88 protein-coding genes, 1 tRNA gene and 1 pseudogene (1 of these 90 running past the window's edge) are annotated in these 87,372 nt (G+C 45.2%); 35 read left to right on the top strand and 55 right to left on the bottom strand.

Annotated elements, in window-relative coordinates; genetic code table 11:
• Nucleotides 1-280: 280 nt before the first annotated feature.
• Nucleotides 281-457, top strand: a complete 177-nt coding sequence (locus CN378_RS22445) for a hypothetical protein (RefSeq protein WP_179884759.1) — start codon at nt 281-283, stop codon at nt 455-457.
• A gap of 50 nt (nt 458-507) precedes the next feature.
• Here CN378_RS22445 and CN378_RS01505 read toward each other — a convergent pair whose 3' ends face one another.
• Entirely contained in the window at nt 508-999 is a 492-nt protein-coding gene (locus CN378_RS01505) for a GNAT family N-acetyltransferase (protein ID WP_098350156.1), read from the bottom strand.
• The gene (locus CN378_RS01500) at nt 989-1,909 is read right to left on the bottom strand and encodes a DMT family transporter (RefSeq protein ID WP_098350155.1); all 921 of its coding nucleotides are present in this window, start codon (nt 1,907-1,909) and stop codon (nt 989-991) included. Before CN378_RS01500 ends, CN378_RS01505 begins: the two co-directional genes overlap by 11 nt.
• A gap of 101 nt (nt 1,910-2,010) precedes the next feature.
• On the opposite strand from CN378_RS01500, the gene CN378_RS01495 reads away from it, so the two are divergent.
• Nucleotides 2,011-2,703, top strand: coding sequence for an MgtC/SapB family protein (locus tag CN378_RS01495; protein WP_098350154.1), 693 nt, complete (start codon nt 2,011-2,013; stop codon nt 2,701-2,703).
• Nucleotides 2,704-2,776: 73 nt separating this feature from the next.
• On the opposite strand, the gene CN378_RS01490 is transcribed toward CN378_RS01495, so the two are convergent.
• From CN378_RS01490 to CN378_RS01440, 11 genes are all read right to left on the bottom strand, one after another.
• The gene (locus tag CN378_RS01490) at nt 2,777-4,645 is read right to left on the bottom strand and encodes a PTS fructose transporter subunit IIABC (RefSeq protein ID WP_098350153.1); all 1,869 of its coding nucleotides are present in this window, start codon (nt 4,643-4,645) and stop codon (nt 2,777-2,779) included.
• A gap of 14 nt (nt 4,646-4,659) precedes the next feature.
• Nucleotides 4,660-5,571: a 1-phosphofructokinase gene (gene pfkB / locus CN378_RS01485; protein WP_098350152.1), complete on the bottom strand. Its 912-nt coding sequence runs from the start codon at nt 5,569-5,571 to the stop codon at nt 4,660-4,662.
• A complete protein-coding gene (locus CN378_RS01480; RefSeq protein WP_098350151.1) occupies nt 5,568-6,320 on the bottom strand; it encodes a DeoR/GlpR family DNA-binding transcription regulator in 753 nt (250 codons plus the stop codon). The genes pfkB and CN378_RS01480 overlap by 4 nt, the downstream gene beginning before the upstream one ends.
• 369 nt (nt 6,321-6,689) lie before the next feature.
• Nucleotides 6,690-8,669, bottom strand: coding sequence for a lipoteichoic acid synthase (gene ltaS / locus CN378_RS01475; protein WP_098350150.1), 1,980 nt, complete (start codon nt 8,667-8,669; stop codon nt 6,690-6,692).
• Between the two features lie 422 nt (nt 8,670-9,091).
• Nucleotides 9,092-10,102, bottom strand: coding sequence for an ABC transporter permease (locus CN378_RS01470; RefSeq protein ID WP_098350149.1), 1,011 nt, complete (start codon nt 10,100-10,102; stop codon nt 9,092-9,094).
• Nucleotide 10,103: 1 nt separating this feature from the next.
• Nucleotides 10,104-10,979 (bottom strand): ABC transporter permease subunit, encoded by an 876-nt coding sequence (locus CN378_RS01465; protein ID WP_098350148.1) that lies wholly within the window; start codon nt 10,977-10,979, stop codon nt 10,104-10,106.
• Nucleotides 10,980-11,481: 502 nt separating this feature from the next.
• Entirely contained in the window at nt 11,482-12,303 is an 822-nt protein-coding gene (locus CN378_RS01460; RefSeq protein WP_098350147.1) for a Cof-type HAD-IIB family hydrolase, read from the bottom strand.
• A gap of 86 nt (nt 12,304-12,389) precedes the next feature.
• Nucleotides 12,390-13,847 carry a glycoside hydrolase family 32 protein gene (locus tag CN378_RS01455; RefSeq protein ID WP_098350146.1) on the bottom strand — a complete coding sequence of 486 codons (1,458 nt, stop codon included), beginning with the start codon at nt 13,845-13,847 and terminating at the stop codon, nt 12,390-12,392.
• Nucleotides 13,844-14,803, bottom strand: coding sequence for an aminoimidazole riboside kinase (locus tag CN378_RS01450; RefSeq protein WP_098350145.1), 960 nt, complete (start codon nt 14,801-14,803; stop codon nt 13,844-13,846). The genes CN378_RS01455 and CN378_RS01450 overlap by 4 nt, the downstream gene beginning before the upstream one ends.
• Before the next feature lie 82 nt (nt 14,804-14,885).
• The gene (locus CN378_RS01445; RefSeq protein WP_098350144.1) at nt 14,886-16,259 is read right to left on the bottom strand and encodes a sucrose-specific PTS transporter subunit IIBC; all 1,374 of its coding nucleotides are present in this window, start codon (nt 16,257-16,259) and stop codon (nt 14,886-14,888) included.
• 201 nt (nt 16,260-16,460) lie between these two features.
• On the bottom strand, nt 16,461-17,285 hold the full coding sequence (locus tag CN378_RS01440) for a PRD domain-containing protein (RefSeq protein ID WP_179884758.1): 825 nt from the start codon (nt 17,283-17,285) through the stop codon (nt 16,461-16,463).
• A gap of 134 nt (nt 17,286-17,419) precedes the next feature.
• Between CN378_RS01440 and CN378_RS01435 the strand changes: the two genes are divergently transcribed.
• Complete coding sequence (locus CN378_RS01435) at nt 17,420-18,163, top strand: SIS domain-containing protein (RefSeq protein WP_098350142.1); 744 nt, start codon at nt 17,420-17,422, stop codon at nt 18,161-18,163.
• A 38-nt stretch (nt 18,164-18,201) separates the two neighbouring features.
• Here CN378_RS01435 and CN378_RS01430 read toward each other — a convergent pair whose 3' ends face one another.
• Complete coding sequence (locus tag CN378_RS01430) at nt 18,202-18,927, bottom strand: GntR family transcriptional regulator (protein ID WP_098350141.1); 726 nt, start codon at nt 18,925-18,927, stop codon at nt 18,202-18,204.
• 132 nt (nt 18,928-19,059) lie between these two features.
• Nucleotides 19,060-20,442, bottom strand: coding sequence for an N-acetylglucosamine-specific PTS transporter subunit IIBC (gene nagE, locus CN378_RS01425; protein ID WP_098350140.1), 1,383 nt, complete (start codon nt 20,440-20,442; stop codon nt 19,060-19,062).
• A 226-nt stretch (nt 20,443-20,668) separates the two neighbouring features.
• Between nagE and nagA the strand changes: the two genes are divergently transcribed.
• The gene (gene nagA / locus CN378_RS01420) at nt 20,669-21,874 is read left to right on the top strand and encodes an N-acetylglucosamine-6-phosphate deacetylase (RefSeq protein ID WP_098350139.1); all 1,206 of its coding nucleotides are present in this window, start codon (nt 20,669-20,671) and stop codon (nt 21,872-21,874) included.
• Nucleotides 21,861-22,610: a glucosamine-6-phosphate deaminase gene (nagB, locus tag CN378_RS01415; protein ID WP_098350138.1), complete on the top strand. Its 750-nt coding sequence runs from the start codon at nt 21,861-21,863 to the stop codon at nt 22,608-22,610. The genes nagA and nagB overlap by 14 nt, the downstream gene beginning before the upstream one ends.
• Nucleotides 22,611-22,680: 70 nt before the next feature.
• Here nagB and CN378_RS01410 read toward each other — a convergent pair whose 3' ends face one another.
• Nucleotides 22,681-24,036 carry an arsenic transporter gene (locus CN378_RS01410; RefSeq protein ID WP_098350137.1) on the bottom strand — a complete coding sequence of 452 codons (1,356 nt, stop codon included), beginning with the start codon at nt 24,034-24,036 and terminating at the stop codon, nt 22,681-22,683.
• A 347-nt stretch (nt 24,037-24,383) separates the two neighbouring features.
• Between CN378_RS01410 and CN378_RS01405 the strand changes: the two genes are divergently transcribed.
• Nucleotides 24,384-24,456 (top strand) — tRNA-Ala (locus tag CN378_RS01405).
• A gap of 101 nt (nt 24,457-24,557) precedes the next feature.
• Here the strand turns inward: CN378_RS01405 and CN378_RS01400 are convergent.
• On the bottom strand, nt 24,558-25,115 hold the full coding sequence (locus tag CN378_RS01400; RefSeq protein ID WP_098350136.1) for a LamG domain-containing protein: 558 nt from the start codon (nt 25,113-25,115) through the stop codon (nt 24,558-24,560).
• Nucleotides 25,116-25,472: 357 nt separating this feature from the next.
• Between CN378_RS01400 and CN378_RS01395 the strand changes: the two genes are divergently transcribed.
• The 4 genes from CN378_RS01395 (at nt 25,473) to CN378_RS01380 (ending at nt 30,012) form a co-directional block, all read left to right on the top strand.
• Entirely contained in the window at nt 25,473-26,876 is a 1,404-nt protein-coding gene (locus CN378_RS01395) for a vWA domain-containing protein (protein ID WP_179884757.1), read from the top strand.
• A gap of 165 nt (nt 26,877-27,041) precedes the next feature.
• Nucleotides 27,042-28,259: a lactate 2-monooxygenase gene (locus tag CN378_RS01390; RefSeq protein WP_098350134.1), complete on the top strand. Its 1,218-nt coding sequence runs from the start codon at nt 27,042-27,044 to the stop codon at nt 28,257-28,259.
• A gap of 155 nt (nt 28,260-28,414) precedes the next feature.
• Complete coding sequence (locus tag CN378_RS01385; protein WP_098350133.1) at nt 28,415-28,966, top strand: GNAT family N-acetyltransferase; 552 nt, start codon at nt 28,415-28,417, stop codon at nt 28,964-28,966.
• 53 nt (nt 28,967-29,019) lie between these two features.
• A complete protein-coding gene (locus CN378_RS01380) occupies nt 29,020-30,012 on the top strand; it encodes a potassium channel family protein (RefSeq protein WP_098350174.1) in 993 nt (330 codons plus the stop codon).
• Here CN378_RS01380 and CN378_RS01375 read toward each other — a convergent pair.
• The 3 genes from CN378_RS01375 to CN378_RS01365 all read right to left on the bottom strand — a co-directional run bounded on the left by CN378_RS01375 (nt 30,005) and on the right by CN378_RS01365 (nt 33,256).
• Nucleotides 30,005-30,412 carry a YugN-like family protein gene (locus CN378_RS01375; RefSeq protein WP_098350132.1) on the bottom strand — a complete coding sequence of 136 codons (408 nt, stop codon included), beginning with the start codon at nt 30,410-30,412 and terminating at the stop codon, nt 30,005-30,007. The two genes, CN378_RS01380 and CN378_RS01375, sit on opposite strands and share 8 nt — an antisense overlap.
• A gap of 93 nt (nt 30,413-30,505) precedes the next feature.
• On the bottom strand, nt 30,506-31,855 hold the full coding sequence (locus tag CN378_RS01370) for a glucose-6-phosphate isomerase (RefSeq protein WP_098350131.1): 1,350 nt from the start codon (nt 31,853-31,855) through the stop codon (nt 30,506-30,508).
• A 237-nt stretch (nt 31,856-32,092) separates the two neighbouring features.
• On the bottom strand, nt 32,093-33,256 hold the full coding sequence (locus CN378_RS01365) for an iron-containing alcohol dehydrogenase (protein ID WP_098350130.1): 1,164 nt from the start codon (nt 33,254-33,256) through the stop codon (nt 32,093-32,095).
• 202 nt (nt 33,257-33,458) lie between these two features.
• Here CN378_RS01365 and CN378_RS01360 point away from each other — a divergent pair, with 202 nt between their 5' ends.
• Nucleotides 33,459-33,692: a DUF378 domain-containing protein gene (locus CN378_RS01360; RefSeq protein ID WP_098350129.1), complete on the top strand. Its 234-nt coding sequence runs from the start codon at nt 33,459-33,461 to the stop codon at nt 33,690-33,692.
• A 44-nt stretch (nt 33,693-33,736) separates the two neighbouring features.
• Here the strand turns inward: CN378_RS01360 and CN378_RS01355 are convergent, their stop codons facing one another.
• The 3 genes from CN378_RS01355 to CN378_RS01345 form a co-directional block, all read right to left on the bottom strand.
• Nucleotides 33,737-35,140: an aldehyde dehydrogenase gene (locus tag CN378_RS01355; RefSeq protein WP_098350128.1), complete on the bottom strand. Its 1,404-nt coding sequence runs from the start codon at nt 35,138-35,140 to the stop codon at nt 33,737-33,739.
• A 197-nt stretch (nt 35,141-35,337) separates the two neighbouring features.
• Entirely contained in the window at nt 35,338-36,582 is a 1,245-nt protein-coding gene (locus tag CN378_RS01350; RefSeq protein WP_098350127.1) for a Glu/Leu/Phe/Val family dehydrogenase, read from the bottom strand.
• 153 nt (nt 36,583-36,735) lie between these two features.
• Entirely contained in the window at nt 36,736-37,929 is a 1,194-nt protein-coding gene (locus tag CN378_RS01345) for an ornithine--oxo-acid transaminase (RefSeq protein ID WP_098350126.1), read from the bottom strand.
• 438 nt (nt 37,930-38,367) lie between these two features.
• On the opposite strand from CN378_RS01345, the gene CN378_RS01335 reads away from it, so the two are divergent.
• Complete coding sequence (locus CN378_RS01335; RefSeq protein ID WP_098350124.1) at nt 38,368-39,750, top strand: sigma-54 interaction domain-containing protein; 1,383 nt, start codon at nt 38,368-38,370, stop codon at nt 39,748-39,750.
• A gap of 228 nt (nt 39,751-39,978) precedes the next feature.
• Here the strand turns inward: CN378_RS01335 and CN378_RS01330 are convergent, their stop codons facing one another.
• The 5 genes from CN378_RS01330 to CN378_RS01310 form a co-directional block, all read right to left on the bottom strand.
• Nucleotides 39,979-40,311, bottom strand: a complete 333-nt coding sequence (locus tag CN378_RS01330; protein WP_098350123.1) for a DUF779 domain-containing protein — start codon at nt 40,309-40,311, stop codon at nt 39,979-39,981.
• 1 nt (nt 40,312) lies between these two features.
• Nucleotides 40,313-41,833, bottom strand: a complete 1,521-nt coding sequence (adh, locus tag CN378_RS01325; protein ID WP_098350122.1) for an aldehyde dehydrogenase — start codon at nt 41,831-41,833, stop codon at nt 40,313-40,315.
• A 205-nt stretch (nt 41,834-42,038) separates the two neighbouring features.
• Nucleotides 42,039-42,602, bottom strand: coding sequence for an MEDS domain-containing protein (locus CN378_RS01320; protein ID WP_179884756.1), 564 nt, complete (start codon nt 42,600-42,602; stop codon nt 42,039-42,041).
• Nucleotides 42,603-42,740: 138 nt separating this feature from the next.
• Nucleotides 42,741-43,154, bottom strand: coding sequence for a S1 domain-containing post-transcriptional regulator GSP13 (yugI, locus tag CN378_RS01315; RefSeq protein WP_098350120.1), 414 nt, complete (start codon nt 43,152-43,154; stop codon nt 42,741-42,743).
• Nucleotides 43,155-43,497: 343 nt separating this feature from the next.
• Entirely contained in the window at nt 43,498-43,785 is a 288-nt protein-coding gene (locus CN378_RS01310; RefSeq protein ID WP_098350119.1) for a spore morphogenesis/germination protein YwcE, read from the bottom strand.
• Between the two features lie 341 nt (nt 43,786-44,126).
• Here CN378_RS01310 and CN378_RS01305 point away from each other — a divergent pair, with 341 nt between their 5' ends.
• Together CN378_RS01305 and CN378_RS01300 are read left to right on the top strand one after the other, a co-directional pair.
• Entirely contained in the window at nt 44,127-45,455 is a 1,329-nt protein-coding gene (locus CN378_RS01305) for a sodium-dependent transporter (RefSeq protein WP_098350118.1), read from the top strand.
• A 141-nt stretch (nt 45,456-45,596) separates the two neighbouring features.
• Nucleotides 45,597-45,968, top strand: a complete 372-nt coding sequence (locus CN378_RS01300) for a helix-turn-helix domain-containing protein (protein WP_098350117.1) — start codon at nt 45,597-45,599, stop codon at nt 45,966-45,968.
• A gap of 198 nt (nt 45,969-46,166) precedes the next feature.
• Here the strand turns inward: CN378_RS01300 and CN378_RS01295 are convergent, their stop codons facing one another.
• Nucleotides 46,167-47,336: an aminotransferase gene (locus CN378_RS01295; RefSeq protein WP_098350116.1), complete on the bottom strand. Its 1,170-nt coding sequence runs from the start codon at nt 47,334-47,336 to the stop codon at nt 46,167-46,169.
• Entirely contained in the window at nt 47,333-47,833 is a 501-nt protein-coding gene (locus CN378_RS01290) for an Lrp/AsnC family transcriptional regulator (RefSeq protein WP_098350115.1), read from the bottom strand. Before CN378_RS01290 ends, CN378_RS01295 begins: the two co-directional genes overlap by 4 nt.
• A gap of 179 nt (nt 47,834-48,012) precedes the next feature.
• Here CN378_RS01290 and CN378_RS01285 point away from each other — a divergent pair, with 179 nt between their 5' ends.
• Entirely contained in the window at nt 48,013-48,921 is a 909-nt protein-coding gene (locus CN378_RS01285) for an alpha/beta fold hydrolase (RefSeq protein WP_098350114.1), read from the top strand.
• A 97-nt stretch (nt 48,922-49,018) separates the two neighbouring features.
• A complete protein-coding gene (locus tag CN378_RS01280; RefSeq protein WP_098350113.1) occupies nt 49,019-50,179 on the top strand; it encodes a MalY/PatB family protein in 1,161 nt (386 codons plus the stop codon).
• Nucleotides 50,180-50,244: 65 nt separating this feature from the next.
• Here the strand turns inward: CN378_RS01280 and CN378_RS01275 are convergent, their stop codons facing one another.
• The 3 genes from CN378_RS01275 to CN378_RS01265 all read right to left on the bottom strand — a co-directional run bounded on the left by CN378_RS01275 (nt 50,245) and on the right by CN378_RS01265 (nt 51,897).
• Nucleotides 50,245-50,772 (bottom strand): superoxide dismutase family protein, encoded by a 528-nt coding sequence (locus CN378_RS01275; RefSeq protein ID WP_098350112.1) that lies wholly within the window; start codon nt 50,770-50,772, stop codon nt 50,245-50,247.
• Nucleotides 50,773-50,916: 144 nt separating this feature from the next.
• The gene (locus CN378_RS01270; protein ID WP_098350111.1) at nt 50,917-51,117 is read right to left on the bottom strand and encodes a hypothetical protein; all 201 of its coding nucleotides are present in this window, start codon (nt 51,115-51,117) and stop codon (nt 50,917-50,919) included.
• 189 nt (nt 51,118-51,306) lie between these two features.
• Complete coding sequence (locus CN378_RS01265) at nt 51,307-51,897, bottom strand: peptidylprolyl isomerase (RefSeq protein WP_098350173.1); 591 nt, start codon at nt 51,895-51,897, stop codon at nt 51,307-51,309.
• 242 nt (nt 51,898-52,139) lie between these two features.
• On the opposite strand from CN378_RS01265, the gene kapB reads away from it, so the two are divergent.
• Nucleotides 52,140-52,538, top strand: coding sequence for a kinase-associated lipoprotein KapB (gene kapB / locus CN378_RS01260; protein WP_098350110.1), 399 nt, complete (start codon nt 52,140-52,142; stop codon nt 52,536-52,538).
• Nucleotides 52,539-52,584: 46 nt separating this feature from the next.
• Here kapB and kapD read toward each other — a convergent pair whose 3' ends face one another.
• Nucleotides 52,585-53,205 (bottom strand): 3'-5' exonuclease KapD, encoded by a 621-nt coding sequence (gene kapD, locus CN378_RS01255; protein WP_098350109.1) that lies wholly within the window; start codon nt 53,203-53,205, stop codon nt 52,585-52,587.
• A gap of 284 nt (nt 53,206-53,489) precedes the next feature.
• On the opposite strand from kapD, the gene CN378_RS01250 reads away from it, so the two are divergent.
• Entirely contained in the window at nt 53,490-54,701 is a 1,212-nt protein-coding gene (locus CN378_RS01250; protein WP_098350172.1) for an MFS transporter, read from the top strand.
• Between the two features lie 16 nt (nt 54,702-54,717).
• On the top strand, nt 54,718-56,565 hold the full coding sequence (locus tag CN378_RS01245) for a transglycosylase domain-containing protein (protein WP_098350108.1): 1,848 nt from the start codon (nt 54,718-54,720) through the stop codon (nt 56,563-56,565).
• Nucleotides 56,566-56,614: 49 nt separating this feature from the next.
• On the opposite strand, the gene CN378_RS01240 is transcribed toward CN378_RS01245, so the two are convergent.
• On the bottom strand, nt 56,615-57,190 hold the full coding sequence (locus tag CN378_RS01240) for a DUF5366 family protein (protein WP_098350107.1): 576 nt from the start codon (nt 57,188-57,190) through the stop codon (nt 56,615-56,617).
• Between the two features lie 162 nt (nt 57,191-57,352).
• Nucleotides 57,353-57,610 carry a hypothetical protein gene (locus tag CN378_RS01235; protein ID WP_098350106.1) on the bottom strand — a complete coding sequence of 86 codons (258 nt, stop codon included), beginning with the start codon at nt 57,608-57,610 and terminating at the stop codon, nt 57,353-57,355.
• Between the two features lie 304 nt (nt 57,611-57,914).
• Between CN378_RS01235 and CN378_RS01230 the strand changes: the two genes are divergently transcribed.
• Genes CN378_RS01230 through mnhG form a run of 7 tightly spaced genes read left to right on the top strand, consistent with a single transcriptional unit; the run spans nt 57,915 to nt 63,679 of the window.
• Nucleotides 57,915-60,320 carry a Na+/H+ antiporter subunit A gene (locus CN378_RS01230; RefSeq protein WP_142323559.1) on the top strand — a complete coding sequence of 802 codons (2,406 nt, stop codon included), beginning with the start codon at nt 57,915-57,917 and terminating at the stop codon, nt 60,318-60,320.
• Entirely contained in the window at nt 60,317-60,751 is a 435-nt protein-coding gene (locus CN378_RS01225) for a Na(+)/H(+) antiporter subunit B (protein WP_098350105.1), read from the top strand. Before CN378_RS01230 ends, CN378_RS01225 begins: the two co-directional genes overlap by 4 nt.
• A complete protein-coding gene (locus CN378_RS01220; protein WP_098350104.1) occupies nt 60,751-61,092 on the top strand; it encodes a Na(+)/H(+) antiporter subunit C in 342 nt (113 codons plus the stop codon). The genes CN378_RS01225 and CN378_RS01220 overlap by 1 nt, the downstream gene beginning before the upstream one ends.
• Nucleotides 61,085-62,566, top strand: a complete 1,482-nt coding sequence (locus CN378_RS01215; protein ID WP_098350103.1) for a Na+/H+ antiporter subunit D — start codon at nt 61,085-61,087, stop codon at nt 62,564-62,566. Before CN378_RS01220 ends, CN378_RS01215 begins: the two co-directional genes overlap by 8 nt.
• A gap of 6 nt (nt 62,567-62,572) precedes the next feature.
• Nucleotides 62,573-63,049, top strand: coding sequence for a Na+/H+ antiporter subunit E (locus CN378_RS01210; protein WP_098350102.1), 477 nt, complete (start codon nt 62,573-62,575; stop codon nt 63,047-63,049).
• Nucleotides 63,049-63,333, top strand: coding sequence for a Na(+)/H(+) antiporter subunit F1 (locus tag CN378_RS01205; protein WP_098350101.1), 285 nt, complete (start codon nt 63,049-63,051; stop codon nt 63,331-63,333). The genes CN378_RS01210 and CN378_RS01205 overlap by 1 nt, the downstream gene beginning before the upstream one ends.
• A complete protein-coding gene (gene mnhG, locus CN378_RS01200; protein WP_098350100.1) occupies nt 63,317-63,679 on the top strand; it encodes a monovalent cation/H(+) antiporter subunit G in 363 nt (120 codons plus the stop codon). Before CN378_RS01205 ends, mnhG begins: the two co-directional genes overlap by 17 nt.
• A 50-nt stretch (nt 63,680-63,729) precedes the next feature.
• Here mnhG and CN378_RS01195 read toward each other — a convergent pair whose 3' ends face one another.
• Both CN378_RS01195 and CN378_RS01190 read right to left on the bottom strand, forming a co-directional pair.
• Nucleotides 63,730-64,098 (bottom strand): DUF2188 domain-containing protein, encoded by a 369-nt coding sequence (locus CN378_RS01195; protein ID WP_098350099.1) that lies wholly within the window; start codon nt 64,096-64,098, stop codon nt 63,730-63,732.
• Between the two features lie 71 nt (nt 64,099-64,169).
• A complete protein-coding gene (locus tag CN378_RS01190; protein WP_218924811.1) occupies nt 64,170-64,547 on the bottom strand; it encodes a PaaI family thioesterase in 378 nt (125 codons plus the stop codon).
• A 171-nt stretch (nt 64,548-64,718) separates the two neighbouring features.
• On the opposite strand from CN378_RS01190, the gene CN378_RS01185 reads away from it, so the two are divergent.
• Entirely contained in the window at nt 64,719-65,105 is a 387-nt protein-coding gene (locus tag CN378_RS01185) for a YuzC family spore coat inner layer protein (protein ID WP_098350097.1), read from the top strand.
• Between the two features lie 56 nt (nt 65,106-65,161).
• Here CN378_RS01185 and CN378_RS01180 read toward each other — a convergent pair whose 3' ends face one another.
• Together CN378_RS01180 and CN378_RS01175 are read right to left on the bottom strand one after the other, a co-directional pair.
• Nucleotides 65,162-66,478, bottom strand: a complete 1,317-nt coding sequence (locus tag CN378_RS01180) for a Na+/H+ antiporter family protein (RefSeq protein WP_098350096.1) — start codon at nt 66,476-66,478, stop codon at nt 65,162-65,164.
• A gap of 745 nt (nt 66,479-67,223) precedes the next feature.
• Nucleotides 67,224-68,729 (bottom strand): leucyl aminopeptidase, encoded by a 1,506-nt coding sequence (locus tag CN378_RS01175; RefSeq protein WP_098350095.1) that lies wholly within the window; start codon nt 68,727-68,729, stop codon nt 67,224-67,226.
• Between the two features lie 157 nt (nt 68,730-68,886).
• On the opposite strand from CN378_RS01175, the gene CN378_RS01170 reads away from it, so the two are divergent.
• On the top strand, nt 68,887-69,366 hold the full coding sequence (locus CN378_RS01170; RefSeq protein ID WP_098350094.1) for a divergent PAP2 family protein: 480 nt from the start codon (nt 68,887-68,889) through the stop codon (nt 69,364-69,366).
• Between the two features lie 10 nt (nt 69,367-69,376).
• The gene (locus tag CN378_RS01165; RefSeq protein ID WP_098350093.1) at nt 69,377-70,177 is read left to right on the top strand and encodes a cobalamin-binding protein; all 801 of its coding nucleotides are present in this window, start codon (nt 69,377-69,379) and stop codon (nt 70,175-70,177) included.
• 77 nt (nt 70,178-70,254) lie between these two features.
• Here the strand turns inward: CN378_RS01165 and CN378_RS01160 are convergent, their stop codons facing one another.
• The 6 genes from CN378_RS01160 to CN378_RS01140 all read right to left on the bottom strand — a co-directional run bounded on the left by CN378_RS01160 (nt 70,255) and on the right by CN378_RS01140 (nt 74,954).
• Nucleotides 70,255-71,145, bottom strand: a complete 891-nt coding sequence (locus tag CN378_RS01160; protein WP_098350092.1) for a fructose bisphosphate aldolase — start codon at nt 71,143-71,145, stop codon at nt 70,255-70,257.
• A gap of 173 nt (nt 71,146-71,318) precedes the next feature.
• Complete coding sequence (locus CN378_RS01155) at nt 71,319-72,023, bottom strand: 3D domain-containing protein (RefSeq protein WP_098350091.1); 705 nt, start codon at nt 72,021-72,023, stop codon at nt 71,319-71,321.
• Between the two features lie 356 nt (nt 72,024-72,379).
• Nucleotides 72,380-72,706: a YuiB family protein gene (locus CN378_RS01150; protein ID WP_257140957.1), complete on the bottom strand. Its 327-nt coding sequence runs from the start codon at nt 72,704-72,706 to the stop codon at nt 72,380-72,382.
• Nucleotides 72,707-72,886: 180 nt separating this feature from the next.
• Complete coding sequence (locus CN378_RS22440) at nt 72,887-73,012, bottom strand: YuiA family protein (RefSeq protein WP_179884754.1); 126 nt, start codon at nt 73,010-73,012, stop codon at nt 72,887-72,889.
• A gap of 159 nt (nt 73,013-73,171) precedes the next feature.
• On the bottom strand, nt 73,172-73,654 hold the full coding sequence (locus tag CN378_RS01145; protein ID WP_098350090.1) for an NUDIX domain-containing protein: 483 nt from the start codon (nt 73,652-73,654) through the stop codon (nt 73,172-73,174).
• Between the two features lie 82 nt (nt 73,655-73,736).
• Nucleotides 73,737-74,954 (bottom strand): NAD(P)/FAD-dependent oxidoreductase, encoded by a 1,218-nt coding sequence (locus CN378_RS01140; protein WP_098350170.1) that lies wholly within the window; start codon nt 74,952-74,954, stop codon nt 73,737-73,739.
• A gap of 487 nt (nt 74,955-75,441) precedes the next feature.
• Here CN378_RS01140 and CN378_RS01135 point away from each other — a divergent pair, with 487 nt between their 5' ends.
• Both CN378_RS01135 and CN378_RS01130 read left to right on the top strand, forming a co-directional pair.
• Complete coding sequence (locus tag CN378_RS01135) at nt 75,442-76,440, top strand: NAD(P)/FAD-dependent oxidoreductase (RefSeq protein ID WP_098350089.1); 999 nt, start codon at nt 75,442-75,444, stop codon at nt 76,438-76,440.
• A gap of 184 nt (nt 76,441-76,624) precedes the next feature.
• Nucleotides 76,625-77,269 carry an SDR family oxidoreductase gene (locus CN378_RS01130; protein WP_098350088.1) on the top strand — a complete coding sequence of 215 codons (645 nt, stop codon included), beginning with the start codon at nt 76,625-76,627 and terminating at the stop codon, nt 77,267-77,269.
• Between the two features lie 50 nt (nt 77,270-77,319).
• On the opposite strand, the gene CN378_RS01125 is transcribed toward CN378_RS01130, so the two are convergent.
• A complete protein-coding gene (locus tag CN378_RS01125; RefSeq protein ID WP_098350087.1) occupies nt 77,320-77,682 on the bottom strand; it encodes a HesB/IscA family protein in 363 nt (120 codons plus the stop codon).
• Between CN378_RS01125 and CN378_RS01120 the strand changes: the two genes are divergently transcribed.
• Nucleotides 77,666-78,598 carry a DUF2225 domain-containing protein gene (locus tag CN378_RS01120; RefSeq protein WP_306471825.1) on the top strand — a complete coding sequence of 311 codons (933 nt, stop codon included), beginning with the start codon at nt 77,666-77,668 and terminating at the stop codon, nt 78,596-78,598. The two genes, CN378_RS01125 and CN378_RS01120, sit on opposite strands and share 17 nt — an antisense overlap.
• Nucleotides 78,599-78,672: 74 nt before the next feature.
• On the opposite strand, the gene CN378_RS01115 is transcribed toward CN378_RS01120, so the two are convergent.
• Nucleotides 78,673-78,915 (bottom strand): YuzB family protein, encoded by a 243-nt coding sequence (locus tag CN378_RS01115; RefSeq protein WP_098350086.1) that lies wholly within the window; start codon nt 78,913-78,915, stop codon nt 78,673-78,675.
• A 322-nt stretch (nt 78,916-79,237) separates the two neighbouring features.
• On the opposite strand from CN378_RS01115, the gene CN378_RS01110 reads away from it, so the two are divergent.
• Nucleotides 79,238-80,305, top strand: a complete 1,068-nt coding sequence (locus tag CN378_RS01110) for an NAD(P)/FAD-dependent oxidoreductase (protein WP_098350085.1) — start codon at nt 79,238-79,240, stop codon at nt 80,303-80,305.
• A 50-nt stretch (nt 80,306-80,355) separates the two neighbouring features.
• Here the strand turns inward: CN378_RS01110 and CN378_RS01105 are convergent, their stop codons facing one another.
• Both CN378_RS01105 and CN378_RS01100 read right to left on the bottom strand, forming a co-directional pair.
• On the bottom strand, nt 80,356-81,561 hold the full coding sequence (locus CN378_RS01105; RefSeq protein WP_098350084.1) for a cytochrome P450 family protein: 1,206 nt from the start codon (nt 81,559-81,561) through the stop codon (nt 80,356-80,358).
• Between the two features lie 138 nt (nt 81,562-81,699).
• Nucleotides 81,700-82,026: a YuzD family protein gene (locus CN378_RS01100; RefSeq protein ID WP_098350083.1), complete on the bottom strand. Its 327-nt coding sequence runs from the start codon at nt 82,024-82,026 to the stop codon at nt 81,700-81,702.
• 196 nt (nt 82,027-82,222) lie between these two features.
• Here CN378_RS01100 and CN378_RS01095 point away from each other — a divergent pair, with 196 nt between their 5' ends.
• Nucleotides 82,223-82,459, top strand: a complete 237-nt coding sequence (locus CN378_RS01095; protein WP_034763763.1) for a NifU family protein — start codon at nt 82,223-82,225, stop codon at nt 82,457-82,459.
• Between the two features lie 54 nt (nt 82,460-82,513).
• On the opposite strand, the pseudogene CN378_RS01090 reads toward CN378_RS01095, so the two are convergent.
• Nucleotides 82,514-83,477: pseudogene (locus tag CN378_RS01090) on the bottom strand (2-hydroxyacid dehydrogenase).
• A gap of 71 nt (nt 83,478-83,548) precedes the next feature.
• Nucleotides 83,549-84,550 carry a spore coat putative kinase YutH gene (gene yutH / locus CN378_RS01085; RefSeq protein WP_098350082.1) on the bottom strand — a complete coding sequence of 334 codons (1,002 nt, stop codon included), beginning with the start codon at nt 84,548-84,550 and terminating at the stop codon, nt 83,549-83,551.
• 242 nt (nt 84,551-84,792) lie between these two features.
• Between yutH and CN378_RS01080 the strand changes: the two genes are divergently transcribed.
• Nucleotides 84,793-85,293 (top strand): phosphatidylglycerophosphatase A family protein, encoded by a 501-nt coding sequence (locus CN378_RS01080; RefSeq protein WP_098350081.1) that lies wholly within the window; start codon nt 84,793-84,795, stop codon nt 85,291-85,293.
• A 380-nt stretch (nt 85,294-85,673) separates the two neighbouring features.
• On the opposite strand, the gene CN378_RS01075 is transcribed toward CN378_RS01080, so the two are convergent.
• The 3 genes from CN378_RS01075 to CN378_RS01065 form a co-directional block, all read right to left on the bottom strand.
• Nucleotides 85,674-85,925 (bottom strand): helix-turn-helix domain-containing protein, encoded by a 252-nt coding sequence (locus tag CN378_RS01075; RefSeq protein WP_098350080.1) that lies wholly within the window; start codon nt 85,923-85,925, stop codon nt 85,674-85,676.
• Nucleotides 85,926-86,493: 568 nt separating this feature from the next.
• Nucleotides 86,494-87,258, bottom strand: a complete 765-nt coding sequence (locus CN378_RS01070; RefSeq protein WP_098350079.1) for a TIGR01457 family HAD-type hydrolase — start codon at nt 87,256-87,258, stop codon at nt 86,494-86,496.
• A 99-nt stretch (nt 87,259-87,357) separates the two neighbouring features.
• Nucleotides 87,358-87,372 carry the 3' end of a hypothetical protein gene (locus CN378_RS01065; protein WP_098350078.1) on the bottom strand. Its footprint extends 168 nt past the window's final position, so 15 of the gene's 183 nt are visible here — the last part of the coding sequence; its start codon lies beyond the right edge, outside the window; the stop codon is at nt 87,358-87,360.

Below are 87,372 nucleotides of genomic sequence, written 5' to 3'. Positions count from 1 at the left end.
GTTCAGTTTTCAAGGTTCAAGGTCAAGCACTTCTTTTTAGAAGCGACTTGATTAATATATCATATCTTTCGTTATCGCGTCAACAACTTTTTTCATTTGTTTTTCAAAATGTTATTTGCTGCATCAGCGACGTTTATTAATATAACACGCTGTTAATGCTATTGCAATATATTTTTAAGAAAAACTTCAAGAAATTAATATCTTCGTTCTATGTTCTGTACAACCATTCTTCCCCATATACATTATTACAACGCATTTTTGAAAGGAGATTCAATTATACATGCTCACAAACGTTGCATTATTTCTATCTTTCATCATGGCAGTGTATCTATTTGCGTACTCCTACGTACAAGCCCTTAAGATCTGCGACAGTACCACTCCTGTAAGGGGCATGACCTTTATTTTTTCTGTCGTCATGGCATTTGTCTTTTCCGGTTTTACATACGTATTTTCTTGAGTACCCTGACGTGTCCAAAAAAGAGGAAGGAGCCTCCCCCCTTCCTCTTTTCATTTGAACTTCAGAAGTAACCCTTCTTCCCGGTGCAGTTCATTTCCTATCGTCAATATCTTCTCTTTTATCAGTTCAGACTTATATTTGTAATAAAAATGCTTTGACGGGTTTTCTTTCAATACCCATATCCACATGGTGGTGAATCCAAGGTTTCTGAGTCCGCTTGTGGCAATCCCAAAGAGTTCCTCCCCGATCCCTTTACCTTGATGCTCTTTCAACAGATAGAGTGCATATAATTCTCCTTCATAGTCACCCGTACGCTCTTTCCCAAATGAAACAAAACCGACAATCTTTCCGTCTTCCCTTTCACACACATATGTATGGTGCGGCCCAGAAAGGATCCCTATCCATTTATTTTTCCTTTCTGCAATGGATAAGGACTGAAGATATTCTCCTGAAACGATTCCAGAGTAGGTTGTCCTCCAGCTATGGACGTGGACGTGCGCCAGACCTTCTGCATCCTGTATCTCTGCCTTTCTATAGTGCATCTGTCTTCACCTCACTGACTGGTTGGACAACCTTTTTAAGTTTCCTTTCTTCTATTAAGAAAAGGGTGACACCGATCATAATGACGATCCCGCCTATCACCTGAGTCAAAAGTACTTTTTCTGCCAGGAGCCAATAGGCAAGGATGGAGGCACCGATCGGTTCAAAGAGGATGGCCATGGAGATGGTCGAGGTGCTTAACCATTTTAACGACCAATTGAACAATGTATGTCCCAACAGTGTCGGGATGATTGCCAGGAGGACGAAATAAATCCAATCCTCTGTCGGGTAAGGTCCAAGACTTTCAGAGCGGACAAGGGCATAAACTAATAAGACGACGCAGCTTATGGCGTAAACGAGATACGTATACGTAACGAGCGATAAACGTTTTCTGATCGTCTGCCCGAATAAGAGATATCCAGTGACAAGGGCACATGCTGAAAGCGCCAGGATATCCCCCCAAAGGGCGCTTCCGCTTATTCGAAAGTCCCCCCAGCTGATGATGAAGCTTCCGGCGACGGCCAAGACACCAGATAGCAAGGCCTTAGCTGTTAACTTTTCCTGAAAGAATAAATACGCACCAATAAAAGCGAATAACGGCTGCAGCGTGACAAGTACAGTAGAGCTTGCAACCGAGGTGTAGTGTAAGGATTCAAACCAAAGGATAAAATGGAAGGCAAGGAATACTCCGGCCAAAATCGAAAACAGCCAATCTCTTGGAGTAATAAGTTTCAATTCCTTTACATACTTTAAGAAAAATACCGGGGACATCAAAAGAACGGTGAAAAACAGCCGATAAAATGCCAAGATGCCTGCCGGTGCACTCGAGACTTTCACTAGGATCGCCGAGGTAGAAACGGAGATGACCCCGATTGCAAGTATTAGATATGGATTCACTTTCGTATCCGACATGATAGACCTCCTGATAGGTGTTCACTGCTTTCATTTTATAATCAGTCGAGTCGAATTACTACAGATTTTTTTAGCAGCTTTGAAGAAGTGGAGGGGGATGGATGGAGCTATTAGATACGACATTTTTAATAAAGCTCGGCATTTCAGCCGTTTTAGGGTTGATCATCGGACTTGAAAGGGAATTGAAGAGGAAGCCTGTGGGTCTGAAGACGTCCCTTGTCATCTGTATTGTGAGTTGTCTGTTAACGATTGTGTCCATCGAATCCGCCTATCTCTCTGAGGGATCGGATAAAGTGAATATCACGATGGACCCACTGCGATTAGCCGCTCAGATCGTTTCAGGGATCGGCTTCTTAGGGGCAGGCGTCATCCTGCGCAGAGGGAATGACAGTATTTCAGGATTAACGACCGCTGCGATGATTTGGGGGGCGGCGGGGATAGGGATTGCCGTCGGGGCTGGTTTCTATCTTGAAGCAACAGCCGGAGTGATCCTGCTGATCGTCTCTGTTGAAGTGGTACCGATTGTCATCACCTATTTAGGACCGAAACGACTGAAGGAGAAAGAATTGTTTCTTCGCGCGACGATATCAGAACAGCGGGAGATTAAATCCATCATCGAAAAAATCAAGGGCGAAGAAATCACGATTGAAAATATCAGGATCAAAGACTTAAAGAATCAGCAGCATTTGTTAGAGTTGAAGATTATTGTGGACTTCAGGAGAAAGGCCGTTGACATTTACTATACGATTGCAGAAATCGAAGGAATCAAGGATGTAGAAATCGAAAGCTTATAACACAACAAAGAACGAGGGGAAGTCCCCTCGTTCTTATATTTCGTGGAGCTTGAATTGTTGTCTTGCCCACTCTTTACCTGACAGGTTTTTTCAAGAAACCGACCATCAAAGCTGTAATGACAGAGCCGATCAGTACTGCCAGGAGATATAAAAATGGATTTCCTTCGACGACAGGAAAGACGAATAATCCGCCATGGGGTGCAGGCAACCCGATTCCGAAGAACATCGTCAACGCTCCTGCAATGGCAGAACCTGTCACGATCGAAGGGATCACGCGGAATGGATCGGCTGCCGCAAATGGAATCGCTCCTTCTGTTATGAAGGACGCTCCCATGAAGTAAGCCGCGATCCCGGCTTTCCGTTCGCTATCATTAAACTTCTTCTTAAAGAGTGTCGTGGCCATCGCCAGCCCTAACGGCGGAACCATTCCCCCTGCCATGATGGCTGCATGGGGAGCAAGATTGCCCCCTTCGATCATGGCAATCCCGAACGTAAAGGCCGCTTTGTTGATAGGGCCACCCATGTCGATTGCCATCATTCCACCGAGGATTAAGCCCAGTAAAATCAAGTTGCCGGTCCCGAGACCATCCAGCCAGTTCTGTATACCCGTATTAAGGGCACTCAGGGGCTCAACCAGGAATTGAAGCATGATGACTCCGGTAATGAAGATGCCAAGTAAAGGATAAATCAATACGGGCTTGATCCCTTCCAGTGCAGGAGGAAAGTTATTTGTTAAACGCTTAATACCAAGTACCACATAACCCGCTAAGAAACCGGCGATGATCCCGCCTAAAAATCCGCTCTGACCCGTTGCTGCGATCAATCCGCCAACCATACCCGGGGCAAAGCCGGGTCTGTCGGCTATACTCATGGCAATGAACCCGGCAAGGACTGGAACCATCAGATAAAAGGCATTTCCTCCGCCGATTGTATTCAGTATCGCCGCAAACTCATTGTACTCGGGAGAATCAGGATTTGCCGACTGTATGCCGAATAAGAATGAGATCGCAATCAGGATCCCTCCCCCTACCACGAACGGAAGCATATTGGAAACACCATTCATAAGGTGCTTATAGAATCCTGACTTTTGCTTTTTCTCCGGTCCGGCAGTTGTTTCTTTCGACTGCTCTCCCCCTTGGTATATCGGGGCGTCTTTTTTCATTGCTTGATTTAAAAGCTCTTCCGGTCGCCTGATCGCTTCCGCCACGGGCACTTCGATCACGGGTTTACCTTGAAAACGATTCATTTCCACTTTCGTATCCGCTGCGACGATAATGGCTACAGCGCTTTCAATTTCCTCCTGTGAGAGGACGTTCTTTGCTCCGCCGGAACCATTCGTCTCCACTTTCAAGTTCAATTCCATCGCTTTCGCCTTTGCCTTTAAAGCATCAGCTGCCATATACGTATGAGCAATCCCTGTAGGACAAGCCGTCACGGCCAGGATTTTTCCGCCTGTAGCAGCGGTTTCAACCGGGGCCTCCTCTTCTTCTCCGTCGTGGCGATTAATAATCTCCAACACTTCTTCTTTTGTAGCCGCATGCAGGAGCGCTTTCCGCACATCCATATCCATCAGCATGGAAGAAAGGCGACTCAATGCTTCCAAATGGGTTTGATTAGCCCCTTCTGTCGCTGCAATCATAAAGAATAGATGAGCAGGCGCTCCGTCAAGAGATTCATAGTCCACGCCCTCTTCTGATTTCCCGAATGCGATCGCAGGTGCTTTTACTGCAGATGTTTTGGCATGTGGAATGGCAATCCCTTCCCCGATCCCTGTCGTACTCTGTGCTTCCCGATTAAGGATCGCTTTCTTGAATTCATCACGGTCCTGCAATTTACCGCTTTGATCCAAAACGGATACCAGCTCGTCGATCACTCCGTTTTTCGAACGAGAAGACAAATTGAGCTGAATGGTTTCGTTTGTCAGTAATTCAGTGATTCTCATTTTTGATTCCCCCTCTATATGTTTGTAATCCGGATTTCGTCAAATAAGCTTTTCACTTTTTCCGATGAACAAAGACCAATGGAATAAGCAGTCGCTGACCCGGCCGAGGTCCCCAGGCGGAAACACTCTTCTATGCTCCATCCCCTCGACAGGCCGGCAAGGAAACCCGCAACTGTTGAATCTCCTGCACCGACCGAGCTTTTCAATTCCCCCTTAGGTACCGAAGAGTAGAATACCTTTTCTCCGGTCAGTAAGAGCGCACCTTTTTCAGCCATGGATACCATGACATTTTCAACGCCGGTATCCTTTAGTTTCTTTCCGTACCGAATCGCGTCTTCCACGGAGTCGATCTCTACATCGAACATTTCCCCGAGCTCATGATGATTCGGCTTGATCAAGAACGGTTTTAAGGGAAGGACGGGTTGGATCAGATTCTTCTCTGCATCGATGATTACTCTCGTCCCCTGTTTCTGACATTGAGCCGCAATCTCCTGATAAAAGGTTTTCGGCACCGAACCGGGGATGCTTCCCGCCAGCACGATCATATCATCAGCCGTTAAGGATGATATTTGATCAAGGAGCTGAGCGATATGTTCTTCAGTAATGGAAGGACCGCTTCCGTTTACCTCCGTCTCATCATCCGATTTAATTTTCACATTGATGCGCGAGGCTTCCTCCACCTCTACAAAATCCGTCCGGATGTCTTCTTTGTGTAAAAATTGCTTAATGTATTCGCCGGTATATCCTCCTGCAAATCCGAGAGCCACACTGTCCACGTTCAAAACGTGCAGCACGCGTGAGACATTGATCCCCTTCCCCCCTGGAAAGGCGCTTTCTGCTCTACTCCGGTTCAGACTGCCTTTTTCAAAGGAGTCCAGCTCCATAATGTAATCCACCGAAGGGTTCAACGTTAATGTATAGATCATGTTGTCACAACCTTTATCATAGTTTGTTTCATCATTGATGTGCCATGCTCGTCATCCAGTGCATTCGTAATGATCATCGCTTTATCAAGGTCTACGATTTTACTGAAGGCAATCTCCCCGAATTTAGAATCATCGGTCAGAAACATGGCTTCCCTGGATAACTCAATGGCCAGGCGCTTCACCTGGGCCTCTTCGGGATCCGGGGTCGTGAATCCATACTGAGCATGGACTCCATTTGCCCCCATGAAGGCTTTATCAAATCGGTATTGGCGGATGGATTCAAGGGCTCCACTTCCGACCATCGCTCTTGTAACCGGTTTTATAAAGCCTCCGATCATATACGTTTTATATCCTTTTTGGATAAGGGTTTCCGCATGAGTCAATCCATTCGTGACAACGACGATATCCTTTTCAGGAAGATGGTCGATGAGACTCAAGGTTGTCGTACCGGCATCCAGATAGATGCAATCCCCCTCCTCGACCAGGGTGGCCGCGTACCGACCGATTGACTGTTTCTCATGAAGGCTTTTGGATGATTTTTCAGAAACGCTCAATTCCTTCAGCTTCCCTTGAAGCCTTGATGCCCCCCCGTGCACCCGTTTCAGGAACTTTTCCTGCTCAAGCTGTGTTAAGTCCCGGCGAATCGTCGACTCAGAAGCATGGGTGGCGTCTACAATATCCTGGATCTTAATCGTATCCCTTTCCTTCAATAGCTCTAAAATGATGCGATGCCGCTCCTCCGTTAACATAGCATTCTCCTACTTTCTCCGTTTGTTGTTATATTCATTATAATGACAACGGTTACAAAAATCAATCATTTTTGTTCATAAGTGTTCATTTTCATTCATTAATCAGTCAAAAGTAGTCATGTGGTGAGCAGGGGGTCGGGCGTTTGCCTGTTGAAATTTGGATTGTTTTTGACAGGTGAAGTTGTGGGGGATTTTAACAGGTAAAATTTCCTCCTATTTCAGCTGCTGATTTTCCCCAAATAATCAGCAGCTGAACAACCACGCTAATCCACCATACAACCCACCGCCCTGTTCCTTCTTCAATCTTCCCAACAAAAAAAACCAGCCCCCTCACCATCATGGTGAAAGGACTGGCTTACTATTCCCGAATTACTCGTGAGATTCTTCATGAGAAGCTTCAGGGTTCTCTGTGCTTTTTGGATTAGGGTTGATATATTGATAATCTGAACGATCGATCTGTTTGTATCCTTCAGGCTTGTAGAAGCGAAGTAAGTCTTCGTATACTACCTTATCCGATAGCTCAAGACGCTTTGTGGCTTCTTTCGCCGCATCTTCACATGCGTTGCTTCCTTCTTCTACAGGCTGGCCTGTTGCGTTTTCATAACATACTCCTTTGATCTCAGAGTACTCAGGTGTGATGACATCACCGTTACGGAAAGGCACGATCTGCTTGCGATCTTTGGACAATAAGTCTTGACCGAAGCTGATATAGTCCTTGTTATTCACACCAAGAAGGTTGAATACTGTTTCACGGACGTCTATTTGACCACCGTATGTGTGGTTGACTTCACCTTTTACTCCAGGAGCAATGATGAATAAAGGAACGCGCTGTAGCTGGGCGTTTTTAAAATCTGTGATTTCTTCCCCAGTGACTTGTTCCATTGCTCTATTATGGTTTTCAGAAATACCGTAGTGATCACCGTATAAGACGATGACGGTATCTTCATATAATCCACTTTCTTTTAAGTCATTAAAGAATTGCTCCAGAGCAGAATCCATATAGTTGGCCGTTTGGAAGTATCGGTTTACTACTCCATCGCCAAATTGACCTGGTTCAAAGTCTGTATCATTCTCGTGACGATCGAACGGGAAATGGTTCGATAGCGAGATGAATTTCGCATAGAAAGGTTCAGGTAGTTTTTCAAGCATCGGCATGGATTCTTCAAAGAATGGTTTATCCTTTAATCCATACGGCAGCTGCTCTTCAGGCTTGCTCATATCATAATACGTTGCATCGTAGAATTCATCATATCCCATTGTACGGTACATTTCAGAACGGTTCCAGAATGTTTTATAGTTTCCGTGGAACGCAGCTGACGTATATCCTTCACCTTTCAAAATTCCAGGTGCTGATTGAAGTGTGTTATTGGCGTTCGTCATGAAAACGGCACCCTGCGGTAAACCGAATAATCCATTTTCCATGATGAACTCGGCATCGGATGTCTTTCCTTGACCCGTCTGATGGAAGAAATTATCGAAGTAGATCGCATCTTCTTTTTCCACCAATGAGTTCAGGAATGGTGTTACCTCCTGGCCGTCGATTTCTTTTCCAATCACAAAGTTCTGAAGGGATTCCATCGAAACATAAATGACGTTTTTCCCTTTTGCTTTACCGAAGTATTCAGGATTCGGCTCCACTTTGTTTGCTTTTACAAAGTTCTCAACCTCTGATACTTCATTGCTGTCTGCAAGGGCACGCTTGGCAGACGTCTTGGAGTTCTGGATCACATCATAAATCGTAAAGTTGTGAGTACCAAGATACTTCACAAGATAGTTACGGTCAAAGCTTCGTGTCAATAGTTCCGGACGGTCGATCTCTGCAAGGCCAAGATTCAGTAAGAACACAAGGACTGCTGATGTCATGACCGCGAATACGGAACGGAAGCGTAATTTCTCCTGTGGTTTCACTTTCTTCATGATCATTAATCCGATGATAATGAACAGGTCGGAGAAGTACAGGATATCGATAGGACTCAATAGTTCCAGTGCACTTCCTCCAAGTCCGTTATTCGTCTTCGCCTGAAGTAATACCGGAACTGTAATAAAGTCATTAAAGAAACGATAGTACACGACGTTCGCATACAGGACAAAGGACATCAGGAAGTTAATGACGATGAATGCAATATACCGCCCCTTGCCTTTCCAGAATAATGCGAGGGCAAAGAATAGGAGTGCTGAACTCAACGGGTTTAGAAATAAAAGAAAATGCTGAAGCGCATTTTGTATTCCCAGGTTGAATTCGGCTAAATATACGGCATATGTCTTAATCCAAAATAATACTACGACTGTAAAGAAGAACGATAACTTCCCAGTGCGCATATCTTCAAACTGTCTTTTAAAGAAGTTCATAGTTCATCACCTTTTATACTTTGTATTTAATGAGGGCATTTTTCATGTAAATTCATTAAGAAAATGTTTAGCCAATGTAAATTCATTTGAATCAACAACGAGTATTATAACAAAAAATAATTTCATGTGTATAACATTTTGCGGTAAATGTAACAAAAATATTTCATGGGAATTCGACAAACGCTGCGAATCCCCCCGCTGAATCCTTATCTATCAAGGGTCCAGGAATCGTGAACAACAAGTGAACGCCCCATATATTCCCACTAGTGTGGTTGATTATACTATCCCTGCTAAAAATATCCGCTGTTTTGTTTACCCAGTGTAAACTTATTCCCCGTAATCCTTAATATGAAACACAAAGACCTGATGAAATGTTTACCAAAAGAAAATCTGGGGCTTCCCCATTATTATGCTCCATCCGTTCACATATTTACCTTTTGAAAATCAGACTCCTTCAGGTGCTCCCCTTCCTTTTCTGTCAGCGGGCGATAGGCAGACCTGAATTTCTTTTTGTAATGGGACTGCCCGCTTGTTACCTGTACATATCCTTCAATCATGAGAGACACGGATAACATCGTCGCCGAAAAAAACAGGATCGGCGTCAATGGAATCCACGGTGCACCTTGAAGATAACGGAAGGAATCACCGATCAGTCCGGACCATTCATACGTAATCGACCTTGGGGGATCATTGACCAATTGATAGTCGACGTCGGTACCTCCAAGAAATAATGTGAGTAGTCCGAGGTGAATGAAGATGATGAGTGTTTGCATGAACTGCTGCCCCAGTAAAATCACGAGCTTCTCTTTCATCGACGGCAGGATATGTTTGAAAATGATTCTCCATCTTCCGGCACCGAGCGTTTTCGCGCTCATAATGAATTCCTGCTTATATAATAAAGACACTTCATTTCCCAATAGGGCAGACAATATCGGGACGATGAGGAGGCTTAGTATGAGGATTTCGATGACGAAGCGCTCCACGATGGAAGTGGAAAACCCTTCAAAAGGTTCCCACAGGACCGGGAACAATAAAAAATAAGCAAGAATCGTCAACGGGATGTAATGAAAGGAATCGATCCATCCATTGATGTATTTCTTATACTTCATGAGGAAAGTCCCCAGGATCAGTCCGAGAGGTATCGCTAAGAACACCCGTAAAAAAGCGATCACCAACGCTGTCAGTATCGTATACTTGGCACCGATGATGATTTTCCCCAACATGTCCAGGCCCAGGGCGTCTGTCCCGAACGGAAAGGACCACTTTGGTGATATGGGTGAAGATTCCACTACCTTACCCTCAACCGAGAGGAAGTACAGCCTCCTCACCTCATTCCCCCATACGATCGAATAGACAAAACTGGAGACGAGCATCAGGATCATGAAGGTAAACCCAATGAGAAAAAAAGGATTCCTCCAGACACTTCTCTTCATATTAGATTTCCTCCCCTTTGTTGGCTATTTTTGAAAGCATCCATTCCCCCAACGTATAAAAGACAAACAGAGGAATGAAAATCGAAAGAATGGCAATCGTGAACATTTTCGGCTGCATGGTCGACTTCAGGAAACGGGTAATGCCCGCGATATTAAATAAAAGCTCCAGAACGAATAAATTGGACAGCATGAACCATACCGTTTTCTTGGATTGAAAAAACACGGAAATGATAGCATTCCTTAAAATATGAAACGTCAGGATCACCAGTCTTCCCAGCCCGATTGAATGAGCGAGCGTCACATAGTCTTTTCCTTCTTCCTTTTCAAATGAAAGAATTGAAATCCTGAACAGCTGAATGGTCGGAAGGACTGCCAACACCACAATGGGAAGGAGATAAGCCTTCTCGGTTTGGACCGAGGCAATTTCAAAAAACAGGATGCCTGTGTGCTTGTACAGATAAAGGACAAGGAGCTGTGAGAGTAAGATGACCAGCACATCCGGTATGGATTCGAATAAATAAAAAGTGAACTTGATTCGATTTCGGTTCTTCTGAGAAAACAACATGGTGATGATCGTGATGAGGATGCTTAAGAAGCTTGCAAGAAGAAAAGCGGAAAATAAAATGATGAATGAATACATGATCGGCTCCCACAAGTAAGGAAATAGCTCCCGTTCCTTCTGTCCGCCGATCACCACATATGTCAAATCCCCTGCATGAAACAGGGCATACACGATTTCCTTTACGGATTGCCAGTACGCCTGCAGTCTTAACTCCCGTTGACCGATACCCGAGAGCAGGACAGGCAATCCACCTATAAAAATGATTCCTACAATCGATAGCAGGAATTTAAGAATGATCCCTCCAAAAACCTTCAATCGTCTGTCCTCCCATTTCAATGATTATTTTTAATAGTATCATAGAAAGAAATGTATTATACATTTTTTTCCTAATAATTTTCAAGAACTTCATTAAATTAATTTCTCTCAGAAAAGCAAGTGGTAGTTGATTTCCGCTGCAGGTGCTCGCTTTCCGCGGGGCGTGAGTTGAGCCTCCTCGGGCTTAGCCCTGTGAGGTCTCAACTTTCCCGCTATTCCCGCAGGAGTCGAGCACCTTCCGCTACAATCAATCATGGGGCATGGATCCAAAAACACATAAGATAAATGAACTTACTATACAAACAAATTGATTTCTTTGTAGAAGGGGTAAAATTCTATGTTCGAATAAATTGCACTGTGCCAATTATCCTTATTGCTCTGTCACGACACCTCCAGCATACAATAATCGACAGAGCCCAGGCAGACGCTATGTTTGTATATAATAATGCGAAAAGGGCCAAAAAAATGACCGGAATCCCATTTAAGGACTCCGGTCGGCTTGTTACACTCTGGATAGTTCATTCAATACAAATGTTTCTACGACTTCTGCTACGCCATCTTCCATGTTGGAGGCTGCGACGTAATCGGCCTTGTTTTTGATGTCCAGCGGGGCATTGCCCATGGCGACCCCGAGGCCGGCAAATTCAATCATGGTAAGATCATTGTAGCTGTCGCCGATAGCGATGACTTCCTCAGGCTTGATGCCCATGGGCTTGATCAGGTAGTCGAGGCTTGCGCCTTTGGTGACCCCAAGCTGGGTGAATTCAAGAAAGAACGGCTTTGAGCGCATCACACTGAGTTCGCCTTCAAGCTCGTTTTGAAGTTTCTTCTCGACCTCCACCAGGCGATCCGCTTCTTTCAGCATCAACACTTTCACGACCGGCCCGGTGACCGCTTCCTTAAAGTCCGGCACGACTTTCACCGGTAACCCGGTCAGTTCACTTTCAATGGAAGCAAACGGATTTGTTTCTTCTACTATAATAGCGTCTTCTGCATACGTCAGTATGCCAACATCTTCACGCTTACTTACATCATATAAGCGGCGGGCGGTTTCAGCTGACAGTGTCCGGCTGTATTTCTCTTCGTTCGTCTTGCAATCTATGATTTTCGAACCGTTGAAAGAAAGGATATAGCTTCCGTATTGATCCAGCTTCAGTTCCTTTGCAACCCATCTCATCCCAAACGTCGGGCGGCCGGATGCGAGCACCACTTTCACTCCGGCTTCCTGAGCCTGAAGCAACGCTTTCTTGGTACGCTGCGAAATGGTTTGGTCATCACGTAATAATGTATCATCTAAATCCAGTACAATCATTTTGTAAGTCATCATCAAAATCCTTTCAGGAAATCCGTTTTATATTATCTTACTATAACATCTAACAGAAAAAGAAAATAGACCACCGAATCGGCAGTCTACTTCAAGTTTACATGGGCAAGATCCCATTTTCTAATGGAAAATCGAACCTGATGGGAGGCTCCGAAAGCGATCGAATCATTGTTTGGGGCCGGATAGAATCGGGAGGTGAATGTTTCTTCCCCTTCGTTGATGAACACTTCAATGGACGAGGTATCAATGAAGATGCGCATGGCATTGAGGTCAGTCAACTCACACTGCCGCTTCTCCACCACTCCGTCCACATAGCTCTTGCGTTCCAGAGTGAGAACCTGCTCACGGGCAGAATAGACCATTCTGGCACCGTCTCCAATGGTGAGATCGAACCAGCCTTCAGAAATAGACAAATCACGAAGCTCCAATTCGACCGCCTTACCGTTTATGCCCCGGAGTTCACGGCTTTCTTTCTTTAACGTCACTTCATGCTCGACGGCTCCCCCCGTCCTTAAATCCTCCAGCTCTTTTAACGGAAGCTGTTGGACCCTTCCGTCCACAAGCTTTAACTCCCGGGGCAAGGTCATCGTATGAAGCCATTTATGTTCAATGGTGGGATGATCCTGTTCATTCTGATCAGGTACACTCATCCAGGCAAACAGAATACGGCGTCCCTCATCGTCGACTGTCGTCTGCGGGGCATAGAAGTCAAAGCCACGGTCCAATTCTTCGAAATCCCCGTGTTCAAACGTTCCGGCAGCTGAATCAAAGCGTCCGGCAACATAGCCTGCCTGATACACATTTTGATACTTCATTCCGGAAGCTTCTATTCCCTGGGGTGAGAAAACAAGGATATCTTGATCTCCCAACTTAAAAAGGTCAGGACACTCAAACATATAACCGAAGTCGGCAAGCCTGCCCTCTCCTCCGCCTGCAAGGATACCCCGATACTCCCAATCCATTAGATCCTCTGAGCTCAGCAATGCGACGGCTCCTTTTAACTCTTCCGTCTGTGCACCTACAACCATATGAAATGCCCCATCCTGCTCCCACACCTTCGGATCCCGGAAATGAGCGGTAAATCCTTCAGGAAGGTGAACGACGGGACCTTTTTTGTCAAAATGGATGCTGTCTTCCGAAAGTGCCAAACACTGGTATGTTTCACGATTCCCTTCTTTGTCCTTCACGTTCCCTGTATAGTACGCGTAGATCTTTCCGTCATGTTCGATGGCGCTGCCGGAATAACAACCGTTTTTCTCAAACCATTCTGATGGAGTGAGGGCGATTTCTTCATGTGTCCAGTTCACTAAGTCTTCAGACGAGTAGTGCCCCCAGAATTTCGCACCATGTCCTGTTTTAAAGGGCATCCACTGGTAATAAAGATGATAGACTCCTTGGAATTGGATGAATCCGTTCGGGTCATTCAATAATCCAACAGGCGGCATGAGGTGATAATGAAGGCGATAGGGATCCTGTTCCACCATCCCCTTGTGCTTCTTCATCTCTTCATAGGCTTGTTTGCGCAGCTGTTCATCTTTTGTCATCGTCTCTCCCCTTTCTCCAGATGATGGTTTACTTCTTCTAACGAAGGAAGAGCGGTCATCGCCCCTTTGGTGGAGGCTGCAAGCGCTCCTGATACGGCTGCAAATCGGGCCATGCTTGCTGCTTCTTCGATCGATAAGGATCCAATGTTCCCTTTGTATTCGTGAATGGAATAGAGGATGCCGGATACAAAGGCATCCCCTGCCCCTGTTGTATCCACCGCTTTTACCTTCATGGCGGGTACATACTCACGATCCTCACCAACATACACATAGCTTCCTTCTGACCCCATCGTGACAATCAAGAAAGGGATATGGTACGTTTTTAGTTTCACCACACCTGCTTCGATTTCTTTTTCACCGGTGATGAATTCGAGTTCTTCTTCAGAGATCTTCACCACATCCGCTTGAGGGAGCATGCTCTTGATCGTTTCCCTTGCAGTGTCTTCAGAGTCCCATAACCCCAATCGTAAATTCGGATCATACGAAACCAATAAACCATTCTCTTTCGCTACTTTCACCGCATGATGCGTCGCTTCCTTAGCAGGAGAGCTGATCATGGAGATGGAACCGAAGTGAAGGATTTTATGGGTTTGGATATCTTCTTCGTCTATGTCACCCACTTGGAGGAACCGGTCTGCACTCGGATCGATATAAAAATCAAAGCTGCGCTCGCCGTCTTCTCCATTCGTCACAAACACCACTCCGGTACGGACATCAGGAGTCATCACCATTTGATTGGTCCGGACACCATATTCCTGAAGAGTATCTTTCAGGAACTTCCCCAATACATCCTCTCCCACTTTCCCTAAAAAGGTAGACCTCGCGCCAAGTCTGGCCAGGCCGACAGCCACATTGGCAGGAGCCCCGCCAGGACTTTTTTGATAGGTCATATTTTGATTGTCCAATGGGATGAAATCGATCAGCGCTTCACCCAATGAAATAATCCCTTGTTTCATATATGTTCCTCCTCGTCTCATTAGAGTTTCTTTAAATATAGCAAATCCTTACCAGCCATGTCGCCGGTAAGGATAAAGATATCTATTTTGCTTCTTCTTTCCAGCCTAGCAATAAGGTTGCTGTAAAGGCACCCGCTACAGCGATGATAAATCCGATTCCATAGTTCAGCGGATCTTGAGCAATCGCAAACATCGGGATACCCGTCAGTCCGATTCCATTGGCCATTACATGTGTGAATACCACGTAAGCACCTCCAAGTGCTCCCCCGATGGCTGCTCCGATAAATGGGCGGCGATGCTTTAAGTTAACCCCGAAGATCGCCGGTTCCGTGATTCCGAGGAAAGCAGAAACGGCTGCCGGGACTGCGATTTCTTTCGTTTTCTTGTTTTTCGTTTTAAAGAAGACGGCAAGTGTCGCCCCGCCCTGCGCAACGTTGGCCATTGCCCAGATTGGCAGGAGATAGTTTCCGCCGACGTTGGATAACAGCTCGGCCTCAATGGCATGGAAGCTGTGGTGAACACCGGTCAGGACAATCGTTGAATACAATCCACCGAAGATGAGCCCGGCGACCGGACCTGCTGTATTGTATACAACATCCAGAACCGTCGTGATCCCGTTACCAAGGACCCGTCCAAGTGGTCCAACGACAAGCAGGGCAGTGAATCCTGTAAAGATGACCGTTAAGAACGGGGTAACCAATAAATCTACTGTATTCGGTACAATCTTGCGTAATCCCTTTTCAACCTTTGCCATGACATAAACCGTTAATAGTACGGGAATGACCGTCCCCTGGTACCCGAGCATTTCAACTCCGAATCCGAAGAAATCGAGAGTGTCCGGCTGGGCATCGGCGAGACCCCATGGATTCAATAATGCGGGGTGGGTCATGATTCCCCCGATGACAGCACCCAGGTAACCATTCGCACCGAATTCCTTCGCTGCACTCATCCCGATCAAGATCGGCAGAATGATGAAGGCGGCAGAGGAAAACATGTCCAGCATCACGAATAGACCGCTTTCAGGGTCGACCCAATTATACGTTTTCATCAGACCAAGAAGCCCCATTAACATACCGGCCGCTACGATTGCCGGGATGATCGGTACGAATATATTTGATAATGTACGGGCAAAACGGGCAAACGGGTTCATCTTCCGCTTCGCAGCATCGCTGTGAGACTCACCTGTTGGGGATTTCTCCTCCATCGATGCCCCGACAAGAGGACCGAAATGTTCATATACTTTGTTTACATTCCCCGTCCCGAAGATAATCTGGAACTGGCCGGAGCTCGAGAATGCCCCTTTCACCCCATCCAATTCCTCGATTGCGCTCTTTTGTATCTGACTTTCATCGTCGATGACGAGACGAAGACGCGTCGCACAATGCGTGGCGCTCACTACATTATTTTTACCGCCCAATAAAGGGACAAGCTGTTCAGCCACTTCACGATAATTCATTAAGAATCCCTCCTGTTTTTTTAAAGAAAATCAATAAAAAAAGACCCAGTACCCTTAAGAGGATAGAGGTAGGTCAAAGAGAGACGCTTACCATTATCGTCTTAAAGATTCTAGGTCTTGCCTGCATGATCAGTAACAATCCTACTGTATGAAGTTGATTTGAGTTCATTCTACAAGATGTAAGCGATACCGTCAACCCATTCACTTTAACAAACGCTGAATATGAAGAGCGATATACGCGACCTCTGATGGCGGGAACTGAATGCCGTATTCTTTCTCCAGGTATCCGGCAATTTGTTCAGAACATTCATACGCCCGTACATACTTCACCTGAATGAGTTCAAGCATATCCTCATCGATGGGGTCAAACTGGTCCCCCTGTTCGATCCTGTTCAAGGCAAAACGAAGATGGGTGATCAATCGTTGATAGTTAATGCTCGACTCCTCCACCTCTATGGACAAGAAGGACTCCACCTGCTCCACAAAATCTCTCAGGATCGTCGCCTGCTTCAATGATTCACTCATGGACGGTGCATCCATTTTCGCCGTGTGGATGTGGAGGGCGATGTGAGCCGCCTCATCATCGGGAATTTCGATGCCCAGTTTCTTCTTGATTTCCGCCTTTGCCCATAAACCCACTTCATACTCTTTTTTATAAAGCAGCTTGATTTCGTTTAACAACTTATTCTGAATGGGGATCCCCTGCTGAAGTCTTTCCAGTGCAAATGAAAGGTGATCCGTAAGGGCGATATGGATATGATCGCTTAATGGAGCATTCAGATGACCCTCAGCATGGCTGATGATGCTTTCAGCAATCTCGATATGCTCTTCAGGCAAGGTAGCCAGGAGCTGCTGGAATTTCTCGGATGATTGCTCATGAAGGACAAAAATCTTCTCAATTTTGTTCTTGGGGATGATATCATTCCGTTTCTTCTGAAAGGCGATCCCGCTCCCCATCACGATCTTCTCCTGGGGACCGTCCACCACCACGACAGCATTGTTGTTCAGTATTCTAAAAATGCGCATAGATATCCTCCGTACAGTTCGTTACCTATATGTTACCACGAGTTGATGAAAAGATGACAAGATAAGTGTGTGGGTTCAAGATTTTCACCATAACTATGATATGCTGAAAGAAAAAAGGAAAGCGGGAAAAGCAGATGATTTCTACCTATTTTGAAAAAATCCAGAAAAAGTTACAGGTCGTTCAAACCGAAGAAGCCGACAACATGGCGAAGCTTGCTCAACAGGTTTCCACGTCCATTCGACAAGGCGGCATCATCCAGCTCTTCGGATGCGGTCATTCCCACATCCTCGGGGAAGAAGTGTTTTACCGGGCAGGTGGACTGGTTCCGGTCCATCCGATTCTCATCGAGCCACTCATGCTTCATGAAGGTGCCGTTCGCTCTTCTCAGTTAGAAAGAACGGAGGGATATGCAAGTGAGTTTATGAATGGACAGGATATCCAGCCACATGATGTGGTGATTGTCTCCTCCACCTCCGGAAAAAATCCCGTTCCCATCGATGTCGCTCTTCATGCGAAGGAAAAGGGTGCTTATGTTGCTTCCATCAGTTCCTTCTGCTATGTGGAGAAGGAAACATCCAGACATCCAAGCGGAAGATTTCTGAGTGAAGTAGTGGATCTTGCCATTAACAATCACTCGATCGTCGGGGATGCCGTCCTGACTCATGAACAAGTGGCTGTTCCCTTTTCTCCTTCTTCCACCGTCATCGGGGCGGCCATCTTGAACAGCGTCATGGCCGGGGCCATCGAACACATGGTGGAAGAAGGATATGAACCGCCTATCTTCATCAGCGGGAACGTGAATGGCGCAGATGATCATAATCAAGGGTTGATCGAGAAGTACCACAAACGGATCCCCCTGTTAACGAAAGGTCTATAGATAAAAAGAGCAGAAACCCAATGGGTCCTGCTCTTTTTTTACAGTCTGTCCAAGTTGATTTTAAACTTATATTTATCTGCCCGATAAATCGATCGCACCAATTCAAACGGGGTACCGTCTTCTAGGAATGAATCACGCTGGATGAAGAGCACCGGCTCCCCGCTCTTCACCTTCAGATGCTTCATATCTTCATCATTCACAATGGCCGCTTCCACCGATTGGGTCGCATGACTGATGTGAAGGTTCAATTCACTTTCAATATAATGATATAGTGATTTCGAAAGGATTTCCTGATTCAAACCGGGAAGCAGCTTCACAGGGATATAACTTGTTTCCAATGCCATCGGTTCACCATTCGCAAGACGGATCCGCTTCATGGTATACACAAGCTCTTCCTCCTCTAATGAAAGAAGTTCCCTGATATCCTCCCCGGCAGGAGACATTTCGAAATGCAATAACTTATTCCCTGGCTCGAGGCCACGGCTTTTCATGTCCTCGCTAAAGCTCGTCAACCCTTGGAGGCTTTGTTCGATCTTGCGGTGGGAGACAAAGGTTCCCCGCCCTTTTTCTCTATATAAGACATTTTTATTCACCAGGTTGGTGATTGCCTGTCTCACGGTCATCCTGCTGATTTTAAACGACTCGGCAAGCTCCCGCTCAGACGGCAGGGCGTCCCCCGGTTTTAACTCTTCAGACTGTATTAAATGTTTAAGGTGTTCTTCTAACTGATAATACAAAGGAAGAGGAGAATTTTTATTAACCACGAACGGTTCTCCTTTCGTTTTAACGGATCTTTGATCTATTTTTATTATATCCATCCCATTCCCAACAAACAATCATCTGATGCTTATAGAAAAGAGCAGACGGGATTTCAGTCACAATATGCAAGTCAGTTTCTATTTTAATTTCCTAAGCTCATCTGCGACAAACTCTACATCCGTTCCTACAATGACTTGAAGGTTTTTATCATTCACCTTCATAACACCCTTTGCCCCATGCGTTTTCAATGCTTTTTCGTCCACTAATGTAACATCCTTGATTTGCAGACGTAACCGTGTGGCGCAGTTATCGATCACGGTCAGGTTTTCTTTTCCACCCAAATCATGAAGAAAGTGCGATGCCATTATTTCGTATTTACTATTTCCGTCTGAGTTTTCATCTGCTGTGACTACATCTTCATCATCTTCACGCCCTGGAGTCTTCAGATTGAACTTCTTGATCAAGAAAGTGAAAATGAGGAAATAGATAATTCCATAAAGGATCCCCACCCCTAATAACAGCCAGGGTTTTTGACCGATATTGAAATTCAAGATGTAATCAAAGGCACCTGCCGAGAAGCCGAAGCCGTGATGTATGCCCAGTAAGTATGTGATGACCATTGAACTTGCCGTTAAGAGCGCATGAATTCCATACAGCACAGGGGATAAGAACATAAAGCTGAATTCAATCGGTTCTGTGATCCCTGTTAAGAAGGAAGTGACGGCTAATCCGATTAACATTCCCGATACAGTAGCACGCTGGTGTTTCTTGGCTGTCACAATCATGGCGAGGCAAGCCGCCGGAAGCCCGAACATCATGATCGGGAAGAATCCGGTTTGGAACGTTCCGGCTGTTGGATCACCCGCAAAGAAACGCGGGATATCACCCTTCACGATTTCACCCGCTGCATCTTTAAATGTTCCGAATTCGAACCATACAAGTGTATTCAATACGTGATGCAGGCCAACCGGAATCAAGAGACGATTCAACAGGCCAAACACACCGACCCCCGTTGCCCCGGCACCGATGATCCATTCACCGATTGAATTGATCCCGTTCTGGATCGGCGGCCAAACGATTCCAAATATCCCTGCGAGTACAACCATGGATGCGGCCGTGACAATCGGGACAAACCGTCTGCCTCCGAAGAAACCGAGCCAGGCAGGAAGTTTAATATCATTGAAACGGTTATATAATAAACCTGCCACCACCCCTGAAATGATCCCGCCGAAAATCGCCATATTGGCATCCGGGTCAAGGGCCTTCAAACCTCCCGTTAACACTAAATAACCGATGGCACCTGCTAAACCTGCTGTACCATTTCCATCTTTCGAAAATCCGATTGCCACCCCGATGGCAAAGATTAAAGCTAAATTTTTAAATATGGCATCTCCTGCTTCAGACATGAACGCGATCCCTAATAGATCATCCTGACCCAATCGCAGCAATAAGGCTGCTGCAGGCAGAACCGCGATAGGAAGCATGAGCGATTTACCGATTCGTTGTAAAAAACCTAACATATCTTTCTCTCCTTTTCTTTCAACTGAAAGCGCTTAGGCAAGATCATATCATTAAAGACGAATAGATGTCTATACCAATTTTATGAATAATACCTGATGTTTAAAGATTAATATAAGTTCCATAACAGTCTGAATTGTAAAATTTCCATTACCTCATTAACTGGTATAGACATCTATACTTTATGGTGATATTGTAGAATGGTAAAGAACTCAAGGAGTGATTTCAATGACCTCACATTCAGAAAAACTGCTTATCCAGGGTGGAAACATCTATGCAGAAGACACCGTATATGATAAAGGGTATATCAAAATAGAGAATGGGACGATTACAGAAATCGGTGATTGTTCACAGTTAATCGATTCAGAAGAGTATAAAATCATTTCGCTCCCCCATGGGTATAGTGTTGTCCCAGGAATGATAGATATTCATATTCATGGAGTAAATGGTGCCGATACAATGGATGCCAATAAAGAAGCCCTTGACACAATGACCGGGACACTTCCGCAAGAAGGTACCACAAGCTTTCTTGCTACCACTATGACGGAAGGTTCCGGTGCCATAGAAAAAGCCCTTAAGGCAACGGCAGACTATATGACAGAGCAAAGCACGGGTCAGGCAGAAATCCTCGGCATCCATTTAGAAGGTCCATTCATCAATCCGGGCAAAGCAGGGGCCCAGCCTTTCAATTCAATCCAAAAGCCAAATGTCGATACATTTAAACACTGGCAGGCCCTGTCCGACAACCATATAAAATTAGTCACTCTCGCTCCAGAGCTTGATGATGACTATGAATTGATCCGTTATTTAAAAGAACAGGGGATCGTCTCTTCAGTGGGCCATTCCAGCGCAACCTTCGATCAAGTCGGGGAAGCCATCGATGCGGGCCTGTCTCATGTGACCCACTTGTTTAATCAAATGTCGGGCCTTCATCATCGTGAGCCCGGGATTGTCGGTGCCTCCTTCATGAGACCCGAATTGATGGTGGAACTGATTTCAGACGGGATCCACGTTCGACCGGAAGTCATTCAACTGGCTTTCAATCAAATTACAGATGAGCGTCTCATCCTAATCACTGATTCCATGAGGGCGAAATGCCTGAAGAATGGTCAGTATGATCTGGGGGGACAGATGGTGACGGTGAAGGACGGCAAGGCTTTATTGGATGAGGATACATTGGCAGGGAGCGTCCTGAAAATGAAGGATGCTTTTACCAACATTCAGGAATTCACAACAAGCACGATGAGAAGTGCGATTAAAATGACCTCAGAAAATCCGGCCAAACAATTAAACGTTTTTGACCGGAAAGGAAGCCTTGCTCCCATGAAAGATGCAGATATCGTCATCTTAAATGAAAACAAAGACGTATATACAACGATATGTAAAGGGAAAATTGCCTTTACGCGAGAGGATGATACTCATGAAACTAATTGAAGTGAAAGACTATCAGGAAATGAGTCAAGTCGCTGCAGACTATCTGTTATCCAAAATAAAAGGATCTGATAAGCTCACCCTGGGATTAGCCACAGGCGGCACTCCCCAAGGACTGTATGAAGCATTGATCCATGATCATCAGGAAAGCATGACATCCTATCAGCACGTATCCACCTTCAATCTGGACGAATATATCGGGCTATCCGGCAAGCATCCGAACAGCTACTGTCACTATATGAATGAGAACTTATTCAAGCATATCGATATCGGGTCTGAAAACACTCATATTCCTTCAGGGAAAGCCACAGACCTTGAACAAGAATGCAAAGCGTATGATGAGAAAATCCGTTTAAACGGCGGAATCGACCTTCAGGTATTAGGGATCGGAAGCAACGGACATATCGGGTTCAATGAACCGGGTACCTCCTTTGAATCCAGCACCCATATTGTCAAGCTCACTCCATCTACCCGTGAAGCCAATGCCCGTTACTTCGATTCAATCGATGAAGTACCGACACATGCCATTACGATGGGGATCGCTTCGATCATGAAGAGTAAAGAAATCCTCCTCCTTGCCTCAGGTCAATCTAAACAAGAGGCACTGAAAAAGCTGGTGCAAGGCGATATTTCGGAGAACTTCCCTGCATCGATCTTGAATCGTCATGACAAGGTGACGGTGATCGCCGATGAAGAAGCGTTGGCAAAGGTGAAAGAGCTTGAGGTGTTAAACAAATGAAAGAGTAAGGGAATGGAATGAATCCCCATGTTGATCAGGCGGCGAACAAATCAATTGTTTGCCGTCCTTTTTATGCAAAGACCATTTGGACCCAATAGAACAATAAGAATAATGAAACGACCGTTGCCGCGGGGATGACGATCAGGGAGACACTTAAATAATCCTTCCATTGGACTTTGATATTATTTTGCCTCAGGATATGCAACCAAATGAGTGAGGCCAGTGTCCCGATCGGTAAAAGAAGGGAACCGATGTCACTTCCGATGATATTGGCAAGATAGATGGTCTTCAGCGTAACGGGGTCCAGCCCCATTTCCGTCAAGGTAATCGTTCCGACCATCAGAGCAGGATGGTTATTAAAGATGTTCGAAAGAATCGAAACCAATCCCCCCATGATGAAGCTCGCCTGCAGCAGTCCCTGGTTGACAATCGGTTCACACAGCGTAACGAGCATCTCCGTCAGCCCTGCATTATGCAATCCGTATATGATGACATACATAGAGAAGGCAAAAATCAGGATGTGCCATGGTGTCTTCTTCAGGATATCCACCGGATTCGTGCCTAAATGATACCATCTCCATAACAGCAAAGCGCCCGACCCCAGTACGGCAACCAATTCGATGGGGATCGCCAGGTAGGAAGCAACGAAAAGGAGGCAGCGCATGATGAAGACAAACAGTAACACTTTCAGCATGAATGCTGTTCGCTTTTTCTTTGTTTCAACCGAAATCGTTCCTTTCAGGGGATGAAAATTCTTCGTGAAAAAACGTTCTTCCACATCATATGCCGAGGCTGGTAATGTTTTCGGCAACTTATTCTTGACTACGATGAACATAAGCAGCGACATGAACATCAATCCTAACGTGGCCGGTACAAACATCATGGCGGTATGCATATAGAGGGACATATGAACAATCTCAAGGGCAATCAGATTGACGATATTACTTACTCCGATCGGGGCACTTGATGCAGTGGCGATCAATGCGCCGCTTAACAGATACGGAATCATTTCATGCGGTTTCAGACGAAGATTTTTAAGAAGGAGAATTAAGATGGGGGTTGTTATGAGAATGCTGCCATCATTATTGAATAATAGGGTCATCAAAAAACACAGCAATTGAATGTACCAGTATAAGCGGTATCCGGAGTTTTTGGACAATTTCACCAGCCTTGCAGCCGCCCAATGAAAAAAACCGAAGCTTTCCAGTATGACAGCCATGACAATCGTTGCCATGATGGTAATCGATGCACCCCCTATCTTACTGAGGATATCTGCCACGTCTGTAAGGGATACCGTTCCCATAAGAAATATAATCAACGCACCAACCGATGCAGGCCATGCCTCATTCATTCCACCCGGCCTCAAAAAAATCACCACCATCGTCATCACGAATACAAAAATGGTCATTCCGATCGTGAAAGACATGTTTATTTCTCCTTTCTAATGATTGTAATGGACAATTTGATCTGCATGTCCCATTCCCTATATGTATATTCACCCTTAAAGAGAAGGACTGTTTTTTTCACCTAAATCTAGTAAAATGTATGTTTGTCACTCTAGTATATTTGCCGGTCCATGATAAATGCGGATGAAATCAGGGCCGGATGCCCCGGAAATCTACTAATGACATCTTGTTTCTTGTAGTTGTTAATCATAATCGGGCTTGAGTAAGAAAATGAATCTTCCTTTTCTCACTCAAACACAAAGAATTTTTGAAAAAAGCATTGACGAACGGCATGAATGTTCCTTATAATAAATCTTGACCGATTCACGGGGCATTAGCTCAGCTGGGAGAGCGTTTGGCTGGCAGCCAAAAGGTCAGCGGTTCGATCCCGCTATGCTCCATACAAAAAAAGAAGATGGGGAAATCTTGTATACAAGATTTCCCCATCTTCTTTTTCTTGTTTAATACACGTGTTAGTAGCGGTTTTCATTTAAACTGGGCATTATTTAGCAAATGGAATGAACTCAAACTTCGTAATGACTATTTCTGCTTCCTTCTGATTCAATGGAGCCTTTCCTCCAAATAACCATAAATTAATGTCTACTTTTTCGTTCTTGGTATCAGGAATATCGCTTCCTCTATAGGTCCATTCCTTGATTCGGTACCATTCTATCGGACTTGGTAATTTGGAATAGTGTCCATGGAGGGAAAGGAATTTAATGGCGGATGGAGTCCATGAAAAACTATGGGTTGAATAGTTTCCGCTGAGCTTCGTTTGAAATTGGACTATATTTCCCGCTTTAGTATAGGGCTGAACGACGTATTGAGAATTCGGTCCCTTTGGATATCCCCATTTCGCAAATTCAATGTCGATTTCCCGATAATTGCTTGCAGCAGCATCTGAAGAAGTACCATCATATGTGAATAAACCTAAAGTGATATTAGGATCCAATAAATCCGGTCGGCCATCCACAAAGAATCGATACGTTCCATATCCAAGAGTTTTTGTGTTATAAATCTCAACACAGTACCACTTATTGTTCCGTTTTGTGATTTTCAAGTGTAGTCTCCCGGCACTGTCTACCCATACATTTTCAGTACTACCTGAAAAGTAATTTGGTCCTGGCCCCCATTTGTTGGTAGAAGAATGTTTCACATTCCATGTGTAGCCACTCCATTTAATAGTTCTATTAATCAATGTCATTCCTCCGATATAATTAAATTTCTACTATATCTTATGTACTATTTTTCTAAAAGCAGGTAAATTTGTCCATAAAACGAAAAATTATTCTATAAACCGATGGGTTTGATGGGTATTGGTAGGTTTATGGACCTATGACAATGGGTAGTAGATAAAAAGTAAATTTATGGATAAAATATGACGTTGTATTACTCTATCGGCAAAAAGGAGAATGATATGAAACAAATGAAGCCTCTATTTATTTTAGCCTTGTTACTCCTCCTTCTAACAGGATGTCAGGGAGAAACCGAAAATGCCGCTACAAAGGAAAAAGGCGGACAGGATCCCGGCCAGCCTGCCCCAGCTTCCAAGGACGTGGATGTATCAAATACCCCAGAAGAATGGATCAATGAGGACGAGGGCGAACTCTATCAACAATACATAGAAAAGAAAAGCTGGTCCAAAGAACCCGAAGCCTATAAAAAGGCTACAGGGAGGGCCATCGATGAATATATGGAGAACATCGGTACGAAGGAAACGGAGAAATGGAGCGAACAAAAATGGACACGGTCCGTCCTCTCAAGCCTCCAAACGGGATATGGGGACATTGCCTCGGAGCTCGAAAACTATGAGGTCATCTATGAGGAACTGAAATTGCCAGATGGCAGGCTCCTGCAGGATATCGAGATGGATGAGATTAACCAGAAAGATGATAAAGAGGTGAACGTGGCCTTATTGATCGACTCGAGCGGGAGCATGAAGGCCGAAGTGGACGGCGAAAGCAAGATGTCCCTTGCAAAGGAAAGCCTGGAGCGCCTTGCAAAGGAGCTTCCGGAATCGGTGAACATTTCCCTTATTGCGTTCGGTCACAAGGGAACCGGAAATGATGCAGACAAAGAAATGTCATGTAAGGCCGTCGAGTCGCTCTACCCCCTTCAACCGTATGACGGCGCAGCCTTCTCTGAATCACTATCAACATTCGGACCCAAGGGCTGGACCCCATTGGCATCGAGCATTGAATTAGCCAATGAACAGCTTTCTTCCCAAAGTGAGGAAAATACCGAGAATTTCATATATGTCGTGAGTGATGGAATCGAAACTTGTGATGGCGACCCGGTTGCAGCAGCCCAAAAGGTGAAGGCGGACAATACCAATGTCAGCATCAACATCATCGGATTCGATGTGGACACAGAAGCCGATGAGCAATTAAAGAAAGTCGCAGAAGCAGGTGGCGGAGATTACTCTTCAGTGAAAACGAAACAACAATTGTCTGAGATAGAAAGTGTGTGGAAAGAAGCCATCAATAAGAATACGTGGAGATGGTGGGCGGTCCATCGCTTCAGTGACAATGTGTGGACGACGGTCGACCACTATAATGCTTTGAGAGATATCGACTCCACTTATCAGTCCATGCTCCGAAATGAACAAAACAGATTGACCCAGACGCTCAACCGCCTGGAAAAGGAAGAACTCATCGATTCAGAGAAACGTTCGGCCATCTCTTCTCTCCTCGATGACCGGGAGGAAAAAATCAGAAACTACTTGAATGATCTGGAATCAGCAAAGCGCGAAGAAGTGAAGACCGTATCTGACCAACTGGATGAGCGGTTGGATGCGATTAAAGAGCAGGTCGGGATTTGACAGAGGAGTCCGGTCGGATGATCGGACCTTTTTTTCTGTGGATTTAATTGACTTTTCTGAATACGGTAAGTACCATTTTCCTTATAAGGAAATGCAAGCCGATTACATACGCTTCCTTTTTATGATTTGCACCTGTTCCGGCAAAGAAGAAAGGAGAAGAATACCATGAATCAGTATGGAAACCACGTCCAAAATGAAATCTATCAGAAGAAGGTGCGTCCCTCCATTCCGTTCCGGTTTGAAGAGCTTGAGCAAAGGGCAAGGGAGAAGCTTGATGACGGGCCCTATTATTATGTGGCGGGCGGTGCCGGTGGTGAGGACACGATGCGGGCCAACAGAAACGCGTTCGACCGCTGGCAGATTGTTCCCAGGATGTTGAATAATGTTGAAAAGCGTGATCTGAAAGTGACGTTATTGGGTCAGACATATCCCTCCCCTCTAATGCTCGCTCCCATCGGAGTGCAATCCATCGTTCATCCTGAAGGGGAACTGGCGTCAGCACGTGCGGCGGCATCCATGAACGTTCCATTCATTTCAAGTTCTGCCTCTGCTCATTCCATGGAGGAAATCGCTTCCGTCATGGGGAACTCCCCAAGATGGTTTCAGCTTTATTGGAGCAACGACCGTGAAATTGCAGCCAGTATGCTCAAAAGGGCTGAATCGTCCGGATACTCCGCTATCGTCGTGACACTCGATGCGCCGATGATGGCATGGCGTGAAGCCGACCTTGAAAATGCTTATCTACCCTTTCTGTGGGGAGAAGGAGTGGGGAATTATGTGAGCGACCCTGCGTTTCGTTCCATGCTCAAAGATCCTCCGGAAGTGGACGCTAAGGCAGCTGCCATCCTTTGGTCCCAAGTGTTCGGCAATGCTCGTTTAACATGGGGTGACCTGGAGTTCCTGCGGGATCACACAAGTCTTCCTATACTTCTTAAAGGAATACTGCACCCTGACGATGCAAAGCTTGCCATCGACCACGGAATGGATGGAATCATTGTATCCAATCACGGCGGAAGACAGGTTGACGGTGCCATCGGAGCCTTGGACGCTTTGCCGGTGATTTGTGAGGTCGTGAATGGACGGATACCTGTCCTGTTTGACAGTGGGATCCGACGGGGGGCGGATGTGGTGAAGGCATTGGCCCTGGGAGCGAGCTCCGTCCTCTTAGGCAGGCCCTACATGTACGGACTGACCCTGGCCGGTGAACAAGGGGTGAAAGAAGTGATCCGGAATGTACTGGCCGACCTTGATTTGACCTTGGCCCTTTCCGGCCAAACATCCGTTTCTGAATTGGATCGTTCTCTTATGACCAACGTGAGAGACGGATTATTTCCTTCTAAGAAAGAGAGACCGGACACTCAATCTGCAGGAATGACGTTTTAATTGTAGCCTCTGTCTAAACGACAGGGGCTTTTTATTCAGCTTATTTGTGCCTTCAGACACCATCACGAACTTTATAGACAGAGAATCATGAAACTTCCCTGCCCTCCGCCCACCTCTTACATGGTATACTTTCAGGTATAAAGGGGTTGATAATTTTGGAAAAGTATCCAGTATTTGAAACAGAGAGATTAATGCTCAGACAAATCTCCATGGAGGACGTCGATTTTCTTTACGAACTCTATACTTCCGAGGAGGTCCTCCGCTATTTCGGGATGAGTCCCATTGACTCGAAAGACGTGGCAGTCAGTATGGTGGAGAACTATGAAAAGCACCTGGAATCTGGCGGTCCCATGCGTTTTGCCATTGTGGAGAAATCTACGGGTAAAATGATCGGGACATGCGGTTTCCACGCCATTTCGAAGTCATACAAGCGCTGTGAAATCGGATATGACCTGAGCCCCGGACATTGGGGTAAGGGAATCATGGGGGAGGCGCTTTCGCCATTACTCAGCTATCTATTTACGGATAAAGGAATGAACCGGGTAGGCGCAGTGATCGTCCCTTATAATAAGGCGTCTTCACGGGTGGTGGAGAAGCTTGGATTCAAGCAGGAGGGACTGCTGAGGGACTATATCCTACAGGGAGACCGGGCATATGACGCCCATATGTACAGTTTATTAAAGAAAGAATGGAATTCTGAGTTTTAGACGAACCCGAAAAGGAAAGAATGGTCAGTGCAGATGAAAAAGGAGCTGGTAAAATGGTACAGCAAATGTTTCATGGGTTTTTGCGCTGGCCTTTAGTCATTCGGATATTCATGATCGCCATTACATTGATGCTGTCATTCGGCACAATCATTCATTTCATAGAGCCGGATACCTTCCCCTCTTTATTCGATGGGATCTGGTGGGCCATCATTACGACATCCACGGTAGGATACGGGGATTTTGTCCCACTGACGACTGAAGGAAGAATACTTGGGATCGTCCTCATCCTTGTCGGAGCCGGCTTCCTTTCCACCTATTTTGTCACACTGGCGGCTGAAACCGTCATGACACAAAATGCTTATCTGGAAGGAAGGGCAACGTTTAAAGGAAAAGAACATGTCATCATCGTGGGATGGAATGAGCGGGCGCGGGAAGTGATCAATCAGCTGACGTCCCTGCATTCCGGGTGTGATATCATTTTGGTGGATGAAACCCTTCAGAAGAACCCTTATAACAATAAACATATCCATTTCGTGAAGGGGACCCCATTCAGGGACTCGATTCTGAAAAAGGTGAATCTTCATGAAGCGTCGATTGCCATCATCACCGCCGATCAAAATAAGGATGAGATGACCTCGGACATGAATTCAGTCCTGACCCTCCTTGCCCTTAAAGGAAACCATCCCGAGTTATATACAGTGGTGGAGATCCTTCAAAAGGACCAAGTGGCGAATGCGAAACGTGCCGGAGCCGATGAAGTCATCCAGACAAATTTGCAAACCAGCTATGTAATGATGAACAGCATCATTTCCCAAGGTATGTCGAAAGCGATTTTAAAGCTTTTGAATCACTTGAAAGGAAATAATCTGAAGCTGATTCCCGTTTCAGAAGAGTATATCAATGAAAATTTCCACTCATTAAGCAGTCATCTGCTAAAGAACAACATCATCCTTTTAGGCATTAAAAAAGGAGAAAACACAACCGTGAATCCTCCTCTAACGATGATGGTTGAAGAATCAGACGAGCTGCTTGTGATTTCTAACTAGAAAACAGCGTGTCCTCAAGTTCTTTCACAAGCTCCTTTCCAACGGAAATATACTCTTCCGGAAAGCTTGCATCGGGATCCTGGGGCTCTGAGAATTGATTGACGGATCCTGAAAAATTCCCTGTCGACGCAAAATCGTCCAGGCCGATCTGATACTTATGGGAAAGCAGGAACGGCTTACCGAATTCCACGGTCGCCCCCCTTGAATCCAGTTGTCCGTCAACAGACGTAAACGGAACTCGTAAAAATTGATAGCCGACCTCGTCATCAATTTTATAATCAAAATAGCCGTGATCGTAATCCCAATTCCCGCCGATCGAATAACCAAGCGGCTTTAATAGCTGTTCAAGTTTATACAGTTGATAATGCTGTCCTTCAATGCTTGATGAAAGCTCAATCACGTGGATGCATCCCCTTTCTTTTAGGGATAGTTTCTCCTAAAAGAAAAGAAAAATGTAAAAAGAGCACTGAGATTTACTCAGTGCTCTTGTTCATTATTTAAGGCGTTTTTCAAGCTCGGCTTTCTTCTCTTCAAAGCCCGGTTTTCCAAGAAGGGCAAACATATTCACTTTATATGCTTCAACGCCCGGCTGGTCGAATGGGTTCACACCAAGAAGGTATCCACTCATGGCACAGGCTTTCTCGAAGAAGTACACAAGGTAACCGAATGTGTACGCATCCATTGCAGGGATTTCAACGATCAGGTTTGGAACCCCACCATCTGTATGGGCAAGCAATGTTCCTTCGAAGGCTTTATTGTTTACGAAATCCACTGTCTCGCCAGCCAGATAGTTCAATCCATCCAAATCACTATCCGCTTTCTCGATTTTCAGCTCGTGACGGGGTTCAGAAACCTTGATGACTGTTTCAAAAATGTCACGGCGTCCTTCCTGAACGTATTGCCCAAGAGAATGAAGATCTGTCGAGAAGTTCGCGGAAGAAGGATAAATGCCTTTTTGGTCTTTTCCTTCACTTTCACCGAACAGCTGCTTCCACCATTCAGCAAAGTACTGCAATCCAGGCTCATAGTTGATGAGCATTTCGATTGTTTTTCCCTTGTTGTAAAGTGCGTTACGGACAGCAGCATATTGATAAGCAGCGTTTTCCGTCAGCTCGGATTTGCTGAAATCTTCACGCGCCTGTGCCGCGCCGTTCATCATCGTCTCGATTTCCACTCCGCTGACGGCAATCGGAAGCAATCCTACTGCTGTCAGGACAGAGTAACGACCACCGATATCATCAGGAACGACGAATGTTTCATAGCCTTCGTCCGTTGCCAGAGTCTTCAAGGCACCCTTCGATTTATCCGTAGTGGCATAAATACGCTTACGTGCTTCTTCCACTCCGTACTTTTCTTCAAGCATATTGCGGAAGATACGGAAGGCAAGGGCCGGTTCAGTTGTCGTACCGGACTTTGAGATCACATTGATGGAGAAGTCCTTTCCATCAAGTAGATCCATTAAGTCTCTCATGTAGGTAGAGCTGATGTTTTGCCCAACGAATAACACTTGTGGCGTGGAACGCTTATCTTTCGGAAGGGCATTATAGAAGCTGTGGTTCAGCATCTCAATTGCCGCACGCGCTCCGAGGTAAGATCCACCGATACCGATCACAAGAAGGATATCGGAATCATTTTTGATTTTCTCCGCTGACTTCTGGATGCGGGAAAATTCTTCTTTGTCGTAATCTACAGGAAGATCGATCCAACCAAGGTAGTCGCTCCCTGCACCTGTTTGTTCATGTAGTGAATGATGGGCAACCTTAACCGCATCACTTAAGTATGTAAGTTCGTGTTCTCCAAAAAACGATAACGCTTTTGAATAATCAAAACGAATGTGTGTCATAACCATCCTCCGATTAAAATATTTTCTTCTATCTCACTTTATCGAAAGCTGACCCGAGAATCAAGAAAGCTCCCTTTATGTAAGCGTGTGCATGACAAACTTTTTATCCACTGGTGCCTTCCCCGCTTATATTCCCCTAGTTACTGGGAAAGAAACCCTGATATTTATGGAATTCGCCGTGGAAAACAAAAAAGAGGGACGGACCTCGTTCGCCAAGGTCCGTCCCTCCCCATTCCATTATAAAGATGCTCTTAAAATCGCAAGCACGTCTTCTTTGTTCAGTTTGTTGAAGTTACCGAATTCGCCGTTGACCATCGCTTTATCAGCCATAAGGTCTAATTGGCTGTCGTCGATGTCATAGTCCGCAAGGCGTGTAGGTGCACCTAGGCTTGACCAGAATTCACGAAGCTTCTCGATTCCTTCAAGGGCCACCTCTTCTTCCGATTTACCTGCTGGATCGACGTTGAATACGCGTTCAGCCATCTGTGCAAATCGTGAAGGATTCACTTTCAGGTTATGCTTCATCCAGTTCGGGAACAGGATCGCAAGTCCGCCTGCATGTGGGATGTCGTATACAGCCGACACGGCATGCTCGATATTATGGCTTGCCCAGTCACCGTTGTAACCCATTTGAAGCATTCCGTTAAGGGCGATCGTACCGGAGTACAGGATCGTCTCACGAAGCTCGTAGTTTTCAAGATCGTTGATCAGCTTTGGAGCTGTTTCGATAACGGTCTTGAGGACAGATTCACACATACGGTCCTGAAGCGGTGTGTTTGTAGCATTATTGAAGTACTGTTCAAACACGTGACTCATCATGTCAACCATCCCATAGATGGTGTGATCCTTTGGTACGGTGAACGTATTTTCAGGATCCAGGATCGAGAATTGAGGGAACGTCACCGGGCTTCCCCAACCATATTTCTCGTTTGTTTCCCAGTTCGTGATAACCGATCCCGCATTCATTTCAGAACCAGTTGCAGCAAGGGTAAGCACCGTTCCGAATGGAAGGGCTTCTTTGGCAAATGCTTTCTTCGTTACGAGGTCCCAGGCATCTCCGTCATATTTTGCACCGGCAGCGATGGCTTTCGTACAATCGATGACACTTCCTCCACCTACGGCTAAAATGAAATCGATGTTATTTTCTTTACTTATCTCCACTCCGCGTCTGACGGTCGAAAGACGTGGATTCGGCTCGACTCCGGATAGTTCGAATACTTCGCTGTCAATCTCTTTAAGCAATGACATGACTTGGTCGTATAGGCCGTTGCGCTTGATGCTTCCTCCACCGTATACAACAAGCACCTTTTTCCCATATTGAGGTACCAATTCTTTTAATTGTTCTACTTGTCCTTTACCAAAGATCAATTTAGTTGGATTGTAAAATGTAAAATCATTCATTGTTTGTTACCTCCTTCTATTCTGTAAGGGTTCAATTACTTCGTTACCCAAAATGTTCTTAACACATTTTCTATTATCAAATATATCCTCCCCAAATTGCAAAGAACTTGCACAAGGAATTTTTACTAGGTGCATTCTGAATAGGAACTGGCAAGGTGGGAAACTTATTAATGAGCCATTGAAATCTAAGGAGGAAAACAACATGAGTGGTATTCAGCGTATTGCTTTGGTTCTTACGATCATTGGTGCTGTCAACTGGGGACTTATCGGCTTCTTTCAATTCGATCTTGTTGCAGCGATCTTTGGTGGTCAAGATGCCGCATTGTCCCGTATCGTTTACGGTTTAGTCGGAATTGCCGGCCTCATCAACCTTGGTCTGTTATTCAAACCGACGGAAGAGCTTGAAAGAGAACCTCATACAGAGCCGACAAGATAAAAAGAACCTCATCAGAAAAGGTGACCCAACCCGGGTCACCTTTCTTATTTCAATAATTTCTTGAGGATCTGCAAACCGAATCTTCCACTAGGGTAGCGGAAGCTCATATCGAATTTCGTCGTCTGCTTCAAAATGCTCTTGTAATGGGAGAAGGTTGAAAAGCTCGATTCCCCATGATAATTTCCGATCCCGCTCTCCCCTACACCACCGAAAGGAAGATAAGGCGTTACGATGTGCATGAGCGTATCATTCACACATCCGCCCCCGTAGGAAATCGATCCGTTGATCCTCTCTTCAGTAACAGGATTGCTGGTGAACAAATAAAGGGCAAGGGGTTTCGGACGTTCGGTCACAAACTCGATGACTTCCTCCAGATCCTCATACTCGATGACAGGAAAAACAGGTCCGAAAATCTCATCCTGCATCACCGGTACGGAAAAATCCCTTGGCTCCATTAAGGTCGGTTCGATCTTTAAGCTCGAGGGATCTACATTTCCCCCTAAAAGGATTTCCCCGTCTTCCAAATAGCTTGTCAGACGATTGAAATGACGCTCGTTGACGATCCGTCCGAATTTATCGCTTTTCAAAGGTTCAGTCCCATAAAACTCAATGACGGCTTTCTTGAATTCAGTTATGAATTCATCTTTCTTGCTTTTATGAATGAACAGATAGTCCGGCGCAATGCATGTCTGCCCGGCATTTGTCACCTTTCCGAATGCGATACGTTTAGCGGCAAGGGGAATATCCGCCGTTTCGTCCACGATGCACGGGCTTTTCCCGCCCAGTTCAAGGGTCACCGGGATCAACTGCTTTGCCGCCGCTTCCATGACGACTTTCCCTACAGGTACACTTCCGGTGAAAAAGATATAGTCAAAGGGCTGCTTCAGAAGGTTCTGGGTGGTTTCCACCCCGCCCTCAATGACGAATAGCTGTCGCGGATCAAAATGTGTATTGATCATTTGCGCCAGTAAGGCAGACGTGGTGGGAGTGAGCTCCGACGGTTTGATGATCGCCGTATTTCCTGCCGCGATCGCTCCGATGACCGGTGCCAGCGCCAGCTGAATCGGATAATTCCAAGGTGCGATGATCAGTGTGACCCCGTACGGTTCCGGTACCGTGTAGGCCTTCGATCCGATATGGGTTTTCGCGGTTTTTACTTTCTTCGGTTCAGCCCACTCATCGATGTGCTTCTGCACGAATCGAATCTCCTCCAGCAGGATGCCGATTTCTGTCACATACGTTTCCATTTCGGATTTATTCAGATCTTTTTTTAACGCGTCGATGATTTCTGCTTCATGACTTTTTATGACAGCAGAGAACTTTTCCAACAATTCTTTTCTGTATTGAATGGGACGAGTCACCCCGGATTTAAAAAATTGCTTATGCTGTTGAAGACTGGTTTCTATCATTTCAACAGAAGCCTCCTCTATAAGCAGTTCAGTAGACATATGGTTCCCTCCAAATCTTTCATGTTTAATCGTTTAAACACAAGAACGTAATACATATTCTTATATCAATTTCAATGATTTTACCCAAAATAATCCCTTTCTAATCATTTCTACATACAAGCCTGAATTCCTTTAAACACAAAAAAAGAACGTACCTCATTTCAAAAATGAGAATACGTTCTTTCATCATGCGATCGTTACACCCAACCTCTAAATCTTGAGGCTTCAGCCATTTTGCGTGCGCCGACCATGTATGCGGCTAGTCGCATATTCACTCGACGATTCTGAGATGTTTCGTATACATTGTTGAAAGCTTCCACAAGTTTAGCATAAAGCTTCTCGTTTACTTCTTCTTCTGTCCAGTAGTACCCTTGATTATTCTGAACCCATTCGAAATAAGAAACCGTCACTCCACCGGCACTTGCAAGTACGTCGGGAACAAGGAGGATTCCTCTTTCTGAAAGAATTCGTGTTGCTTCAAAAGTAGTCGGACCGTTTGCAGCTTCTACTACAATGGATGCTTTGATGTCATAGACATTCTGTTCCGTGATTTGGTTTGAAATCGCGGCAGGAACGAGGATGTCACACTCCAGCTCCAATAACTCTTTATTTGAAATCGTGTTTTCAAACAGAGTCGTTACGGTACCGAAGCTATCACGACGATCAAGCAGATAATCGATATCCAAACCGGCCGGATCATGGAGGGCTCCATGGGCATCGGAAATCGCGATGACCTTTGCTCCGGCATCATGCATGAACTTCGCTAAGAAACTGCCGGCATTTCCAAAACCTTGGATGACGACGCGGGCACCCTTGATATCGATGCCACGTTTTTTTGCTGCCTGTTCGATACAGATGGTCACACCTTGAGCTGTTGCTTTTTCACGACCTTGTGAACCACCAAGGACAATCGGTTTTCCTGTAATGAAACCTGGTGAGTCATTTTCACGCAGACGGCTGTACTCATCCATCATCCAGGCCATGATCTGAGAGTTCGTGTACACATCAGGTGCCGGGATGTCCTTCGTAGGACCGACAATCTGACTGATGGCGCGAACATATCCGCGGCTCAGCTTCTCCAGTTCAGTGAAGGACATCGTACGGGGATCACAGATGATCCCGCCTTTTCCTCCACCGTATGGAAGATCCACAATGCCGCATTTCAGGCTCATCCACATGGATAAAGCCTTTACTTCCTCTTCATCCACTTCAGGATGGAATCGTACGCCGCCTTTTGTAGGACCCACTGCATCATTATGTTGTGCACGATAGCCGGTGAATACTTTGATGCTGCCATCGTCCATTCGAACCGGGATACGAACGGTCAACATACGAATCGGCTCTTTCAGAAGTTCATACATTTCATCCGTATATCCAAGCTTTGATAAAGCATCATTGATGACATGCTGTGTAGAAGTAAACAGATTAAGGTTTTCTCCCATTGTAAACATTCGCCTCTTTATTATGTGATCTGAAACGTTGTAATTGTAACATATTACCGTATCTTAAACCATTGACTTGGGAAAGAAATAATTTTTATTTTCACACCTGTTTTCCGGCTGTTTCAAGAAAAAAACTTCTTACCCTGCCGGGGATTAAGACAGTACTTTTTTAATCCGTTCGATCGCCCAATCCAAGTCTTCCTGCGAGATGACAAGAGGTGGGGCAAAACGAATGACTGTATCATGTGTTTCTTTACAAAGCAGTCCTTCTTCTTTCAGTTGTTCACAGTATTTCCGGGCTGGTTCTGTCAGTTCCACTCCGATAAATAATCCGCTGCCACGAACTTCCTTAATCATAGGATTATCTATCTCACGAAGTTTACTCATAAAGTATTCTCCCATTTGAAGGGAACGACCCGCAAGATCTTCGTCGATCAATACATCGAGTGAGGCAACGGACACGGCACATGCCATTGGATTTCCTCCAAAAGTAGATCCATGAGATCCGGGATTGAATACACCGAGCACTTCTTCATCTGCCACCACACAAGAAATAGGGAATACTCCCCCTCCAAGTGCTTTACCGAGAATATACATATCCGGATCGACATCTTCCCACTCACAGGCAAACATTTTTCCTGAGCGGGCAAGACCTGCCTGGATTTCATCGGCAATGAACAGGACATTGTTTTCTTTACATAATTCATACGCTGCTTTCATGAACCCTTTTGGAGGGAATACGATCCCTGCTTCCCCTTGGATCGGTTCGATGAGGAACGCAGCTGTATTAGGCGTGATCGCTTCTTTCAATGCTTCAAGATCACCATAAGGAATCAAGTTGATCCCAGGAAGCATCGGACCGAAGCCGCGCTTGTATTCCTCTTCTGAAGAAAGGGAAACGGCAGTCATCGTTCTTCCGTGGAAATTCCCGTTACACGCAATGATTTCTGCGCTGTTTTCCGCTACACCCTTCACATCATAAGCCCAGCGGCGAGCCGTTTTGATGGCTGTTTCCACTGCCTCGGCACCCGTATTCATTGGAAGCGCCATGTCTTTACCTGTCAGCTGACAAATCTTTTCATACCAAGGAGCTAATTGATCATTGTGGAATGCGCGGGAAGTCAACGTCACGCGATCTGCCTGATCCTTTAACGCCTGGATGATCTTTGGATGACGATGCCCCTGATTGACTGCTGAATAAGCGCTTAGCATATCCATATATTTATTTCCTTCAGGATCTTTCACCCAAACGCCCTCTGCTTCTGAAATAACGATTGGTAGGGGATGATAATTTTTTGCCCCATACTTTTCCGTTTGTTCAATAATTGAATGAGTGCTAACTGCCATTTAAGTTCCTCCTTACGTAATGTAAAAGCGATTAATTGTTTTATACAAGGAGGGATCCCCTTACGAAAAGGCCCCTCCTGGTTCTACCCTTAAAGTGTTTCTCATGTTGTCTTTGCTTGAAAGTGAAGCAAAAGATGATCCCGACTGCCTGCTTTCTTTAAACAAAGATCCTTATTCATCCCTATGGGACATGATTCATGATCTAATACGCAAAAAATATTTGCATTTAGAAAACCCTTACACTTATAATAATGCAAAAGATGGTTGCGTTTTTCAAGAGTTTTTTAAAATTTTTTATAATTCCACTCTTTTTCCGGGTTTCACCGAAGTGAATGACCGGCTCCGTCAGAAACCAGCTGGAAAATTTGCGGGAATAGAGGGTCTATAGACGATACGTTTTGCAGTAAGAACCCATGTCAAGAAGAGGAGAGAGACAGCATGCTGGAATTTGAAAAACGGTTGTATATGTATGAAAAAGTCGCTGAACATCTCGAATCAGGCGTCCACGTCATTGATTCTACCGGAAGGACCATCATCTACAATCGCAAGATGAGGGAAATCGAAGGGATGGAAATCGAAGACGTCCTGGATAAAAACTTGCTGGATGTTTTCCAGTTTTACTCCGAGGAAGAAAGTACCCTTCTGAAGGTCCTGAATACAAAGGAACCCACCCTCAATGTGAAGCAGACCTATTTTAATATGAACGGGATTGAAATCACGACGATGAATGACACCTTCCCCATTTTTCACGACGAGGTGTTGATCGGAGCCATCGAGATTGCACGGGACATCACCAAGCTTGAAAAGGTGATGAGGGATCAAAACCCTAAAAAGCCGAAAAGCTTCTTTACTTTTGATAGCATCATCGGACATCATCCCCGCCTCGAGGACGCCGTCGAAACAGGAAAGCGGGCGACGAGGATTTCTTCACCGGTCCTGATCTGTGGTGAGATAGGGACAGGGAAAGAGTTGTTCGCCCAGAGCATTCACAACGACAGCGCACGGGCCAACCGTCCTTTCATCACCCAGAATTGTTCATCATTGCGGGATGACATGCTCGAAGAAATCCTTTTTCACGACGGAGAAGAAGGCAGCAGCCCGGAAGATCAAAGACCCCCTCTCTTCCGACAGGCCCAGGGAGGGACACTCCTGCTTGACGAAATCAATTCATTAACCCCTTCCCTTCAGGAGAAGTTATTAAACTTCTTCTCCCGGGGGAGGGACCTCCCATTTGATGTCCGGGTGATGGCGACGGTGAACGAGGATCCGATCGATGCCATCGCAGAAGGGCGCCTTTTGAAGGATCTTTATTACCGCCTGAGCATCGTGTCCGTTTTCATCCCTTCTCTCCGTTCAAGGAAAGAAGACCTGCAGGAGCTCGTGAACTATTTCATCGATCAGTTTAACCACCATTTCGCCATGAATATCAAGGGCATATCCGAGGAAGTGCAGGAAATTTTCCAACAATATGATTGGCCGGGGAATGTGAGGGAGCTCGAACATGTCATCGAAGGGGCATTCAATCTGGTCGGGTTTGAAGAGGAAATCGGATTCAACCACCTCCCATTCGGATTCAGACAGAGGATCCATCATACGACAGTAGGCGAAGAAATTCAGGATGAATCGGAGTTCCTCTACCAATCGGGAACCGAAATCAAGCCGCTGGAGCTATTCATAGAGGAAGCCGAAACCTATTATATTCAGAAAGCACTGAAATACCATGAGTTCAATATCACCAAAACCGCGAAGGCCCTTGGCATGAGCCGGCAGAACCTGCAATACCGTATTCGGAAGTATGGGATTGAGCGGAATTCGTTTTGAATGGGCGGAAGCCACTTTCTTTTTGAGAGAGTGGTTTTTTAGCGTGGTGGCAGGGGGGGTGTGAAATTTGTCGCTTTGTGTGGAACCGTCGATATTTTTTTGATCATTCCAGGTAACGGTCGATATGTTAAATCTCATAGAATCATCGGACAGGCAACATATCTCCACACAAAAAAAGAGACACCCCACTAAAACAGGTTGTCTCTTTGAGGAACCCTACCAGGCACATCACGCTTTCATCAGTTTGGAATCGGTGATGAAGCGGACGCCTTCTGTCGATTCCAGGGAGAACACTCCTCCCCTTCCTTCTCTTACATCCAATATGATCCGGAAATGCTTCCAATACTCATATTGCTGCTCATTCATATAAAAAGGACAGTCGGCTACAGTACCTACCAATACATCACTGTCACCGATGATCAGATCATCCTGACTTAAACACATAGGGGAACTGCCATCACAACATCCACCGGACTGATGAAACAGGAGGGCACCGTGCTTTCCCTTTAACGTTTCAATCAACTGGAGTGCTTGTTCTGTCGCCTCTAGTCGCTGCTCCATTTTAGAAGAATCCTAACGCTTTGGGGCTATAGCTGACTAGTAAATTCTTTGTTTGTTGATAGTGTGATAGCATCATTTTATGGTTTTCACGACCGATACCGGACATTTTGTAGCCACCGAATGCCGCATGTGCCGGGTATTGGTGATAACAGTTTGTCCATACGCGTCCTGCTTGAACCTCCCTGCCGAAACGGTAAGCCGTGTTCATGTCACGCGTCCATACTCCCGCTCCCAGTCCATAAAGGGTGTCATTGGCGATTTCAAGGGCTTCTTCCTTCGTTTTAAATGTGGTGACGGAAACAACCGGTCCAAAGATTTCTTCTTGGAAAATCCGCATTTTATTGTTGCCTTTGAATACGGTCGGCTTCACATAGAAACCTGCTTCCTGGTCACCATCCAGTGCATTTTGCTCCCCACCGATGAGTAATTCCGCTCCTTCTTCTTTCCCGATTTCAATATAAGAGAGAATTTTCTCCAATTGTTCTTGAGAGGCCTGGGCGCCGAGCATCGTATCTGTATCCAGCGGGTTCCCCTGCTTGATCTGCTTCACCCGTTCAATCGCACGCTCCATGAACTTATCGTAGATCGATTCCTGAATCAATGCCCTGGAAGGACATGTACACACTTCCCCCTGATTAAGCGCAAACATGACGAATCCTTCAACTGCTTTATCCAGGAAGTCATCATCCTGATCCATGACATCTTCAAAGAAGATATTAGGTGATTTCCCACCAAGCTCCAGTGTGACAGGAATGATGTTTTGAGAAGCATATTGCATGATCAGGCGGCCGGTTGTCGTTTCACCCGTGAAGGCTACTTTCCCAACGCGCTTGCTCTGTGCAAGGGGCTTCCCTGCTTCCACTCCAAATCCTTGAACGACATTCAGTACGCCTTTTGGCAGCAAGTCCTCAATCAATTCGACCAGGACCATGATGGATGCAGGTGTCTGCTCTGCCGGCTTCAATACGACACAGTTTCCTGCAGCAAGGGCAGGCGCTATCTTCCAAACAGCCATCAGGATCGGGAAGTTCCAAGGAATAATCTGGGCAACGACCCCGATCGGCTCATGGAAGTGATACGAAACGGTATCATTATCAATCTCTCCCAGAGATCCTTCCTGGCCCCTGATACATCCAGCGAAGTAACGGAAATGATCAACTGCAAGCGGCAGGTCTGCCGCCATCGTTTCACGAACAGGCTTCCCGTTATCCCACGTTTCTGCGACTGCCAGCATTTCCAGGTTCTCTTCCATGCGGTCTGCGATTTTATTTAAAATATTGGCTCTTTCTGCTACAGAAGTTTTGCCCCATGCGTCCTTCGCTGCGTGGGCCGCATCCAATGCTCTTTCAACATCCTCTTTATTGGAACGGGCTACTTTGATGAAGACCTTCCCCGTTACCGGTGATACATTTTCAAAATACTCCCCGCTTGCGGGCGGCACATATTCACCGCCGATAAAGTTCTCATATTTGTCTTTGAATTGTACCAATGATCCTTCCGTATTCGGATTATTATATAGCATCTAAGATCCTCCTGTATTTATGTATTTTTATAAATAAAGCGCTTTCATTTCTCATTATATGCCATCGGTGAGGTACGGACAAGTGTATTATTTAAAAATTCTTTATTTTTCGTTAATTTACGATAAATTTTTTGTATCCCCGGCATATCTAAAGCATAAAAAAGACGATAATCCTTATCATAAGGATCATCGCCATTTTCAATGGTTAATTGGACTTACTGTATACTTTCGAGATCAAGATATCATCATCCGACATAATATGCCCATGATTTTTCTTCAGACCCTCTTCCAGACGGTCAGGCATCTTCTCTGAATCGTACGCGCACACGATGGTCAGATTATACTCATGAATAACCCGGTCCGTTTCTGTTTCGAACCATTCGATGATGGAAACAGGGTCTTCAAGGGATCCCCATTCCACATTCGTCCAAGAGCGGAATGAAATATCATTTTCTAAATAAGGTGTAATGGTTTTGGTCAATTGTTCATAAATAGCAGGAGGATGATAACTACCACTCGATTGATAGAAGTCAAAGTTACTGATGACATGAAGCTTCTCAATTTGACTATCTGTTAGATGACCCTTTAACTGTTTAAGCAATACATTCAGATTTCTCTCGTTCTCGATCAGTACGATGGAGTCCCCCGCTTCAATTCCTTGAAGTATGTAGGCTAGGGCATTTTCTAAATATCGGTTTCTGTCCCGATAAGAATAAAGCACATGAGTAGATTCGTTTCCAGCTAATAGATGACTGACTTTCTCTTTCAATTTCCCCACCTCCCAGGATTACCTCTAATTCTATATATTCTATCAAACAGTGCCCAATCCCTCTTTTACCACAAGGGGTATGAAATGAAAAAATCCATTAAAAAAGACCGCCCGTCATGACGGACAGTCTTCGATTTATTATTTCTTGATTAGATCTTCACGTTCTGATTGCTCGATCCACTCTTCAAGCTTGTCTTTAAGAGTGTTGAAACCTGCTGGTGTTGTTTCTTCGTTTGCTTGTTTCACACTTCCTTGACCTTGACGGCGAGGCTTTTTCGCTGCTGCAGGCTTTGCTTGTTGAGCAGGAGCTTCTTCTGTAGCACGGATAGAAAGGCTGATTTTACCAGCTGCTTCGTCCACTGATAATACTTTAACCTTTACTTCGTCGCCTACTGAAAGGTGCTCACTAACGTCTTTAACAAATCCGTGAGTGATTTCAGAGATATGAACTAATCCTTGTGTTTCTTCGTCAAGTGCAACGAATGCACCGTATGGTTGAATGCCTGTAACTTTACCTGTTACAACAGAGCCTGTTTCGAATTTTGTAGTCATGGTAACACTCCTAGTATATATATTATTTTTCGTCTTTACACGCAATTGTAGATTATATCATAGAATCAGGGATTCGGCAAAGGGATATTATGATTCCATCCCATCCATAGACCCGATCCTCTCTAAAATTGCATTCTCACTAGTTATGCTTCCCCAATATTCGTATTATTAAAACAGTGTAAATACAGCATTCATCAGGATTCATCCTGTAAATTTAAAGATGTCGCCAGTTCTCTTCCGGTTTGACGAAATTCATCCTTATCCTTCTACTATATAATGCCAGGGTGTCCATTTACTAAAATCATGCAAAAAAAAAGCCCAACCCAATTTTGGATGGGTCAGACTAAAAGTTCCGTACAGTCGTAGATCTCTTCTTTTTCTGCTTTTGAATAAATGGTACGGCATAGAGCATGAAGGCTGCGATATGTGCGAATGCAAGGTTAGCGACAAACAGGCTCCAAAGGGTTACATGTCCCCAGCCTCCGAGTTCCGGTACGGCTACATAATAGATAAATGCTGACCATAAGGCTATAACGAATGGGATGTGAAGAACCGCCCATTTACGATGTTCGACCCAAAGAAAAAGTGGAGTTGCCGTTGCGACGAATAGGTATACTAGAAAGACATCCATTTCCATTCCTCCATTTCTGTAGTAAACGCTTTCAATTGTGGCGAAAAAAAGAATAATTTGTGAACGTTTTGTTACAATTAGTATACTACATATTTAAAAAATTTCCAGCCCATTTAACATGTTTTTGACTTCTTTTCTAAAAATTAGTTGAAAAGTAATGAATTCAAGCGTTTTCACACATAATATATGGAAATACGAGTCAGTGAATCGCTATACTCCCAACATTCATTCCCGTTCTTTCCCTATACCCCATTTATTGAAAATTTAAAAATCCGGTGTACAGGGGTACTAAAACATAGTACGATTGAAAAATCTTATTTTTTGAAAGGAGGATCATAAGTATGGCCAAGAAAGATCAATGGACTTCCAAGATAGGCTTTATTCTGGCAGCGGCAGGTTCTGCCATCGGCCTTGGTGCCATCTGGAAATTCCCTTATATGGCCGGTGCGAATGGCGGTGGTGTTTTCTTCTTGCTCTTTATTCTGTTTACTATATTAATCGGTGCCCCCATCCTTCTCGCCGAATTTGTCATAGGGAGGCGCGCCGGGGCAGATGCTGTCACTTCCTATAAACTATTGGCACCGAATTCATATTGGCATTGGATTGGTTATTTAGGTACTGTGGTCTCGTTTATCATCTTATCCTTTTATAGTGTGGTTGGCGGATGGATTCTTTCCTACCTGGCAAGAAGTCTGACCGGTTCTTTGATCGGCAGGACGCAGGAACAATACGGGAATTTGTTCGAAAGTATCATAGCGAACCCAACGGAAGTGCTGATCGCCCAGTTCGCCTTTATCGTCATGACCATCCTTGTCGTACAGGGCGGGATTCAAAAAGGGATCGAACGGGCCAGTCGCTATATGATGCCGGCTTTATTCATATTGTTCATTATTTTGGTGTTCAGGTCCCTTACTTTAGACGGCGCTATGGAAGGGGTACGCTTCCTGTTGCTTCCGGATTGGAGCTATTTAAACGGGGAGACCGTGTTACTTGCATTGGGACAGGCGTTCTTTGCTTTAACCGTAGGGCTGTCCGTCATGGTGACGTATGCCTCTTATCTGTCCAAAGATGACAGCATGCCAAGATCCGCCATCAGCGTATCGGGACTTAATATCTTTATCTCACTACTCGCAGGATTGGTCATCTTCCCTGCTGTGTATGCCCTCGGCTTTAAGCCGGATGAAGGACCCGGGATTGCCTTCGTGGTACTTCCTGCCGTTTTCAATGAGATTGCCTTCGGCGGGATATTCTTGACCGTATTTCTCATCCTGTTATTGTTTGCCACGTTGACTTCTGCTTTTTCCATCTTGGAAATCGGTGTCGCTGCCCTGTCCAAAGGGAATCAGAAGAAACGAATGCCGTTTACGTGGTTGATCGGGATCCTTGTATTCATCGCGGGAATTCCGAGTGCTCTATCATTTGGAGTATTCAACGATGTTCTCATTGGAGGGAAGAACTTTTTCGACTTTGCTGACTATATAACAAGTAATATTGGATTGCCTGTGGGCGCACTGCTTATTTCCATATTCGTATCCTACAGGTTAAAACGCGAGGATGTCTGGAACGAACTTCAATCGGGTTCATCCATATCCGCCGGGCTCTTCAACAGCTGGATCTTCCTGCTGCGCTATATCGTACCCGTAGCCATCCTCCTCGTTTTCTTATCATGATCAATAGAGGTCCGTCCTTCATCTTGAGGGACGGACCTCTTATTTATGTAACATTTTGTTCACGGGTTGGCGGGCTAATTTTTTCCAAATGGTGATAAACTATAGATATAAGGAAGGTATTTTAAGAGGAGGGACTATGGCATGTCACATTTTGGTGAGAATTTGAAGCGGGTAAGGGAAGAACGCAAATTATCTCAACAGGAGCTTGCATTAAGGGCGAGGCTTGGAACGAAAACAATCGAAAAATATGAATCTGATCTGCAGATCCCCGATACACAAACCATTTTGAAACTGTCCACTGTTCTCGATATTCCAGCTTCCGAACTCATGGAACGGGAAATGAAAGAGCATCCACCTGCAGGGGTCGATGCCGAGATGGAGCAGCTGATCAAGGAATTAGGTCCCAAACGCACGAAGCTTATCCTCCGCAAAGCAAAAGAATTCACGGAAGAAGATTTCTTAAGGGTGATGCAAATGCTTTATGAATTGAAATATGAAAAAAATGAATCGTAAAAACTTTTTTCAAAAATGATGTATAGAGATGAACAAAAGGGGTCATACTGAAAATAAGCTTTCTAAGTATTCCCCCTTTTGTTTTCATTTGTTGGACGATCCTGGTATCGTCCTATTTTTTTGTGCAAATTTAAGGAAGGTGCCTGACACCGCCGACCCATTCTGTGCCAGGCACCTTCCTTAACGAACCTTCATTACCTAACTATGATTCTCCACGAACCTCTTCATCCGCTTCACGGCTTCCTGCAGCTGCTCCATACTCGAGGCATATGAACAGCGGACATATCCTTCTCCACCCTTACCGAACACATTCCCGGGAACCACCGCAACTTTTTCTTCCATAAGAAGCTTCTCTGCGAATTCCTCAGAAGACATTCCCGTTTTATGAATGGACGGAAAGGCATAGAATGCTCCTCCGGGGGTGTGGCACGCTAATCCCAATTCGTTCAGGGAGTCGACGAAATAGTGACGCCTATGACTGTAACTTCTCTTCATTTCCATCACATCGTCCATTCCCTTATCCAGAGCCTCCACTGCTGCAAATTGGGCAGGCGTCGAGGCGCACATCATGGCATACTGATGTATCTTCAATAAGGATGAGGCAATCTCTTCAGGGGCACATATATAGCCGAGTCTCCACCCTGTCATGGCGAATCCTTTCGAGAAACCGTTGATGACGATGGTTCTTTTTCTCATGTCTGCAAGCGAAGCGATCGATACATGACGATGATCATAGGCAAGCTCCGAATAAATTTCATCTGAAAAGACGACGAGATCATGCTTCCGGATCACTTCAGCCAAGCTTTCCAAGTTATCCCTTTCCAGGACCGTCCCTGTCGGATTGTTCGGGGAACACAGGAGCACAGCTTTTGTCCTTGGCGTGATGGCTGCTTCCAGTTCTTCAGCTGTGACCTTAAAGCCATTTTCCGGTTTGGTTTCGACCGTAATGGGTACTCCACCCGCCAGTTGGACGAGTGGTACGTATGAAACGAAGCCCGGCTCCACGACAATCACTTCATCCCCCTGATCGATGATCGCCCTCATACTGATATCAAGTGCCTGTGAAGCACCGACCGTCACGATGATTTCCGTTTTCGGATCATATTCGACAGAGTACCCCTCTTTCATATATCGGGCTATCTTTTCCCTCAATTCAAGAAGTCCGGCATTCGCAGTATAGGAGGTATATCCCTGCTCCAACGATAGAATCGCCGCTTCCCTCACCGTCCAGGAGGTAACAAAATCCGGCTCCCCCACACCTAAGGAAATGACCCCTTCCATATTGGCTGCAAGATCGAAGAATTTCCTGATCCCCGACGGCTTTAAGTTTTTAACGGATTGAGCTATGTACGATGTCCCGGTTGTCATGGTGACACCACGATTCTTCTGTCTTCACCTGAGTCGCCGAAAATCGTTCCATCATGCTTATACTTTTTCAGCTGAAAATGAGTGGTCGTCGATAACACTGAATCCAGAGTCGACAGCTTCTCCGACACGAATGTCGCCACTTCATGCATGGACCTGCCTTCCACCGTCACGGAAAGGTCATACGCCCCGGACATCAGGTAGACGCTTTTCACTTCTTTATAGCGGTAAATGCGGTGAGCGACTTCATCAAAGCCGACTCCCCTTTTCGGAGCCACTTTCACATCGATCATGGCCGTCACCCCTTCATGGCCATCCACCTTGGACCAATCCACAACGGAACTGTATCTGACGAGTACATGTTGTTTTTCCAGTTTTTCAATTGCGTCTTCAATTTCCTTGGCCGGAACTTGAAGCATTTTCCCTAAATTTTCGGTCGAAATCCTCGCATCTTTTTGTAAAATCCTCAGTAAATCAAGCTCCATTTCTCTCAGTTGCATCCTGCTTCCTCCTCATCACCACTAAATGGTTTCATTATATCAGAAGTCTCGCATATGAAAAGGGCCAACGCTATTTTCCCCTTTACCGGGAATGGATATGTTATAACTTCCGAATCAAGGTGTTAAATGAAAAAATGCGGGTAAAATATCTGTAAACAGATTGAAAGGAGTGACGGAGGATGCAAGAACATGATTTCGCAAAAGTGGTTCAGGTAAACGGTGCCGATGTTTATTATGAGCATCATGTGCATCCCACTGCCTCAGAAACCTTCGTCCTTCTTCATGGATTCCTGTCATCAACCTTTAGCTTCAGACGGCTTACTCCTCTTTTAAAAGAAAATTATAACGTCATTTCCATCGATCTCCCACCCTTTGGGAACAGCGGTAAAAACAACTCGTTCATCTACTCCTACGACAACCTGGCGAATACGGTCATTTCATTATTGGATCACCTGGATGTACGCAACATCCATTTGACGGGTCACTCCATGGGCGGGCAGATCGCCCTGAATGTCATGAAAAAGGCCCCTTCCTTAGTTGAAAAAGGTGTTCTCCTATGCAGTTCCGGGTATCTCAAGAGACTGAACCGGCTTGTCACGACGCTGAGTCACATCCCTTTTTTCCATCTTTATGTGAAACTGTGGCTGACACGGTCAGGGGTGAGGAATAATCTTGAAAATGTAGTGCATGATGCTTCATTGATCGACGATGAAATGATGTTCGGGTATTTGAAGCCTTTTCTGGAGGATGATATTTTCAAGGCCTTGACGAGGATGATCCGGGACCGTGAAGGGGATTTATCAGTGAATGACCTGCAAAACATCCAAACACCCTGCCTTCTCGTTTGGGGAGAACACGACAGGGTGGTGCCTTTATCAACGGGACACAGGCTGAAACAGGATATCCCGAACTCGAAGCTCGTGGTCCTGAAAGAAACGGGCCATCTTGTTCCTGAAGAAAAGCCAACGGAAGTGTTGGGGCATATTCAGGAATTTGTATCGGCAGCTGCAGAGGAAATTTCAGGCGAAACCCAGACAGAGCCCCTATTTCAAAAAGGACTTTCCCAAACGCTCATTTCTGAAACGTGAGGGGGGAAGTCCCTTTTTTCTTGCATATCATTTTCATCTTTTTCGATTCCATCATATGATGATATTAATAAATACATAAGCGAAAGGGGAATATCCGATGAGTAAATTTGAAGAAATCATCGACCGGAAAGGGTCTTCTTCTGTCAAATGGGACCTCACGAAAACAGTGTTTGGGAAAGACGATGTCCTGCCCATGTGGGTGGCAGATATGGACTTCCTTCCGCCGAAGGACGTATTGGAGGCGCTTGAGCACAGGCTTAAGCACGGAATCTTCGGTTATACCTTTGTAGGGGATGAAACGGCTGCAAGCATCAAGGAATGGGTCCGGAAGCGGCATGGATGGGAAATAGATACCACATGGCTACAATACAGTCCGGGAGTGGTACCCGCCATTTCAACAATCATTCAGGCACTTACATCCCCCGGTGACAAGGTACTCGTTCAGTCACCCGTCTACACTCCTTTTTTCAATCTCGTGGAAGATAATGACCGGGAAATCGTGAATGCGAGGTTGGAGTATCATGACGGAAGGTATTCCATCGACTTTCAAGCCTTTGAAGAGTCACTTCAAACAGGTGTGAAGGTATTCCTGCTTTGCAACCCTCACAACCCGAGCGGACGGGTATGGAAAAAGGAAGAACTCTTAAAGATGGCTGAACTATGTCACAAATACAATGTCGTGATCGTGTCAGATGAAATCCATTCGGACCTTGTCTTCAAACGGCATACCCACACACCCCTTGCATCCCTGAATGCTACTTTCCGGGATATGACGATCACATGCATCGCACCAAGCAAGACCTTCAACCTTGCCGGATTACAGGCCTCGGCCATGATTACGCCGAACCCGGATATCCGCGAAAAAATTGCCGGTGTTCACAAAAGGCAGGGCTTCTTCACCCTTAACACATTCGGCATCGTCGGAATGGAAGCAGCCTATCGCCTCGGGGAACAATGGTTGGAAGAAATCCTCGACTATCTTGAGGAAAATGTAAGGGTGACGAAGAACTTCCTTGAAGAGCATCTGCCTGAGCTGAAGCTTGTCGAACCGGAAGGAACCTATTTACTCTGGATCGATTGTTCGAAATTGAACCTCTCCGATGAAGAACTGAAGAATCGCCTCTTGGATGAGGGACTCGCGTTGGAACCAGGGACGAAATACGGTCCCGGCGGGGAAGGTTTTGTACGGATGAATATCGCCTGTCCACGTAAGACGCTGAAGGATGGGCTTGAAAGATTAAAGGCCGCTTTGGGGTAATACAACCATAAAAATGTACCAGGTACAAATCGATCTGATTGTACCTGGTACATTTTTCATATATGTTATTTTTTATCACTCTTGATCTCGCCACAGGCAATGCGTTTACCCGAATCACCGGAAGGCTGTGTCATCCCATCGTCCTTGTTTTCATCGATGATGAGTGAAGTACCCTCTTTGGTAAAGAGTGATGTCTTCCCCTTTGACAACGTAACCATCGGTGCCATGAGCTTCACCTTCACGGTCCCGTCATCCCCCACGATGAGATTGGGCAGGTCCCCTCCGTGCGCCCCTTCAGGGTGAAGGAGCCCATGCTTTGTATCATCGGGGTTGAAGTGGTTGCCAGCCGATTCAAAGTCCGGACGCTTGCACACTCCTTTTTCATGAATATGGATGGCATGTTCCCCGGGAGGCAGCCCCTCAAGATCCAGTCCGACTTCGACTCCGTCAGATTGCTCCTGCAGGGTGGCTTTACCCAGTGAGTCACCGTTCTCGTTTTTCATTTCGACTTCCACCTTTTTGGGGTTTTCGATTGCACATCCGCTTATAAATGCTGTGAACAGGATGATATATATCAGAGATATTTTTGTCATATCGCACTTCCTCCATATCTGCATACTCATTCACCATTCTTGACGCCTGTTGTGAAAAATATTCCTATGTGCGTGAAGAGGTGCTATATGGATTTTAGACAAGACCACAAAAAAACACGCCCTGCAAAGCGTGTTCGTTTCAGCTTATTCTGTTCTTTTTTGAATTCGTGCTTGTTCTTCCATTGCCTTGGTCTTCAGTTCTTCGCGTTTGGAGGCTTTCTGGATGATCCGGAAGGTCAGCAGGGCGCCGATCATGAAGATGGCCATGGTGATGCCGGCCGGGATATATTCCGTTTTATCTTCTGGGAAGTAGAGAAATAGATTTAATACAAATGAAGAAAGCATGGTACGCTCCTTTCGAAAACAAACTCTTTTTTCATTATAACAACACTGTAAAGTACAAACCAACTTCAAAATGTTCCGTTTTTCAACGATTTCTTGAACGGCCACTCGACAATTTCCGAGGAAATATCCTTTCTTTCCCCCATGAAAAAGAGCTGTAAACCCAAGATGGTGTTCACAGCTCTGTGGTGATTATTTTACAACCTTGATATTTTTAATCACAACATCTTCTTTCGGAAGGTCGTTTGCACCCACTTCTACATTTGCGATCTTATCTACGATGTCCATGCCTTCCACTACTTGTCCAAACACTGTATGTTTTTGGTCAAGCCATGGTGTCCCGCCATTTTCCATGTAGGCGTCGATGATTTCTGCCGGGAAGCCTGCGGATTTCATCTGGTCTTCCAATTGCGGGTCAATGTCCCTTTTTTGCACGATGAAAAATTGACTGCCGTTCGTGTCGGGACCTGCGTTGGCCATGGATAGGGCGCCGCGGAGGTTGAACAATTCAGGCGAGAACTCATCTTCGAACGATTCACCATAAATGCTTTCGCCGCCCGTTCCGTTTCCGTTCGGGTCTCCACCCTGAATCATGAAATCTTTGATGACGCGGTGGAACTTCAATCCGTCATAATAGCCTTTTTCACTATGAGTGATGAAATTTTCCACGGTTTTCGGTGCCTGTTCCGGGAATAGTTTGATCTTGATGGTTCCCATCGATGTGTTCATTTCGACTAACCTTTCATTTTCGCCCACTTCTTTTGTAAGCTGAGGGTACGTCATATTTTCATCTCCTTTGGTTTCTTCTGCAGTGTTCTGCTTATCGTCCGTTTTGGGCTGTTCTTTTGTGGTATCTTCCTTTTCTGTTTGTCCACAAGCGGCAAGAACTAAACCTAGTAAACACAGGGTCACGATGATTAAACGCTTCATATATGTACCTCCACATGTTACCTTTATAGTAGTTATTTCAGAGTACCATTCTGCTTTCATTATAATAGAGATTGGTGTATTAGAGGAGGTTTTTTATGAAAAACATACAAATTGGTGATTATGTCACGGCTTTTTATAAAACGGGTAAATACGTGGGGGAAGTCACGGATGAACGCCCAGGTGCCTTCGTAGTGAAGATTCTTGCGGTCTTGAAGCATCCGAGACAGGGCGACCTTCACAATCCAATGGAAGTTGATGTACCACTGTTTCACGAACGTAAAGCCCTTGCCCACGGGGAGCGGGCAAATATGCCGGAGAAAATGGTCAAGCCATATGATGGGGACATCCCGGATTACAACGAGACACTCGTCCATTCATTCTTGACGTTGAAGAACGAACTCGAACAAGACGCCTCCCCCCATGCTGTGAAAAGCCTTGAAACCCTTCGCTCCATCCAAAGGGAATATGAATTGATGTATAACCTTACATTTTAACTGAAGACGAGGGACGGACCTTCNNGAAGGTCCGTCCCTCGTCTTTTCAAGCGAGCTGATTATAGAATTTGGAGAGGTCGATTCTGTCTCCGATGGTGGTGGGTTCGGCTTTATCGAGGTATTTTTTGTCCTTTTCGACCAGGTTATAGATATGCTGGGTGGTGAGGGCATCGTCCAGCGCTTTATGGTGCTTTCCGACTCCTTCCCTCCCGTATTCCTGGACGGCTTTCCACAGCCCCGTCTGATTTTGATCTCCAAAGAAGCGTTTGTATTCCATGGATAGATCGACGAACTGAGCTTGGAAGGGAAATGGAATGCCCGACTGTGCACAATTATCACGCAGTACCTTCATGTCCATATTTCCCCACGTCACTACCTTCGCGACTCCCCTGGCGTTCAATACGTTAAAATAATCAATCAGGCATTGAAACGATATTCCCGAATTCACTTCTTCCTGGCTGATGGATAAAAATCGCTTGCAGCGGTTGGTCAGTTTAGGGAATGCGGTCGGTTTCACGTATGAGGAAAATGTATCCTTCACTTTTCCATCCTGGACGACCACTACGCCTGCTTCGATGATTTCAGGGAAGAAACCTTTGGGGACCCTATGTCGTTCCGGCATAGAAAACTCAAAATCTATAAATACAAGCTGTTCCGCTTTCGCCACTTAAACTCCCTCCTCAAAATGTCGATAAGACCCCAATTCATCTATAATAAAGAATGTTTTGCCATGATCTTATTTCCTTGCTTCATCATCCGGACAGAGAACCGGCAAGGTGACCGTCTCTCCATACTTCTTATTTTTACATTATATCATGATGCGCCCGGGAATTATGACTATTTCCCGGTTTTCCATGTGAATAAATGTTCTTCGGTGGACTATGGGCCGTATCTTTAATAAAATGAATATTTAGGTATACGAAATAAAAATTCATATAGAAGGTGTTAACCATTTCAAACAGAAAAAAGAATCTGACAATCATGCTCATGGCCAATTTTTTAGTGGCGGCAAGTGCCACAATGGTGCTGCCCTTTCTATCCCTTTACATTGAAACCTTCGGATCCTACAGTCACGAATATGTACAGCGCTGGTCGGGTTTTGTCTTCGGCGTTACCTTCCTGACGGCGTTCTTCATTTCTCCTTTATGGGGCCGGATCGGGGATCGTTTCGGGTATAAGCCGATCCTCCTGATCACTGGATACGGGATTGCTGCGTCCATTTTCCTGATGGGCTTCATGGATTCGGTCCTCGGACTGTTCGTGCTGCGGATGATCATGGGGGCTGTGACCGGCTTCATCCCTACATCCATGGCTTTGATTTCATCCCAGACCCCGAAGGAAGAAGCAGGCCGTACACTTGGCACCCTGCAGATGGGGACTGTTTCAGGCGGGTTATTCGGTCCGGTGATCGGAGGGCTTCTCGCTGATAATGTCGGGTTTTCCTACACATTCATCTTCACTTCCATTGCCATCGCAACGGCTGCCACTGTCGTATTACTCGGCATTGATGAAAAGCGGAGCAAGGAGCAGCGTGATCAACGGAACAAGTATTCGAGTAAGGAAGTCCTCCACCATATCTTCAGTCATAAACTGCTCGTCACGGTGCTTGTGCTGTCATTCCTTATCCAGGTGGCGAACTTCAGCATACAACCGCTTCTCGCCCTGTATGTAGATGAGCTTACCTCTTCTACGAATCTTGCATTTTTGGCAGGGATTGCGTTTTCGGCAACGGGATTCGGGAATCTGATTGCTACCAGACGATGGGGAAAACTCGGGGACGATATCGGATATGAAAAGGTATTATCGATCCTTCTCGTCCTGGCCTCTATCTTCATCGTTCCACAGGCCCTGGCAGTCGAACTGTGGCAGCTTGTCCTTTTCCGCTTCCTGTTCGGGATTGCAATCGGTGGCATGATCCCTTGCGTCACGGCTTATATCCGCCAGGAAGCACCTTTAAGCATGCAGGGGGAAGTTCTTGGATATAATCAAAGCTTTCGGTTTCTCGGAAATGTGATCGGTCCTGCCTTTGGCGGCATCGTTTCGGGATATATCGGCATTTCTTCTGTTTTTTATGTAACAGGTGCTTTATTCTTGGGGGCATTTGGATTATTATGGTGGAGTATACGTCATTCTGAAACAACCAGCCATGTGAGAGATTACTAGAAAAGTAGAGTGAAATATGAGAGTTTTTGCAGGATATGTAACGGTGATCAGCTTTATGCTCATCTTTTTTACCACATTATTTTTTGCGACAGATGAATGGAACAAGGTGCAGAGTTTTCAACAGGAGTTGGAGCATGCGGTGAGCACCGATACGATCGAACTGAACCGTACGAGTTTACTGCTGGATCAGGACGGAAAGGTCTTTTCTGAGGTGAATCGTCCTTTCCGTCTATATGTCCCGGATGAAAAGATTCCGCCGTTCTTAAAGGATATCCTCGTCGCTTCAGAGGATCAGCATTTTTATGAACATGTCGGTTTCGATGCAGGTGCCATCCTGCGTGCTGTCGTGAAAAACCTGGTGTTCACCCACATCCAACAGGGCGGGAGCACCATTACCCAGCAGCTGGCACGCAACCTCTATCTGGGACAGGAAAAGACATACAATCGTAAACTGACAGAGTTATTCTACGCCCATGAAATCGAACAATCTTTGTCAAAAGATGAGATACTGGAGTTATATATGAATGTGATCTACTTCAGTAATGGGGTCTACGGGATTGAAACGGCATCCCAGTACTATTTTCAAAAAAGTGTCACCGAACTCAATCAAGCGGAAATGGCGTTTATCGCTTCGATTCCGAATAACCCGGGAAAATATGATCCCGTCGAACACTTCGATCAAACCAAGGTACGTCAGGAACGACTGCTTGATATTCTAGTGAATACTTCAAAATTATCCAAGGATGAAGCAGAAAAATGGAAGAAAGTTCCCATCACCCTGAATGTCCGCAAGAAAACCGACCTTTACCCGGACTATGCTTTCTATGTGGAGAATGAGTTAAAGGATCTCATCGCTCTAAACGAAGGCTATAAAGTGGAATTGGAAAACGCTTCTTCTGCTGAGGAAAAGAAGAGGATCGCCGGGGAGCTCGAGGAACGTTTTCAGGATGTGATTTCGTCAGGTGTCCGGATTCAAACGGCTTTGCAGCCTGTCCTTCAACAAAGAAGTGTACAGGCGTTGAATGTTCAGCTGCTGGAAGATTTACAGGGGGCCACCGTCACCATCGACAACAAAACTAGAAACATCGTGGCCATCTCCGGAGGGAGAAACTACCAGAAGTATAACTTCAACCATGCGTTTCAAGCTTTCCGCCAGCCGGGATCCGTCATCAAACCACTCCTTGTATACGGTCCCTATATCGAAAAGTACAAGGCAGATATCAATGATAAAGTGAACGCCAATCCTTACTGCATCGGCGACTATTGTCCGATCAACTATGGAGGGGTCCGTCCCGGGACGGTGACGTTGAAACAATCCCTGGCACAATCCTACAACGGATCGGCTGTCCGTCTCATGGAAAAGGTCGGCATTGAAGAAGCCTTCGAATCCATCTCCCCTTTCTCCTTTGAAAGGGTGGTTAACGAAGACAAAACCTATGCCTCTTCCGTAGGTGGTTTCACTTATGGGATGAGTCCCCTTGAATTGACGGATGCCTACACCTCTTTTATTGATGGGAATTATCAGGCTAGTCATGCCATCGTTCACGTAAAGGATAATAATGGTAACATCCTTTATCAATGGAAAAATGATCCTAAGAAGGTTTGGTCTCCGGATACCACAGCTAAGATAAGAAAAATGCTCAATGAAGTAGCCACATCCGGTACCGGAAGAGCCGCTTACGTATCCAAACCCTATGTGGGGATCAAAACCGGGACGACAAATAACTATCATGATTACTGGGTAATGGGTTTGACCGACACACTTACGACAGGCGTATGGGTCGGCCATGACATCCCCCGCGACATGAGCAGGATCGAACACCAGCGTCCAAGCCATAAAATATGGAAGGCCATCATGGAATGACCCCAAACCTACAAAAGAGTCTGCAGCACATGCTGCAGACTCTTTTGTACTATAATTTCACCTTTGACATAATCGGCAAACTTGCCATCACTCCGTTATAAAGCTTCAGAAAAACAAAGAATATCGTCAAAAACAATGATGACCAGGAGAACACCTGTAAACTCACTACTCCCAGGATCCCCCATTTCGAAAGGGACGGGCTGATCTTATACACAAAATAAATAAAGTAGGCAATCGAACTAAGTGCAAAGATGATGAAAAGTCCTAAAAACGACTTTAGACTCACCACAGACAACAAGCCCCCGATGAAGTAAATCATCGAACCTGAACGAACAAGATTATACAACTCCCCATCCGAATCACTGGCGAAAAACAGCATGGATACACCATTGATGGTCTCCGCGATCAGCTTCAAAGCTGCAAACACCATAAAAAAAGCAACCATTAACAGTATCAAAATGGCGAGCTTAAGCTGTATATCGGATAAAAACTCCCTCATGCCGGGATAAACACCGATTTTCTTAAATACGTCTACGAATACGTCCACTCCATAAACGGAAAATGTAAGACTGAACAATAATATTGAAAATAGGGGTAAATAACTTGTTAAGTATGTATTTTTCACTGAAAACTCTCCCATAACGATTCTACAACCACTCTCATCATAATCGTTTATGGGGATCTTGAAAAGGGTATAGAAACAGAAGGAACAATGACAATATGCCTATCTATCTTTGTCTTTTTCAAACAAAAAACTGCCCCTTCTGTAATGGAAGAAAGGACAGCTTCACTGCTGAAATTGGGAATGCGGGACAACTCTGATATATTCCCTGGATTTAAATGGCTGTCTCATGGGGACAGGTTCTTTCGTCATCTCCTCTTCCACTTCTTCCGTTTCGCCGTATTGAACCGGTCTGATATTCATACTTGTCGGGTCTTCGGTTTCAATAATTCCCCGATTAAACCGGTCTTCGGTTTCAACCAGCCACGCAAAGCCAAAAAAAGCAAAAAATATGGTCGTAACCGCTACTGTTTTCTTTTTCATAACTTCACCACCTTATGGATAGGATTCTCCAATTTGACCGAAACTATTCTGTAGGAGCACGGATAAAAGGAGAAAATCCAACAAATTTTTCATGGGACATTTCCGCCTATCTTCATATTTAATACTCCGTGAATAATCTGATACGAATGGAATCCTGAGTAATGCAAGCATTTATTTTTTACGTTATAATGCTCTTTGAGGTTCAGCGTTTGTCGAGGTTTTGAAGGAATTTGCAAGGTTATGGACAGGATCGACATGAGACCATGCTTTAGAATAAATGAATTTTATATGAGGGGGGTTATATATGACTTTATTACATTGGGCTATTTTATCGCCTTTTTTATTTGCCATACTCATTCCATTTCTTTATAAAGCATTTCGGAATGTGCATACCGGCTGGTTTGTACTCTTGTTGCCGGTCGCTTTATTCACTTACTTTTTTCAATTCATCTCCATCACAAAGAACGGAGATACCGTCAAGGAAACCTTGGAGTGGATGCCTTCCTTCGGGATCGACTTCATCGCCTATATCGACGGGCTCGGACTGCTTTTTGCCTTGCTCATCACAGGGATCGGTTCACTGGTTGTCCTATATTCGATTTATTACTTAGATAAAAAGAAAGAACAGTTACATAACTTTTATGTGTACTTGATGATGTTTATGGGAGCGATGCTGGGAGTTGTCCTTTCCGATAACCTGATCGTTCTTTATATGTTCTGGGAATTCACTTCCATATCCTCATTCTTACTGATCGGTTACTGGTATCACCGTGAGCGTTCACGATATGGTGCACAGAAATCCATGCTCATCACCGTATTTGGCGGACTGAGTATGCTGGGAGGGTTCCTGCTTCTCTATCTAATGGGCGGGACCTTCAGCATCAGGGAATTAGTCGGACAGGCCGATCAGCTCATGACTCAGGCACTGTTCCTTCCTGCCTTGCTTCTTGTCCTGTTGGGAGCTTTCACGAAATCCGCTCAATTCCCATTCCATATCTGGCTGCCGGACGCCATGGAAGCACCCACACCTGTCAGTGCGTACCTGCACTCTGCCACCATGGTTAAAGCGGGTATCTACCTCGTCGCCCGCTTGAGCCCGGTGTTCGCAGAATCAAGCGTTTGGTTATGGCTGGTTGGCGGAATCGGGATCTTCACCTTATTCTGGGGGTCTTTCAATGCCGTGAAACAGACGGATCTTAAAGGGATCCTTGCCTTTTCAACCGTCAGTCAGCTCGGTCTCATCATGTCCCTATTGGGAGTGGGGGCGGCGGCTCTTCACTACACAGAGCTGGATGAGAATATTTATATGGTCGCGACACTCGCCGCTGTATTTCATTTGATCAACCACGCGACATTTAAAGGAAGTTTATTCATGGTCGTCGGGATCATTGATCACGAAACGGGTACCCGGGATATCCGGAAGCTTGGCGGGCTGATGAACTTCATGCCCATCACGTTCACCATTGCCATCATCGGGGCATTCTCCATGGCGGGGCTCCCTCCTTTCAACGGGTTCCTTTCCAAAGAAATGTTCTTCACCGGAATGGTCAGGGTCCTGGAAATGGATATTTTCAGCTTGGATACATTCGGCATGATCTTCCCGCTCCTTGCCTGGGTCGGAAGTGTGTTCACGTTCATTTACAGCATGATCCTGGTCTTCAAGACCTTCACCGGGAAGCACCAGCCCGAGAAGCTTGAAAAGAAGCCTCATGAAGCACCGCTTGGAATGTTGATTTCACCTATCATCCTGGCTTCACTCGTAGTCGTATTCGGTTTCTTTCCGAATATCCTTTCAGAGCGGATCATTGCCCCGGCAGTGGAGGCCATCACGCCAAGCCTGATCCAGGAGGGATATGCAGTCGAAACGGAAATTTCATTCTGGCATGGATTTACTCCTGAGCTATTCATGACCTTTGGGGTCATTCTATTTGGAATCCTGTTGTATCTCCTGCTCCCTTCATGGAGGAAGGTGTACAAATGGATCCCTGAACGCTTTACGTTGAACTCTTTCTATGATGGAGGAATGATCAAGAGCGAACGAGGTGCACATAACTTTACGAGGGGATATATGACAGGCTTTATCCGTACGTATCTCGTGTACATCTTCTCCTTTTTGATCGCCATATCGCTGTTTGCACTGTGGTTCAAAGGGGCGTTCACCATCAATACGGAAGAGCTGGCGCCAGTCGGAGTATACGAAATTGCCATTGCGCTTCTCCTTGTGATCAGTTCGGTCACCATCCTGTTTGCAAAATCTCGATTAACGTCCATCATTTCGCTCGGTGCTGCGGGATATACGGTTTCATTATTCTTTGTCTTATTCCGTGCACCGGACCTTGCCCTGACACAGCTAGTCATCGAGACCGTGTCAGTGGCCCTGTTCCTGCTTTGCTTCTATCACCTGCCTCAATTAAGCAGGCATGAAGAACGGATGCGGTTCAAACTGGGGAATGCTTTAATTTCGATCGGGGTCGGAGTGGTCGTCGCTTTATTTGCCATCTCTTCCTACAGTTCGAAAATGTTTGAATCGATCTCGAAGTACTATATTGAGAATACCCATGATAAAGCCGGCGGGGAAAACATGGTCAACGTCATCCTCGTAGACTTCCGTGGGTTTGATACGATGTTTGAAATCTGCGTATTGGCCATTGCGGCATTGGGCATATTCTCCATGATCAAATTGCGTCTTACAAGGAGGGATGAAGGATGAAGGCAAAAGTAAAAACGAATGATGTCATCCTGCAAACCGTAACCAATGTGGTCGCATTCATCATCATCCTGTTTTCATTACGACTTTTCTTCTCGGGTCACTACACCCCGGGGGGAGGGTTCATCGGGGGCCTGATGACGTCTGGGGCCATTGTGTTACTGTTACTGGCGTATGATATCAAGACCGTCGCCACCATTTTACCGGTGGATTACAAAATCGTGACGGCCATCGGTCTGTTCTTTTCCGTGGCCACGGGGGCTGGGGCTTTGTTATTCGATGTCCCTTTCCTTACCCACGCATACGATTATTTTCATCTTCCCCTTTTAGGGAAGACGTCCCTTCATACTGCCGTATTATTTGATACCGGAGTCTATCTTGTTGTCATCGGTGTCACCATGACCATTATTCAAACGATTGGGGTGAGCGAATAATGGAGATTGTAATGGCCGTTGTGGTCGGGATTCTATTCACAAGCGCCGTGTATTTAATGTTATCCAAGAGTTTGCTCCGAATCATCATCGGGACAGCCTTATTAAGTCACGGTGCCCATTTATTAATTCTTTCTGTGAGTGGTCTTAAAGGGGGAGCTGCACCTCTACTTGGGGAACACGCTGAATCCTATGTAGATCCATTGCCACAGGCATTGATCCTGACGGCAATCGTTATCAGCTTTGGAGTGACAGCTTTCTTCCTTGTTCTCGCTTATCGGGCATATCAGGAGCTTGGCACGGATAATATGGATCAGATGAGAGGTAACGAAGGAAATGACTAACTTATTAATACTACCGATTCTAATCCCGTTATTCACGGCGATTATCTTAATGTTTATAAGTAAATATGTGAAAGTACAACGCGGGATCTCGGCTGTATCGACACTGATCACGGTCGCAGCTTCCCTCGTATTGATCAATACAGTACATCAGGACGGAATCCAGACGGTTAACCTGGGGAGCTGGGTGGCCCCCTTTGGAATTACACTGGTTTCCGATATGCTTTCGGCTCTGCTCGTGATGACGACAAGCATCATCACCTTTATAGTGCTGCTCTATTCATTCAAGTCGATTGGGGTCGACCGGGAAAGGTTTTATTACTATCCCGTCGTTCAATTCCTCCTCGTTGGAGTGAACGGAGCCTTCACAACAGGGGATATCTTCAACCTTTTCGTCTTTTTTGAAGTGATGCTGATGAGTTCTTACGTGCTATTGGTTCTTGGCGGGACGAAGGCACAGCTGCGTGAGGGGATCAAATACATTCTCGTGAATGTCATTTCATCCGCCTTATTCGTCATTACCGTTGCATATCTGTATTCCGTCGTCGGAACGCTGAATATGGCGGATATATCAAGAAAAATAGCGGTAGTGAATCAGCCGGGGATCCTAACAGCCATCGCCATCCTGTTTCTATTGGTCTTTGGTCTTAAAGGTGCGATCTTTCCCCTTTACTTCTGGCTGCCCGGCTCTTACTATGCGCCACCGACCCCCGTGCTCGCTATGTTCGGAGCCCTGCTTACGAAGGTCGGCGTTTATTCAATTATCCGGACATACACGTTATTTTTCTATCACGACACCGGATTTACCCATGAGATCCTCGGCATACTGGCCATCCTTACCATGGTGCTTGGCTGTATCGGCGCCATTGCCTATTGGGATGTTAAAAAGATCATCATCTATAACATCGTCATTGCCGTCGGTGTGATCTTGTTCGGGGTATCGACGATGAATCCCGAAGCACTGGAGGGTTCCATTTATTACCTGGTTCATGACATGATCATCAAAGCCGCTTTATTCCTTCTGGTCGGCGTCATGATTGCCATAACCGGCACGGCCAACCTGAGGAAAATGGGCGGATTGATCAAGCACTATCCGTGGCTTGGGTGGACGTTCCTCGTCGCCGCATTCTCCCTTGCCGGCATCCCGCCTTTAAGCGGATTTATCGGGAAATTTTTAATCGTGCGGGGAAGCTTTGCGGGAGAAGACTATGTAGGGGCAGGAATCGTCCTTGCTTCAAGTCTATTGGTGCTCTACTCCGTCATTAAGATTTTCCTGAATGGTATTTGGGGAACCCCGAAGGAATATAACGGGGTTTCAAAAGGGGACGCACGTTATTTATGGATGACTTCAGCCGTACTCGTTGTGCTTGCTGTAGGTTACGGCCTGGGTGCCGAAGCGTTGCGTCCACTCTTCTCACAAGCAACCGAAGTACTGGTGAACCCGGATCTCTATATAGACGCAGTGTTAAAGGAGTAATGCAGAATGGCTTTTCAAATTTTATTAAACTTTTTCCTGGCCTTTGTCTGGATGTTTCTTTCGGTATCCTTTACTTCTCAGTCATTCATTATTGGCTTTTTACTAGGATTGCTTATTATCTTTGCATTCAGAAGATTTTTCAACTCCCGTTTTTATTTGTTACGGGTCGCAGCCGTGATCAGTTTACTTTTCCTCTTCTTGAAGGAACTGATTCTGGCAAACATTGCGGTTCTGAAAACCATTTTGAGGCAAAAGCTGGACTTCCAGCCGGGAATTTTCGCTCTACCGACAGAATTAAAAACCGATTGGGAGATTACGCTGCTTGCGAATCTCATCACCCTGACACCCGGGACACTCGTCATGGATGTGTCGTATGACAATAAGATTCTGTATGTTCATGCCATCGATATTCCCGATGTGGATGAAGCCATCAATGAGATTAAAGATTCCTTTGAGAAAGCCATCATGGAGGTGAGCCGCTGATGTTACACCTGATCTTTCAAATTACATTGCTATGCGTTTCCCTCTCCATGCTCGGCCTGGTATACAGAGTCGTGAAAGGTCCCACGACCCCTGACCGGGTAGTGGCACTGGATGCGATCGGCATTAACCTGATCGCCATCATTGCGCTCGTTTCCATGATGCTCGATACGTACGCCTTTCTCGAAGTGATCCTGCTTCTGGGAATCCTTGCTTTCCTCGGGACCGTCGCCTTTTCAAAGTTCTTAGAGAAAGGGGAGATCATCGAACGTGAGCGAGATCATTAGATTTTTCATCGGATTTTTCTTAGTCATTGGAGGATTTCTCAGCCTGGTCACCGCTTTCGGCTTATTGAGACTTCCGGATGTATATACGAGGAACCATGCTGCTTCAAAAAGTGCGACGCTCGGGGTCATGTCGATCCTGCTCGCGACTTTCCTTTACTTTTATCTGGAGCATGGGCATTTCAATTCAAGACTGATCCTGGCCATCGTCTTCATTTTTGTGACGGCACCTGTCTCTGGTCATCTCATCTCCCGGGCCGCCTACAACTCAGGCGTAAAGCTTTGGGACAAAAGTGTACGGGATGATTTAAAGGATAAAGAACAATACGAGCGTCAGAACAGTCAATGACGATCAAAAAGGCTTGACCCCATTCATAAGGGTCAAGCCTTTTGTCTTGTCTATCGCTGATACAGGTGGTCTTCGACGCTTCCATCCTGCTTATGGACAACCAGTGTACCGGAATGATCCGTCACATAGTCTTTGGCTTTTGAGAGAAGCTTATCCTTGGTGTCCTCCACCATGATGGCCCTCTTCCCGTCAGCCTTTTTCAACTGCCAGCCGTCGTCATGGGGGGCTACATGATATTCGGTCTTATCCGATGTGCTCCCCTCTTCAGACTGATGGGCACGGTCCGTCGCAATGGCAATCGCCCTACCCTCCTCGTAGCCTTCGTCCAGAAGGGCATTGGCGATTTCTATGGCTTTGTTTCGAACGTCTGAAGGCAGGTTTTTCAGTGAATCAGGATAATCATTTTTTGTCCAACTCATTTGTATTGGCCTCCTAATATATTGGTTAGTAGTTGATTTCCCATTTTTTCACTGTTTAAACCTATATGCTGCTATCGTTTTGGAACGACGGCCATGGTGCATCGTGATACACAGATTAAGTGATCGTCCTCATCGGTGATCTTGATCTCCCAAACCATCGTGGTCCTGCCTTGATGCATGACGGTCCCGGTCGCCGTGACAACGCCATCCCGCTTCGCTTTAATGTGGTTCGCGTTGATTTCAAGGCCAAAGCATATTTCTTTATCAAGGTCGATCAATTGTACCGCCCCTACACTCGCAACCGTTTCTGCAAGTGCCACTGAAGCCCCGCCGTGAAGGAATCCGAACGGCTGCCTCGTCTGTTCATTCACCGGCATCGTCGCAATGACTTTTCCCTTCCCCAGCTCTTTAAATTCTATCCCTAACGCACTGATCAATGTATTCTCCATATTCACGTGAATCACCTCATATTCTATTCTTCTCTATTATCTGTTCGAGAAAGACCGTTAAAACCCTTTAATTTTCCACCTATCCCCGTCATGCTTTCAATTGATGAATAATCCTCCACTCCCTTTCATACATATCCTTAGAGCGATTTCTACCTGAAAGGGGTCAATGTCATGTATCGTTATCATCCATTTTATCCGCCCGTCCAACGCCCCTACTCTCCCATTCATTCCAGGGCCCAACCATTACCTGCCTACAATCGGAACTATCCTCCGATCCAGACGAAAACGTTCATGTCTTCAGCAGGTAAGACGTTGAACTTACTGGGAGATGCCCAGAAGGTTCTCCAAAAGATCAACACCTCCAAAGAATTCTCATCGAAATTCATGAACGCAGCACAGCAATCGAATGTAGCTGAAGTACATAAACTACTTCAAACCATCGGCACCAGTGTACAGCCCATTGTCTCATTTAACCCTGACGGAGTGCGCCTCGTCTTTGACGAAAAGCTTGGACAAGTGGATTGCTGTCATCTGATTGTGATCGTCCGCTGGATGTAACATCCGACTTCCTTTTGCACAAAAAAGAAGCAAGGGCATGCCCTTGCTTCTTTCCTTTATAATATGATCGCTGCAATCCAACCGAACAGGATCAGTGGGATATTATAGTGTAAAAAGGTTGGGACACATGTATCCCAAATGTGATTATGCTGTCCGTCCGCATTCAGCCCGGCTGTCGGTCCAAGCGTACTGTCCGATGCAGGTGACCCCGCATCCCCAAGTGCACCTGCTGTGCCGACAATCGCAATCGTTGCGAGTGGGCTGAACCCAAGCTCAATGGCAAGGGGGACAAAGATGGCTGCGATGATCGGAATCGTCGCGAATGAAGAACCGATCCCCATGGTCACCAGAAGCCCGACCACCAGCATGAGGAGGGCTGCAAGAGCCTGGTTGCCTCCAATGACGTCTGCTGTCGCTTTCACCAATGTTTCTACATCACCCGTTGCCTGTACCACTGCCGCAAAGCCTGATGCCGTAATCATCACGAACCCGATGAAGGCCATCATCTTCATCCCTTCATTGAGTAAACCGTCTGCTTCTTTCCATTTAACTGAACCTGAAAGATAAAGGACGGCAATCCCGGCCAGTGCCCCGAAGATCATCGATTCCAGCTGAAGCTGAACGTATAAGGCCACTACGATGGAAATAAGCGCGAAAATCATCGCCCGTTTATTGTAAACGACCTTTTCCTCTGCGACCACTTCTCTCGCTTCACTGTAGTCCCTTGGCTTTCTGTAACTCACAAACACGGCAACCAGTAACCCGATTACCATTCCTCCTACAGGGAGAAGCATCGCTTTCGGAATGTCGCTCAAGTTGATCTCCATTCCGCTCGAAGCCATGTTCTGAGCGATGATTTCATGGAACTGCAAACCAAACCCTACCGGCAACAGAATATATGGGGCCGTCAATCCAAACGTAATCACCGAGGCGATTAAGCGTCTATCGATGCGCAACTCTGTCATCACCTTCAACAATGGTGGAATCAGAATCGGAATAAAGGCGATGTGAATCGGAATCACATTTTGTGAAAAACAAGCCATAATTAAAATGGAAATGACAATAAGTGCTTTTGATAAGGCTGTCTTTCTTGAATCTCCTTTTTTCCCGACGACCTTCAACACCCAGTCAACGAGTAGATTGGGGATTCCCGTATAGGAAATCGCTACGGCAAATCCTCCTAGTAATGCATAACTTAACGCGATACTTGCCCCGCCGCTGATTCCCTCAGTAAACACGGAAATCGTCTCGTCCAACCCCAGTCCGCCTGTCAGTCCCCCGACTAACGCACCGGTGATCAGAGCGAACACAACGTTCACGCGTACCAGACTCAGTACCAGCATGACAAGAACCGCTATAACCACTGCGTTCATAATTACTTCCTCCTTAAGATAGTTGATTTATTGATTTGTTGAATTGATTTAGTACGTTGTTTTAGCTCGTTGCTTTAGTTCGCTAAATTGGTAGAGTAATAAAATCACGATTTCAACTTTAACAAGATAAAGAGAGTTTGTCAATACTTTAGCAGGATGAAAGATGGAGTGGGGTTTTTTGGCAGCGGGGTATCGTGGGAGTGGGCTAGTTATGGTTAGCTGAGGTGGTTTTATTTTACCATTAAGTGTAAAAAGGCTGGATTTTTCATTAAATCGGCTGGATTCGGACTTAAAACGGACGGATTTTTCGCCATTCCAACGGGTTACCATTCCACTTAGACCGGATACAGTACCGTTCCGACTGGGTTCCACTCTACTTTACCCCAATCCGTCACTATTTCGAGCAGTTTCCATTCTAATAAGGACCTGCAAATCACCTCTTATAGCTTAAATACATCTATTCATAGACTTCTTATGGATCTGTTTATGCTTTGAACAGAGTGGGCATCTGGTATTTGCGTCGTTTTCGAAGGGGATTGCGTCATTTCCGGACAGGATTGCGTCATTTTTTCCACATTTGCGTCTTTTACCAATTATCTCCTAAGTCCACACCCATTCGGAACAAGACACATCCTCTAAGCCACATCTACTAGAATCCACGATATCTCCTACAAAAAAAGCCTCCTTTCAACGCCCCCACCAAACTGAGGCATTGAAAAGAGACTCTCTCAACATGTTTATAATGTTATTTCTCTAAAGGTTCAAACCGTTCGACCAGTAATGCAAGCGTCCTTGCCATGACACCTGTCGCACCTGAAGGGCCGAGATCGTGGCTTCCTTTTGTTGTGGCCGTTCCTGCGATATCCAGATGCACCCAAGGCAGGCCTTCGGCAAACTCCCCGACGAATGCCCCACCCATGATGGCGTGGCCAGCGCGGCCCGGTGAGTTGTTCAGGTCGGCGATATCACTTCCGCGTACGCGCTTTTTGTCATTTTCCGTATAAGGAAGCTGCCAAATGTATTCGCCTGATTCACCTGAAGCTTCCAGCACCTGCTCGAAGAAGGCTTCATTGTTTGTGAGGGCCCCTGTTTTATCCTCACCCAAGGCGACGATGACACCGCCCGTCAAGGTTGCAACGTCCACCAGGTAGTTCGCTCCCTGATGCTTCGCATAGGTCATGCCGTCAGCAAGGGCGAGACGGCCTTCAGCGTCGGTATTCAATACTTCGATGGTTTTACCGCTCATGGATGTAATGACATCGTCCGGCTTGAATGCAGCGCCGCTCACCATATTGTCCGTTGAAGGGATGACGGCAACGACATTTTGTTCAGGTTTGATTTCACCGATGATTTCCATGGCACCGAGAACAGCCGCAGCACCGCCCATATCGGTTTTCATCCCGACGATTCCATCCTTTGGTTTAAGAGAGTAGCCGCCTGTATCAAATGTGATCCCTTTTCCGACCAAACCGATGACATCTTTCCACTCGTCCTTCCCGTTATACTTCAGGACGATCATCTTAGGCGGTTCCACGGATCCCTGGTTTACGGCAAGAAGGGCTCCCATGCCCAGATGCTCCATTTCCTCTTTGTCCAGGATCTCCACTTCAAAATTGTAGCGCTCGGCCAATTCCATTGCATATTCTGCCAATTTTGTCGAGGTTAATAGATTGCCAGGAGTATTGACGAGTGTACGGGCTGAATTTACCCCGTTACCGAAGGCGGATCCAATCTGTAAAGCCGTCTCTACTTCTTTTGAATCTGCTTTTGTATAAAACTCGATCGCTTCTACATGGACTTCAGGCTGATTCGATTTTTTCTTATAACCATGGAACTCATATGTAGACATCGTGAAGGCTTCTGTGAACGCATGGGCTACATCCGTTGCCACCATTTCCTCAGAAACAAATGTGTCGAGTGCGACAGAAAATGAAGATACTCTCATATCCTTCAGGGATTTTGACGCTGCCCCCAATGATTCTTTTAAAAGATCGAATGTCAGCTCTTTTTGCTTTCCAAGACCTACGAATACGATTCGTTTCGCATCCAGTTTTCCAAACGTATGTATCTTTGAAACTTTCTTGTGCCTGGAAGATATATCTCCATCTTTCACAAGCTGTGTTAGATAGCCTTCAAACGTATGATCGAGTGCTTTCAGCTCTCCCTCGAATGTTGGCTGATTGTAAATCCCAACGATCAGGCATTCTCCATTTGCAGTGGTTACTTCATTTTGATTAATAGAAAATTTCATGTTAACCGACACCTCCACTCTCTATTATAGCGAAGATATCCAATTATTTCGACTTTCTAACAATCCGGTCTGCAAAGTTAGACCAGGTGTAAATGGGGTATGATATAATGAGAACATTATTTTTATTCAAACATTTGAAAGGGTGGCATTTTACAGCATGGAAGTCTTGTTTAATTTCCCATTATGGGCGTCTTTATTTTCCATCTTTTTTGCTCAGTTTGTAAAGGTTCCCATACAGTTCATCGCCACGAGGGAATGGAATTGGTCACTGATCACCTCGACAGGCGGGATGCCGAGTTCCCACTCTGCAGCCGTGACCGCATTATCCACCGGGGTGGCCCTTGAAGTGGGACTCTCCTCACCCATCTTCGCCGTATCCGCCATGTTTGCCATCATTACGATGTTTGATGCGACAGGTGTCAGAAGGCAGGCAGGGGAACAGGCTATCGTGCTCAATCAATTGATGGTGGATTTCCAGAAGTTCATGTCAGAAGCCAAAGGCTGGCAGAACAAACCTGAACAGGAAAAGCGCAAGGAGCTGAAGGAATTACTGGGTCATAAACCCATTGAAGTATTCTTTGGTGGACTTTCAGGAATCATCCTGACGCTTCTTCTTCATTATTTCTTCATCGCCTAGGAGTGTGACTATGAGAATCATTTCGATATGCCCGAGTAATACGGAAATCATCGATTATTTGGGGTTGACCCCTCAGCTTGCAGGCGTCGATGATTACTCCGACTATCCCGAAGAAGTGAATTCCCTTCCACGGCTTGGACCGGACCTCTCCATCGACATGGATAAGCTACAGTCCTTGAAGCCCGATCTGGTGTTGTCATCATTAAGCGTACCCGGTATGGAAAAGAATATAGAAGAACTGGAAAAAAGGGATATCCCCCACATCACGCTGAACCCACAAAGTTTCACTGACATTGCCGATGATCTTTTAACGGTTGGAAGAGCATGTGGGATCGAAGGGCATGCCATAGGGCGCCAACGGGAATTCATGGATACGGTGAATCGCTTAAAAGACATCGGGGCCAAGGTTTCAAATCCTCCTTCCCTGTATTGGGAATGGTGGCCGAAGCCTGTTTTCACCCCGGGAAAGATCAATTGGCTGACCGAGTTGAGCGAAATGACCGGTGCACGGAACATCTTTCGTGATGTCGAACTCGCAAGCGTCCAAACCGATTGGGAGGATGTAGTGAAGCGCAATCCGGATTATATCTGCCTTGCATGGGTAGGGGTTCAGCAAGACCGAGTGAAGCCGGAAATCGTGAAGAAACGGCCTGGCTGGAACGCACTGGATGCTGTGCAAAAAGACCGGATCTTTGTCCTGGAAGAAGCCCTCTATTGCCGACCTTCCCCCCTTCTTTTAAAAGGGGCGGTAAAGCTTGCGGGGCTTCTTCATCCCGAACTGTATCATATGGAACAATCACGCATGGAATAGGAGACGCTCCATTCAGTAAAAATGCCTGCTCACAATGAGCAGGCATTTTTCTTAAGGATCATAGGTTTCGCATCCTATTATTTCTTATGAACCGAGGCATCGTAAATCGAATCTACCGCCTTTTTCAACGCTGCATCAAACTCATCCGCAGATTGATCGGCATTCAAGTCAGAAGCCAATGCCCGGGAGAAGCTCGCAATCACGCCGTCATTTTCTTTCAGCTTCTCATTCGCTTCTTCACGGGAGTAGCCGCCTGAAAGCGCAACGACACGCACGACGCGTGGATGCCCGACTAATTCTTTATATGCATTCGCCTTCGTTGGGATCGAGAGCTTCAACATGACGTTTTCCTCTTCTGATAGACCATTCAGATGCTTCCTGATTTCATCGCAGAGGATTTCTTCGGATTTCTCCTTTTGTTCACTGTGAATATTCACTTCAGGTTCGATGATTGGGATCAAACCGGCCTCGATGATGCGCTTTCCGATTTCAAATTGCTGCTCGACTACTTCCTTGATGCCATCAGGATTGGGCTCATGGATGACGGAGCGCATTTTCGTGCCAAAGATCTTCCGTTCATTGGCTCGGCGGAGAGTGTCATCCAAATCGGGGATCGGTTTCATGAGCTGGACGCCGTTTTTCTGCTCAGCCAGTCCTTTATCCACTTTCAAGAATGGGACGATGCCTTTATCAGCCAGGTAGTCCGCTGTATATTTCCCTTCGATTTCGCGGTCCACCGTTTGTTCAAAAAGGATGACCCCGAGGATGCTGTCGGCGCTGAAGGCTGGGGAAGTGATGATTCGCGTCCGCATTTCATGGACCTTATCAAACATCTGGTCCTCACCTGAATAGGAGTCTTCGAGCACCCCGTACGCTGCCAAGGCCTTTGGGGTACTGCCGCCGCTTTGATCGAGGGCTGCGATGAATCCTTTACCGTTCTTCATTTTGTCGAATTGACTTTTGTTCATACCTTCCACTCCTTATGGTTTCGTATCTACCTGTACTTTTCCCTTTCTCCCCATGTTCAAACACTGTCACATAAAGATGGGCCCGATGCTGTTTCCTTGTAAAGTACTACTGAAAGTCTTCCTGTCACTCAACTAAAAAAGCACGCAGCTTCACTGAACTGCGTGCTTACCGTTTATTCTTTTTCAGGCGATAATATCTGCTGCCTGAACACTTGCATGGATTTGTTTTCATTAAGGTCCACTAATTGCTGTTCGGATAATTCACCCGAACCCATCTGTATCACATAGACGTCTGTTGTCTGCTTGCCCCATTCGTTATACACATCGTCAACTGTTTCATAATAAAGGTCCAACTTATTTCCTTTGATTGCGCTCCCCGTATCGGCCACGACCCCATATCCGTAATGAGGGATAAAAAGGATGGTGCCGATGGGATAGACGGAAGTATCCGCTGCGATCGTAGAATACAGATCACGTTTCACTTTCACTCCTGAGTATGTAATGCCATAAAGGGGATGCCCCGGGTCCTTTCCGGTCGATTCGACGCCGGCCGTATAGCCCGTCGCGACAACCGTATGTTTCGTATATTGATCCCAATCAACGGATTCTTCCAATGTAAGGGGTTTTGCAGATGCGCTCGCTGACACTTTTGTCTCATACCCTGCAAACCTTTTGAGAAACTTCAATGATAAATTCAGGGGACTTGTCTTATGCTCTTTATAATCCAGGCTTGTTTGATCACCGTCACCCTTGTCCATCAACCAGGTTTTAAAGGTTTGAGCCTCTACTCCAGACACTGATTGAAAGGTCGTTCCGAGTGCAAGGATAAACAAACTGACCATAACGAATCTCTTCGTCCAAATAGTAAATAGATTCATGTATTCACTCCTCCCACCCTTAATACTTCCCATTGGGGAGGAGATATATGCATAAATTGATAAAAAAATCGAATAGTTTCAATATTTGGAAATTAATTGGAAGCGTGATTTCCTGCAAAATCCTCTTTTGAAACAGTGATTTCTTACTTCAACTAGTATGTTCAATTTCTCAAGATACTTCCATAAATAAAAACTTCTTTTTGAAAAGCTTTAGATGAAAAATAGCGAAAAACTTATACTTGGACCGTTCCTTTCCGCTCCAGGCACTCTTTTTCCAAAAGAGACTAAATCTCTAATCATTCAAAATAAAAAAATCCGTTCAACCCGGAAATAAGGTCCCGGTCAAACGGATGTGATTAAAACATACGATATCCTTTTGCTCTTAAAATTCTCATCACGACACCAGAAAGGATTGCCCCCGCCAGGCCGCTTCCAAGGATTACGAGGTCGGCGACAGCCAGATGGCTGAGTCTTGTACCAAGCTCTGAGAAAGATGCCCCTGCACGTCTGAAATAATCTATAAAACGAACTTCGTCCACGATGAAAATAACGACAATCGGATAAATGATCGCCATGATCCACGTCATTCGCAATAACATATTTAACAAAAAGCCTATTCCGAAAAATAGAACAAAGAATAAAAGCATCGAAATGATCATTACATGTATAGGCATTTGATCCATTGCACCTCCATAAACACTAAATAATAGTGTACCTCGAGTGAAATGAAAGCGTCAATATTTTAAAGAAAGAATTGTAGGATATTCACAAAATAAACTTATTTTTCATGCACACATAAAAAAACAGACCCAATGTCAGGATCCGCCTCCATCGGGTCTGCTTTTATCATCTATCGTGAGGGCTTATTTCTGTTTCCCGCTGCCTCCGCAGCATGGACACGTTTCAGAACCACCCAATACTAACTGAAAGTATCCTTTTCCTGAACAATAAAGACAGTAATTCGTTTTAGTACTTGCAGTAGCTCTCATCAAATCCCTCTCCCTTTTCTTTAATTTCTTAATTTTCTGATAATATATCATCTATCTTAAATAAAGAAAAGGGACGTTATAGGGGATGTACCTTTAAGAAAGCGAATACATTTATGTTTTACTTTCATTATCTCTTTTTTTCTTAAAATTTACAGAATTTTATAAAAATAAATGGTATTTTGTGTAGGCAAATTGGTCTCCCGGATTGACTCCTTCAATCATGTTTAATTCCTGCTGAGATCCCATTCGTTGAACCATCTCATGCACCATCACGGAGGTCTTCTCATCATTCAGTAATTCTTGTGGTGACTTCCACTGTACATCCCATAGTTCAGCTTCCTCTACCTTAATGGAAGAAGTTTCTTTAATTTCCAGAAGAAAGATGATCATATTGTCGCTGATGTCATGTTGGATGACTCCTGATCGCACCCCGATGATGCCCTTGATGGTCGTATGTAATCCCGTTTCTTCCCGCACTTCCCTTATCACCGCTTCATCGACTGTCTCCCCGGAATTGACGAAACCTGCAGGAAGCGACCACATGCCTTTCAAGCCACTGTATTTCTTTTTCACCACAAGCCATTTACCCTTCTCATCAATGACCAGGCCTGCTACGGCCAGCCAAACCTTTCCCCTTTTCACTGTCTATATCCCCCATCCTTCCCATTGAATGAAAAAAAGCAGAGTGGAGTCCACCCTGCTTTATATGTTGTCCTTGTAAGACTTAAAAGAACTTGAACTTTCCTTTTTTGAACACAAGTGATGGTCCACCAACCATGTAAAGAGCACGGTTGTCGACTACCTTCTTCATGAAGGAAGCTTTTGTACCGGTGATCTTCTTACCGTAAACGACACCGATCGCATCGTCTTCACCAAGGGAGCATACTGTTCCTTTGATATCTGGAGTGAATTGTTCAAGATCCTCTTTACCGTGAAGTAAAGAAGCGATGTTGCGGGCACATACTTCCCCTTGCTGCATGGCGATTTGTGCAGTCGGCGGGTATGGACGCTCAGTCTCTTCATTGATCATCAGTGAACAGTCTCCGATGATGAAGATGTTATTGTGGCCTGGTGCGCGAAGATCACGGTTGATTTTCACGCGGGCACGCATGTTTTCAATTCCGGCTCTTTCGATGATGGAGTTACCACGTACACCGGCAGCCCATACAATCGTACCGGCTTTGATTTCTTCCACTTCATCTTCACCTTTAGCGATGAGTACGCTGTCTGCCTTTGCTTCTTTAAGTGGAGTTCCGATATGGAATTCAACACCTTTTTTCTCAAGCTTGGCACGGGCGTATTTCACAAGCTCAGGATCGAATCCAGGAAGGATCATCGGAGCAGCTTCCACGCATACGATGCGAACTTTCTTGCGGTCGATATCATATTCATGGCAAAGCTCAGGAACACGGTTACCCAGTTCACCCAGGAATTCGATTCCGGTGAAGCCTGCTCCACCCACAACGATGGTCAGTCGCTCATCGTTCAGTTCTCCCTCGTTCTTATACGTAGCAAATTGTAATTCAATGTGCTCACGGATTTGACGGGCAGAGTTAATGTTTGAAATCATGAATGCATGCTCATGAAGGCCTTGAATTCCGAATGTCTCGGATTCTGCACCAAGAGCCACTACCAGGTAATCGAATTCTACTTCGCCTTCACCCGTGATGACCTTCTTCTCTTCCACTTTGATATCTTCAACAGTGGCTTGCAGGAAGTTCACTTTGCTTGTGTTGACAACATCTTTCACGTCGTAGCGCACACGATCGTGGTGAAGCGTGCCTGCCGAAGCTTCATGTAACCAAGTGGTTTCGTAGTGATAATCATTTTTATTAATTAAAATAATTTCTGCTTCATTTGTTCCTAGTTGCTTTTGAAGACGGGTTACCGTCATTAATCCACCATAACCTGCACCTAATACAACGATTCTTGGCTTTCTCAACTGAATCACATCCACCTTTTTTGATAAATTTGCTTTGGATACTCTTAGAGTCCTCCACATTATGCGTTTTTATCCCGTTCAATCTGAAGCTATTATCTTTTTCCCTATAAAAAAGAAACTAAAACAAATCAAACGCGATGTTTTCCTTCAGTTCTCGAGGAAAATACTGTATAAAAAATATAAAAACAAAAGTATGTGACGAATTTCACGAACTACTACATAGTTATGCGAAAATTGTCATAAATTCTTAACAATATGTCTACATTACATAATATTCTTTTTGCCTGGTATTTTCAAGATATATATAGGAAATTGAATTCTTAAGAATATTTAAAAAATGTGCCTTCGAATCATTCAAAAGTCGCAGGTTCTTTCATAGACAAGTCTGATTTATCTGAACTTATCACTTCTATCACTGTGAAGAATCAAAAGCTGTGTGATAGAATAAAGTAAATTGAAGCATACCTAAATGGTTGGAGGGGTCAAATTGAAGGAAGATCAGAAAGTGTATGATATCACGATCATAGGAGGCGGTCCTACGGGGCTGTTTACAGCGTTCTATGGCGGTATGAGAAAAGCATCGGTTAAGATCATCGAAAGTTTACCACAACTCGGGGGGCAGCTTGCTACTCTATATCCTGAGAAATACATATATGACGTTGCCGGTTTTCCTAAAGTGAAGGCGCAGGATCTCGTCAATAATTTAAAAGAGCAGATGGCGAAGTTCGAAACGACGATCTGTCTGGAGCAAGCCGTGGAAGGTGTAGAAAAACAGGCGGACGGGATGTTCAAGCTCACAACGGATAAAGAAGTCCACTTCTCAAGGACCATCATCATCACAGCAGGAAACGGAGCCTTCCAGCCGCGGCGCCTGGAGCTCGAGCATGCGTCTGAATTCGAAGGGAAAAACCTTCATTACTTTGTTGATAACCTTGAGCACTTCCGGGATAAAAAGGTTGTGATTTGCGGAGGCGGAGACTCTGCTGTTGACTGGGCATTGATGCTTGAGCCGATTGCGGAAAAAGTCTACCTCGTTCACAGACGGGATAAATTCAGGGCTCACGAGCACAGCGTCGAGAACCTGCACAATTCCAAGGTTGAATTGAAAACGCCGTTTGTCCCTTCAGAACTGGTGGTTGATGATGATAAGATCAATCAGCTTGTACTCGAGGAAACAAAAGGCGACGAAAAGGAAATTATCGATCTCGATGAATTGATCGTGAACTTCGGATTCGTTTCGTCCCTTGGTCCGATCAAGGATTGGGGCCTTGAGATCGAGAAGAACTCAATCGTCGTCAACTCCAGGATGGAAACGAATATCCCAGGCATCTATGCAGCAGGTGATATCAGTACGTATGACGGAAAGGTGAAACTCATTGCCAGCGGGTTTGGCGAAGCACCGACAGCGGTGAATAATGCCAAAGCCTATATGGATCCAAAGGCAAGAGTTCAGCCGATGCACAGTACGTCCATGTTTACAGATTAAGGTATTTAAGAAAGGCTCAGGACATCGAATCCTGAGCCTTTTTCTTATTCTAACGAGGATGCGGTGGCCTCTTCTTCGTGAAAGGTTCTCCTTTCAACCAGACCCACTGGTTTGTTTATTTTCAACCTGAATGGGTAGACCAATAATAGGACAAAAAATTTTCTGATAAAGGATGATGGATGAAATGAATGTATTAGTCATTGGAGCAAACGGTAACACCGGACGTCATATAGTGAAAGAGCTCTCGAACAGCAGTCAGCATTTCGTAAGGGCCATGATTCGCAAAACGGAACAGGCAAAGGATATGGAAGATTTAGGGGCAAGACCGATTGTCGCGGATCTTGAGCAGGATTTCTCATACGCCTTCGAAAACGTAAATGCTGTCATTTTCGCAGCCGGCAGCGGTGGATCGACGGGTGACGATAAAACACTTGCCATCGACCAGGAAGGTGCGAAGAAAGCGGTGGACTATGCGAAGAAAATGGGCATCGAGCGTTTTGTGATGCTTAGCTCCATGGGTGCAGATAACCCTTCAAGCGGCCCGGATGAATTACAGTTCTACTTAAAAGCAAAAGGTGCTGCAGATGCCCACTTGAAAGAGAGCGGCTTAAATTACACAATCGTCCGCCCTGGGTCCCTGTCATTTGATGATGCAACCGGAAAAATCGAAGCGGCTGCAAGCATTGAAGATAAAAGTCGTGACATTGCCCGTGCAGATGTCGCCAAAGTGCTTGTGGACTCCTTGACCATCGAAGAAACAAACCACAAAGTATTTGAGATCTTAAGCGGCGATACGCCTGTCGAAGAAGCGCTGAAAAAAATCCATTAATCTTGAAAAAAGGGACGGACCTCACAATGTGAGTCCGTCCCTTTTCCTGTTTAGCAATTCTCCGGCGTACCCTTATTCGTCGCCGTCACGAATGATGATCCACATCCGCATGAAGCGATGGCGTTCGGATTGTCGATCGTAAATCCGCCGCCCATCATGGACTGCTTATAATCTATTTTCGTTCCGTTCAGGATGGCAGCATCTTCTTTCGCCACGACCAGCTTGATTCCGTGCTGTTCTGTCGTGGTATCCCCATCCTGCAGGTCATGTTCGAATCCCATACCGTAGGACAGGCCGCTGCAGCCTCCCCCTTTCACCGCTACACGTAACATGGCATCTGTTTCGTCATGCTCCTTCATCATATCTTTTATCTGAAGGGCAGCAGCTTCTGTTAGAATGACAACTTCACTCATTCATTACACCCCCAACTTTTTCATTTCTTACTACTTAGTATACTCCTTTCTATTTTACTACTCAACCAAAGGAGCTTTGGTGAATGATTGGAAGCTGATTTTCGTGAATATTCCCACTAATCATGACCTTTTGCTCACAAATGATAAAAAACACTGGTCCACCTTCCTTCACCCAAGGTATAATAAGGTAAATAGTCCCGATTATAAGGTGGTATTCATGATGGTTGTGACACCCTTTTATGATAAAAAGACACAGTGCCTTTCGTGTAAACACTCATACAGTACTACAAGGATCCGGTCCCGCTTTGTAAAGTTGGCAGGCCATGACAGCGACTTTTGTCCTTTGTATGAGTCAAGTGAAATAAATCCCTTGCTCTATAACGTATCCGTTTGTCCTATGTGCGGATTTTCCTATACGGATGATTTCACAGCATACATCCCTTCCGTCCTTAAGTCTGAACTCGAAAAGAAAATCAGCCTGCACTGGCAGCCTCAGGATTACGGAAAGCAGAGGTCTTATAGTGATGCAATCAATACATATAAACTCGCCGCCTACTGTGCCCTGATCAAGAAGGAGAAAAAAGTGACGATTGCAGGGCTATATCTTCGCACAGCCTGGCTATACCGAAAGACCGGGGAGCAGGAACAGGAAAGACGCTTCATCAACCTTGCTACACATGAATACATCGATGCCTATCTGACCGATGGTGTCCCGGCTTCCTTGATGTCTGAAACAAAGCTTCTGTATATCATCGCCGAATTGCTTAGAAGGCAGGATAAAATCGATGAGTCGGTAGCTTATCTTTCCAAAGTCATCGGTAAGCAGCATCTCTCGACGGAACCAAAGATCATTGAGATGGCCAGGGAGCGCTGGTATGAAATCCGGGAAGTGTATAGAGAAACGAAGTCAATATAAAAAAACTAGTGGTCACTCCACTAGTTTTTTGCGTTGTATATCAAAAAAAATAAGCCGGTCAGACCGGCTTTTGTTTAGAACATCGGGTTGTCTTCAAGGAATTGATAGATATGATCCACCAGTTCTTCAGGCGTGTCACCTGTAACAACCTCACCATTGACAAGAGCATAAAAAGATTGGGCGCATTTTCCGCAGTAGCCCAGGCATCCGTACTCAATGACGTCAAGGTTAGGGTCTCTTTCTAATATTTCAAGCGCTTTTTGCGCACCGCTAGCAAGATTGCTTATACAAAATTCAATAATAGGTTTCAATTCCATCACCTCACTACTCTTTGTTATGCTACCTTTTTTTGACCCTATCGTCAATGATTTGCATTCCATCTAATGGTATAACAGATTGTGAACAATTTCGCTTATTTCTGTTGTGAAAACGCCATTATTTCGATATACTTTTAATGTTAATAGGTTTATTTATGTAGATTTTACTCGAATTATGCTTCACATTGAAAATGCTTACTTTATCAGGACCCGCCTCGGCGTGATTGTCCTTTGAATCCTGTCCCATGCCACTTTCGGGATATCATCATATACAAACACACTATTTCAACAATAATGTAGAGTGCAAAAAGGGGAAATTTTCATGAAACAATTAGTGCTGCTTGGCGGAGGATATGGAAATATGCGCGTCCTTCTTCGCTTATTACCAAACCAATTACCTGAAGATGTATCGATTACCCTGATCGACCGCAATCCGTATCACTGTCTGAAGACAGAATACTATGCGCTTGCGGCCGGTACGATATCTGATCAACATGTACGCGTATCATTCCCGGAACATGCCCGTTTATCCTATGTATATGGAGATATCGAAGGCGTGGATATGGAGAATAAACTCGTCCGGATGAAAGATCAGGATCCTGTCGCTTATGACGATGTTGTCATTGGGCTTGGCTGTGAGGACAAATATCATAATGTACCTGGTGCCGATGAACATACCTTCTCGATCCAAACGATTGAAAGGTCCCGAAAGACGTATCAGACGCTGTGCAACCTTCCGGCGGGTTCGATCGTTGGTATTGTCGGGGCCGGTTTAAGCGGGATCGAGCTTGCCAGTGAGCTTCGGGAAAGCCGTTCTGATTTAAAGATTAAGTTGTTTGACAGGGGGCCACGCATCCTCAACGCTTTCCCGGAACGTCTCAGCTCTTACGTTCATGGCTGGTTTGATGAAAACGGCGTAGAAATCGTAAACAATTCCAATATCACGAAAGTGGAGCCGAATACGCTTCACAATCACGAGGAGCAGATTTTCTGCGATGCCATCGTGTGGACGGCAGGAATACAGCCGAGCAAGGTCGTTCGTGGTATGGATGTGGAAAAGGATGCAAGCGGTCGCGTCATCCTGACAAAGTATCATAACCTCCCTCAGGATGAAAATGTCTATGTGGTCGGGGATTGTGCAAGCCTCCCTCAGGCTCCAAGTGCACAACTTGCTGAAGGACAGGCCGAACAAATCGTAACCATTTTGCTGAAGCGCTGGAATAACGAAGAGCTTCCTGCAGAACTACCGAAGATCAAGCTAAAGGGAATCCTTGGTTCACTTGGAAAGAAACACGGTTTCGGACTGGTAAATGAGCGCTCCATCACAGGACGGGTCGCCCGTTTGTTGAAATCCGGTGTGTTGTGGATGTATAAATATCATAATGGATGATAAAAGTACCCCTACTTTCAACAGTAGGGGTCTTTATTTTATAAAATTAATTATCCATTCAGATGTACAGGCAGTTCCTTTAGTCCTCTAAGCAGGAACATGTCCCTCCAGTTCGACTCATCGTAATTTCCAGCAAACATCATCGTTGGAAATGCACTTAACAGTTTCTCAAAGGCGATCTTTCCTTCAAGCCTTGCAAGGGGTGCACCCAGACAGAAATGAATTCCATACCCAAAGGCCATATGCGGATTCGGCTTCCGCGTCACATCGAATGTGCCCGCACCTTCAAATTTCCTTTCATCACGGTTGGCTGAAGAAATGGAGGCCAGCACCATGTCTCCTCTCTTGATACGTTTTCCCTTAAAATCCATATCATCAGCAGACCACCTTGCTGTAGAGAAATCAACAGGACTATAGAAACGAAGCGATTCTTCGATTGCCGTCTCAATGAGAGTGTGATCCTCCCTCAGCTTCCCTAATTGGTCTGGATGTTTAAAGAGGGCATACATCCCGTTCCCGATCAGGTTTACAGTTGTTTCATGACCTGCAATGATGAGAAGAACGATCATCGAATACAGTTCATCTTCTGTTAGCTGTTCTCCTTCTTCCTCATGGAGGATCAAATTCGATATCAAATCATCCTTGGGACTTTCTTTTTTATCCTTAAAGAGAAGCGTCAAGTATTCGATAAATTCTCTTACATCTACTTGAAAATCAGCGTTCATATTGTCGGATGCAGATACAATGGTATTCGACCAGCGCCTGAACTTTTCCCGGTCTTCTGCCGGTACACCAAGAAGTTCGGAAATAACGATGATGGGAAGCGGGAAGGCAAACTCATCAATCAGGTCTACGGGGCCTTCTTTCACCCTCATTTCATCAATAAGTTGATCGGCAACAGCTTCAATCCTGGGTGAAAGCTCCTGTATCCTTTTAGGATTGAAATAAGGCTGGACAAGCTTTCTCAGACGGGTATGATCAGGCGGATCGACATCGAGCATCATATGCTGGAATACCCTTGCCTCCAGAGGCAAATCATTCTTTTGCTCCGAATTGGAAAACACCTTTGATTGATTTTTAATAAACGATTGGGTTTTTAATAGTTCTAACACCTCTTCATACCCCGACACGATCCACGTAGTCTGGCCTCCGTTTTCCCAGGCAGCAAAGACAGGATCTGTTTCTCTTAAGTGGGCATAGAATGAATAGGCTCCCCTTTTAAAGTTGGACTGAAATACAGATTCGAACGTATACATCGTGTTCCCCCTCCAATTAACTGACTAGTCAGTCTTCTCAAACAGTATATGATAAGAAAGATGCCTCTTCAATTTATTCGCCTCACTCTGTACATAAAAAGAACCCATTTCATTAACTGAAATGGGTTCTTTTAGGCCTTAAACCGCCTGATATCCATACTTCTCAAGTTCTGAATAGATCGTCTTCAGGCGGGGATTGCCTTCACCGACAACATTGCCCTCCAACAGGACGACTGGATAGAACATATCCTCTTCAATCACCCTTGCAGCAAACTGCCTGACCGCTTCTTCTTCTGGAGGATTATGAATGTCCACATATTTAATCACAAATGGCTGATTCGGATATTTCCTGCTCACTGCAGCTTCGAGCCATTCGTATGTTTCTTTCGAAGATGGTAAGTTTACACAGCTTGGACAGAGTATTTCCGCCCCATATACATGAAGTTCAACCGGCTTACGCTCCATACGATTCTCCCCTTTGTTTCCTCTTTTGTTTATTTTACAAAAAAAGCAGGAGGGTTGGAACCATAATATGCGATTTTATCAGTTAAAACGGAATGGGAAACATTTCTTCAAAAAGATATGCCCAATCCTTTGCAGGTTGATAGATTTTTTGGGAATATGTCATTATAATAGATAATAAGGAAAGGAGTAGATAATTATGGCTGAAAACGAAATGATTGCACCTGTTCAGGAAGTATTAGATAAATTACGTCCGTTCCTACTTCGCGATGGTGGAGACTGTGAACTTGTAGACGTTGAAGATGGTATTGTAAAGCTTCGCTTGCTGGGTGCCTGCGGAAGCTGCCCGAGTTCAACCATCACACTAAAAGCAGGAATCGAACGCGCATTAGTGGAAGAGGTTCCGGGTATCGTTGAAGTAGAGCAGGTATTCTAATCAAGCATACACATGAAAGCCTGAATCCTTAATCGGATCCAGGCTTTTTTTCTTTCACTTCACCATTGTTTTCGGATGATCTCCCTTTAAAACGGCGCAGATATTCTTGACGCATAAGGTCATCATGGCCAGTCGGGTATCCTCCGATGAGCTTCCGATATGGGGGGTGGCGACCACTTGATCCAACTGGAGCAGTGGATGATCCTCATTGATCGGTTCTGATTCGAATACATCCAACCCTGCTCCCGCGATATCTCCCCTTTTCAATGCCTGCTCAAGGGCGGCTTCATCGACGATCGATCCCCTTGCCGCATTGATGAAAATCGATGAAGTTTTCATTTTAGTGAATTGATCTTTTCCGAACATCCCCTTTGTCTCTGGATTCAAGGGTGCCAGCACGACCACGAAATCCGATTGGGCAAGAAGCTCATCGAAAGCGGTGTACCGGACTCCGAGGGTCTGTTCAGCTTTGTATTTACGTGAACGATTATGGTAGAGCACATCCATATTGAAGCCTTTTGCTCTTCTGGCTACCGCTTCACCGATACTTCCCATACCAACGATCCCCATCGTTTTATGGTGGATATCCATCCCGGCAAGGAGTAGCGGCGACCAGCTTTTCCACTTTCCTTCTTTAATATACCGATCGGCCTCAACGATCCGTCTTGCCGTTGCCATCAATAGGGCAAACGTTAAAATCAGCCGTTGTTTCAGTGAGCACATCCGGCGTATTGGTTATGGTGACCCCCTTTTCTTTTGCCGCTTCAAGGTCGATATTGTCATAGCCTACTGCAAGATTCGCCACAATCTTTAATGAATCGGACTTCTGTAAGAGCTCCCGATCAACCTTGTCCGACAGCATGGTAAGTAAAGCAGAGGCTTTCTCTGCTTTACCAAGGAAGGTGTCTCTCGGTACAGGTGCATCCTCCTGGTCCCACATTTCCACATCGAAATCGTTCTGTAGCGGAGCGATCACGGCTTCCGGTAGTTTTCTTGTAATATAGATGAATGGTTTCATATGCATCCCGCCTTCGTTTTCCTTCAGTTTAGCATAAAAGGGAAGGCCTCATCCGTTACAAGACTCCTGAATTACAGCCAGGGAACAAGGGGGATGCCCCACTTTTTCACGGGTACCTCCGACATATGATAAAAGTCAGAAAGAAACGCTTCATACTGATGAGAGTTTTTCAAATAACGCTCCAGTTTCTCCTCGACTGTCTTTTTCTTCTGCTCGGATTGTGAAATATAATACTCCTCCACGCATTCAAAATAATGAAGTGGAAATAAAAGACGGGAATACAGCAATCTCCACGAAAAAGGAGAAAGTGGCGTAATCGATTCATACTCTCTCATGAACCCCTGAAGCTCAGGGTGAAACGTCTGGCTCCTCATGAAATATCGTTCTCTCACCCACTCTGCTATGTCCCGGCTGCAGTGGTCAAATACCCATTGGAATGGGAAATGAATGCATACTTCCGTCCCCCATGTGGTCTCGAGAAACCGCTCATGGCAAATGGTGCCTGCATCCTCAGGCGTCGGATCTTCATCTAGCTCCGTATCGACGAGATACTGAATGGCGTTTTCGGCCAATGCACTGTAATACGGATAACTTTCCACAAACCGGCGCTCAAACTCGTCGACTGGCTGGTCCTGAATGACCTGATAATACGCTTTTTCTAACTGACCCAGCCTCTTTTCCCACAGACTTTTCCACTGCCCCATCCGATTGATCTTTTCGACTTTTTCTTCGAAGGTCCGTCCCCTGAAGTGGAATTTGCTGAGCTTTCTGCCGAGCTTTTTATCAGGTGGGGATTGGATGCTTTCGTTTCTCAGGACGACATAATCTTTATCCTTTTCCACAACGAGGAACCTCCCCTCGTTGCTTTGGACAAAAGTTGAGACATGCCGGTCCCCTGCACTTTTCAAGTGCTCTGCCAATTTATAAAGTTCCACCAGTGTTTCCTGTTCCATATTCGAGACGCCAACAATACTATATACTAATCCCCCGACCATATATCGATCCATCATTCCATCGTAAAATGCCCGCTCAGGATGCAATCCAAAATGGTTAATCAAAATCTCTTGAGACATACTGACCTCTCCTATCTATAATGCCGTTCTTTTCCGTCATTCATTTACGAAATACACGTTATCTATTTTGTGAGAATGACCATTCCAACACATTTATGAATATCCGAAACCAGAGATGGGCAAGAATGAGAACAGAAGCTATTATTATGTCTATTTTTCAATTGTGAATCATATGAGTAAAACAAGGCTTCGTCTAATCGAAATAGGGGTTATATAATCTTTCAAAGAAAAAGGTGAATAGGATGAAGGATAAAGAATCAATGGATCTATTAGAGAGTACCGCACGTAAATGGCTGCATGAAAGAGGAGTGGAAATTGAAGATATCGCTCAATTGGTCATGTACCTTCAACAGAAGTATCATCCTGATCTTGAATTAAAGGAATGTGTCTATAACGTTGAACGTGTATTAACGAAGCGTGAAGTGCAGAATGCGATCCTCACAGGTATTCAACTTGATATATTAGCTGAGAAAAAGATGCTTGAAGAGCCATTGCAGGCGATCGTTGAAGTGGATGAAGGATTATACGGCGTGGATGAAATCCTGGCCTTTTCCATTGTGAATGTGTACGGTTCAATCGGATTTACGAACTATGGATATATCGATAAACAAAAACCGGGAATCCTGGAGAAATTGAATGATAAATCATCAGGTATGTGCCATACCTTCCTGGATGATATTGTGGGTGCCATTGCAGCAGCAGCTTCAAGCCGTTTGGCACATCGGGCGAAAGGCGCGGAATGAGGTAGAATAAGTATTCAAATCAGACGACTGGGTCGTCTGATTTTTAGTGAAAGAAGAAGTATACATAAGAAAAACCTAAAATATTACATATTAAAATAAAATTCGATCCATAACTTACTTAATGTTTGCACATCCGTGAGTGATTTTATATAATTACCATTATAGTTGTAATTACCATCTTTTAGTTGTACCAGGGACTTATCAACCACACATACACCAGATAAGGGCTGCCAGAGAGTTTAACATAGTAAGACATACTAAAGGTCAGCTCCTAAGCGACAAAACCCTTATCGATGCCTGTAAGAAGTGAAACAGTTAAAACCCAGAATTGAATTCATCATCCTGATCGAACAAGAAATTAAAAAGAGAAAATTAGTTCATTAAAGAATTGTTTGATTGTAAATATCTTCGTGTTCTTCACAAGTCGGCATAATGTCTTCCCACTGAACGTCCAGTGCACATACAATGGCATTCAGCTTGTTCAGGGACGGATTCGCCTCACCCTTTTCAATCAACGAAATATAATTAACCGTCAATCCACATTTGTGACTTAATTCTTGTATGGTGATTTCTTTTGCTCTTCTATGGTGCCTTATTTTCTTTCCGACAAGTCCTGTAACTGTAATACTCATTACCTCACTACCCTTTTAAAAATTCTTTAGAAATGACGTGGAATGTTTCCATAAGAAACAGTGACTTTCATTCTTAAAGTTGTGTGCATTCGTAAAGAATAGTTAGAAATTGAAAAGGTATCAATCAACGCTAATAGTCCCCTACTACCTATGATGTTTACCCTAGTTGAATACCTTTACACTTAATTTCGTCATTTTTTTAAAAAAAAGTTTAAAATCTTCACTTTCCGTCTTTCTTGGTCCTTCTGGGTACTCAAATCTGTGCAATGGAAAATAAAAGTCAGTTAGAGGGAATAATACATAATACATTAGGAGCATAAGTTTCGTTTCTGCTATCATACTTACACTAATCTCTATTGGGGCTAGATATTAGTAAAAAGGACCAACAAAGGTCCCTGAGTATAAATAGTATTTTGCTTACTTCTTTTGACACTAGTTCTATTTTACTTATACAAACGTGTGTTGTCTATTATGAATATGTTTCTAATTAACGACATTTTTCGATTTGAGTACTCAGCAGGGCTATCGAAGATGCGGAGGCTGCAGTCAGCCTCCGCTTTTTTTCTTATTATATATCCCATTGATCCAAGGTTTCAATGGTATAGGTAGGCTGAATATCCTTTTTACTCAATGCCTCCTTTGTCGTGACCCCTGTATGGACAAGGAGTGTATCGAGTCCGGCGTTTATTCCGGCGAGGATATCTGTATCATAGTTATCCCCAACCATGAGCGTCTCCTCTTTCGGTACTCCCAGAACTGACAATGCCTGTTCCATGATGATGGATTCCGGCTTCCCGATAAAGATCGGTTCGGTCTGTGTTGAGACGGTGACAACGGACGTCAAGGAACCATTCCCCGGCAGCAGTCCCCTTTCCGTCGGAATCGCAATGTCCCCATTCGTAGAAATAAACGTGGCTCCATTTCTCACACCTAAGCATGCAAGGGATAACTTCTCATAATTGATGTCCCGGTCGATGCCCACTACCACGAAGTCAGGTTTCTCATCCTGAAGCGTTATGCCGTTCTCTTCGAGGGCTGAGCGGATCCCTTCCTCACCGATGACATAGGCCGTACCACCGGGCTTTTTATTCGCCATATATTGTGCCGTGGCCATGGATGTCGTAAATACCTGTTCCTTGGTTGCGGGAATATCAAATGACCGCAATTTTTCTGCCACCTGTTCGGGTCTTCTTGAAGAGTTGTTCGTGACAAACAGATAGGGTAAGCCCTTATCCTGCAGGCGTTTCACGAAGTCCCCCGCTTCTTCGATCTTCTCTTTGCCTTTATACATCGTTCCATCTAGATCAATTAAGTATCCTTTATATTCTTTCATCATGTACCTCCATAACGTTGTTCATAGTATGTCCAATAACCTGTTCTTCACCTGTAAAAAACAAAGCGCCCTCTAAAAAGAAAGCGCAGTAAATTGCTTTTAGTTTTGGTTGTT

Source organism: Bacillus sp. AFS015802 (assembly GCF_002561455.1).
GTDB lineage: Bacteria > Bacillota > Bacilli > Bacillales > Bacillaceae_B > Rossellomorea.
This window is presented reverse-complemented; position numbering and strand designations above follow the sequence as displayed.

What these genes read in the sequence shown, in the direction of transcription:
- CN378_RS22445 (WP_179884759.1), top strand. Translation starts at nt 281, where the DNA reads ATGCTCACAAACGTTGCATTATTTCTATCTTTCATCATGGCAGTGTAT.
- CN378_RS01505 (WP_098350156.1), bottom strand. Translation starts at nt 999, where the DNA reads ATGCACTATAGAAAGGCAGAGATACAGGATGCAGAAGGTCTGGCGCAC.
- CN378_RS01500 (WP_098350155.1), bottom strand. Translation starts at nt 1,909, where the DNA reads ATGTCGGATACGAAAGTGAATCCATATCTAATACTTGCAATCGGGGTC.
- CN378_RS01495 (WP_098350154.1), top strand. Translation starts at nt 2,011, where the DNA reads ATGGAGCTATTAGATACGACATTTTTAATAAAGCTCGGCATTTCAGCC.
- CN378_RS01490 (WP_098350153.1), bottom strand. Translation starts at nt 4,645, where the DNA reads ATGAGAATCACTGAATTACTGACAAACGAAACCATTCAGCTCAATTTG.
- pfkB (WP_098350152.1), bottom strand. Translation starts at nt 5,571, where the DNA reads ATGATCTATACATTAACGTTGAACCCTTCGGTGGATTACATTATGGAG.
- CN378_RS01480 (WP_098350151.1), bottom strand. Translation starts at nt 6,320, where the DNA reads ATGTTAACGGAGGAGCGGCATCGCATCATTTTAGAGCTATTGAAGGAA.
- ltaS (WP_098350150.1), bottom strand. Translation starts at nt 8,669, where the DNA reads ATGAACTTCTTTAAAAGACAGTTTGAAGATATGCGCACTGGGAAGTTA.
- CN378_RS01470 (WP_098350149.1), bottom strand. Translation starts at nt 10,102, where the DNA reads ATGAAGAGAAGTGTCTGGAGGAATCCTTTTTTTCTCATTGGGTTTACC.
- CN378_RS01460 (WP_098350147.1), bottom strand. Translation starts at nt 12,303, where the DNA reads ATGACTTACAAAATGATTGTACTGGATTTAGATGATACATTATTACGT.
- CN378_RS01455 (WP_098350146.1), bottom strand. Translation starts at nt 13,847, where the DNA reads ATGACAAAAGATGAACAGCTGCGCAAACAAGCCTATGAAGAGATGAAG.
- CN378_RS01450 (WP_098350145.1), bottom strand. Translation starts at nt 14,803, where the DNA reads ATGAAACAAGGGATTATTTCATTGGGTGAAGCGCTGATCGATTTCATC.
- CN378_RS01445 (WP_098350144.1), bottom strand. Translation starts at nt 16,259, where the DNA reads ATGAATTATCGTGAAGTGGCTGAACAGCTTGTCCCTTTATTGGGCGGT.
- CN378_RS01440 (WP_179884758.1), bottom strand. Translation starts at nt 17,285, where the DNA reads ATGCGCATTTTTAGAATACTGAACAACAATGCTGTCGTGGTGGTGGAC.
- CN378_RS01435 (WP_098350142.1), top strand. Translation starts at nt 17,420, where the DNA reads ATGATTTCTACCTATTTTGAAAAAATCCAGAAAAAGTTACAGGTCGTT.
- nagE (WP_098350140.1), bottom strand. Translation starts at nt 20,442, where the DNA reads ATGTTAGGTTTTTTACAACGAATCGGTAAATCGCTCATGCTTCCTATC.
- nagA (WP_098350139.1), top strand. Translation starts at nt 20,669, where the DNA reads ATGACCTCACATTCAGAAAAACTGCTTATCCAGGGTGGAAACATCTAT.
- nagB (WP_098350138.1), top strand. Translation starts at nt 21,861, where the DNA reads ATGAAACTAATTGAAGTGAAAGACTATCAGGAAATGAGTCAAGTCGCT.
- CN378_RS01410 (WP_098350137.1), bottom strand. Translation starts at nt 24,036, where the DNA reads ATGTCTTTCACGATCGGAATGACCATTTTTGTATTCGTGATGACGATG.
- CN378_RS01395 (WP_179884757.1), top strand. Translation starts at nt 25,473, where the DNA reads ATGAAACAAATGAAGCCTCTATTTATTTTAGCCTTGTTACTCCTCCTT.
- CN378_RS01390 (WP_098350134.1), top strand. Translation starts at nt 27,042, where the DNA reads ATGAATCAGTATGGAAACCACGTCCAAAATGAAATCTATCAGAAGAAG.
- CN378_RS01380 (WP_098350174.1), top strand. Translation starts at nt 29,020, where the DNA reads ATGGTACAGCAAATGTTTCATGGGTTTTTGCGCTGGCCTTTAGTCATT.
- CN378_RS01370 (WP_098350131.1), bottom strand. Translation starts at nt 31,855, where the DNA reads ATGACACACATTCGTTTTGATTATTCAAAAGCGTTATCGTTTTTTGGA.
- CN378_RS01365 (WP_098350130.1), bottom strand. Translation starts at nt 33,256, where the DNA reads ATGAATGATTTTACATTTTACAATCCAACTAAATTGATCTTTGGTAAA.
- CN378_RS01360 (WP_098350129.1), top strand. Translation starts at nt 33,459, where the DNA reads ATGAGTGGTATTCAGCGTATTGCTTTGGTTCTTACGATCATTGGTGCT.
- CN378_RS01355 (WP_098350128.1), bottom strand. Translation starts at nt 35,140, where the DNA reads ATGTCTACTGAACTGCTTATAGAGGAGGCTTCTGTTGAAATGATAGAA.
- CN378_RS01350 (WP_098350127.1), bottom strand. Translation starts at nt 36,582, where the DNA reads ATGGGAGAAAACCTTAATCTGTTTACTTCTACACAGCATGTCATCAAT.
- CN378_RS01345 (WP_098350126.1), bottom strand. Translation starts at nt 37,929, where the DNA reads ATGGCAGTTAGCACTCATTCAATTATTGAACAAACGGAAAAGTATGGG.
- CN378_RS01335 (WP_098350124.1), top strand. Translation starts at nt 38,368, where the DNA reads ATGCTGGAATTTGAAAAACGGTTGTATATGTATGAAAAAGTCGCTGAA.
- CN378_RS01330 (WP_098350123.1), bottom strand. Translation starts at nt 40,311, where the DNA reads ATGGAGCAGCGACTAGAGGCGACAGAACAAGCACTCCAGTTGATTGAA.
- adh (WP_098350122.1), bottom strand. Translation starts at nt 41,833, where the DNA reads ATGCTATATAATAATCCGAATACGGAAGGATCATTGGTACAATTCAAA.
- yugI (WP_098350120.1), bottom strand. Translation starts at nt 43,154, where the DNA reads ATGACTACAAAATTCGAAACAGGCTCTGTTGTAACAGGTAAAGTTACA.
- CN378_RS01310 (WP_098350119.1), bottom strand. Translation starts at nt 43,785, where the DNA reads ATGGATGTCTTTCTAGTATACCTATTCGTCGCAACGGCAACTCCACTT.
- CN378_RS01305 (WP_098350118.1), top strand. Translation starts at nt 44,127, where the DNA reads ATGGCCAAGAAAGATCAATGGACTTCCAAGATAGGCTTTATTCTGGCA.
- CN378_RS01300 (WP_098350117.1), top strand. Translation starts at nt 45,597, where the DNA reads ATGTCACATTTTGGTGAGAATTTGAAGCGGGTAAGGGAAGAACGCAAA.
- CN378_RS01295 (WP_098350116.1), bottom strand. Translation starts at nt 47,336, where the DNA reads ATGACAACCGGGACATCGTACATAGCTCAATCCGTTAAAAACTTAAAG.
- CN378_RS01290 (WP_098350115.1), bottom strand. Translation starts at nt 47,833, where the DNA reads ATGCAACTGAGAGAAATGGAGCTTGATTTACTGAGGATTTTACAAAAA.
- CN378_RS01285 (WP_098350114.1), top strand. Translation starts at nt 48,013, where the DNA reads ATGCAAGAACATGATTTCGCAAAAGTGGTTCAGGTAAACGGTGCCGAT.
- CN378_RS01280 (WP_098350113.1), top strand. Translation starts at nt 49,019, where the DNA reads ATGAGTAAATTTGAAGAAATCATCGACCGGAAAGGGTCTTCTTCTGTC.
- CN378_RS01275 (WP_098350112.1), bottom strand. Translation starts at nt 50,772, where the DNA reads ATGACAAAAATATCTCTGATATATATCATCCTGTTCACAGCATTTATA.
- CN378_RS01270 (WP_098350111.1), bottom strand. Translation starts at nt 51,117, where the DNA reads ATGCTTTCTTCATTTGTATTAAATCTATTTCTCTACTTCCCAGAAGAT.
- CN378_RS01265 (WP_098350173.1), bottom strand. Translation starts at nt 51,897, where the DNA reads ATGACGTACCCTCAGCTTACAAAAGAAGTGGGCGAAAATGAAAGGTTA.
- kapB (WP_098350110.1), top strand. Translation starts at nt 52,140, where the DNA reads ATGAAAAACATACAAATTGGTGATTATGTCACGGCTTTTTATAAAACG.
- CN378_RS01245 (WP_098350108.1), top strand. Translation starts at nt 54,718, where the DNA reads ATGAGAGTTTTTGCAGGATATGTAACGGTGATCAGCTTTATGCTCATC.
- CN378_RS01235 (WP_098350106.1), bottom strand. Translation starts at nt 57,610, where the DNA reads ATGAAAAAGAAAACAGTAGCGGTTACGACCATATTTTTTGCTTTTTTT.
- CN378_RS01230 (WP_142323559.1), top strand. Translation starts at nt 57,915, where the DNA reads ATGACTTTATTACATTGGGCTATTTTATCGCCTTTTTTATTTGCCATA.
- CN378_RS01225 (WP_098350105.1), top strand. Translation starts at nt 60,317, where the DNA reads ATGAAGGCAAAAGTAAAAACGAATGATGTCATCCTGCAAACCGTAACC.
- CN378_RS01220 (WP_098350104.1), top strand. Translation starts at nt 60,751, where the DNA reads ATGGAGATTGTAATGGCCGTTGTGGTCGGGATTCTATTCACAAGCGCC.
- CN378_RS01215 (WP_098350103.1), top strand. Translation starts at nt 61,085, where the DNA reads ATGACTAACTTATTAATACTACCGATTCTAATCCCGTTATTCACGGCG.
- CN378_RS01210 (WP_098350102.1), top strand. Translation starts at nt 62,573, where the DNA reads ATGGCTTTTCAAATTTTATTAAACTTTTTCCTGGCCTTTGTCTGGATG.
- CN378_RS01205 (WP_098350101.1), top strand. Translation starts at nt 63,049, where the DNA reads ATGTTACACCTGATCTTTCAAATTACATTGCTATGCGTTTCCCTCTCC.
- CN378_RS01195 (WP_098350099.1), bottom strand. Translation starts at nt 64,098, where the DNA reads ATGAGTTGGACAAAAAATGATTATCCTGATTCACTGAAAAACCTGCCT.
- CN378_RS01190 (WP_218924811.1), bottom strand. Translation starts at nt 64,547, where the DNA reads ATGGAGAATACATTGATCAGTGCGTTAGGGATAGAATTTAAAGAGCTG.
- CN378_RS01185 (WP_098350097.1), top strand. Translation starts at nt 64,719, where the DNA reads ATGTATCGTTATCATCCATTTTATCCGCCCGTCCAACGCCCCTACTCT.
- CN378_RS01180 (WP_098350096.1), bottom strand. Translation starts at nt 66,478, where the DNA reads ATGAACGCAGTGGTTATAGCGGTTCTTGTCATGCTGGTACTGAGTCTG.
- CN378_RS01175 (WP_098350095.1), bottom strand. Translation starts at nt 68,729, where the DNA reads ATGAAATTTTCTATTAATCAAAATGAAGTAACCACTGCAAATGGAGAA.
- CN378_RS01170 (WP_098350094.1), top strand. Translation starts at nt 68,887, where the DNA reads ATGGAAGTCTTGTTTAATTTCCCATTATGGGCGTCTTTATTTTCCATC.
- CN378_RS01165 (WP_098350093.1), top strand. Translation starts at nt 69,377, where the DNA reads ATGAGAATCATTTCGATATGCCCGAGTAATACGGAAATCATCGATTAT.
- CN378_RS01160 (WP_098350092.1), bottom strand. Translation starts at nt 71,145, where the DNA reads ATGAACAAAAGTCAATTCGACAAAATGAAGAACGGTAAAGGATTCATC.
- CN378_RS01155 (WP_098350091.1), bottom strand. Translation starts at nt 72,023, where the DNA reads ATGAATCTATTTACTATTTGGACGAAGAGATTCGTTATGGTCAGTTTG.
- CN378_RS01150 (WP_257140957.1), bottom strand. Translation starts at nt 72,706, where the DNA reads ATGGATCAAATGCCTATACATGTAATGATCATTTCGATGCTTTTATTC.
- CN378_RS22440 (WP_179884754.1), bottom strand. Translation starts at nt 73,012, where the DNA reads ATGAGAGCTACTGCAAGTACTAAAACGAATTACTGTCTTTATTGTTCA.
- CN378_RS01130 (WP_098350088.1), top strand. Translation starts at nt 76,625, where the DNA reads ATGAATGTATTAGTCATTGGAGCAAACGGTAACACCGGACGTCATATA.
- CN378_RS01120 (WP_306471825.1), top strand. Translation starts at nt 77,666, where the DNA reads ATGACAACTTCACTCATTCATTACACCCCCAACTTTTTCATTTCTTAC.
- CN378_RS01125 (WP_098350087.1), bottom strand. Translation starts at nt 77,682, where the DNA reads ATGAGTGAAGTTGTCATTCTAACAGAAGCTGCTGCCCTTCAGATAAAA.
- CN378_RS01115 (WP_098350086.1), bottom strand. Translation starts at nt 78,915, where the DNA reads ATGGAATTGAAACCTATTATTGAATTTTGTATAAGCAATCTTGCTAGC.
- CN378_RS01110 (WP_098350085.1), top strand. Translation starts at nt 79,238, where the DNA reads ATGAAACAATTAGTGCTGCTTGGCGGAGGATATGGAAATATGCGCGTC.
- CN378_RS01105 (WP_098350084.1), bottom strand. Translation starts at nt 81,561, where the DNA reads ATGTATACGTTCGAATCTGTATTTCAGTCCAACTTTAAAAGGGGAGCC.
- CN378_RS01100 (WP_098350083.1), bottom strand. Translation starts at nt 82,026, where the DNA reads ATGGAGCGTAAGCCGGTTGAACTTCATGTATATGGGGCGGAAATACTC.
- CN378_RS01095 (WP_034763763.1), top strand. Translation starts at nt 82,223, where the DNA reads ATGGCTGAAAACGAAATGATTGCACCTGTTCAGGAAGTATTAGATAAA.
- yutH (WP_098350082.1), bottom strand. Translation starts at nt 84,550, where the DNA reads ATGTCTCAAGAGATTTTGATTAACCATTTTGGATTGCATCCTGAGCGG.
- CN378_RS01080 (WP_098350081.1), top strand. Translation starts at nt 84,793, where the DNA reads ATGAAGGATAAAGAATCAATGGATCTATTAGAGAGTACCGCACGTAAA.
- CN378_RS01075 (WP_098350080.1), bottom strand. Translation starts at nt 85,925, where the DNA reads ATGAGTATTACAGTTACAGGACTTGTCGGAAAGAAAATAAGGCACCAT.
- CN378_RS01070 (WP_098350079.1), bottom strand. Translation starts at nt 87,258, where the DNA reads ATGAAAGAATATAAAGGATACTTAATTGATCTAGATGGAACGATGTAT.